This window comes from Burkholderiales bacterium (assembly GCA_036262035.1).
In the GTDB taxonomy this organism is placed as follows: domain Bacteria; phylum Pseudomonadota; class Gammaproteobacteria; order Burkholderiales; family SG8-41; genus JAQGMV01.
The window spans coordinates 57,672-169,372 of record DATAJS010000030.1; the positions used below are offsets into that span (position 1 = coordinate 57,672).

The 111,701-nt window shown below is 67.5% G+C and carries 114 protein-coding genes and 1 pseudogene (2 of these 115 cut by a window edge); 71 read left to right on the forward strand and 44 right to left on the reverse strand.

All coding sequences use genetic code 11. From position 1 onward, the window contains the following. The 5 genes in view from VHP37_29390 to VHP37_29410 are tightly spaced (at most 15 nt apart) and all read left to right on the forward strand, a layout consistent with a single transcriptional unit that may run on beyond the window. Positions 1-808 carry the 3' portion of a radical SAM protein gene (locus tag VHP37_29390; GenBank protein HEX2830488.1) on the forward strand. Its footprint begins 191 nt before the window's first position, so only the last 808 of its 999 coding nucleotides appear in the window; its start codon lies beyond the left edge, outside the window; the stop codon is at positions 806-808. After that, a complete protein-coding gene (locus tag VHP37_29395) occupies positions 793-1,725 on the forward strand; it encodes a prenyltransferase (protein HEX2830489.1) in 933 nt (310 codons plus the stop codon). The genes VHP37_29390 and VHP37_29395 overlap by 16 nt, the downstream gene beginning before the upstream one ends. After that, entirely contained in the window at positions 1,722-2,705 is a 984-nt protein-coding gene (locus VHP37_29400; GenBank protein HEX2830490.1) for a radical SAM protein, read from the forward strand. Before VHP37_29395 ends, VHP37_29400 begins: the two co-directional genes overlap by 4 nt. After that, on the forward strand, positions 2,693-2,848 hold the full coding sequence (locus VHP37_29405) for a hypothetical protein (protein ID HEX2830491.1): 156 nt from the start codon (positions 2,693-2,695) through the stop codon (positions 2,846-2,848). The genes VHP37_29400 and VHP37_29405 overlap by 13 nt, the downstream gene beginning before the upstream one ends. A 15-nt stretch (positions 2,849-2,863) precedes the next feature. Next, positions 2,864-3,865, forward strand: coding sequence for a radical SAM protein (locus tag VHP37_29410; GenBank protein ID HEX2830492.1), 1,002 nt, complete (start codon positions 2,864-2,866; stop codon positions 3,863-3,865). A gap of 31 nt (positions 3,866-3,896) precedes the next feature. Here VHP37_29410 and VHP37_29415 read toward each other — a convergent pair whose 3' ends face one another. The 4 genes from VHP37_29415 to VHP37_29430 are packed head-to-tail and all read right to left on the reverse strand — an operon-like array spanning position 3,897 to position 7,867. Continuing rightward, positions 3,897-4,481 carry a NapC/NirT family cytochrome c gene (locus VHP37_29415; GenBank protein ID HEX2830493.1) on the reverse strand — a complete coding sequence of 195 codons (585 nt, stop codon included), beginning with the start codon at positions 4,479-4,481 and terminating at the stop codon, positions 3,897-3,899. Positions 4,482-4,488: 7 nt separating this feature from the next. Next, positions 4,489-4,773, reverse strand: a complete 285-nt coding sequence (locus VHP37_29420) for a cytochrome C' (GenBank protein HEX2830494.1) — start codon at positions 4,771-4,773, stop codon at positions 4,489-4,491. A gap of 34 nt (positions 4,774-4,807) precedes the next feature. Further along, positions 4,808-6,913, reverse strand: a complete 2,106-nt coding sequence (locus VHP37_29425; protein ID HEX2830495.1) for an MtrB/PioB family decaheme-associated outer membrane protein — start codon at positions 6,911-6,913, stop codon at positions 4,808-4,810. Positions 6,914-6,931: 18 nt separating this feature from the next. After that, positions 6,932-7,867: a DmsE family decaheme c-type cytochrome gene (locus tag VHP37_29430; GenBank protein HEX2830496.1), complete on the reverse strand. Its 936-nt coding sequence runs from the start codon at positions 7,865-7,867 to the stop codon at positions 6,932-6,934. Positions 7,868-8,049: 182 nt separating this feature from the next. Between VHP37_29430 and VHP37_29435 the strand changes: the two genes are divergently transcribed. Further along, the gene (locus VHP37_29435) at positions 8,050-9,021 is read left to right on the forward strand and encodes a tripartite tricarboxylate transporter substrate binding protein (GenBank protein ID HEX2830497.1); all 972 of its coding nucleotides are present in this window, start codon (positions 8,050-8,052) and stop codon (positions 9,019-9,021) included. Positions 9,022-9,078: 57 nt separating this feature from the next. Here the strand turns inward: VHP37_29435 and VHP37_29440 are convergent, their stop codons facing one another. Continuing rightward, entirely contained in the window at positions 9,079-10,131 is a 1,053-nt protein-coding gene (locus tag VHP37_29440; protein HEX2830498.1) for an LLM class flavin-dependent oxidoreductase, read from the reverse strand. Positions 10,132-10,141: 10 nt separating this feature from the next. Next, entirely contained in the window at positions 10,142-11,200 is a 1,059-nt protein-coding gene (locus VHP37_29445) for an LLM class flavin-dependent oxidoreductase (GenBank protein HEX2830499.1), read from the reverse strand. Between the two features lie 99 nt (positions 11,201-11,299). Between VHP37_29445 and VHP37_29450 the strand changes: the two genes are divergently transcribed. Then, positions 11,300-12,490 (forward strand): CoA transferase, encoded by a 1,191-nt coding sequence (locus VHP37_29450; protein HEX2830500.1) that lies wholly within the window; start codon positions 11,300-11,302, stop codon positions 12,488-12,490. On the opposite strand, the gene VHP37_29455 is transcribed toward VHP37_29450, so the two are convergent. Further along, the gene (locus VHP37_29455; protein HEX2830501.1) at positions 12,461-13,444 is read right to left on the reverse strand and encodes an ATP-grasp domain-containing protein; all 984 of its coding nucleotides are present in this window, start codon (positions 13,442-13,444) and stop codon (positions 12,461-12,463) included. The two genes, VHP37_29450 and VHP37_29455, sit on opposite strands and share 30 nt — an antisense overlap. Here VHP37_29455 and ccmA point away from each other — a divergent pair. The 9 genes from ccmA to ccmI all read left to right on the forward strand — a co-directional run bounded on the left by ccmA (position 13,443) and on the right by ccmI (position 20,633). Next, the gene (gene ccmA / locus VHP37_29460) at positions 13,443-14,057 is read left to right on the forward strand and encodes a cytochrome c biogenesis heme-transporting ATPase CcmA (GenBank protein HEX2830502.1); all 615 of its coding nucleotides are present in this window, start codon (positions 13,443-13,445) and stop codon (positions 14,055-14,057) included. The genes VHP37_29455 and ccmA overlap by 2 nt on opposite strands. A 4-nt stretch (positions 14,058-14,061) precedes the next feature. Next, positions 14,062-14,730 carry a heme exporter protein CcmB gene (gene ccmB / locus VHP37_29465; protein ID HEX2830503.1) on the forward strand — a complete coding sequence of 223 codons (669 nt, stop codon included), beginning with the start codon at positions 14,062-14,064 and terminating at the stop codon, positions 14,728-14,730. A gap of 66 nt (positions 14,731-14,796) precedes the next feature. Continuing rightward, positions 14,797-15,564, forward strand: coding sequence for a heme ABC transporter permease (locus tag VHP37_29470; GenBank protein ID HEX2830504.1), 768 nt, complete (start codon positions 14,797-14,799; stop codon positions 15,562-15,564). Then, the gene (gene ccmD / locus VHP37_29475) at positions 15,561-15,749 is read left to right on the forward strand and encodes a heme exporter protein CcmD (protein ID HEX2830505.1); all 189 of its coding nucleotides are present in this window, start codon (positions 15,561-15,563) and stop codon (positions 15,747-15,749) included. The genes VHP37_29470 and ccmD overlap by 4 nt, the downstream gene beginning before the upstream one ends. Further along, the gene (gene ccmE / locus VHP37_29480; GenBank protein ID HEX2830506.1) at positions 15,746-16,219 is read left to right on the forward strand and encodes a cytochrome c maturation protein CcmE; all 474 of its coding nucleotides are present in this window, start codon (positions 15,746-15,748) and stop codon (positions 16,217-16,219) included. The genes ccmD and ccmE overlap by 4 nt, the downstream gene beginning before the upstream one ends. Continuing rightward, positions 16,216-18,207 (forward strand): heme lyase CcmF/NrfE family subunit, encoded by a 1,992-nt coding sequence (locus VHP37_29485; protein ID HEX2830507.1) that lies wholly within the window; start codon positions 16,216-16,218, stop codon positions 18,205-18,207. The genes ccmE and VHP37_29485 overlap by 4 nt, the downstream gene beginning before the upstream one ends. Positions 18,208-18,212: 5 nt before the next feature. Then, entirely contained in the window at positions 18,213-18,797 is a 585-nt protein-coding gene (locus VHP37_29490; protein HEX2830508.1) for a DsbE family thiol:disulfide interchange protein, read from the forward strand. A 118-nt stretch (positions 18,798-18,915) separates the two neighbouring features. After that, a complete protein-coding gene (locus VHP37_29495) occupies positions 18,916-19,380 on the forward strand; it encodes a cytochrome c-type biogenesis protein (protein HEX2830509.1) in 465 nt (154 codons plus the stop codon). Beyond that, positions 19,377-20,633 carry a c-type cytochrome biogenesis protein CcmI gene (ccmI, locus tag VHP37_29500; GenBank protein ID HEX2830510.1) on the forward strand — a complete coding sequence of 419 codons (1,257 nt, stop codon included), beginning with the start codon at positions 19,377-19,379 and terminating at the stop codon, positions 20,631-20,633. Before VHP37_29495 ends, ccmI begins: the two co-directional genes overlap by 4 nt. A 24-nt stretch (positions 20,634-20,657) precedes the next feature. On the opposite strand, the gene VHP37_29505 is transcribed toward ccmI, so the two are convergent. The 3 genes and pseudogenes from VHP37_29505 to VHP37_29515 all read right to left on the reverse strand — a co-directional run bounded on the left by VHP37_29505 (position 20,658) and on the right by VHP37_29515 (position 23,952). After that, a complete protein-coding gene (locus tag VHP37_29505) occupies positions 20,658-20,933 on the reverse strand; it encodes a hypothetical protein (GenBank protein ID HEX2830511.1) in 276 nt (91 codons plus the stop codon). Between the two features lie 104 nt (positions 20,934-21,037). Then, complete coding sequence (locus tag VHP37_29510) at positions 21,038-21,631, reverse strand: anaerobic ribonucleoside-triphosphate reductase activating protein (protein HEX2830512.1); 594 nt, start codon at positions 21,629-21,631, stop codon at positions 21,038-21,040. 59 nt (positions 21,632-21,690) lie between these two features. Next, a pseudogene (locus VHP37_29515) lies at positions 21,691-23,952 on the reverse strand (ribonucleoside triphosphate reductase). A 181-nt stretch (positions 23,953-24,133) separates the two neighbouring features. On the opposite strand from VHP37_29515, the gene VHP37_29520 reads away from it, so the two are divergent. The 9 genes from VHP37_29520 to VHP37_29560 all read left to right on the forward strand — a co-directional run bounded on the left by VHP37_29520 (position 24,134) and on the right by VHP37_29560 (position 31,933). Further along, entirely contained in the window at positions 24,134-24,802 is a 669-nt protein-coding gene (locus VHP37_29520; GenBank protein HEX2830513.1) for a hemerythrin domain-containing protein, read from the forward strand. A 114-nt stretch (positions 24,803-24,916) separates the two neighbouring features. Continuing rightward, positions 24,917-27,421, forward strand: a complete 2,505-nt coding sequence (napA, locus tag VHP37_29525; protein HEX2830514.1) for a periplasmic nitrate reductase subunit alpha — start codon at positions 24,917-24,919, stop codon at positions 27,419-27,421. A gap of 2 nt (positions 27,422-27,423) precedes the next feature. Then, positions 27,424-27,921, forward strand: a complete 498-nt coding sequence (locus VHP37_29530; GenBank protein ID HEX2830515.1) for a nitrate reductase cytochrome c-type subunit — start codon at positions 27,424-27,426, stop codon at positions 27,919-27,921. 4 nt (positions 27,922-27,925) lie between these two features. Continuing rightward, complete coding sequence (locus VHP37_29535) at positions 27,926-28,531, forward strand: cytochrome c3 family protein (GenBank protein HEX2830516.1); 606 nt, start codon at positions 27,926-27,928, stop codon at positions 28,529-28,531. Beyond that, a complete protein-coding gene (napE, locus tag VHP37_29540) occupies positions 28,515-28,712 on the forward strand; it encodes a periplasmic nitrate reductase, NapE protein (protein HEX2830517.1) in 198 nt (65 codons plus the stop codon). The genes VHP37_29535 and napE overlap by 17 nt, the downstream gene beginning before the upstream one ends. Before the next feature lie 228 nt (positions 28,713-28,940). Further along, positions 28,941-29,894 carry a glutathione S-transferase family protein gene (locus tag VHP37_29545; GenBank protein HEX2830518.1) on the forward strand — a complete coding sequence of 318 codons (954 nt, stop codon included), beginning with the start codon at positions 28,941-28,943 and terminating at the stop codon, positions 29,892-29,894. A gap of 8 nt (positions 29,895-29,902) precedes the next feature. Beyond that, the gene (locus tag VHP37_29550) at positions 29,903-30,373 is read left to right on the forward strand and encodes a hypothetical protein (GenBank protein ID HEX2830519.1); all 471 of its coding nucleotides are present in this window, start codon (positions 29,903-29,905) and stop codon (positions 30,371-30,373) included. Positions 30,374-30,383: 10 nt separating this feature from the next. After that, positions 30,384-31,652 carry an NnrS family protein gene (locus tag VHP37_29555; protein ID HEX2830520.1) on the forward strand — a complete coding sequence of 423 codons (1,269 nt, stop codon included), beginning with the start codon at positions 30,384-30,386 and terminating at the stop codon, positions 31,650-31,652. Then, positions 31,652-31,933: a hypothetical protein gene (locus tag VHP37_29560; GenBank protein HEX2830521.1), complete on the forward strand. Its 282-nt coding sequence runs from the start codon at positions 31,652-31,654 to the stop codon at positions 31,931-31,933. The genes VHP37_29555 and VHP37_29560 overlap by 1 nt, the downstream gene beginning before the upstream one ends. Here the strand turns inward: VHP37_29560 and VHP37_29565 are convergent. Then, on the reverse strand, positions 31,924-32,880 hold the full coding sequence (locus VHP37_29565; protein ID HEX2830522.1) for a radical SAM protein: 957 nt from the start codon (positions 32,878-32,880) through the stop codon (positions 31,924-31,926). The two genes, VHP37_29560 and VHP37_29565, sit on opposite strands and share 10 nt — an antisense overlap. Positions 32,881-33,045: 165 nt before the next feature. On the opposite strand from VHP37_29565, the gene hemN reads away from it, so the two are divergent. Then, positions 33,046-34,449 carry an oxygen-independent coproporphyrinogen III oxidase gene (gene hemN, locus VHP37_29570; protein ID HEX2830523.1) on the forward strand — a complete coding sequence of 468 codons (1,404 nt, stop codon included), beginning with the start codon at positions 33,046-33,048 and terminating at the stop codon, positions 34,447-34,449. 173 nt (positions 34,450-34,622) lie between these two features. Here hemN and VHP37_29575 read toward each other — a convergent pair whose 3' ends face one another. Beyond that, on the reverse strand, positions 34,623-35,618 hold the full coding sequence (locus VHP37_29575) for a zinc-dependent alcohol dehydrogenase family protein (GenBank protein ID HEX2830524.1): 996 nt from the start codon (positions 35,616-35,618) through the stop codon (positions 34,623-34,625). Between the two features lie 109 nt (positions 35,619-35,727). Between VHP37_29575 and VHP37_29580 the strand changes: the two genes are divergently transcribed. The 3 genes from VHP37_29580 to VHP37_29590 are packed head-to-tail and all read left to right on the forward strand — an operon-like array spanning position 35,728 to position 39,060. After that, positions 35,728-36,099, forward strand: a complete 372-nt coding sequence (locus VHP37_29580; protein ID HEX2830525.1) for an HPF/RaiA family ribosome-associated protein — start codon at positions 35,728-35,730, stop codon at positions 36,097-36,099. Further along, entirely contained in the window at positions 36,099-37,322 is a 1,224-nt protein-coding gene (locus VHP37_29585; protein ID HEX2830526.1) for an MFS transporter, read from the forward strand. The genes VHP37_29580 and VHP37_29585 overlap by 1 nt, the downstream gene beginning before the upstream one ends. A gap of 52 nt (positions 37,323-37,374) precedes the next feature. Next, positions 37,375-39,060: a cation:proton antiporter gene (locus VHP37_29590; protein ID HEX2830527.1), complete on the forward strand. Its 1,686-nt coding sequence runs from the start codon at positions 37,375-37,377 to the stop codon at positions 39,058-39,060. Between the two features lie 65 nt (positions 39,061-39,125). Here the strand turns inward: VHP37_29590 and VHP37_29595 are convergent, their stop codons facing one another. Together VHP37_29595 and VHP37_29600 are read right to left on the reverse strand one after the other, a co-directional pair. Further along, a complete protein-coding gene (locus tag VHP37_29595) occupies positions 39,126-39,827 on the reverse strand; it encodes a hypothetical protein (GenBank protein ID HEX2830528.1) in 702 nt (233 codons plus the stop codon). Between the two features lie 28 nt (positions 39,828-39,855). Further along, positions 39,856-40,068, reverse strand: a complete 213-nt coding sequence (locus VHP37_29600) for a hypothetical protein (protein ID HEX2830529.1) — start codon at positions 40,066-40,068, stop codon at positions 39,856-39,858. A 92-nt stretch (positions 40,069-40,160) separates the two neighbouring features. Here VHP37_29600 and VHP37_29605 point away from each other — a divergent pair, with 92 nt between their 5' ends. The 7 genes from VHP37_29605 (at position 40,161) to VHP37_29635 (ending at position 45,047) form a co-directional block, all read left to right on the forward strand. Then, entirely contained in the window at positions 40,161-41,321 is a 1,161-nt protein-coding gene (locus tag VHP37_29605; GenBank protein HEX2830530.1) for an alpha/beta hydrolase, read from the forward strand. Between the two features lie 6 nt (positions 41,322-41,327). Beyond that, positions 41,328-41,597, forward strand: a complete 270-nt coding sequence (locus VHP37_29610) for a hypothetical protein (protein HEX2830531.1) — start codon at positions 41,328-41,330, stop codon at positions 41,595-41,597. Continuing rightward, entirely contained in the window at positions 41,594-42,052 is a 459-nt protein-coding gene (locus VHP37_29615) for a GNAT family N-acetyltransferase (protein HEX2830532.1), read from the forward strand. The genes VHP37_29610 and VHP37_29615 overlap by 4 nt, the downstream gene beginning before the upstream one ends. Then, the gene (locus tag VHP37_29620; protein ID HEX2830533.1) at positions 42,049-42,549 is read left to right on the forward strand and encodes a DUF2199 domain-containing protein; all 501 of its coding nucleotides are present in this window, start codon (positions 42,049-42,051) and stop codon (positions 42,547-42,549) included. Before VHP37_29615 ends, VHP37_29620 begins: the two co-directional genes overlap by 4 nt. Continuing rightward, positions 42,546-42,875, forward strand: coding sequence for a cupin domain-containing protein (locus tag VHP37_29625; GenBank protein HEX2830534.1), 330 nt, complete (start codon positions 42,546-42,548; stop codon positions 42,873-42,875). The genes VHP37_29620 and VHP37_29625 overlap by 4 nt, the downstream gene beginning before the upstream one ends. A 61-nt stretch (positions 42,876-42,936) precedes the next feature. Further along, on the forward strand, positions 42,937-44,253 hold the full coding sequence (gene eat, locus VHP37_29630) for an ethanolamine permease (GenBank protein HEX2830535.1): 1,317 nt from the start codon (positions 42,937-42,939) through the stop codon (positions 44,251-44,253). Then, the gene (locus VHP37_29635) at positions 44,250-45,047 is read left to right on the forward strand and encodes an alpha/beta hydrolase (protein ID HEX2830536.1); all 798 of its coding nucleotides are present in this window, start codon (positions 44,250-44,252) and stop codon (positions 45,045-45,047) included. The genes eat and VHP37_29635 overlap by 4 nt, the downstream gene beginning before the upstream one ends. A gap of 33 nt (positions 45,048-45,080) precedes the next feature. Here VHP37_29635 and VHP37_29640 read toward each other — a convergent pair whose 3' ends face one another. Continuing rightward, the gene (locus VHP37_29640; protein ID HEX2830537.1) at positions 45,081-45,752 is read right to left on the reverse strand and encodes a prepilin-type N-terminal cleavage/methylation domain-containing protein; all 672 of its coding nucleotides are present in this window, start codon (positions 45,750-45,752) and stop codon (positions 45,081-45,083) included. 190 nt (positions 45,753-45,942) lie between these two features. Here VHP37_29640 and ccoN point away from each other — a divergent pair, with 190 nt between their 5' ends. From ccoN to VHP37_29680, 8 genes are read left to right on the forward strand one after another with little or no spacing between them, the layout of a single operon-like run. Next, positions 45,943-47,403 (forward strand): cytochrome-c oxidase, cbb3-type subunit I, encoded by a 1,461-nt coding sequence (gene ccoN, locus VHP37_29645; protein HEX2830538.1) that lies wholly within the window; start codon positions 45,943-45,945, stop codon positions 47,401-47,403. 14 nt (positions 47,404-47,417) lie between these two features. Beyond that, positions 47,418-48,044: a cytochrome-c oxidase, cbb3-type subunit II gene (gene ccoO, locus VHP37_29650; GenBank protein ID HEX2830539.1), complete on the forward strand. Its 627-nt coding sequence runs from the start codon at positions 47,418-47,420 to the stop codon at positions 48,042-48,044. A 2-nt stretch (positions 48,045-48,046) separates the two neighbouring features. Next, entirely contained in the window at positions 48,047-48,220 is a 174-nt protein-coding gene (locus tag VHP37_29655; GenBank protein HEX2830540.1) for a cbb3-type cytochrome c oxidase subunit 3, read from the forward strand. Next, on the forward strand, positions 48,217-49,140 hold the full coding sequence (ccoP, locus tag VHP37_29660; GenBank protein HEX2830541.1) for a cytochrome-c oxidase, cbb3-type subunit III: 924 nt from the start codon (positions 48,217-48,219) through the stop codon (positions 49,138-49,140). The genes VHP37_29655 and ccoP overlap by 4 nt, the downstream gene beginning before the upstream one ends. Beyond that, a complete protein-coding gene (gene ccoG / locus VHP37_29665; protein ID HEX2830542.1) occupies positions 49,137-50,558 on the forward strand; it encodes a cytochrome c oxidase accessory protein CcoG in 1,422 nt (473 codons plus the stop codon). Before ccoP ends, ccoG begins: the two co-directional genes overlap by 4 nt. A 53-nt stretch (positions 50,559-50,611) precedes the next feature. After that, the gene (locus VHP37_29670) at positions 50,612-51,103 is read left to right on the forward strand and encodes a FixH family protein (protein ID HEX2830543.1); all 492 of its coding nucleotides are present in this window, start codon (positions 50,612-50,614) and stop codon (positions 51,101-51,103) included. Positions 51,104-51,116: 13 nt separating this feature from the next. Next, complete coding sequence (locus VHP37_29675; protein ID HEX2830544.1) at positions 51,117-51,401, forward strand: hypothetical protein; 285 nt, start codon at positions 51,117-51,119, stop codon at positions 51,399-51,401. Further along, the gene (locus tag VHP37_29680) at positions 51,398-52,135 is read left to right on the forward strand and encodes a sulfite exporter TauE/SafE family protein (protein ID HEX2830545.1); all 738 of its coding nucleotides are present in this window, start codon (positions 51,398-51,400) and stop codon (positions 52,133-52,135) included. Before VHP37_29675 ends, VHP37_29680 begins: the two co-directional genes overlap by 4 nt. Here VHP37_29680 and VHP37_29685 read toward each other — a convergent pair. The 4 genes from VHP37_29685 to VHP37_29700 all read right to left on the reverse strand — a co-directional run bounded on the left by VHP37_29685 (position 52,100) and on the right by VHP37_29700 (position 56,820). After that, positions 52,100-52,819, reverse strand: a complete 720-nt coding sequence (locus VHP37_29685) for a phosphatase PAP2 family protein (GenBank protein ID HEX2830546.1) — start codon at positions 52,817-52,819, stop codon at positions 52,100-52,102. The genes VHP37_29680 and VHP37_29685 overlap by 36 nt on opposite strands. Before the next feature lie 2 nt (positions 52,820-52,821). Further along, the gene (locus VHP37_29690; protein ID HEX2830547.1) at positions 52,822-54,756 is read right to left on the reverse strand and encodes an LTA synthase family protein; all 1,935 of its coding nucleotides are present in this window, start codon (positions 54,754-54,756) and stop codon (positions 52,822-52,824) included. A gap of 134 nt (positions 54,757-54,890) precedes the next feature. Beyond that, positions 54,891-56,150 carry a HAMP domain-containing sensor histidine kinase gene (locus tag VHP37_29695; protein HEX2830548.1) on the reverse strand — a complete coding sequence of 420 codons (1,260 nt, stop codon included), beginning with the start codon at positions 56,148-56,150 and terminating at the stop codon, positions 54,891-54,893. After that, positions 56,137-56,820 (reverse strand): response regulator transcription factor, encoded by a 684-nt coding sequence (locus tag VHP37_29700; GenBank protein ID HEX2830549.1) that lies wholly within the window; start codon positions 56,818-56,820, stop codon positions 56,137-56,139. The genes VHP37_29695 and VHP37_29700 overlap by 14 nt, the downstream gene beginning before the upstream one ends. A 135-nt stretch (positions 56,821-56,955) precedes the next feature. On the opposite strand from VHP37_29700, the gene VHP37_29705 reads away from it, so the two are divergent. Then, complete coding sequence (locus VHP37_29705) at positions 56,956-57,927, forward strand: serine/threonine protein kinase (GenBank protein HEX2830550.1); 972 nt, start codon at positions 56,956-56,958, stop codon at positions 57,925-57,927. 269 nt (positions 57,928-58,196) lie between these two features. Beyond that, complete coding sequence (locus VHP37_29710; protein ID HEX2830551.1) at positions 58,197-59,006, forward strand: alpha/beta hydrolase; 810 nt, start codon at positions 58,197-58,199, stop codon at positions 59,004-59,006. Here the strand turns inward: VHP37_29710 and VHP37_29715 are convergent. Together VHP37_29715 and VHP37_29720 are read right to left on the reverse strand one after the other, a co-directional pair. Continuing rightward, positions 58,997-60,592 (reverse strand): thiamine pyrophosphate-binding protein, encoded by a 1,596-nt coding sequence (locus VHP37_29715; protein HEX2830552.1) that lies wholly within the window; start codon positions 60,590-60,592, stop codon positions 58,997-58,999. The genes VHP37_29710 and VHP37_29715 overlap by 10 nt on opposite strands. After that, positions 60,589-61,704, reverse strand: a complete 1,116-nt coding sequence (locus VHP37_29720; GenBank protein ID HEX2830553.1) for an NAD(P)/FAD-dependent oxidoreductase — start codon at positions 61,702-61,704, stop codon at positions 60,589-60,591. The genes VHP37_29715 and VHP37_29720 overlap by 4 nt, the downstream gene beginning before the upstream one ends. Positions 61,705-61,791: 87 nt before the next feature. Here VHP37_29720 and VHP37_29725 point away from each other — a divergent pair, with 87 nt between their 5' ends. Then, the gene (locus VHP37_29725; GenBank protein HEX2830554.1) at positions 61,792-62,529 is read left to right on the forward strand and encodes a DUF3025 domain-containing protein; all 738 of its coding nucleotides are present in this window, start codon (positions 61,792-61,794) and stop codon (positions 62,527-62,529) included. An 81-nt stretch (positions 62,530-62,610) separates the two neighbouring features. Here the strand turns inward: VHP37_29725 and VHP37_29730 are convergent, their stop codons facing one another. Beyond that, positions 62,611-63,687 carry a GGDEF domain-containing protein gene (locus tag VHP37_29730; protein ID HEX2830555.1) on the reverse strand — a complete coding sequence of 359 codons (1,077 nt, stop codon included), beginning with the start codon at positions 63,685-63,687 and terminating at the stop codon, positions 62,611-62,613. A gap of 162 nt (positions 63,688-63,849) precedes the next feature. Here VHP37_29730 and dtd point away from each other — a divergent pair, with 162 nt between their 5' ends. Beyond that, entirely contained in the window at positions 63,850-64,299 is a 450-nt protein-coding gene (gene dtd, locus VHP37_29735; GenBank protein ID HEX2830556.1) for a D-aminoacyl-tRNA deacylase, read from the forward strand. A 157-nt stretch (positions 64,300-64,456) separates the two neighbouring features. Next, a complete protein-coding gene (htpX, locus tag VHP37_29740) occupies positions 64,457-65,341 on the forward strand; it encodes a protease HtpX (protein HEX2830557.1) in 885 nt (294 codons plus the stop codon). 82 nt (positions 65,342-65,423) lie between these two features. Here the strand turns inward: htpX and VHP37_29745 are convergent, their stop codons facing one another. After that, positions 65,424-68,303, reverse strand: coding sequence for an AsmA-like C-terminal region-containing protein (locus VHP37_29745; protein ID HEX2830558.1), 2,880 nt, complete (start codon positions 68,301-68,303; stop codon positions 65,424-65,426). 295 nt (positions 68,304-68,598) lie between these two features. On the opposite strand from VHP37_29745, the gene VHP37_29750 reads away from it, so the two are divergent. Further along, entirely contained in the window at positions 68,599-69,558 is a 960-nt protein-coding gene (locus tag VHP37_29750; GenBank protein ID HEX2830559.1) for a hypothetical protein, read from the forward strand. Between the two features lie 55 nt (positions 69,559-69,613). Here the strand turns inward: VHP37_29750 and VHP37_29755 are convergent, their stop codons facing one another. Continuing rightward, positions 69,614-70,585: an NAD(P)H-quinone oxidoreductase gene (locus VHP37_29755; GenBank protein HEX2830560.1), complete on the reverse strand. Its 972-nt coding sequence runs from the start codon at positions 70,583-70,585 to the stop codon at positions 69,614-69,616. A 117-nt stretch (positions 70,586-70,702) separates the two neighbouring features. On the opposite strand from VHP37_29755, the gene VHP37_29760 reads away from it, so the two are divergent. From VHP37_29760 to VHP37_29770, 3 genes are all read left to right on the forward strand, one after another. After that, on the forward strand, positions 70,703-71,758 hold the full coding sequence (locus VHP37_29760; GenBank protein HEX2830561.1) for an Ldh family oxidoreductase: 1,056 nt from the start codon (positions 70,703-70,705) through the stop codon (positions 71,756-71,758). A 228-nt stretch (positions 71,759-71,986) separates the two neighbouring features. Beyond that, complete coding sequence (locus VHP37_29765; GenBank protein HEX2830562.1) at positions 71,987-72,955, forward strand: tripartite tricarboxylate transporter substrate binding protein; 969 nt, start codon at positions 71,987-71,989, stop codon at positions 72,953-72,955. Position 72,956: 1 nt separating this feature from the next. Next, a complete protein-coding gene (locus VHP37_29770; GenBank protein ID HEX2830563.1) occupies positions 72,957-74,102 on the forward strand; it encodes a mandelate racemase/muconate lactonizing enzyme family protein in 1,146 nt (381 codons plus the stop codon). On the opposite strand, the gene VHP37_29775 is transcribed toward VHP37_29770, so the two are convergent. Further along, positions 74,090-75,685, reverse strand: coding sequence for an adenylate/guanylate cyclase domain-containing protein (locus VHP37_29775; GenBank protein HEX2830564.1), 1,596 nt, complete (start codon positions 75,683-75,685; stop codon positions 74,090-74,092). The genes VHP37_29770 and VHP37_29775 overlap by 13 nt on opposite strands. A gap of 109 nt (positions 75,686-75,794) precedes the next feature. Here VHP37_29775 and VHP37_29780 point away from each other — a divergent pair, with 109 nt between their 5' ends. The 3 genes from VHP37_29780 to VHP37_29790 all read left to right on the forward strand — a co-directional run bounded on the left by VHP37_29780 (position 75,795) and on the right by VHP37_29790 (position 78,391). Beyond that, positions 75,795-76,763 (forward strand): tripartite tricarboxylate transporter substrate binding protein, encoded by a 969-nt coding sequence (locus VHP37_29780; GenBank protein ID HEX2830565.1) that lies wholly within the window; start codon positions 75,795-75,797, stop codon positions 76,761-76,763. Between the two features lie 161 nt (positions 76,764-76,924). After that, the gene (locus VHP37_29785) at positions 76,925-77,827 is read left to right on the forward strand and encodes a polysaccharide deacetylase (GenBank protein ID HEX2830566.1); all 903 of its coding nucleotides are present in this window, start codon (positions 76,925-76,927) and stop codon (positions 77,825-77,827) included. Positions 77,828-77,845: 18 nt separating this feature from the next. Continuing rightward, positions 77,846-78,391, forward strand: a complete 546-nt coding sequence (locus VHP37_29790) for an isochorismatase family protein (GenBank protein HEX2830567.1) — start codon at positions 77,846-77,848, stop codon at positions 78,389-78,391. A 53-nt stretch (positions 78,392-78,444) separates the two neighbouring features. On the opposite strand, the gene VHP37_29795 is transcribed toward VHP37_29790, so the two are convergent. Beyond that, positions 78,445-79,095: a hypothetical protein gene (locus tag VHP37_29795; protein HEX2830568.1), complete on the reverse strand. Its 651-nt coding sequence runs from the start codon at positions 79,093-79,095 to the stop codon at positions 78,445-78,447. Between the two features lie 149 nt (positions 79,096-79,244). Here VHP37_29795 and VHP37_29800 point away from each other — a divergent pair, with 149 nt between their 5' ends. Continuing rightward, a complete protein-coding gene (locus VHP37_29800) occupies positions 79,245-80,207 on the forward strand; it encodes a tripartite tricarboxylate transporter substrate binding protein (GenBank protein HEX2830569.1) in 963 nt (320 codons plus the stop codon). 196 nt (positions 80,208-80,403) lie between these two features. Here the strand turns inward: VHP37_29800 and VHP37_29805 are convergent, their stop codons facing one another. Next, complete coding sequence (locus VHP37_29805) at positions 80,404-81,060, reverse strand: SOS response-associated peptidase (GenBank protein HEX2830570.1); 657 nt, start codon at positions 81,058-81,060, stop codon at positions 80,404-80,406. Between the two features lie 115 nt (positions 81,061-81,175). Continuing rightward, a complete protein-coding gene (locus VHP37_29810; GenBank protein ID HEX2830571.1) occupies positions 81,176-81,511 on the reverse strand; it encodes a hypothetical protein in 336 nt (111 codons plus the stop codon). Positions 81,512-81,692: 181 nt separating this feature from the next. Between VHP37_29810 and VHP37_29815 the strand changes: the two genes are divergently transcribed. The 3 genes from VHP37_29815 to VHP37_29825 all read left to right on the forward strand — a co-directional run bounded on the left by VHP37_29815 (position 81,693) and on the right by VHP37_29825 (position 83,577). Beyond that, positions 81,693-82,184 carry a CinA family protein gene (locus tag VHP37_29815; GenBank protein HEX2830572.1) on the forward strand — a complete coding sequence of 164 codons (492 nt, stop codon included), beginning with the start codon at positions 81,693-81,695 and terminating at the stop codon, positions 82,182-82,184. Further along, on the forward strand, positions 82,181-82,795 hold the full coding sequence (locus VHP37_29820) for a class I SAM-dependent methyltransferase (protein HEX2830573.1): 615 nt from the start codon (positions 82,181-82,183) through the stop codon (positions 82,793-82,795). The genes VHP37_29815 and VHP37_29820 overlap by 4 nt, the downstream gene beginning before the upstream one ends. Before the next feature lie 314 nt (positions 82,796-83,109). Further along, on the forward strand, positions 83,110-83,577 hold the full coding sequence (locus VHP37_29825; protein ID HEX2830574.1) for a hypothetical protein: 468 nt from the start codon (positions 83,110-83,112) through the stop codon (positions 83,575-83,577). Between the two features lie 108 nt (positions 83,578-83,685). Here VHP37_29825 and VHP37_29830 read toward each other — a convergent pair whose 3' ends face one another. Both VHP37_29830 and VHP37_29835 read right to left on the reverse strand, forming a co-directional pair. Then, a complete protein-coding gene (locus VHP37_29830; protein ID HEX2830575.1) occupies positions 83,686-84,237 on the reverse strand; it encodes a hypothetical protein in 552 nt (183 codons plus the stop codon). After that, positions 84,183-84,698 (reverse strand): hypothetical protein, encoded by a 516-nt coding sequence (locus VHP37_29835; GenBank protein ID HEX2830576.1) that lies wholly within the window; start codon positions 84,696-84,698, stop codon positions 84,183-84,185. Before VHP37_29835 ends, VHP37_29830 begins: the two co-directional genes overlap by 55 nt. A gap of 83 nt (positions 84,699-84,781) precedes the next feature. Here VHP37_29835 and VHP37_29840 point away from each other — a divergent pair, with 83 nt between their 5' ends. After that, positions 84,782-86,455, forward strand: a complete 1,674-nt coding sequence (locus VHP37_29840; GenBank protein ID HEX2830577.1) for a hypothetical protein — start codon at positions 84,782-84,784, stop codon at positions 86,453-86,455. A gap of 59 nt (positions 86,456-86,514) precedes the next feature. After that, entirely contained in the window at positions 86,515-87,330 is an 816-nt protein-coding gene (locus tag VHP37_29845) for a class II aldolase/adducin family protein (protein ID HEX2830578.1), read from the forward strand. A 151-nt stretch (positions 87,331-87,481) separates the two neighbouring features. Here VHP37_29845 and VHP37_29850 read toward each other — a convergent pair whose 3' ends face one another. Then, on the reverse strand, positions 87,482-88,402 hold the full coding sequence (locus VHP37_29850) for a peptidyl-alpha-hydroxyglycine alpha-amidating lyase family protein (GenBank protein ID HEX2830579.1): 921 nt from the start codon (positions 88,400-88,402) through the stop codon (positions 87,482-87,484). A 64-nt stretch (positions 88,403-88,466) separates the two neighbouring features. Continuing rightward, on the reverse strand, positions 88,467-89,255 hold the full coding sequence (locus tag VHP37_29855) for an aldolase/citrate lyase family protein (protein HEX2830580.1): 789 nt from the start codon (positions 89,253-89,255) through the stop codon (positions 88,467-88,469). 123 nt (positions 89,256-89,378) lie between these two features. On the opposite strand from VHP37_29855, the gene VHP37_29860 reads away from it, so the two are divergent. Continuing rightward, a complete protein-coding gene (locus VHP37_29860; protein ID HEX2830581.1) occupies positions 89,379-89,786 on the forward strand; it encodes a YkgJ family cysteine cluster protein in 408 nt (135 codons plus the stop codon). Positions 89,787-89,789: 3 nt separating this feature from the next. Here VHP37_29860 and VHP37_29865 read toward each other — a convergent pair whose 3' ends face one another. Next, positions 89,790-90,434, reverse strand: coding sequence for a hypothetical protein (locus VHP37_29865; GenBank protein ID HEX2830582.1), 645 nt, complete (start codon positions 90,432-90,434; stop codon positions 89,790-89,792). A 149-nt stretch (positions 90,435-90,583) separates the two neighbouring features. Between VHP37_29865 and VHP37_29870 the strand changes: the two genes are divergently transcribed. Together VHP37_29870 and VHP37_29875 are read left to right on the forward strand one after the other, a co-directional pair. After that, entirely contained in the window at positions 90,584-91,780 is a 1,197-nt protein-coding gene (locus VHP37_29870) for an acyl-CoA dehydrogenase family protein (GenBank protein ID HEX2830583.1), read from the forward strand. Positions 91,781-91,848: 68 nt separating this feature from the next. Then, positions 91,849-92,991 (forward strand): CoA transferase, encoded by a 1,143-nt coding sequence (locus VHP37_29875; GenBank protein HEX2830584.1) that lies wholly within the window; start codon positions 91,849-91,851, stop codon positions 92,989-92,991. 20 nt (positions 92,992-93,011) lie between these two features. Here the strand turns inward: VHP37_29875 and VHP37_29880 are convergent, their stop codons facing one another. The 9 genes from VHP37_29880 to VHP37_29920 form a co-directional block, all read right to left on the reverse strand. Continuing rightward, positions 93,012-93,896 (reverse strand): hypothetical protein, encoded by an 885-nt coding sequence (locus tag VHP37_29880; GenBank protein ID HEX2830585.1) that lies wholly within the window; start codon positions 93,894-93,896, stop codon positions 93,012-93,014. An 88-nt stretch (positions 93,897-93,984) separates the two neighbouring features. Continuing rightward, entirely contained in the window at positions 93,985-94,326 is a 342-nt protein-coding gene (locus VHP37_29885; GenBank protein HEX2830586.1) for a hypothetical protein, read from the reverse strand. After that, on the reverse strand, positions 94,323-95,276 hold the full coding sequence (gene nrfD / locus VHP37_29890) for an NrfD/PsrC family molybdoenzyme membrane anchor subunit (GenBank protein HEX2830587.1): 954 nt from the start codon (positions 95,274-95,276) through the stop codon (positions 94,323-94,325). The genes VHP37_29885 and nrfD overlap by 4 nt, the downstream gene beginning before the upstream one ends. Then, complete coding sequence (locus tag VHP37_29895) at positions 95,273-96,127, reverse strand: 4Fe-4S dicluster domain-containing protein (GenBank protein HEX2830588.1); 855 nt, start codon at positions 96,125-96,127, stop codon at positions 95,273-95,275. Before VHP37_29895 ends, nrfD begins: the two co-directional genes overlap by 4 nt. Continuing rightward, a complete protein-coding gene (gene fdh, locus VHP37_29900) occupies positions 96,124-99,318 on the reverse strand; it encodes a formate dehydrogenase (GenBank protein HEX2830589.1) in 3,195 nt (1,064 codons plus the stop codon). The genes VHP37_29895 and fdh overlap by 4 nt, the downstream gene beginning before the upstream one ends. Beyond that, entirely contained in the window at positions 99,315-99,551 is a 237-nt protein-coding gene (locus VHP37_29905; GenBank protein HEX2830590.1) for a hypothetical protein, read from the reverse strand. The genes fdh and VHP37_29905 overlap by 4 nt, the downstream gene beginning before the upstream one ends. A gap of 67 nt (positions 99,552-99,618) precedes the next feature. Beyond that, a complete protein-coding gene (locus tag VHP37_29910; protein HEX2830591.1) occupies positions 99,619-100,065 on the reverse strand; it encodes a PPC domain-containing DNA-binding protein in 447 nt (148 codons plus the stop codon). A gap of 26 nt (positions 100,066-100,091) precedes the next feature. Next, entirely contained in the window at positions 100,092-102,977 is a 2,886-nt protein-coding gene (locus tag VHP37_29915) for an FAD-binding and (Fe-S)-binding domain-containing protein (GenBank protein ID HEX2830592.1), read from the reverse strand. 87 nt (positions 102,978-103,064) lie between these two features. Continuing rightward, the gene (locus VHP37_29920) at positions 103,065-104,855 is read right to left on the reverse strand and encodes a thiamine pyrophosphate-requiring protein (GenBank protein HEX2830593.1); all 1,791 of its coding nucleotides are present in this window, start codon (positions 104,853-104,855) and stop codon (positions 103,065-103,067) included. Between the two features lie 243 nt (positions 104,856-105,098). Here VHP37_29920 and VHP37_29925 point away from each other — a divergent pair, with 243 nt between their 5' ends. Together VHP37_29925 and VHP37_29930 are read left to right on the forward strand one after the other, a co-directional pair. Then, the gene (locus tag VHP37_29925) at positions 105,099-105,341 is read left to right on the forward strand and encodes a hypothetical protein (GenBank protein HEX2830594.1); all 243 of its coding nucleotides are present in this window, start codon (positions 105,099-105,101) and stop codon (positions 105,339-105,341) included. Between the two features lie 87 nt (positions 105,342-105,428). Continuing rightward, positions 105,429-105,869 (forward strand): response regulator transcription factor, encoded by a 441-nt coding sequence (locus VHP37_29930; protein HEX2830595.1) that lies wholly within the window; start codon positions 105,429-105,431, stop codon positions 105,867-105,869. A 152-nt stretch (positions 105,870-106,021) separates the two neighbouring features. Here VHP37_29930 and VHP37_29935 read toward each other — a convergent pair whose 3' ends face one another. Continuing rightward, complete coding sequence (locus tag VHP37_29935; protein HEX2830596.1) at positions 106,022-107,128, reverse strand: hypothetical protein; 1,107 nt, start codon at positions 107,126-107,128, stop codon at positions 106,022-106,024. Positions 107,129-107,198: 70 nt separating this feature from the next. On the opposite strand from VHP37_29935, the gene VHP37_29940 reads away from it, so the two are divergent. Together VHP37_29940 and VHP37_29945 are read left to right on the forward strand one after the other, a co-directional pair. Further along, the gene (locus tag VHP37_29940) at positions 107,199-108,557 is read left to right on the forward strand and encodes an MmgE/PrpD family protein (GenBank protein ID HEX2830597.1); all 1,359 of its coding nucleotides are present in this window, start codon (positions 107,199-107,201) and stop codon (positions 108,555-108,557) included. Between the two features lie 112 nt (positions 108,558-108,669). After that, the gene (locus VHP37_29945; protein HEX2830598.1) at positions 108,670-109,044 is read left to right on the forward strand and encodes a hypothetical protein; all 375 of its coding nucleotides are present in this window, start codon (positions 108,670-108,672) and stop codon (positions 109,042-109,044) included. Between the two features lie 167 nt (positions 109,045-109,211). On the opposite strand, the gene VHP37_29950 is transcribed toward VHP37_29945, so the two are convergent. Beyond that, positions 109,212-109,343 (reverse strand): hypothetical protein, encoded by a 132-nt coding sequence (locus VHP37_29950; protein ID HEX2830599.1) that lies wholly within the window; start codon positions 109,341-109,343, stop codon positions 109,212-109,214. Between the two features lie 105 nt (positions 109,344-109,448). Between VHP37_29950 and VHP37_29955 the strand changes: the two genes are divergently transcribed. Beyond that, on the forward strand, positions 109,449-111,362 hold the full coding sequence (locus VHP37_29955) for a peptidase M61 (GenBank protein HEX2830600.1): 1,914 nt from the start codon (positions 109,449-109,451) through the stop codon (positions 111,360-111,362). Between the two features lie 52 nt (positions 111,363-111,414). Continuing rightward, positions 111,415-111,701, forward strand: the beginning of a protein-coding gene (locus VHP37_29960) for a tripartite tricarboxylate transporter substrate binding protein (protein ID HEX2830601.1). The gene runs 628 nt beyond the window's last position; only the first 287 of its 915 coding nucleotides appear in the window; the start codon lies at positions 111,415-111,417; its stop codon lies beyond the right edge, outside the window.

A 111,701-nucleotide genomic window follows, 5' to 3' on the forward strand; every position in this document is an offset into this window, starting at 1 on the left:
GCAGGTGTTCGGCGTCCTCGAGCAGGCGCTGGACCTCGAGGTGCCGTATCTCTCGTTCTCCGGCGGCGAGCCCATGCTGCACCCGCGCTTCTTCGAGATGGTGGAGTACGTGTGCCGTCGCGACGGCCAGCTCAAGGTCGAGACCAACGGCCACTACCTCACGCCCGAACACTGTGCACGGCTCAAAAGCCTCGGCGTCAAGGCGGTACAGGTGAGCCTCGACGGCGCGAGCCGCGAGACCTTCAACCGCATGCGCGTGCGCGGCGACTTCGACACCGCGGTGCAGGGCATGCGCAACCTCGCGGCGGCGGGCGTGCCGATGGAGGTCAACTACTCGCCGACCCTCTTCAACACGCACGAGATCGGCAGGGCCGTCGACCTCGCGGCCGAGCTCGGCGCCTACAGCTTCTACACCGGCCGCACCATGTACACCGGCAATGCGGTGAAGACGTGGCAGAAGCTGGCGCCCACCGAGGCGCAGTACCAGGGGTTCTTCGACACGCTGCGCGCGAAGACCGATGAGTATCGCGGCCGCATGCGCGTCTATTTCCATGAGATGGGCCTGCTCGAGGAGCTGCGCTACCGCCTGCAGCATCCGGCCGCGCTGCTGATCGTCCTGCCCAACGGTCTGGTGAAGCTCATCAACGCGCTGCCGTTCGTCTGCGGCGATCTGCGGCGCCAGACGCTGTCCGAGATCTGGGCGAGGTTCCAGACCGCGTGGCAGGACCCGCGCGTCGCCGATTTCGTCGACGCGCTCGCGCACGATCCCCATAAGACTTCGACGCTGCATCGATGGGTTTATCTCTGACCACACCGCCGCACGCGCGCGCCGCCGCCGCAGCTTCGCCCTGGCGGCGGCTCTGGCTCGTCATGAGCCTCGTGCGCTACCGCTTCTTCCTCTACGCGGGTCTGCTGCCTTACCTGCTCGGCGCGGCGTGGGCCTACGCGGTCGAGGGCCGCTTCGACGGCGCGGTCTTCTGGAGCGGTCTCGCGGGCGTCGTGCTGTCGGTCGTCGGCGTGGAAGCGTTCAACGAATACTTCGACGACCGCATGGGGACCGACCGGGTCTTCAATCCTGCCGATCTGCCGCCGATGGGATCAAAGGTGCTGTGGCTCGGCGTCGGCGCGTTCGCCGGCGCTTTGGCCGTGGGCATCTATCTCACGGTTCACGGCGGCTGGCCGATTCTCGCCTTCGCGCTGCTCGGCGGCCTCGCGGCGATCTTCTACGTGGCGCCCCCGATACGCTGGGCGTATCGCGGCCTGGGAGAGACGGTGATCGCGCTGTCGTACGGGCCGTGGATGGTGCTCGGCAGCATCTACCTGCACACGGCACGCGTGTCGTGGGATGCGCTGTGGGCTTCGCTCGTTCCCGGGCTGCTCATCATGGCGCTCGCGGTCGTGAACGCCATTCCCGACTATCACCAGGACCGTCTCGTCGGCAAGCGCAACCTCGTGGTGCGCCTCGGCCGGGAGCGCGGGGTATGGCTCTATCTCGGGCTCGCGGCTGCCGGGATCGGCGTCGCGGTCGCGGGCGTGCTGGCGGGCGTGTTCCCGGTGTGGTGCCTCGCGATCCTCGCCGCGCTGCCGCTGCTCGTCGCGAGCGGCCGCGTCGCCGTCATGACCTACACGAGTCCTCGCGCTTTCGTGCCGGCGATACGCGCGATCGTCGGCTGCTATCTCCTCGCCGTCACGCTCTTCAGCGCCGGGGTGCTCGCGCGCTTATGAAGCCCGGCGAATTCCTCGGCGCGCCGCTGTTCCTGTGCTGGCAGCTCACGCGGGACTGCGACCTGTGCTGCCTGCACTGCTGCACCGAATCGGCGCCGGGAAAGCGGCTCCCGGACGAGCTCGGCGCCGCAGAGGCGCTGCGGCTCGCGCACGAGATCGTCGCCAACGGCGTGCCGTACGTGATGCTGTGCGGCGGGGAGCCCCTCGTCGTTCCGCACTTCCTGGACGTCGCGCGCACCCTCGGCGAGGCCGGGGTGCAGCTCAAGATCGAAACCAACGGGCAGCGCCTCGACGCGTCCGTGCTCGAGGTGCTCGCGCGTCTGCCCGTGCGGTCCATCCAGGTGAGCCTCGACGGCGACAGCCAGGCGGTGTACGGGCGGCAGCGCCCGGGGGGGCTGCTGGCGAAAGCGCACGCGGCGTGCCGCGCGATCCGCGACGCCGGGCTGCCGCTCGAGATCACGTTCGCACCGACGCGGCTCAACCTCCACGAGGCCGAAGCGGTGATCGAGCGCGCGCATGCGCTCGGTGCGTTTCGGTTCAACAGCGGCAAGCTCATGCGCATCGGCACCGCTGCCCGACTGTGGAACCGGCTCGCGCTGCCGGACAGGGATTTTGCGGTGTACGCCGACCTGCTCGCCCGCGCTTCGCGCGAGTATGCCGGCCGCATGGAGATCGTCTATACGCCGTTCACGATCGAGGACGCGCTGCGCGCGAGCATCCAGGCGCCGCCCGCGACGCTCCTGGTGCTGCCGAACGGCTGGGTCAAGGTCGCCGCCGCGCTGCCGCACATCTGCGCCGACCTGCGCGAAGTGCCGCTGGCGAGCGCGTGGCGCGCGTACCAGCGCGCGTGGCGGGATCCCGGGGTACTTGCCGCCGTGCGCCGCGCGGCGGACGATGTGAGGTGTCACGCGGACGCCAACGACTGGCGGCGCGTGGCGATTTCGGTCGCTGTCAGAAAGGAGGCCGCATGGGCGACATGAAGGTGACGCTGCAGGAGACGAAACCGAAAGAAGAAGCGAAGGCCGAGAAGATCCGGCCCGACGACAGGCCGAGCTGGGAAACGCCCCGCATGGAGGACGTCTCCGAGCAGGTGATGGCGCAGCCGTACATACGCTTCACGTAACCGTCGTTGGCTTCCATGCCCGGGCGCGCGGTCGAAGAGTACCGCGCGCCGCTCTTTTTCGCGTGGCAGCTCACCAACCGCTGCCGCGCGCGCTGCCTCGGCTGCTGCGAGGAGTCCGGTCCCGACAAGGCGTGGCGGGACGAGCTCACGCGCATTGAAGCCCTCGACCTCGCGCGTCGCATCGTCGAGGCGGGCATCCCGTACGTCGCCTTCGGCGGAGGCGAGCCGATGGGCGTGCCGCATTTCTCCGAGATCGTCGACGTGCTTGCCGCCGGCGGCGTCGCGCTCAAGATCGAGACCGACGGCTCTCATATCGACGACGCGTGCGCTGACCGCTTTGCACGGCTCGGCGTGGAATGCGTGCAGATCTCGGTCGACGGCGCGAGCGCGGAGTCGCACGAGCGCATGCGGCCCGGCGGCAGCTTCGCCGCGGCGACCGCGGCCATCCGGCGTCTCGAAGCGCGGGGCATCGCGCCGCAGCTCGTCTTCGTGCCGACGCGCTGGAACATCGGCGAAGCGTGCGCCGTATACGATCTTGCGGCGGAGCTGGGCTGCAGCGCGTTCGTCACCGGACCGCTGATGCGCATCGGCCGGGCGGCGGCCGCGTGGGACGCGCTCGCGTGCGGCGCCGACCGGTGGACGGCCGCGGTCGGCGCGTTGCGCGATCACGCGCAAGCGCGGGGCTCGCCGACCGCGCTCTCGATCTATCCGTGGGACATCCTCGGCGAGCTCAAGGAGCGGCTCGCAAGCCCGCAGGCGATGCTGCTCGTCGTGCCCAACGGCAAGGTGAAGCTCCTGAACGCGCTGCCGTTCGCGCCCGCCGACCTGAGGCGCGACACCCTCGGGCAGGCGTGGGACGCGTACGTCGCCGCGTGGCGCAGTCCCGCGGTGCGCGCGTTCATCGAGCGCTGCCTCGAGGATCCGAAGCTGCTCGCGCACGCCAACGAAACCTGGGAGAGCGCGAAGCCGGCAGTGCGCATATCCGGGTCAGAGTCACATTACAGAGCCGAAATCTGACTCTGACCCGGATTTTTATGCGACGCAGTCGTTACTCCGCAGGGGCGGTATGCGCCACGCCCTTGTGGCATTGGATGCACGTCGCCTTGCCCTCGAGCACCTGCTGGTGCATGGGCTGCACGAAGTCCTTCTGCTTCTTCAGAACGTCCGGTGTGAACTGATGGCAGGTCCGGCAGTTCGCCGAATCGTTCGCCTCGAACTCCGCCCACACCGCCTTCGCCATCCGCAGCCGTTCTTTCTTGAAGAGCTCCTCGGTCGCGATCACCCCGCGCATCTCGCCGATCGCGTCCTTGATGCCGGCTTTCGCCTTGTACCAGAGGAGGTGGGGGTACTCGTGCGGGATGTGGCAGTCGTGGCACCGGGCGGCGACGCCGGTGCGGTTGGCGCCGTGCACGCTCACCCGGTGCTCGGCCGCGACCCACTGCATCGAGTGGCACGCGGTGCTGCAGAACGCGTCGGTGCCGGTCGCGGCGACCATGACTTGCGTCCCGACCGTCATCGCGAAACCGATCGCAATGCCGAGGACGACGAGCGCCAGCACCGACCATCTCGCGCTCGGGCGGGTCAGGCCCCGCCACGAGCGCTTGATGAATCCGCCTTCCGGTTCGGAGCTCAAGCCGGGCCTACTTCATCGACAGGACGTGCGTGACCGCCGCGTTCAGCTCGGCGTCCGAAGCCGACACCTTCGGATGGCCCTTGCCTTCCTTGAGCTTGGCGACGATATCCGCGGCTTTGGCATCCTTGTTCTTGGCCGCGATGTCCTTGTACGACGGTCCCACCTTCTTCTTGTCCGACTCGTGACAGTTGTTGCAGCCCTTCGCCTTCAGCACGTCCGGACCGGACTGGGCGAGCGCGACTCCGGCGGCGAGCGCGGCGGCGACGGTGAAGGCCTTGACGACGATTTTCATGACGATCCTCCGAGGTTGAGAGTGGACGACAGCGTTACTGCCAGCGGAAGTAGTAGGACAGACCGATGAAATGGACTTTCTGGTGATCGTCCTGGGTGAGGCGCGTGCCGTCGATGAACACCCAGCTCGGCCAGGTCCAGTCGTTGGTGCTGAAGCGGTCGAAGATGTAGTTCAGGCGCAGGCCCGACCGCTTGTCCAGCGCGTACTTGCCGAACAGGCTCAGGCGCGTGAGCCGCGTGGTGATGTTGGGCAGCGACGTGGGGACCGCGTTGCCGGGCGGATTGGCCGGCATCTGGAAATAGGTGTCCTTGATGTCCGAATAGGTGAGGTCGCCGCCGATCTCTATCCGCGCGTTCGGCTTGCCGCGGAAACCGATGCCGACGTTGTCGCTTTCGTTGGTGACCGACGCGTTGTAGGTCGGGTCGGCGGCGGTGTTGGGGCACACGCCCGCGGCGCTCGCCGCCTCGCAGGTGCTCTGGTCGGCGCGGGTCTTGTTGCGCGTGTACCAGACGTTCGCCTGCCACTTGTCGGAGAACGTGTAGCCCGCGTCGATCGAGTAGGTATACGCCTCGCCCTTGCGCGGCCCCAGTCCCGATCCGTCGCGGCCGCTGTAGCGGTCGTCGGCCCAGTCGGCGAAGAACTGCACGTTCAAGGCATCGATCGGATTCCAGTTCGAGGACACGCGGACCTTGTCGCGCTTGCGGTCGGCGAGGTGGATCGGTGCGATGAGGTTGCTGCCGAGCGCGCCGCCGTTCTGCGTGGTGGTGATGAACGGCGAGCCGTCGCGGTCGCTGTAGACGTAAGCGATGGCGCCGGTCAGCGTCTCCGACATCGAGCGCCGCAGCTCGACGCGGTACGACCATTCCTCGGTTTTCTCGCGATAGCTGACGATGCGCACGTCCGAGGTGTTGCGCTTCTTCTCCTCGTACTCGATGCCCCCGGTCAGCCTCAGCGCGTACGGAAGCATGTAGCTCGCCTCGCTCGAGCCGCGCGTGGTGCGTATGGAGCGCGGCTCGTTGACGCCGGTGGCGGTGCTCCCCGGCGCGGTGAAGAACTGCACGACGGGCGTCTTGTCGTCGCGATCCTCGTAACGGAAGTCCGCGCGCAGGGTGAGCTTCGGCAGCGGCCGGGAGATGACGCCCATCTGCGCAAGGGTGGTGTCCACCTTGCCGTCCAGGTTGTTGCCGACCCCCGGCGCGAGCGGCACCGCCGCCCCGGTGGGGAAGGTGTCGTTCTGTCGCGCGGTGGCGTACGCCGTCTTGAACGTGGCGCGCGTCGTATTCGTGAAGCCGTAGCTCCCCGACAAGTGGACCTGGTGCGAATGGTTGTCGGGCGGCAGCGCGAGCGGCGTGAACGCGGTCGTGCCGGGCGTGGCGAGTGCTGCGACGCCGCCGACGACGTCGAGCTGGTTGAACTGATTGTTGAACATCGTGCCGTAGTAGCCGCCGGTGAGCTGCAGCCTGTCGCCGCTGTAGCTCAGCAGCACGTCGAGCTGGCGCATCGTCTGGTTGATCGGCTCGGGCGTGAACTCGAAATTGCCGAACGTGCCGGGGGGGCCTCCGCCCGTGGTGCCGCGTCCCCAGATGCGGTTGCCTTCGCGATGGTCGTTGCGGAAGCGCACCGACATGTCCAGACCGGGCGCGAGGATATAGTCGACGCCCGCGCCGAGGACCTCGCGGGTCGTCTTGAGCTCGAAGGCGGACGTCCCGGGGGTGAACGTCCCGGGCACCGTCACGGTGCCGGAGCCGATGCCGGTGACCGACGTCACCGCGGTGTACGGCTCGTGGCGGGGTATGCGGGTGAAGTCGAGGAACGCGCCCCAGCGGCCCTGGCGGTTCAGCTCCAGCAGCGCGCTACGATTGTCGAGCCCCAGGCTGCGGCCTTCGATGCGCATCCACGTGCCCGTCGTCTCGTCGCGCCGGACGATCGACAGGTCGATCAGCGGGTAGACACCCTCGTTGGTCAGCCCGTTGTATTCGCCGAAGCGGCGCGCCGAGTCGGTCGCGTAGCCGATGCCGCCGGTGACTTTCGAGACCGGCTTGGTCGGATCGAAGTCCGCCTCTGCGGCGTAGGCGCCCGAAATTGCCCCCAGGACTGCGGCGCAGACCCCGGTCAGGCGAGCGGTATGGCGTACGTGCATTCCGATCCCTCCCCGTGGTCAGCGCCTGAACGTGCGCTCGTTGGAAATGTTCGCCGGGTTGTTGCTGCCGTGAATGTTCGTATGGCAGTTGGCGCAGCCGCGGGCGAGCGTGTTGGCGCCCGTGCTCGTGCCGGAGAGCGTCGCAAAGTTGCCGCGATGGCTGGTCGGCTCGTGGCACTGCTGGCACAGGAACGGCTGTCGCGCCTTCAGCAGGTTCGGATTGGTCGTGCCGTGCGGGTTGTGGCAGATCGAGCAGTCCTCCTGCACCGGCTGGTGGGTGCGCACGAACGGGCCGCGCTTGTCCATGTGGCACGCGTAGCAGGTGTCGTTCACGTTGTCGCGCACCATCATCTTGGGACTCGCCGAGCCGTGGGGGTTGTGGCAGTCGGAGCACGCCACGAGTCCCTCGCGGATCGGGTGGCGGTAGGTGCGGTTGATCTGGACGCGCTGCTCCTTGTGGCATTTGAAGCAGGTCTCGGACTGGGTGAGCTTGTCGCGCGTCGGGTCGTGATTGGTATGGACGGTATGGCACGACGAGCAGGTGACGTCGCGCGCGGCGTGGGTGCCCGTCGTCCAGTGCACGCGCTTGCCGCCTTTGTGACAGGCGAGGCAGACGTCGTTCTTGGTCTGGGGCGAGACCGTCTTCGACGACAGGTTGAGCGCGCCGGTGCCTTTGCCGCCGCCTTTGGCCGCGTGCTCGAGGGAGCCCTCGCCGTGGCACGCGATGCAGCCGCCGCGGGTCGCCGGGGCGCGCTGGTCGGTCTTGGTCCCGTGCTTGGACGCGGCGTAGGTGGCGAAGTAAGGCTCGTGGCACGCCTTGCACACCTGTTCCGCCGATTCCTTGGCCGGCGGCGCGGGCTGCGCCAGCGCGTCCAGAGTGACGGCGAACGTCAGCAGCACGATCGCGAGGGCTGCCCAAGCCGTGGTCGAGCGTCTTCCGGCGCTTTGTCGCATGGCAATTCTCCGTCCACCGGCAAGCTTTTTTGCGGGTTACGGGAAGCTAGTCGGGAAGGTTGCCGCCAGGCTATTGGACTTTGGTCCACACCCGAGGCCGGCACGCGGCAAACCTTGACTCACGCGCAGCGCGGCGACACATTCTCCTCGCGCTCACGATTCGACATAACGAGGAGAACCGCGTGGCAAAGCTTTGGTGGCTCGCGCTGAGCCCGACGCTGTCGCTAGTACCCGCACTCGCCCATGGCCAGGGTTATCCGTCCAAACCGATCCGCATCATCGTCCCGTTCGTGCCCGGCGGGAACATCGACATCACCGCGCGCACGATCGCGCCCGGGCTCACCGAGGTCCTGGGACAGCCGGTGATCGTCGAGAACCGGGGCGGCGCGGGCGGGAGGATCGGCACCACGCTGGTCGCCAAGTCGCCGCCCGACGGTTACACGCTCGTCCTCGGCGCCCCCGGCACGATGGTGGCCCAGCCGGTGTTCCACGAGGGCATCGAGTACCAGCCGCTGCGCGATTTCGTGTACACCTCGCGCATCACGCTGGTGTCGAGCGCGCTGGTCGTGCATCCCTCGCTGCCGGTGAAGAGCGTCAGGGAGATCATCGCGTTCGCGAAAGCGCGCCCTGGCGAGCTGCTGATGGGATCGGCGGGGCAGGGCTCCGGCACCCACCTGCAGGGCGAGCTCTTCCAGTCGATGGCGAAAGTCAAATTCACCCACGTGCCGTACAAAGGGGGCGCGGCCGCGTCCGCCGCCATCCTGAGCGGACAGGTGCATCTCGCGTTCGACCAGGTCAGCTCGTGCGGGCAGTTCGTCAAAGCGGGCAAGCTGCGCGCGCTCGCGGTGACGACGCCGCAGCGCTCCAAGCTCCTGCCCGAGGTGCCGACGATCGACGAGTCCGGGCTGCGCGGCTACGACTATTCGACGTGGACGACGCTCGGCATTCCGGCCGCGACCCCGAAAGACGTCGTGCAGAAGCTGCGCGAGGCGGTCGATGCGGTCATCGCGCAGCCGCGCACGCGCGACGCGTTCGAGAAATTCGGCGCCGAAGTGGCGCCGAACTCCGCGGAAGCGTTCACGCGCACCCTGCAGCAGGACCTGGCGCGCTGGACGCGCATCCGCAAGGAGACCGGCATCAAGATCGACGGCTAGCGAGGGCGAGGCCGCCATTCTGCGACGCGCGGCCCCGGAGAAGCCGAACTGAAGACGCTACGCGGCGATCCGCTCCAGCGGCGTCGGCTTCGCCGCGTGCAGCGCCGGCAGCAGCTCTTCCGACATCAGGCGGATGCTCGACAAAGCGTTGGACAGCGGCATGCCGAGGAAGTGGGTGCGGAACACGAAGTGGGTCACGCCCAGCTCCTCGATGTAAGGTTGCAACTGCTCCCAGCAATCCTCGGGCGAGCCGATGACGAAGCGCTCTCCCACCAGGTCCTCGAACGATTTGTCGATGCGCTCGTGCTCGGGCATCGCCTTGTCGCTCTCCCACTTCGCGTACGCCTTGTACTTCTCGGCGATGTACGGCGCGCCCAGCTCCATCGCGGCGGCGCGGCTCTTCGCGCAGTAGATCTCGATGCGGCAGGGGTTCTCTTTGGGCAGCGGCTTGCCGAGCTTCGTCAGCTCGGCCTTGTACAGCGCCAGGCGCTCCTTGTGCGTGGACAGCGTGGCCTTGGGGCTGTGGTAGAGGCAGTCGCCCAGCTCGGCGGCGCGGCGGATCGCGTTCGGATGCTTGGCCGCGAACCAGATCGGCGGATGCGGCTTCTGCACCGGTTTGAGCGCGAGGTGCGCGTCCCGCAAGATACACGTGTCGCTCTCGTAGCTCACCGTGTCCTCGGTCCACAACCGCTTGGCGACGGTGAGGCATTCCTCGAAGCGCTGCACGCGCTGTCCCTTGCGCACGCCGAACGCCTCGAACTCCGCGGTGCGATAGCCGAGCCCGACGCCGAACACCAGGTTGCCGCGCGAGATCACGTCGAGGGTCGCGATGGTCTCGGCGGTGTAGACCGGGTTGTGCAGCGGCGCGAGCAGCAGCCCCAGGCCCATCGTCATGTCGCCGGCGTCGGCGGCGAGGCGGGCGAGGTAGGGCACCATCTGCAGTCCCTGGTTGCCGCCTTCGTTGAGGTAGTGCTGACCGCAGAAGTACGAATCCCAGCCGCGGTCGCGCGCGAGCCGCACCATCACGATCTGCTCTTCGAGCGCGCTCACCATGTCCGCGCCTTCGAAGTACTGGGCGCTCAGCATGAGACCCGCTTTCACTCCGCTCATTCCCACTCCCTCACAGCTTCTGGATGATGTTCTTGGCGTAATCCCGGACCATCTGGTATCCGCGCTCGAGCGGAAAGTTGCACATGAGCTGGCGCACGCCGCGGCGTTCCAGCTCGCGTACCTGCTCCAGCACTTCGGCGGGCTCGCCGACGATGCAGAAGCGCCTGATGACTTCGGGGGTGACGAAGCGCCGCTCGTCCGGCGCGACGTACGCGTTGTGGCTCTCGTGCATGATCTTCTGGCGCTCGGCTTGCGGGCGCGCCATGTGGAACGCGAGATAGTCCTCGAAGATCGGCAGCAGGAATTCCGGCGGATCCTCGCCGTATTCGAGGTGCCGGTCGACGACCGAATGCATGGCCGTCATGATCGCCGGGCCGTATTCGTTGACGATGCGCTCGGAGTCCACGGCCTCGCCGCGATCGAGCACCGCGAAATTCACGCGCACCGATAGATGGAAGTCACGCAGGGAGCGGTCGCTTCTTTCCGCACCCGTCCTGATCTGCGCCTGGATCTGCTCCAGCGTGCCGCCGCGCGGGATGTGCGTGGTGAGGCCGTCGGCGATCTCGCCCGCGAGCGCCTGCGCCTTCGGGCCGTAACCGGCGAGATACATCGGGATCGGTTCGCTGAGGTTGCGATAGCCCTTGTCGGAGTGCATGAAGCGAACAGTGTGTTTCTCACCTTCGTATTCGTACTCCGCGTCTTTACCGCCAAGCAGATTGCGCGCGAGGCGTGCGTAATCCTCGAAGTCCTTCAGCTTCATCGGCTTGCGGCCGAGGAGGCGCATGCCGGTGTTGCCGGTGCCCAGCGCCACGAAGCAGCGTCCCGGCGCGACCATGTTGAGCGTCGCCATGCCCGCGGCGAGCGTAGGCGCGAGGCGCAGTCCGGGCACCGCGACGCCCATGCCGAGCTTCATCGTCTTCGTCTGCTGCGCTGCTACGGTCAGGAACACGAACGCATCGGAGCGGATGAGCGGGCTGTCGGTGACCCACAGGTGCGTGAAGCCGAGCTTCTCGGCTTCGGTCACGTACTCCATCTCGTCGAGCTTGGCCCAGGTGAGTCCGAATTCCATTGCGGTTCCATGTGTACGCCGGCGAGCGTACATGTTACTTGAGGGCCGGCGCCATTCTTCGCGGCGTATAATTCGGCGCCTCTTACAGGAGTGTTACGGATGACGGAGAACGATCTGCCCTTCGAAGGCGTGAAGGTTCTGGATCTGTCGCAGGGGGTGGCGGGGCCGTATTGCGCCATGCACCTCGCACGCAACGGCGCGGACGTGATCAAGGTCGAGCCGATCGGTTCGGGCTGCTGGAGCCGCCAGCTCGGCAGGCCGACCGGCGATCACACGGCGCATTCGGTCGTCGTCAACCGCGCGAAGCGCTCGCTCGCCGTCGATCTCAAGACCGCCGAAGGTGTGGCCATCGTCCAGCGGCTCGCCAGGGATTGCGACGTCGTCCTGCACAACTACCGCGTCGGCAAGATCGACAAGTTCGGGCTCGACTACGCGAGTGTTGCGAAGGTCAATCCGGAGGTCATCTACCTCTGGATCACCGGTTTCGGCCCCAAGGGACCGCGCGCCGATCAGCCGGCGACCGATTCGGTCATGCAGGCGTATACGGGGATGATGTCGATCAATCGCGGTCCGACCGGCGTGCCCCAGCGCATCGAGATGCTGGCGATCGATTTCTCGACGGGCCTGTACGCGTTCCAGGGCGTGGCGGCCGCGCTGTACAGGAAAGCGATGAAGGGCCGCGGCGCCTACATCGAAACCAGCCTGCTGGAGTGCGCGCTCGCGCTGCAGGAAGGCGCGATGATGGAGCACCATCTTCAGGGCGGCGCCGCGGAGCCCATCGGCATGCCTGTGGGCATGTTCAAGACGAAGGACGGCTACATGAGCGTCAATGCGCGGCGCGAGGAGCACTTCCAACGCCTCGCCAGGCTGCTCGGCAAAGAAGAATGGATCGCCGATCCGCGCTATGCCGACGCGCGCGCACGCGTGAAGCACCGTGACGAATTGATGGCGGCGCTGCGGCCGATCTTCGAGACCCGGACGTCCGACGAGTGGGTGGAGCTGCTGTCCAGCATCGACATCCTGAAAGCCAAGGTCAACACGTACGAGGATCTCTTCAAAGATCCGCAGGTGCAGGCGGTCGACGCGGTGCACTGGATCGAGAACGACACGCTCGGGCGCGTGCCGATGGGGACGATCTGCGGCCAGCGCGTGCCCGCGAACGGCGACCCGCTCACGCACGCCCCGCACGTGGGCGAGCACACCCGCGAAGTCCTGGCCGAGCTGGGCTACGGCGCCGGCGACATCGAAAAGCTCGAAGCCTCAGGCGTCGTCGGTAGCCATCGGGCTTGAGCCGTCCGTAACGCTCGGGAACAGGCGCTCGAGCTGCGCGTTGCGGTCCAGACCTGCGGCGGCGAGGCTCGTGGCGAACGCCGACCCCGCACCGACGAGCGGCGCCACGTCGCATTCCAGGAAGTAGAGCCGGTCGCTCCGCGCTTCGTGAATGAAATCGACGCGCGCCGCCCAATCGACGCGGAGCGTCGCGGCGATCCGCAGCGCCTCCGCACGCACGCGTGCAGCGAGCCGTCGTTCCGTGACCGGCGCGAGGCGCGGCCGCAGTACGTACTTGCGCAGGAACGTGTACATCGCGCCTTCCGGGATGCCGATGCGTAGCGGCGCGCCGGCCTCGCCGTTCAGCACGCCGATCGTCATCTCGGCGCCGCGGACGCAGCGCTGGACGATGTAGCGGTCGCTGCGCCGGCCGGCGGCTATCGGGCCATGCGTATAACGACGCAGGCCGATGGAATCCGAGCCGAAGCGCGGCTTGAGCACGCGCGCAAAGTCGATGCGGTCGGCTTCGGTTCCAAGCTCGGTATCCGGACAGGTGAAACCGGCCGCGGCGACGAGGCGGGTGGCGGCGTACTTGTCGTAGCAGCGCTTCATCGCCTCGAAACCCGGACCGATGTACGGCACTCGCGCCGCCGACAGCGCCTCCGCGGCCGTGAACATCGCCGGATCGGACAAGCGCAGGATGCGCTGCGCAGCACCCTCATCGTCGACGGTGGAGCGCCCGAAAGCGGCGCACCGCACGCGGTGGCCGGCGCGTCGAAGCTCGTGCGCGATTCGGCGCGCTTCGCTGCGATGGATCCATGCGAGCGGATGCGGCCGCCAGGGGTCGTGCACCAGGATGAATGTCACCGCGCCAATGGTACGACGCGACATCCGGCCGCGTCGCCTGTATTCTCGCGGTCCATGAAAGCACTCTCCACAGGCGGCGCGCGGCGTCGTTGCGTCGCGGCGGGCCATGCTTGAAGCGCTCGATCTCGAGTGCGTTCGCGGCGAGAGAACCCTGTTCAGCGGGCTCGACTTCACCCTCGAGCGCGGCGCGCTGCTGCGCGTGACCGGCAGGAACGGCAGCGGCAAGACCAGCCTGCTGCGCATCGTGTGCGGGCTGACGCCGCCGGCGCAGGGCGAGGTGCGCTGGGACGGGATCGACGTCCGCAAGCTCGGTGAAGAGTACGCGAGGCAGCTCGTCTACGTCGGCCACGCGAACGCGCTGAAGGACGATCTCACCGCACGCGAGAACCTGCTGATCTCGTCGGAGCTGGCCGGCCTCGCGACGACGGACGACCAGGCGCAGGATGCGCTCGATCGTTTCGGCGTCGGCCACTGCGCGCCGCTGCCGGCGCGCGTGCTGTCGCAGGGCCAGCGCCGGCGCACCGCGCTGGCGCGGCTCGCGCTCTCGCCGTCGGTCCCGCTGTGGGTCCTCGACGAGCCGTTCACCGCGCTCGACACCGCCGCGGTCGACGACCTGCAGGCGCTGATCGGCTCGCACGTGGCGCGCGGCGGCTCGATCGTGCTGACGACGCACCAGGAAGTCGCGATCGCGGGTGTCGCCGGGCGCACGCTGGACCTTTAGAGCGATGCTGCGGACGCTGCGCCTCGTCATCTACCGCGATCTGCTGCTCGCGATGCGCCGGCGCACCGACATCGCGAACTCGCTATTGTTCTTCGTAATCGTCGTGTCGCTGTTTCCGTTCGGCGTCGGGCCCGAAGTGAACCTCCTGCGCGCGGTCGCGCCGGGCGTGCTGTGGGTCGCGGCGCTGCTCGCGTCGATGCTCGCGCTCTCGCGCATGTTCGCGGCGGACTTCGCCGACGGCACGCTGGAGCAGATGCTGCTGTCGCCGTCGCCGCTCACGATCGTGGTGATGGGAAAGGTGATCGCGCACTGGCTGCTCACCGGCCTGCCGCTGGTCGCGTTGTCGCCGGTGCTCGCATTGCAGTTCGACATGCCTGTGGAAGCCATCGGGATACTCGTGGCGACGCTCGCGCTCGGCACGCCGGTGCTGTCGCTCATCGGGGCGATCGGCGCGGCCCTGACCCTCGGCGTGCGCGGCTCGGGCGTGCTCACCGCGCTGCTGGTCCTGCCGTTGTACATCCCGGTGCTGATCCTCGGCGCGGGGGCGGTCGACGCGGCGGCGGGGGGGCTCGACGTCTCCGCGCACCTGTCGCTCATGGGCGCGCTCCTGCTGTTCGCCGCGGCGTGCGCCCTTTGGCCCGTCGCCGCGGCGCTGCGCATTGCGGTAGAGTGAGGCCCGCCGCGGGACCGCTTCGGCTTCCGGGTACTGACGGCTTCGCCTAAAATACGACCGCCGACCATGCCGCACGATCAGGCCCTGCAGGGCCGCCGCCTCAACGCTTTCACCTTCGCTTCCCCGCAAACGTTTTTCCCGCTCGCGGGAAAGATGGTGCCGTACTTCGCGTGGGCCGCGGCGGTGCTCGCCGCGATCGGCCTCTACATCGGCTTCTTCGTGGCGCCGACCGATGCGACCCAGGGCGAGTCGTACCGCATCATCTTCATCCACGTTCCCGCCGCATGGATGTCGATGTTCATCTACGTCGTCATGGCGTTCTGGGCGGCGATGGGATTGATATTCAACACGCGTCTTTCGGGCATGATGGCCACCGCGCTCGCGCCGACCGGCGCGCTCTTCACTTTCCTCGCGCTGTGGACGGGGGCGCTGTGGGGCAAGCCGACGTGGGGCACGTGGTGGGTGTGGGATGCGCGGCTCACTTCGGAGCTCATCCTGCTTTTCCTGTACTTCGGCTTCATGGCGCTGCACTCGGCGATCGAGGACCCGCGCCGGGCCGACAAGGCGGCGGCGGTGCTCGCGCTGGTCGGCGTGGTCAACGTGCCGATCATCTATTTCTCGGTGAAGTGGTGGAACACGCTGCACCAGGGCGCCTCGGTGAGCCTCACGGCCGCGCCGACGATGGCCGCGACCATGCTCTGGGGCATGCTCGTGATGGCGCTCGCGTGCTGGATGTACAGCATCGCGGCCGCGCTCGCGCGCGTGCGCTCGATCATCCTCGAGCGCGAACGGCAGACCGACTGGGTCGATGAATACGTGAGGTCGCGCGCATGAATTGGGGGAGCTTCGGCGACTTTCTGGCGATGGGCGGCTACGGGCTCTACGTGTGGGGATCGTACGGCGTCGTCGCCGGTCTCATTGCCATCGAGGTGGTCTTCCTGGCGCTCCGCCGCCGCAACATACTCAACCACCTCGGGCTGATGGCGAAGAGCCGCGGCCGTAAATCGGGGGCAGCATGAAACCACGTCACAAACGCTTCGGGCTGATCGCGCTCGGCGTCGCAGCGCTCGGGCTCGCGGCCTATCTGGTGCTCAACGCGTTCGAAAAGAACCTGGTGTTCTTCTTCACGCCGACGCAGGTCGCGGCGAACGAGGCGCCGAAAGAGCGCACGTTCCGCATCGGCGGCCTGGTGCAGGCGGGCAGCGTGCAGCGGCAGGCCGACGGCGTGTCGGTGAAGTTCGTCGTCACCGACACCGCGCAGAACATCCCGGTCGTCTACAAAGGCGTGCTGCCCGACCTCTTCAAGGAGGGCAAGGGCGTGGTGGCGCAGGGCAAGCTCGGCCACGACGGCGTGTTCGCCGCGAGCGAGGTGCTCGCCAAGCACGACGAGAACTACATGCCGCCCGAAGCGAAGGAAGCGGTGGACAAGGCGCATGCCGCCGGGCTCGCGCAGAAGACCGGCAAATCGCTGCAAGGAGGCTCGCCATGATTCCGGAGCTCGGGCAGTTCGCGCTCGCGCTGGCGCTGTGCCTCGCGCTCGCCCAGGCGGTGTTCTCGCTGGCGGGCGCTGCGCGCGGCAACGTCGCGTGGATGGCGGTCGCGCGTCCCGCGGCGCAGGGGCAGTTCGTCTTCATCGTCATCGCCTTCGCGTGCCTCACCTACGCGTTCGTGACCGGCGATTTCTCGGTGCAGTACGTCGCGCTGAACTCGAACTCCAAGCTGCCGATGGCCTACAAGGTCGCCGGCGTGTGGGGCGGCCACGAAGGCTCGCTGCTGCTCTGGACGCTGATGCTCGCGGTGTGGACGACCGCGGTGACGGTCTTCAGCCGCAAGCTTCCCGAGGAGATGGTCGCGCGCGTGCTCGGCGTGATGGGGCTGGTCAGCGTCGGCTTCCTCCTGTTCATGCTGTTCACGTCCAACCCGTTCGACCGGCTGTTCCCCGTGCCTGCGGACGGCAAGGATCTCAACCCGCTGCTGCAGGATCCGGGCATGGTGTTCCACCCGCCGATGCTCTACATGGGCTACGTCGGCTTCTCGGTCGCGTTCTCGTTCGCGATCGCGGCGCTGCTGTCGGGCAAGCTCGACGCGGCGTGGGCGCGCTGGTCGCGCCCGTGGACGACCGCGGCGTGGCTCTTCCTCACGCTCGGCATCGCGCTCGGCAGCTTCTGGGCGTACTACGAGCTCGGCTGGGGCGGCTGGTGGTTCTGGGACCCGGTCGAGAACGCGTCGTTCATGCCGTGGCTCGTCGGCACCGCGCTCGTGCACTCGCTCGCGGTGACCGAGAAGCGCGGCACCTTCAAGAGCTGGACGGTGATCCTCGCGATCTTCGCGTTCGCGCTGTCGCTGCTCGGCACGTTCCTCGTGCGCTCGGGAGTCCTTACATCCGTGCACGCTTTCGCCACCGATCCCAAGCGCGGCATCTTCATCCTGATCTTCCTGTCGATCGTGATCGGCGGCTCGCTCGCGCTCTTCGCGATCCGTTCGCCCAAGGTCGGGCTCGGCGGCGCGTTCGATCTGGTCTCGCGCGAAGCGATGCTGCTCACCAACAACGTGCTGCTCATCGTCGCGGCGGCGTCGGTGCTGCTCGGCACCTTGTATCCGCTGGCGCTCGACGCGCTGGGGCTGGGCAAGATCTCGGTCGGGCCGCCGTACTTCGATACCGTGTTCGTGCCGCTCATGGTGCCGGCGCTGATATTGATCGGCGTGGGGCCGATCGCCCGCTGGAAGAGCGCGAGCCTCCCCGACCTGGCGACGCGGCTCAAGTACGCGTTCGTGGCGAGCATCATCGTCGCGCTCGTCCTGCCGTTCACGATGGGCAAGTGGACGTGGGGCGTGAGCGGCGGCTTCCTGCTCGCGGCGTGGATCGCGTTCACGACGCTCGCCGCGCTGGTCAACCGCCTCCGCTCGAGCGCGGGCGCGACCTTGGCGGCCAAGGTGAGGGCGTCTTCCGCGAGCTACTACGGCATGCTGCTCGCGCACTTCGGCGTCGCGGTGTTCGTGGTCGGGGTGACGATGGTGACGGGCTACGGCACCGAGACCGACGTGAAGATGGAGCCGGGCACGACCGCGCACCTCTCGGGCTACACGTTCCGCTTCGACGGCGTGCGCGAGATCGACGGGCCCAACTACGTCGCGGCGCGCGGGACGATCGAGGTCACGAAGGACGGCAAGCGCGTGACGGTCATGCATCCCGAGAAACGCATCTACACCGTGCAGCAGATGCCGATGACCGAAGCGGCGATCGACAGCGGCTTCGCGCGCGATCTCTACGTCGCCATGGGCGAAGCGGTGTCGCCGACCGCTTGGGTGATCCGCATCTGGGTGAAGCCTTTCGTCGACTGGATCTGGTTCGGCTGCGTGATCATGGCGCTCGGCGGCCTGCTCGCAGCCAGCGATCGCCGCTACCGCATCGCGCCGCGGCCGCTGCCGCAGGCGGCCGCGCGGCCGGCCGAGGCCGCGCCCGAACCCGTGAGGTAAGTTCAATGACGACCGAAGCGATACCGAAATCCCCCGAAGCCTCATCGAACAAGCCCTCGTATCTCCGCTATATCCTGCTCGTCGCGTTCCTCGCGCTCGTGGTGCTGCTCGGGATCGGGCTCACGCTCAACCCGCGCGAAGTGCCGTCGCCGCTGATCGGCAAGCCGGCGCCCGCGTTCGAGCTGCCGCAGCTCCACGAGCCCGGCAAGACCTTCGCGCCCGCCGACATGAAAGGCCGCGTGTGGATCCTCAACGTGTGGGCGTCGTGGTGCGTATCGTGCCGCCAGGAGCACCCGGTGCTCATGGAGCTCGCGAAGACCGGCGTGATCCCGATCTACGGCCTCGACTACAAGGACCAGCAGGACGACGCGAAACGCTGGCTCCAGCAGTTCGGCAACCCGTACAAGCTCTCCGCGGTCGACGCCAAAGGCCAGGTCGGCATCGATTACGGCGTCTACGGCGTGCCCGAGACCTACGTCATCGATAAGCGCGGCGTGATCCGTTACAAGCAGATCGGCCCGGTCACGCCGGAGGTGCTGCAGTCGAAGATACTGCCGCTGGCGAGGCAGCTGGAAGCGGAGAATACGTGAGGCGTGACGGATAAAGCGGTGACGGGTAAGGCGGTGACGACAACCGGTGACATGAACCGGTGACGTGAAACGATGACGTAGGGTGCGTGCCAACGCACCGCTAGAAATGAAAACGATATTGACCTTTCTGCTTCTGCTGTTCGTAGGCGCGCAGTCGGCGCGCGCCGCCGAGGCCGCGCCTGCGGCGGCGGATCCCGAGCTCGAGAAGCGCGTGAACGCCGTCGCCGAAGAGCTGCGCTGCCTCGTGTGCCAGAACCAGACGCTCGCCGATTCGCACGCCGATCTCGCGATCGACCTCAAGAACCAGGTGCGCGAGAAGCTCAAGCAGGGCATGAGCGAGCGCGAGATCCGCGACTACATGGTGGCGCGCTACGGCGACTTCGTGCTGTATCGGCCGCCGGTGAAAGGCACGACGATGTTCCTGTGGTTCGGTCCCGCGCTGTTGCTGGTGGGCGGCCTGGCCGCGCTCTTCACATGGCTCAGGAAGCGCCGCGCGCTCGCGGTGCCGCCCGCGCTGACCGAGGAAGAGCAGGCGCGCGCCGCGGCGCTCCTCGACCCGCCGCCCGGGGCGGAGCCGCGATGACCGGTTTCGTCGTCCTCGCGGCCCTGCTGGTCGTGGGCGCTCTGCTCTTCGTGCTGCCGCCGCTCATCAAAGGCCGCTGCAGGTCGAACGTGCTGAGGAGCCAGGTGAACGCGGCGGTGTATCGCGACCAGATGCGCGAGCTCGACGCCGACCGCGAAGCCGGCACGCTCGCGCCCGAGGAATACCAGAAGGCCCGCGCGGAGCTGGAAGCGCGCGTGCTCCAGGACGTCACCGCCGACGAGACCGCGGACGCGGCGCCCGCGCGCGGACGCTGGACGGCGATCGCCGCCGGCGTCGCGGTGCCGATCCTCGCGGTCGCGTTCTACGCGCTCACCGGGACGCCGCAGGCGCTGTCGCCGCAGCTGGCGGGCGAGGGCGGCGGGCACGAAGTGACCGAGCAGCAGATCGTCGACATGGTCAGCCGGCTCGCAGCCAAGCTCAAGGAGAATCCGGACGACGCCGAAGGCTGGGTCATGCTCGGGCGGTCGTACTCGGTGCTCGGCCGCTTCCCGGAAGCGGCACAGGCGTACGCGCAGGCCGCCGAGCGCATCCCGAACAACGCGCAGCTCCTCGCCGACTATGCCGACGCGGCGGCGATGGCGCAGGGACGCAAGCTCCAGGGCGAGCCCGAGAAGATCATCGCGAGAGCGCTGCAGGCCGATCCGGGCAACGTGAAAGCGCTCGCGCTCGCGGGCTCGGCGAGGTTCGAGCAGAAGGATTTCGCAGGCGCGGCGAGCCACTGGGAGAAGATCCTGAAGCTCGTGCCGCCCGATTCGGAGATCGCGAAAGGCGTCGAGTCGAGCGTGGCGGAAGCGCGTCAGCTCGCCGCGGGCGGCAGCCCGCCGGGTCCGACGACATCGGCGCAGAGCGTGCCGGCCGCGCCCGCGGCCGCGAAAGGCGGCGGCGAAGGTGCGACGGTGTCGGGCACGGTCTCGCTCAAGCCCGAGCTCAAATCGAAGGTCGGGCCCGACGACATCGTCTTCATCTACGCGCGCGCCGCCGAAGGCCCGCGCGTGCCGCTCGCCGTCCTGCGCAAGCCCGCACGCGAGCTGCCCGTGCAGTTCACCCTCGACGACACGATGGCGATGGCGCCGAACATGAAGCTCTCGGCCTTTCCGAAAGTGATCGTCAGCGCGCGCGTGTCGAAATCGGGCAACGCGCAGCCTCAGTCGGGCGATCTCCAGGGCGCCAGCGGGCCGATCGCGAACGCCGCGAGCGGCGTCGACATCGTCATCGACACCGAAGTGCAATAGGCACGAGGGCGCGAAGGCAGGACACTATCGCGATGCGGTCGTCGGCCTCAGCTTGAGGCCGCGCCAGTCGGTCTGTGCGACGCCGCGCGCTTCGGCCCTCTCGGCGATCACCCGGTTGGCCTCCTGCTGCAGGGCGAGGCGTTCCTCGGCGGACTTCGCTTTCAGCACCTTGGCTCGATACGCGCGACATTCATTGTCCGTGAGGAAGACGTAGTCGTATACGCAGTCGCGCGTCGTCGTCTGCGCCGCCGCGGGCGCGCTCAGCGCGAGGACGGCAAAAAGAGCGGTGAGCAGTTTCATGGGTTCCTCCACGAGGTTGCACTATCCACACTACGCCGTGCCCGCGGTGCGCACTTTGATGTGGCGCAAAGCAAGTGCGGGTGATGAGGTGATGAAGTGAGCCGTCATCGTCGCGGGGGGCGGCATTTTTGCCGAAGGTGAGGTTCGCCGCGGGCTGCGAGCAGCTCGGTCAGCTCGTCGACCTCCGCCGGCGTGAGCACGCGCTCGTCGACCGTGGTGCGGAACTGGTGCCGGACGCCGCTCGCCAGCACGAGCCCCATGCTTTCGCGCGCGCGCACGGCGCTGCCGGGGGTCTGCGTCACGCGGTCATAGCCCGCGAACGTCGCCTTCACATCCATGCCCACCCAGTCGGTGAGCGGCAGCACCTCCGCGAGACGCCGCGGGTAGATCCCGGCCGTGTGCAGGCCGACCTTGTAGCCCATCGCTTTCACGTCGCGCATCGCCTCCGCGAGTCCCGACTGCAGCGTCGGCTCCCCGCCGCTGAAGACCACCGCGTCGAGCACTCGCTTGCGACGCTGGAGAAACGCAAGCACGCCGCTCCACGCGACCTCACCCGCACCGCGCGACGGCTGCAGATGTGCGTTGTGGCAATACCCGCACCGCCACGGACACCCCTGGCAGAACACCACCGCGCAGAGATGGTCGGGGTAGTCGGTGGCGGAGAAGGGGGTGAGGCCGCCGATGCGGAGAGTCGGCACGTGCAAGAAGTGACGAAAAAGGTGGCGGATGAAGCAGTGACGGGTGAAGCGGACACCCGCTAATCCTGCGTCACCGCTTTATCCGTCACCGCTCTATCCGTCACCGTTTCATCCGTCACTTCTTTTTCCCTGAAAAACTTGCGCTCGCGGTGCTCTCCCTTCTTCCCCGTATTGAACGAAGACACCGGCCGGTGGTACCCCATTACCCTCGTCCACACCTCGCATTTCTGGCGCTCGGCATCGTCGAGGTCGAGGGCGGTGAGAGCGGCGGGGGCGGTCATGTCGTTCATGGTCTTCTCCTTGGGATGTCAGGTCGCTGATTCCAGCTCGCGGCGCTTCTTTGCATAGAGGTCCGCGTCGCATTTCGGGCAGTACTCGTGCTCGCCGGCGAGATAGCCGTGCTTCGGGCAGATCGAGAACGTCGGCGTGACGGTGATGTAGGGCAGGGCGTAGTTCTCCAGCGCGCGGCGCACGAGCGTCCTGCACGCCTCGGCCGACGACAGGCGCTCGTTCATGTAGAGGTGGAGCACCGTGCCGCCGGTGTACTTGCGCTGGAGCTCTTCCTGGCGCTCGAGCGCCTCGAACGGATCGTCGGTGTAGCCGACCGGGAGCTGCGACGAGTTGGTGTAGTACGGCATGTCGCGCGTGCCGGCCTGCAGGATGTCGGGATACCGCTTGAGGTCCTCGCGCGCGAAGCGGTACGTCGTTCCTTCGGCCGGCGTCGCTTCGAGGTTGTACAGGTGTCCGGTCTCTTCCTGGAACCCGACGATGCGCGCGCGGACGTGGTCGAGCAGCCTCAGAGCGAAGCGGTGGCCCCATTCGGTGGTGATGTCGTGCTCGTCGCGCGTGAAGTTGCGGATCGCCTCGTTGATCCCGTTCACGCCGACCGTCGAGAAGTGGTTGCGCAGCGTGCCGAGATAGCGGCGGGTGTACGGGAACAGGCCGTCGTCCATGTGGCGCTGGATCACTTTTCTCTTCAGCTCCAGACTGTCGCGCGCGAGCTCCAGCAGCTCGTCCACGCGCTCGTACAGCGAGCGCTCGTCGCCGCGGCAGACGTACCCCAGCCGCGCGCAGTTGAGCGTGACCACGCCGAGCGAGCCGGTCTGCTCCGCCGAGCCGAAGAGGCCGTTGCCGCGCCTGAGCAGCTCGGTGAGATCGAGCTGCAGGCGGCAGCACATCGAGCGGATCATGTGCGGCTTCAGGTCGGACGTGACGAAGTTCTGGAAGTAGGGCAGGCCGTATTTCGCGGTCATGTCGAAGAGCCGGTCGGCGAGCGGCGTGTCCCACGCGAAATCGCGCGTGATGTTGTACGTCGGTATCGGGAAGGTGAAGACGCGCCCCTGCCGGTCGCCGGCGGTCATCACCTCGATGTAGGCGCGGTTGATCGCGTCCATCTCCGGCTGGAGCTCGCCGTAGGTGAACGGCATCTCCTCGCCGGCGATGACCGGCACCGCGTCGCACAGGTCCTCGGGACACGTCCAGTCGAAAGTGAGGTTGGTGAACGGCGTCTGCGAGCCCCAGCGCGAAGGCACGTTCAGGTTATAGATGAGCTCCTGTATGCACTGCCTCACCGCTTCGTAGGAGAGGCGGTCCTTGCGCACGAACGGCGCCATGCACGTATCGAAGGAGCTGAACGCCTGCGCCCCCGCCCATTCGTTCTGGAGCGTGCCGAGGAAGTTGACGATCTGCGCGACCGCGCTCGACAGGTGCTTCGGCGGACCCGACTCGACCCGGCCCGGGATGCCGTTGAGGCCTTCGGCGAGGAAAGTGCGCAGCGACCATCCGGCGCAATACCCCGACAGCATGTCGAGGTCGTGGATGTGGATGTCGCCTTCGCGATGCGCCTGCCCGATGGCCGGCGGGTAGACATGCGACAGCCAGTAGTTCGCCGTCACCTTGCCGGCCACGTTGAGGATCAGTCCGCCGAGCGAGTAACCCTGGTTCGCGTTGGCGTTGACGCGCCAGTCGCGCTGCTCGAGGTACTCCTCCATCGACGCGGCGACGTCGATCAGCGTACGCCGGTCTTCGCGCAGCCTCGCGTGCTGCTCGCGGTAGACGATGTAGGCGCGCGCGGTCGCGACGTAGCCCGCATCGATCAAGGTGGCCTCCACGACGTCCTGCACCTCCTCGACGTGGGGAACGTGCATCGCGCTCTCCTGCGCGAGAATGCCGATGGCGTGATCGCAGAGGCGGCGCGCTTCACGCTCGCCGAACTCGCCGGTCGCCGCTCCCGCGCGCGTCAGCGCCCGCACGATGCGCGCATCGTCGAACGCCTGTCGGGAGCCGTCGCGCCTGACGATCGCGCGAAGACGATTGAGCATGCTACATTCTCCGTTGGGCACCACGACATGTGGTGGTATGAAGGCAAGGTTGCCCCAAGATGTGCTGTCGTCTCAATGAGGTCGTTGCAATTGCTTGATCGGGGTCAAAAGCGCGGCCTCCACCGTGACGGGTTTGATCCACATCAACCTTCCCGGGGGCGGACCGTGAGAACGTGCGCGCATGGAAGCGTCGAATGGATCGCACCTGAGGCTCGCCGCCAGCGCATCGCCGTCGGCGCGCGACCTCGTGACCGGCGTGCTGGTCGAGGAGCACCGCACGCTGCGCATCGTGCTCTCGATCCTCCAGCGGCTGCTGCACGAGATCTCGCAGTTCGGCAGGGAGCCCGATTTCCACCTGCTCGCCGAGGTCCTCTACTACATCGACGACTTCCCCGAGCGCGTGCACCATCCCAAGGAAGACAGGTATCTGTTCCCGGTCGTGCGCAGGCGGACGGCGCGTTTCGACGCGCTGCTCGACCGGCTGCGGACCGACCACGCCCGCAGCGCCCAGATGCTGGTGCGCATCCAGCGCGACCTCGTGCACTTTCAGGCGGGCGACCCGAAAGCGCTCTCGCGGCTGTCCACCAACGTGGCGACCTATGCGGCGCTCCTCGAAGAGCACCTGCAGGCCGAAGAGCGGCTGCTCTCCGACGTGTGCGACGAGCTGACCGAGGACGACTGGGCGCAGCTCGCGCGCGGCTTTGCCGCCGACAGGGATCCGCTGACGGCGGGCGACACGCGCCACGAGTTCCGCGTATTGCGCGCCCGCATACTCAACGCGCTCCCGACGAAGATGCGCCTCGACACCGGCGCGGCAGAGACGATGCGCGGCGACCCGCCGAAGGGTTGACGATTGGACCTACGTCCAATTGTCCGCGGCACCCCCACCACTACCATCGACTTGATCCGCATCAAACAAAGCACTGCCGGTGCGGCCGCGCCGCGTCTCACGAGGAGATTTCGCATGTCCGATAAGATCAACCGCCGCGATTTTCTGATGAATTCCGGGGCGTCCATCGCCGCCGCGGCCGCGGGGACGGTGCCGCTCGCCGCCTCCGCCCAGAACATGATCACCGACGCCGACGCGGCCAGGCTGCGCTGGTCGAAAGCGCCGTGCCGCTTCTGCGGCACCGGCTGCGGCGTCAACGTCGCGGTCAAGGAAGGCCGGGTCGTCGCGACGCACGGCGATCCCGAGGCCGAGGTCAACCGCGGCGTGAACTGCGTCAAGGGCTACTTCCTGTCGAAGATCATGTACGGCGAGGACCGGCTGACCACGCCGCTCCTGCGGCAGACCAACGGCAAGTACGACAAGAACGGCGAGTTCGCACCGGTGACGTGGGATCAGGCCTTCGACATCATGGCCGAGAAGTGGAAGGCCGCGCTGAAGGACAAGGGACCGTCGGGTGTGGGCATGTTCGGGTCGGGGCAGTGGACGGTGTGGGAGGGCTACGCCGCGTCCAAGCTCATGAAAGCGGGTTTTCGCTCGAACAACATCGACCCCAACGCGCGCCACTGCATGGCGTCCGCCGCCGTCGCCTTCATGCGCACGTTCGGCATGGACGAGCCGATGGGCTGCTACGACGACATCGAAGCCGCGGACGCCTTCGTGCTGTGGGGCTCGAACATGGCGGAGATGCACCCGATCCTGTGGCAGCGCCTCTCCGCGCGCAAGCTCAAGGCGAAGCACGTGCAGGTCGCGGTGCTCTCGACGTACGAGCATCGCTCGTACGAGCTCGCGGACCTGCCGATGACCTTCGTCCCGCAGAGCGACCTCGCGATCCTCAACTACATCGCGAACTACATCATCAAGAGCAACGCGGTGAACCGCGATTTCGTCGGGAAGCACGTCGCGTTCAAGGTCGGCAACACCAACATCGGCTACGGCCTGCGGCCCGAGCACGCGCTGCAGAAAGCGGCGCAGAACGCCGCCGACGCCGGGGGTTCCAAGCCGTCGTCGTTCGACGAGTTCGCGAAGTTCGTCTCGAAGTACGACGTGGAATTCGCCTCGAAGATGTCGGGCGTGCCGAAAGACCGCCTCGAGCGCCTCGCGCGCCTCTACGCCGACCCCAAGACCAAGGTGATGTCGTTCTGGACCATGGGGTTCAACCAGCACACGCGCGGCGTGTGGGCGAACCACATGATCTACAACATCCATCTGCTCACGGGGAAGATCGCCACCCCGGGCAACAGCCCGTTCTCGCTGACCGGCCAGCCGTCGGCCTGCGGCACCGCGCGCGAGGTCGGCACGTTCTCGCACCGCCTGCCCGCGGACATGCTGGTGACGAACCCGAAGCACCGCGCGCACGCCGAGGAGATCTGGAAGCTCCCGCCCGGGACGATCCCCGACAAGCCCGGCTATCACGCGGTGCTCCAGAACCGGATGCTCAAGGACGGCAAGCTCAACGCCTACTGGGTGCAGGTCAACAACAACATGCAGGCCGCGGCGAACATCAACAACGAAGGCTATCCGGGCTACCGCAACCCGGCGAACTTCATCGTCGTCTCGGACGCCTACCCGACCGTGACGACGGCTGCGGCGGATCTGATCCTGCCGACGGCGATGTGGGTGGAGAAGGAAGGCGCGTACGGCAACGCCGAGCGGCGCACCCACTTCTGGCACCAGCTCGTCGACGCGCCGGGACAGGCGCGCTCGGACCTGTGGCAGCTCGTCGAGTTCTCCAAGCGGTTCAAGATCGAAGAGGTATGGCCCAAGGAGCTCGTCGACAAGGCGCCGCAGTATCGCGGCAAGACGATGTACGACGTGCTCTTCAGGAACGGCCAGGTCGACAGGTTCCCGCTCGCGGAGATCGACAAGAGCTACGAGAACTTCGAGGCGAAGCACTTCGGCTTCTACCTGCAGAAGGGCCTGTTCGAGGAATACGCGAGCTTCGGCCGCGGCCACGGCCACGACCTGGCGCCCTTCGACACCTATCACAAGGTGCGCGGCATGCGCTGGCCGGTCGTCGACGGCAAGGAGACGCGCTGGCGCTATCGCGAAGGCTCCGATCCGTACGTGAAAGCGGGCACGGGCTTCCAGTTCTACGGCAACGCCGACAACAAGGCCTACATCTACGCGCTGCCGTACGAGCCGCCCGCCGAGTCTCCCGACAAGGAGTATCCGCTGTGGCTCGTCACCGGGCGGGTGCTGGAGCACTGGCACTCCGGATCGATGACGCGGCGCGTGCCCGAGCTCTACCGCGCTTTCCCCAATGCGGTGGTCTACATGCATCCGGAGGACGCGGCGGCGCTCGGCGTGCGCCGCGGCTCGGAGGTCGAGCTTCAGTCGAGGCGCGGCGCCATGCGCACACGCGTGGAGACCCGCGGACGCAACAAGCCGCCCAAGGGCGTGGTGTACGTGCCGTGGTTCGATTCGAGCCAGCTCATCAACAAGCTCACGCTCGACGCGACCGATCCGATCTCGCTGCAGACCGACTTCAAGAAGTGCGCGTGCAAAGTGGTGAAGGTGTGACCATGAACAAAACGCTCGCTCTCGTCCTCTGGCTCGGTCTCGCGGCGGTCGCGTCCGCGGCGCAGCCCAACGCGCCCCAGGGCAAGTTCGACCCGCTGCGCGGCCCCGTCGCGGTGAACGAGGAAACCCGTCCCGCGCGGCTGTCGACGGTCGAGAACAAGGACGTCAGGCGCACGCGCTCGTACGCGATGCAGCCGCCGACGATCCCGCACTCGATCGACAACTACCAGATCGACCGCTACGCGAACCGGTGCCTGATGTGCCACTCGCGCGCCAAAGCCGCCGAGTCGCAGGCGCCGCCGATCAGCATCACGCACTACACCGACCGCGACGGCAACTTCCTCGCCGACGTCGCGCCGCGACGCTACTTCTGCGACACCTGCCACGTGGTGCAGATGGACATCAGGCCGGAGACCGCCGTGCGCAACACCTACGAGGACGTCGAGTCGATCGTGAGGCGCACCCAAGCCGCGCAGAAGACCGCGCCGGCGAAGAAGTGACGCCATGCGCGATCTCCTCAAGCGCTACTGGCGCACGCTCACGCGGCCGAGCGCTTATTACAGCCTCGGCTTTCTGACGATCGGCGGCTTCATCGGCGGCGTGATCTTCTGGGGCGGCTTCAACACCGCCATGGAAGCGACCAACACCGAGGCGTTCTGCACCGGCTGCCACGAGATGCGAGACAACGTCTACCAGGAGCTGCAGTCGACGATCCATTTCACCAACCGCTCCGGCGTGCGCGCGAAGTGCTCCGACTGCCACGTGCCGCACGGCTGGACGCACAAGATGGCGCGCAAAATGCAGGCGTCGAAGGAGGTCTGGGGCAAGATCTTCGGGACGATCGACACCCGCGAGAAGTTCCTCGACAAGCGCCTCGAGCTCGCGCAGCACGAGTGGGCGCGGTTCAAGGCGAACGACTCCCTCGAATGCCGCAACTGCCACCAGTTCGAGTCGATGGATTTCACGCGGCAGACCAAGCGGGCGTCCGACGCGCATTCCACCGCGCTCGAGCGCGGCGAGAAGACGTGCATCGACTGTCACAAGGGCATCGCGCACCGCCTGCCGAACATGTCCACAGTCATGGGAGCCGCAGATGAACGACAGCCGTAGCGTCGAGGGGCGCGGTGCGGTCGCGGCGCCGCCGGCCGATCCGCAGCGCAAGAAGGAAGAGTTCCGCACGTGGCTGTTCCTGAGCCTCATCATGGCGCCGATCCTGTCGGTGCTGATCGTGTCCGGGTACGGTTTTCTCGTGTGGATGTACCAGCTCTTCGCGGGTCCTCCCGGAAGCTAGAATCAAAAGCGTGAACACGGAGGACACGGAGGTTCACGGAGGGCACGGAGGGAGGCAAGCGGGTTTGTCTCGCGTAGGGTGCGCGCCAGCGCACCGCGCCGTTAGCGGTGCGTTACCACGCACCCTACAATCGAACCAGCATGACACGGTACGCATACGACCGATTTGATTTTCCTCCGTGTCCACCGTGTTCCTCCGTGCCCTCCGTGTTAAGGCTTTGTTTTGATCATGGGTTATCTCCTCAACGGTCAATGGCACGACGGCTGGTACGATACGAAGCAGACCGGCGGCGCTTTCGAGCGCCCCGACGCGCAGCTTCGTAACCGTGTCACCGCCGACGGCTCGAGCGGGTTCCCCGCGGAATTCGGCCGCTACCATCTGTACGTGTCGCTCGCGTGCCCGTGGGCGCATCGCACGCTGATCTTCCGCAAGCTGAAAAAGCTCGAAGACGCCGTCACCGTTTCCGTGGTGGAGCCGGTGATGACGAAAGAGGGCTGGGGGTTCAGCGACGCGTGCCCGGATACGCTCAACGGCTTTCGCTACCTGCACGAAGCGTACACGCGCAACGACGCGGGCTATTCGGGACGAGTGACCGTGCCCGTGCTGTGGGACAAGCAGCGCGGCGTCATCGTCAACAACGAGTCGTCCGAGATCATCCGGATGCTCGACAGCGAGTTCGCGTCGTTCGCGCCGGGTACGCCCGACTACTATCCGGCCGAGCACCGCGCGGAGATCGACGCGATCAACGCGAAGGTCTACGCGAACGTGAACAACGGCGTGTACCGCGCCGGTTTCGCGGGCACGCAGGCCGCCTACGAAGCGGCCGCGAGCCGCCTCTTCGAGGCCCTGGACGAGCTCGACGCTCGGCTCGCGCGCTCGCGCTGGCTCGTGGGCAGGACGCAGACCGAGGCCGACTGGCGCCTCTTCACCACCCTCGTCCGGTTCGACGCGGTCTATTACGGGCATTTCAAGTGCAACGTGCGACGCGTCGCGGACTATCCGCACCTTTTTCCGTATCTGCTTGATCTATATCAAACGCCGGGTGTGGCCGACACCGTAGATTTGGGGCACATCAAGCGCCATTACTACATGAGCCACGAGCACATCAACCCGACGCGCATCGTGCCGATCGGGCCCGACCTCGACTTCACCCGTCCGCACGGGAGGGAGCGGCTCGGCTGAGTCTGGCGATGGAAAGCTGGGGAATCGCCCGCGCGCTGCACGTCGTCGGGGTCGTGCTGTGGATCGGCGGGGTCGCCATGGTGACGACGGTCCTGCTGCCGGCGGTCGCCGCGCGCGGCGGCACGTTCGATCTCTTCGAGGCGCTCGAGCACCGTTTCGCGCGGCAGGCGCGCTGGACGACGGCGCTCGTCGGCCTCACCGGTTTGTATCTCGTCGTCTCGCTCGATCTCTGGCAGCGATTCCCGGACCCTCGCTACTGGTGGATGAGCGCGATGGTGATCGTGTGGGCGATCTTCACCGCGATGCTGTTCGTCATCGAGCCGCTGTTCCTGCACCGCCGGCTTGCGGCGCGCGCGCAGCGCGACTCGGCGCGCACCTTGCGCCTCGTAGCCCGCATGCACTGGGTGCTCCTGGCGCTCAGCCTCCTCACCGTCGTCGGGGCCGTGGCGGGCAGCCACGGCGTTCTGCTGTTCTCCTGAAAGTCATCGTATGAGCCTGCATTTCGCGTCTTCGCCCGGGGAGAAGGTTCCCCGCCGCTGGACGCTCGTCTCGGGCGAGGCGCACCGCCTCATGTTCTTCTTCGGCGCGCTGCAGATCGTCGCGGCGATGGCGTGGTGGCTCGCATGGCTCACCGGCGCCTACGTTTCGTGGCATGCGCCGCTGCCCGCGACGGTCGCGCCGCCATGGGCGCATGCGTGGCTGCTGCTCTACGGCACGTTCCCGTTCTTCATCTTCGGCTTCCTCATGACCGCCGGGCCGAACTGGCTGGGCGCGGGCAAGATGCCGCGGACCGCTTTCGTGCCCTCGGCCTGCACGATGGCGGCCGGCCTCGTGCTGGTCTATGCCGGGCTCGGCGTCGACCGCGCGCTCGTCGCGCTCGGCGTTTCGGCGCATTTCGCCGGATGGCTGTGGGGCTACGTCTCGCTGGTGCGCATGCTCGCGAAGCACTGGAACGCGAACGCGCGCTACGCGATCGTGATCTTCGCGTTCCTCGGGCTCGGGCTTGCGGGCGATGCGGTCTTCGCGTGGTCCGTCGCGGCGGGCTCGTTCGGCTACGTCCCTCTGGTGCTGCACGGCGCGGTCTGGTTTTTCCTGATGCCGGTGTTCCTCGGCGTGTCGACGCGCATGGTGCCTTTCTTCTCGGGGCGCATCCTCGGCAGCGACGTCGAATACAAGCCGGCGTGGGCGCGCCCCGCGCTCATCGTCGGCACCATCGCCCACGGCGTGCTCGCCGCGAATGCGCTCGACGCGTGGTTGTGGGCGGTCGATCTGCCGCTCGCGGGCATGGTGTGGCACCTGGCACTGCGCTGGGGCCTGGGCAGGAGCAACGGCGTGCGGCTGCTCGCGGTGCTGCACGTGTCGCTCGCGATGCTGGCGGCGGCGTTCCTGCTGTACGGATTGCTGAGCCTCGGCGTGCTGGCCGGTGTGCTTCCACGCGTCGGTCTCGCGCCGCTGCATCTCGCGGTCATCGGCTTTTTCGCCGCGATGCTGCTCGGCATGGTCTCGCGTGTCACCCTCGGACACTCCGGACGGCCGCTCGAAGCCGACGCGCTGACGTGGACGTGCTATCTGGGCGTGCTCGCGGCAGCGGTGCTGCGCGCCGCCGCCGAGCTTGCGCGCGCGACGCCGCTCGGCACACCCCTCATGCTCGCCGCCGCGGCGGTGTGGCTGGCCGCGTTCGGCGTCTGGGTGTGGCGCTACGCGCCGATGTATCTCGCACCGCGCGCCGACGCGCCGCAGCCTGTCAGGAGGGGATGATGCCCCTCGTACAACCCGGGAAAGGCCGCGTCACCGTCTGGCAATGCATCGGCTGCGGCAAGATCGAAGCCCCGCAGCCGTGCATCGGCGTCTGCCGCGATCAACGGACCGAGATGATCCACGCGGCCGACTACGACGCGCTTTGCGCGCAGGCCGAAACGCTCGCCGCGATCGTGCGGCAGATCGCGACCATCACCCCGCGCGACGGGGAGTGGGAGACCTCGTATCGGGCGTTGCAGCTGCGCGCCCGCGAAGCGCTGCGCAAATCCGGTCAGGAGTAAGCCAGGCACTGCTCGCACGGCGTGCCGCGCACGTCACGCTTCAGGTGCGCTTCGCGCAGGCGCACGAACCGCTCCGAGTTCCAGGCGTCCATGAACGACTGCCGGGTGAGATCGCCCATCGTCCAGTGCGCCGTCGCGTCGAAGCAGCACGCGGAGAGCTTGCCGTCCGCGGTGACGTGGCCTTCGGTGAACGCCGACCAGCACGGCAGCGGCTCGCGCAGCGCGCCGATGCGCCCCTGGTTGCCGGCCGTCGGGCGATAGCCGAGCTCCGCTTCGCGTTGTGTCGCGAACGAGCCCATGGAATAGAGCGGAAGCCAGTAGTGCTGGTCGACGTAGGGGCGCACGTGCTCGTCGAGCAGCGCGTCCATGCGCGCCGCCTGGGCGCCGTCGTACCGGATCGACGAGGCGTAGAGGCCCGTCCTGTAGCCTCTCGCCTGCCGCACGGCCCACGCCGCCTTGATGTTGTTCAGCGCCTTGCCGAACAGGCGCTTCGACACGCCCATGATCGACTCGAACTGCTCGTCGTCGGCCGCGTTGACCGACCACTTCAGAGAATCGAGCCCCGCTCTCATCGCCGCTTCCACGGCCAGCGGCGGCGAGAGCGACGCGTTCGACGTGAGAAAGACGTACGGCATCCCGATCACGCGCTTCAGATACGCGACGCAGTCGACCACGAGCCTGGGATTCATGAACGACTCGCCGAGATAGAAAACGCCGATCTCCTCGACGCCGGCTTCGCGCATCTCGCGCGTGATGCGTTTGAAGAGCTCGAAATCCATGTCGTGCTTCGGCTGCACCTCGCGGGTCCTCAGCGCGCAGAAACCGCAGCGGTAATTGCAGCGCGGCGAGATCTCGATCTTGACGCTGCGCGGCGCGGGTGGGGCGGCTTTGAGGTATGCGGCGGGGATTCGGGTGACGTTGTCGATGCGCTCGGTGATCGCAGCCATGCGGGCTCCGTAAATCATGCGGATCATCGTGCGCGGGCCGCGCTCCGCGCGTACTGATCTGCATCAAGCGTTCGTCCGCGCGCCGTTTGACCTGCATCAATCGGCTGCCCGCGCCCCGGCCGGATACTGCCCGTCATGCCGGACACACGCCTCCAGGGAAGCCCAATGACCATCACCGCACGGGAACACCCCGGCCTCGACGTCGACCTCGACCTCATCGCAAGGCTCGACCGCAACGGCCCTCGCTACACGTCGTATCCGACCGCCGACCGCTTCGTCGAAGGCTTCGACGCCGACGCTTACGCGGCGTGGGCCCGGCGCCGCAACACGAGCGGCGCGCACCGGCCGCTGTCGCTGTACGTGCACCTGCCGTTCTGCCGCTCGCTCTGCTACTACTGCGGCTGCAACAAGGTGATCACGCAGGACGTGTCGAAGTCGCAGCGTTACCTCGCGGCACTGAAGAAAGAGATCGCGATGCAGGCCGGCCTCTTCAGGGACGACCTCTGCGTCACGCAGATGCACTGGGGCGGCGGCACGCCGACCTTCTATACCCTCGACGAGCTTGCAGACCTCTTCGCGACCTTGCGCCGGCACTTCGACCTTTCGCCCGAAGGCGATTATTCGATCGAGATCGATCCGCGCACCGCCAGCCCGGACACGATCGCCGCGCTCGGCGAATTGGGCTTCAACCGGGTGAGCTTCGGGGTGCAGGACTTCGATCCGGACGTGCAGCGCGCGATCAACCGGGTGCAGAGCGAAGAGCAGACCAGGGGCGTGATCGACGCCGCGCGCCTGTCGGGCTTTCGCTCGGTCAACGTCGACCTCATCTACGGCCTGCCGAAACAGAACCTGCTCACCTTCAACCGCACGCTCGCGCGGGTCGTCGCGCTCAAGCCCGACCGCATCGCGGTCTACAACTACGCGCACCTGCCGTCGCGATTCAAGTCGCAGCGGCTCATCAGGAGCGAGGACATCCCGCGGCCCGACGTGAAGCTGAAGCTGCTCGGCCTCGCGGTGCAGCGGCTCGCCGCGGCCGGCTACGTCTATATCGGCATGGACCACTTCGCGCTGCCCGACGATCCGCTCGCGGTGGCGCAGCGGCAGGGCCGGCTGCAGCGCAATTTCCAGGGCTACTCGACCCACGCCGAGTGCGACCTGATCGGCCTGGGCGTGTCGTCCATCGGCGCGGTCGGCCCGAGCTACAGCCAGAACGCGCGCACGCTGACCGACTACTATGCGCGCCTGGACCGCGGCGAGCTCCCGGTCGCGCGCGGCGCGGCGCTCACCGCCGACGACCTCGTGCGCAGGAGCGTCATCCAGACGCTGATGTGCCATTTCGAGCTGTCGAAGGAAGCGATCGAGTGCGCGTACCTCGTCGATTTCGACCGCTACTTCGAGCGCGAGCTGAATGAGCTCGCGAGCCTGGCGCGCGAAGGCCTGCTCGAGCTCGGCGACGACTGGATCACCGTGACGCCCAAAGGCCGCATGCTCATCCGCAGCGTCTGCATGCCGTTCGACAAGTACCTGCGGCAGGCCGATGCCGCCAAGCGGTATTCGCGGACGATCTAGAGCAAACATCTTCAACCGCCAAGGAACGTGTCATTGCGAGGAGCGGCAGCGACGAAGCAATCCCGTTACGAACGCCGATCGTGCGCCACGAGATCGCCACGTCGCTTGGCTCCTCGCGATGACTGATTCGGTTCTCCTTTGCGTCCTTGGCGTCCTTCGCGGTTCAACGCTTTTCAAGGCACGAGAACTGCCGCGCCGGTGATGCGGCCCTGCCGCAGGCGCGCGAGCGCTTCGTTCGCGTCGGCGAGCGCGAAGCGCTCGACCGTCGTGCGCACCGGCACTTGCGGCGCAAGCGAAAGAAACTCCATGCCGTCGGCGCGCGTGAGGTTCGCGACCGAGCGCACCGTGCGCTCGCCCCACAGGAGCTCGTAGGGGAACGAAGGAATGTCGGACATGTGGATGCCCGCGCAGACCACCGCCCCGCCCTTGCGCACCGCGCGCAGCGCATCGACGACCAGCGAGCCGACCGGCGCGAAGACGATCGCCGCATCGAGCGCACGCGGCGGGGCGGCGCCCGAGTCTCCCGCCCATACGGCGCCCAGCTCGCGCGCGAACGCCTGCGCCTGTACGTCGCCGGCCCGCGTGAACGCATAGAGCTCGCGTCCCTGCCAGCGCGCGACCTGAGCGACGATGTGCGCCGCGGCGCCGAAGCCGTAGATGCCGAGCCGCCGCGCGTCGCCGGCCATCTTGAGCGACCGGTAGCCGATGAGCCCGGCGCACATGAGCGGCGCGGCCTGCGCATCGTCCAGACCATCGGGCAGCGGCAGGCAGTAGCGCGCATCGGCGGCGAGATACTCCGCGTAGCCGCCGTCGAGGTCGTAGCCGGTGAAGCGCGCGCGATCGCAGAGGTTCTCCTCACCGCGCAGGCAGAACTCGCACGCGCCGCACGTCCAGCCCAGCCACGGCACGCCGACGCGCTGTCCGGGCGTACAGCCGGTGACGCCGCTGCCCACGGCGGCGACGCTGGCGACGACTTCGTGCCCCGGGATCACCGGCAGCTTGCCGCGCGTGAGATCGCCGTCGACCACGTGCAGGTCGGTGCGGCACACGCCGCAGGCGTGCACGCGCAGCAGGAGCTCGCCGGCTCCGGGATCGCGCACCGCGACCTCGCGACGCGCCAGCGGCGCGCCGCGCGCCGTCAACACCATCGCGTGCATAGGGCGGCTCATCTCGCTCGCAGTATGCCCGAGCTGCGAGTCGTTTGACGCCGATCAAAGGTTTTCGCGCGGCCGGCGGCTACTCTGAAAGCGGACGATACCGTCCGTACCGGAGCTCGTAATGGAACTGCCGCTGCAGATCACTTTCCACAGCATTCAACGATCCGACGCGATCGCCGGGCAGGTGCGTAGCCGCGCCCGCAAGCTCGAGAAGTTCTTCGACCGCATCCACTGCTGCCGCGTGGCGATCGAAGCGCCCCATCACCGCCGCACCAAAGGCAACGAGTATCGCGTGCGCGTCGAGGTGTCGTTGCCGGGACAGCAGCTCGTCGTCACGCGCGGCGAGGGCGATCACGGCGCTTACGCCGACGTCTACGCCGCGATACGCGACGCATTCGACGCGATGCGCCGCCAGCTCGAGGACCACGTGGCGCTCCTGCGCGACAAGGCGAAGACCGCCGGATCCGCGCAGATCGAGCCCGTCGGCCAGTAATGACGTTTCAACGCGGCGCCGCCGCGACGGTATCTCTCGTGGTGCTGTCGCAGGTGGTGCATTTCCTGACGTATTCGGGACTCGCGCTGCTCCTGCCGTTCATCCGGCAGGACCTCGGGATCACGTTCGCGCAGGCGGGCGTGCTGTCGGCGGTCGCCACGAGCACTTACGCGCTCGCGCAGATACCGGCGGGTTACCTCTCCGATCGTTACGGCCCGAAGCGGCTGTTCTTCGGCGGCCTGCTGGGCTGGTCGCTGCTCGCGGCGGCGCTCGCGCTCGCGTTCTCGTACTGGGCCGCGCTCGTCACGCTCGCCGCGGCGGGCGCGTGCCGCGCGCTGCTCTTCGCGCCCGGCATCGCGCTCGTCGCGTCGTGGTTCCCGCCGCAGCGCCGTGCCACCGCGATGAGCCTGTTCCTGGTCGGTTCCTTCGTCGGCACCATCGTGCTTGCGCTGTCCGCGCCGCGGCTCTCGGCGTGGTTCGGCTGGCGGCCTGCGTTCGCCGTCTACGCGCTGCTCGGCGTCGCAACCGCGCTGGCGTTTCACTACGCGGCGGCCGAGAACCCGGATGCGCGCCCCGCCCGGCGCATCGGTCTCGGCGACGCGCTCGACGTGTTGAAGCATCGCGTCGCCTGGTTGTGCAACGCGCTGCAGTTCATCCGCTTCAGCGCGGTGACCGGCTTCAATTTCTGGCTGCCGTCGCTGCTCGTCTCCGATCGCGGCTTCAGCCTCGAACAGGCCGGTCTGGTGGTCGGGCTGAGCGCCGCCTGCGCGGCCGCGGCGAATCCGCTCGGCGCATATATCTCGGATCGGCTCGGCAAGCCGCCGCTCGTGATCGGCGTCTCGCTCGCGATCGTCGCGTGCATGTCGTCGCTGCTCGTCAGCGTGACTTCGACGCCGCTGCTGCTCGCGGTGGTGGCGCTGCACTCGGTCTTCATGACGGTTTATTTCGGGCCGCTGTTCTCGGTCGCGGTCGACGCGCTCGGCAGCCGCCGGGCGGGGCTGGCGACCGGGGTCGGCAATCTCTTCGCCAACGTAGGCGCCCTGATCTCCGCGTTCGCGCTCGGCGTCATCAAGGATGCGACCGGGAGCTTCGCGGCCGGCTTTTACGCGATGAGCGCGCTGTGCGCGGTCGGCGTCGCGCTCGCATTCGCGCTCTCGCGCATGCGGACCGCATCCGCCGACGAGGCGTTGCCGCGTATAGGAGAGAACTGGAGCACGACGTGACCCGGAGGCGCGGCCTTGGCCGCGCCGACAGCGGCGTACAATCTGCCGCAACATGGGTGCGCTCGCCGAAGTACTGAAGCTCCTGTTGTTGTCCGTCGTCGCCGTCGCAGTGCTGCGGCGGCTGCGGCTGCCGCCGATCATCGGTTACGTGCTCGTCGGCGCGGCCGCGGGTCCCAACGGCTTCGGCTGGCTCGAGGACAGCGAGACGATCCACTTCCTCGGTGAAGTCGGGATCGCGTTCCTGCTGTTCACGCTCGGCCTCGAGTTCTCGATCCGCCAGTTCGCGGCGATGCGCAAGGTGCTGCTGGTGCTCGGCGGCTCGCAGGTGCTGCTCGTCACGGCCAGCGGGGCGGCGATCGCGTGGATGAGCGGGTTGTCGCCCGCCGCGTCGCTGGTGATCGGCGGCGCGATCGCGATGTCGTCGACCGCGATCGTCATCAAGCAGCTCCGCGACCAGCTCGAGCTGCAGACGACGCACGGCCGGCTCGCGGTCGGCATCCTGCTGTTCCAGGACCTCGCGGCGATCCCGTTCCTGGTCGTCATCCCGATCGTCGGCGCGAGCGGCGGCGGCGCGCTCGCGCTGCCGCTGCTGCTGGCGTTCGGCAAGGCGATCGCGGTGCTCGTCGCGATGCTCGCGATCGGCCGCTACGCGCTGCGTCCTATCCTGCACGAAGCGGGCGCTTCCACCGAGCTCTTCACGCTGACCGCGCTGCTCGTGTCGCTCGCTGCGGCGTGGACGACGCAGCTCTCGGGACTCTCGCTCGCCTTCGGCGCGTTCGTCGCGGGGATGATGCTGTCCGAGACCGAATACCGCCACCAGGTCGAGAACGAGATCAGGCCGTTCCGCGACGTGCTGCTCGGGCTCTTCTTCGTATTCGTCGGGATGCGCCTCGAGCCTGCCGCGCTCACCGGCGAATGGAAGGCGGTGCTCCTGCTCTTCGCCGGGCTGGCGATCGGCAAAGGGGTGATCGTGGCGGCGATCGCGCGGCTCTACGGTTATCGCTCGCCCGAGGCGATCCGCGCCGGGCTCGTCCTCGCGCAGGGCGGGGAGTTCAGCGTCGCGCTGCTCGCGCTCGCGGTGAGCACCCGCGTGTTCGACGTGCGCGCGGCGCAGCCGGTGCTCGCCGCGGTGGTGCTGTCGATGCTGGTCGCGCCGCTCGTGATACGGCGCGGCGACGCGATCGTCACCCGCCTGTTCGCCGGAGCGGGCGGGGCGGCGGAAGAGGCGCGCACCGAGCTTGCCGCGGCGCTGCACGGCACGCGCGACCACATCCTGGTGTGCGGCTACGGCCGCGTGGGCTCGCAGCTTGCGCGCCTGCTCGAAGAGTTCGAGTGCAAGGTCGTCGCGCTCGACACCGATCCCGGACGCGTCAAACAGGGCTGGGACGCGGGCAGGGAGGTCTATTACGGCGACGCTTCGCAGAAAGGCGTGCTCCAAGCGGCCGGCGTGAAAGACGCGAAAGCGGTCGCCATCACGTTCGACCACCTGCCGGCCGCGTTGCGAGCGCTGCACGAAGCGCGCGAAGCGAATCCCCGCATCGCGGTGCTCGCGCGTGCGAGCGACCAGTCGGCGCTCGATGCGCTGCGCGACGCGGGAGTGACCGAGGCGGTACCCGAGACCATGGAAGCGAGTCTCATGCTCGCCACTCAGATGCTGCTGGTGTCGGGCATGCCGGGCCAGCGCGTGCTCGAGCGCATGCAGGAGATGCGCGAGGAGCGGTATCGGTCACTGGTGTGAAGGGTGAAGGGCGAGCGTGGTTACCCTTCACCCTTCACCCTTCACCCTTCACGGGTGTTTATGCATCAGAAGGACGGTGAGATCAGGCGCATGCCGATGGAGAACCAGCGCTTCTCGCCCGTGCCGCCGAGGCGGTCGCCGTAGGTAGTGTCGATCTGGAAACGTTGCGGCACGATCCAGATCCTCAAGCCCGCCTGGAACTGCGGGCGGCCCGCTTCCTGGTGGAAGACTTCGGGGATGAAGAAGAGCTTCGGGTTCAGCTTGATCTCGCCGCCCACGCCCCACGTCGGGCGGTGGTGGCTGTCGCCCGAGGGGCGCAGCACGCCGCCGTTGACGTGGAGCACCGCCAGGTCGTCGGCGAACGAGACGCTGAGCGGCACATAGCCGTACAGGCCGCGGCCGACGCTCTTCGACGGCTCGTCGGGATAGCGCAGCCTGCCGAGCGCGAGACCGATGCCCCAGCCGTTGGTCTCCAGCGGCTTGAAGATCGTCTTGCCCTGCATGAGGACGTCGGTCGTGTGCGTCTCGCCGTTCTCTCGCGTGCGCGAGCCGCCGAGCGCGAGCTCGAGGTTGCCGGTGGGGTTGCACGCCGGTATCGCCCAGAGCTCGGTGCTGTGGTCTTCGTTGCGCCGAACCCACGTCTCGACCTGGCAGGCGCGCGGGTCGACGATGCGCGCGTCGTCGGTGATCATCGGCCGTGCCGCGCGCGCGGCAGCGGGCAAGAGCAGGGCCACGCACGTGAGCGCGGCGAGGCGTGGCGATCTCATCCTCGCCGCGAGTAGCCGATGCAATAGGTCAGGAGTTCGAAGTCCGGCGCAGCCGCCGGTTCTCGTCCCGGCGCTCGAGCGCGATGCCCACGAGCTCCAGCACGATGCCGGCGAGCAGCAGGCCGAGCCCCGCGCCGGACAGCGAAGTGAAGGTCGGCCCGGGAGCCATCCACATGAGGATCGCGCCGACGATGACGAGGACGGCGCCGATCGCGCGGCGGAGTTTGGTGCGTGTGATCACGACGGCCCTGCAGCGGGTTCGGGTACGCGCAATATACAATCAACCATCGTAGCGCACCACCGGCGCCGTCCGGCGGACCACACGGAGATCGCATGTTCTACAACGGCAACTGGGTCGACAGCTTTCCGGACAACTACCAATGGTCGAACGCGACGCTCGTCACCAAGGGCATGGCGCCGTACGGCGCGGTCGCGCTCGCCGAGATCGACGAGATCGTGCAGCGCCTGCACGAGCGCGCGAACGAGCCCGAAGCGTGGGCGGAGGAATGGACGCGCGTCGCCGCGCGTCTCGAGCGCGTCGCAGACAAGGCGGCGGCCGAAGGACGCGATGCGACCGCCGGCAACTACTATCTGCGCTCGGCGATGTATTACTACACCGGCGAGCGCATGGTCGAGCCCGGCGAGCGCAAGACCGGGCTCTATAAGAAGAGCCTGCGCTGCGCCCACGCCGGCCTCCAGCGGCGGCTTTCGAACATCGAGCTCGTCGACGTGCCGTACGAGGACACCGCGCTCGCCGCGTACTTCCTCCGCGCGCAGGGCGTGAACGGCCCTGCGCCGACGGTCGTGCTGTTCGACGGTCTCGACAACTGCAAGGAGATGAGCGTGCTCTTCGCCGGCGTCGAGCTCAGCCTTCGCGGCTTCAACACGCTCGCCATCGACGGGCCGGGGCAGGGCGAGTCGCTGCGCCTGCGCAACATCCATTCGCGACACGATTACGAAGTCGCGGGCACCGCGGCGTTCGAATACGTCGACTCGCGCACCGACGTCGATCCGCAGCGCGTCGCGATCGCCGCGTACAGCCTCGGCGGCTATTACGCGCCTCGCATCGCCGCCTTCGAGCGGCGCTACGCCGCCTGCATCGCGTGGGGCGCGATCTACGACTATCACGCGACGTGGGTTAAGCGGCGCGAGCTCGCCAGGACACAGGCCGGCAAGACCCAGGCCGCTTCGCACTTCCAGATCCCGTGGGTGCTCGGCGTGCCCGATTGGGACGCGGCGATGAAGAAGCTCGAGCATTACACCCTCGAAGGCGTGGCGCCGCGCATCCACTGCCCGACGCTCATCCTGCACGGCGAGCGGGACCGGCTGTCGAGCCTGGAGACCGCGCAGAAGCTCTACGACGCGTGCGGCGCGCGCGACAAGACGCTGAAGGTGTTCACCGCCGAGGACAGCGGCATCGAGCACTGCCAAGCCGACAACCGCCAGGTCGGCACCGACTACATCGGCGACTGGCTGCAGGCGCGACTGGGGTAGCTTCGCATGGATGAGCCGCGCTACTGGTTCCGCGCGAAGCGCTACGGCTGGGGCTGGGGTCGGCCGGTGACGTGGGAGGGCTGGGTCGTGCTCGGCGTGTTCGCGGCGCTGCTCGCCGCCGGGCTCTGGCTGTTTCCACCCGAACAAGCGCGTCGCGCGTTCGTCGTTTACAGCCTGGCGCTCGCAGCGGCGGTGGTGGCCGTCTGCTGGATCAAAGGCGAGCCTCCGCGCTGGCGCTGGGGCGATTCGAACAACGATCGAAAGGATGGGGTTTGAGCGGAATCGTGGTCAGGCCTGTCGCGCCCGGCGACTTCGAAGGCTGGAAGCCGTTGTGGAAGGGCTACAACGCGTTCTACGGGCGTGAAGGACCGACTGCGCTTGCGGACGACGTGACACATTCGACGTGGTCGCGCTTCTTCGACGCGTACGAGCCCGTGCACGGGCTCGTCGCGGAAAGCGCGGGCAGTCTGGTCGGGCTGGTGCACTACATCTTCCATCGCAGCACGCTCCACACCGCGCCGATCTGCTATCTGCAGGACCTCTACACCGTGCCGGATCTGCGCGGCAAAGGGGTGGGCCGCGCGCTCATCGAGGCCGTTTACGATCGCGCGAGGGCCGCGAACGCGGGCCGCGTCTACTGGCACACGCACGAGACCAACGCGGTCGCGATGCGCTTGTACGACAAGGTGGCGGACCGGTCGGGGTTCATCGTCTACCGCAAGCCGCTGTGAATCGCGACGAGCCCAGGTGCGCGCAGTGCGGTGAAGCCCACCCGCGCGACGAGCTCGAGCTCGCCTTCCGCCGCCCCGACGTCATCGCGGTGCTGACCGAGACGCAGCGATTCGGCCAGCGCGTCCGGGAAACCGACGATCTGTGCGAGTACGCGGGCGAGTTCTTCGTTCGCGCGGTGCTGCCGCTGCCGGTCGAAGGCTGGGACGAGCCTTATTGCATCGGCCTGTGGGTGAAGGTCGACAGGAGAACGTTCGATCGCGTCCTCGAGCTGTGGGACGACCCCGCGCAGTCCGACGAGCCGCCGTTCGACGCCGTCATCTCGAACGAGATCCCGACGCTGCCCCAGACCGTCGGTTTGCGCGTGCACCTTCAGCTCACCGCTCCCACGAGCCGGCCTTATGCGCTCGTCCCCGCCTGCGCTCATCCGCTGCACCGCGAGCAGAGCGCGGGCATCACCGCGCACCGCGCGAGCGAATACAGCAGCTTGTTCGCGTGAGCGTGGACAGGGGCAATCTCTTCGACGATGCGGCGGCGCCGGGCGGCGGCGAGCGCTGCGACGTGCTGCTCCGGCACCGCAACCTCGTCGTGGAGCGCATCGTGAGCTCGGCCGCGATGGAGCCGAAGTCGTTCGTGCAGGCGCAGGACGAGTGGGTCGTCCTGCTGCGCGGCACCGCGGTGCTCGAAGTCGCCGGCGAGCGCCTCGTTCTTGCGACGGGCGATTACGTGTTCCTGCCTGCCGGCACCGCGCACACCGTGTGCTCCGCGTCCGAAGGCGCGCTGTGGCTCGCGGTGAAATCCGGGTCAGAGTCACATTACGCCTGATTAATCTGACTCTGACCCGGATTGGCGGCGTTGGTATGGGAGTTGCCTCCCTGCCGCCGACATGAAGGCGAGCACACCACAGGCGCTCAAGCCCGAGATCGGCGTCGCGGGCCTGTGGGGGCTCGCCGTCGGACTGGTCATCTCGGGCGAATACTTCGGCTGGAGCTACGGCTGGGCGGCGGCGGGGACGGTCGGCTTCCTCGCCAGCACGCTCATCGTCGGCACGCTCTATCTCGCGTTCATCTTCAGCTTCACCGAGCTCACCACCGCCATACCGCGCGCGGGCGGGCCTTTCGAATACGCCCGCCGAGCGTTCGGCCCGTTCGGCGGACTGGTCGCGGGTTATGCCACGCTCGTCGAGTTCGCCCTCGCGCCGCCCGCCATCGCGGCGGCGCTGGGCGCGTACGTGCATTTCCAGTTCGATTCGGTGCCGGTGTTCGCGGTGGCCGTGGTCGCATACGGGATCTTCGTCTGGCTCAACGTGATCGGCGTGAAGCACGCGGTGCGCTTCGAGCTCTTCGTGACGCTGCTCGCGGTGTTCGAGCTCCTGGTGTTCATGGCCGTCGTGGCGCCGGGCTTTTCGCTCGACAGCTATCTCACCGACCCCATGCCGCACGGATGGAGCGGCGTGCTCGCGGCGATCCCGTTCGCGATCTGGTTCTTCCTCGCGATCGAAGGCGTCGCGATGGCCGCGGAGGAAGTTAAGAAGCCGAAGACGACGATACCGATCGGCTACATCTCGGGCATCGCGACGCTGCTCGTCCTCGCGTTCGGCGTGATGCTGTTCGCGGGCGGCGCGGGGGACTGGAGCCAGCTCACCGCGATCGACAACCCGCTGCCCGAGGCGATGGCGATGGTCGTCGGGCGCGACAGCGGCTGGATCCACATGCTCGTCGCGATCGGGCTGTTCGGCCTGCTCGCGTCGTTTCACGGGATCATCCTTGCGTGCTCGCGCCAGATCTATGCGCTCGCTCGTGCCGGCTACCTGCCCTCGGCGCTGGAAGCGGTGCACGCACGCTACGCCACGCCGCACCTCGCGATCGTCGCGACCGGCGTCATCGGCATCGCGGCGCTGGCGACGGGCGCGACGAGCCAGCTCATCACGCTCTCCGCCCTCGGCGCGATCGTGATGTACATGACGAGCATGCTCGCGCTGTTCCGGCTGCGTAAGACCGCGCCGGATCTCGAACGCCCGTATCGCTGCCCGCTCTTTCCCGTGGCGCCGGCGGTCGCGCTCTGCTTAAGCGCGCTGAGCCTCGCGGTCATCGCGTACTTCAATCCGCTGCTGACGGCGGTGTTCGTCGCGGGCTTCGGCGCCGCCGTGCTGTATTTCCGCGCCACGTCGGAGCGCCGCGCCGGCGCGGAGCCCGGGAGATGAGCCGCACGTTCGATTCGGACGGCGTCGCGATCCATTACGTCGAGGCGGGCGCCGGGCCGCCGGTCGTGCTCGTCCACAGCTACGCGGGCGATCTTCGATCGCAGTGGGTGCAGACCGGTGTGCTCGACGCGCTCGCGCGCGACTATCGTGCGATCGCCTTCGATCATCGCGGGCACGGGGAGAGCGGCAAGCCGCACGATCCCGGCGCATACGGCGTGCGGATGACCTGGGACATCGCGCGGCTCATGGACCACCTCGCCATAGGCCGCGCGCACATCGTCGGCTATTCGATGGGCGCGCACCTCGTGGCGCAGCTTCTCACGCTCGCGCCGCGGCGCTTTCTCTCGGCGACGCTCGGCGGCGGGACGGGACGGCGTCATTGGGGCGACGCGGAAGAGCGCCAGGTCGAGATCGAGGCCGGGGAGATGGAGCGGGGCTCGCTGCGCGCGCAGGTGCTGCGGTTATGGCCCGAGGGCAAGCCGCCGCCGCGCGACGAGGTCATCGCGCGCTCGTCGGCGCTGTTTCTGCGCGGCAAGGACTGCCTGGCGCTCGCGGCGTCGCGCCGCTCGAACCGCGAGCAGGTGTTCGCGACCGAAGACTTGAGCGGTATCGACGCGCCGGTGCTCGGCATCGTGGGCTCGGAGGATCCTTACCTCGCGAGCTACGACGAGCTGCGCGCAGTGCTGCCCCGGATCGAGAGGGTGGTGATCGAAGGCGCGGACCACGCGGGCGCGGCGGGACGAAAGGAGTTCGTCGAGGCGCTATTGGGCTTTTTGAAGAAAACCGGGGTCTGACCCGATGAGGCCGGGGTCAGACCGCAGCCGAGGTTAGAACAGGCTGGCGCCCATGCAGTTGTTGCCGGGATTGTCGGCCTGCCATGCACCGGTGGCGGCGGCGTAGCACTCGGTGGCGGTGATGCCCGTCGCGAGCGCGGCGCGGAACTCTCCGGTCGTGGCGACGCCGTCGTCGATCTTGCGATCGACTTCGGCGAGCAGGTTCGACGGTATGCGCCCGCCGGTCTTCAGGTTGTGCCGGGCCGGTGCGGTGCCCGCGTACTGGTCGTCGAACACGATCTCGAGCGGCTGCTCGTAGCGGTTGCGCGGCGAGGTGCCGGCCCCGACAGTCGTGGCGCAGGTGTAGACCACGGTGATGAAGCCCGCCTTGGACAGGTGCTCCCACGCCAGGGTGTTCTCCGAACCCGTGGCCTCGACGCGATTGTTGCCGTTGCCGTTACCGTCGGGGTTCGGCGTGCCGCACGGGCCGGGGGCGACGTCCTTGATGTTGGCGGTCGCCTGCGCGTAATCGCCGGGCGGATTGCGGTAACGGTCCTGGAAGCCGATGAACGCCGTCTTGTACTGCTCCTGCTGCTGGATGATGTTGCGCACGCGGGCGGCGGTCAGCAGCTCCTGTCCCTTCAGTATGCCCCCGAGCAGCAGCCCGATGATCACGAGCACGATCGCGATCTCGATGAGGGTGAAACCACGAGCTCTTGCGGCCATTCGGTCTCCCTGTTCACAGCGTTCAAGCCCTAGCAGCCCGCATGCCTCGCTCCCGTGCATAGCATGGCGGGTCGCCGCACCGAATTCTGCCAAAAAACTCACGGCCGCCGTTGCGGCCTTTTGATCCACGTCAAACGGGGGCTGCCGTGCAAAACCTACCATCCGGGTGATCTCAACCCGGGGCAGGACCATGCAGCAGGCTTCCACCTACAACTACCGCGTCGTGCGCCAGTTCGCGATCGCCACCGTCGTCTGGGGCGTCGTGGGCATGGCGGTCGGCGTGCTGATCGCCGCCCAGCTCATCTGGCCCGAGCTCAACCTCGCGCCATGGCTTTCGTACGGCCGGCTGCGGCCGCTGCACACCAACGCGGTGATCTTCGCGTTCGGCGGCTGCGCGCTGTTCGCGACGTCGTACCACGTCGTGCAGCGCACCTCGCAGGCGAGGCTGTACGGCGAGAAGCTGGCGGCGTTCACGTTCTGGGGCTGGCAGGCCGTCCTCGTCGCGGCGGTGATCACGCTGCCGATGGGCTACACGAGCTCCAAGGAGTACGCCGAGCTCGAGTGGCCGATCGACGTCCTGATCGCGCTGGTGTGGATTGCGTATGCGGTCGTGTTCTTCGGCACCATCGCCAGGCGCACGGTCAAGCACATCTACGTCGCCAACTGGTTCTTCGGCGCCTACATCATCACCATCGCGGTGCTGCACATCGTCAACAGTGCGGCGCTGCCGGCGACGCTGACGAAATCGTACTCGGCCTATGCGGGCGTGCAGGATGCGATGGTGCAGTGGTGGTACGGCCACAACGCGGTCGGCTTCTTCCTGACCGCGGGCTTTCTCGGGATGATGTACTACTACATCCCCAAGCAGGCGGGGCGGCCGGTCTACTCGTACCGCCTTTCGGTCGTGCACTTCTGGGCCCTGATCTTCACCTACATGTGGGCGGGCCCGCACCACCTGCACTACACCGCGCTGCCGGACTGGGCGCAGTCGATCGGGATGATCTTCTCGCTGATCCTGCTCGCGCCCTCGTGGGGCGGGATGATCAACGGCGTCATGACGCTCTCGGGCGCGTGGCACAAGCTGCGGACCGATCCCATCCTCAAGTTCCTCGTGGTCTCGCTGTCGTTCTACGGCATGGCGACCTTCGAGGGACCGATGATGTCGATCAAGACCGTGAACGCGCTGTCGCACTACACCGACTGGACGGTCGGCCACGTGCACGCCGGCGCGCTCGGCTGGGTCGGCTTCATCACCATCGGCTCGCTGTACTACCTCATCCCGCGGCTGTACGGCCGCGCCGAGATGTACTCGACGAAGCTCATCACCGTGCACTTCTGGATCGCGACCCTCGGCGTCGTGCTCTACATCGCCGCGATGTGGATCGCCGGGGTGATGCAGGGCCTGATGTGGCGCGCGGTCAACGCCGACGGCACCCTCACCTACGCCTTCGCCGAAGGGGTCAAGGCGACCTATCCCTACTACGGCGTGCGCCTGCTGGGCGGGCTGATGTATCTCGGCGGCATGGTCGTCATGGCCTACAACGTCGCGCGCACCGTCATGGGCCACCAGGCGGTGGACGCGCCGATCCCGGGTGCGATCGCTATCAAAGTCGTGCCGGTGACCGCAGCTGCGGTTCCCGCGCAGGCGTAAAGCAGGAGCAGCGCATGTCTTCCCAGGTCACATCGCGGCACGACGTCATCGAGCGCAACATCGGCTTGCTGATCGTGCTCGTCATCCTCGTGATCAGCGTCGGCGGTCTCGTCGAGATCGTGCCGCTCTTCTTCCAGCGCTCGACGACTCAGCCGGTACAGGGGCTGAAACCCTACAGCCCGCTCGCGCTCTCCGGACGCGACATCTACATCCGCGAAGGCTGCAGCAACTGCCATTCGCAGATGATCCGGCCGTTCCGCGCCGAGACCGAGCGCTACGGCCACTACTCGGTGGCCGGCGAGTTCGTCTACGACCGGCCGTTCCTGTGGGGCTCCAAGCGCACCGGCCCGGACCTCGCGAGGGTCGGCCGGCGCTATTCCGACGAATGGCACCGCGTGCATCTCATGAACCCGCGCGACGTCGTGCCCGAATCGAACATGCCCGCGTATGCCTTTCTGGACACCACGCCGCTGAAGGCCGATGACCTGCCGGCGCGGATGCGCACGCTGAGGACGCTGGGCGTGCCCTACACCGACGCGGAGATCGCCGGCGCGCGGGACAGCGTCAAGGGCAAGACCGAGATGGAGGCGGTGATCGCCTATCTGCAGGGCCTCGGCACGGTCCTCCGCAACGTGAGGTAAGCATGGATTACGAGATCGCACGCAGCGTGTCCACGGTCGTGATGTTCGTGGTTTTCGTGGGCATCGCGCTGTGGGCGTACAGCGCCCGTCAGCGCACGCGTTTCGACGAAGCCGCTCAGCTTCCGCTCGAGGACGAGCTCGGGCTCCGTTCGAACGCGAAGGAGCAGGAGCGATGAGCGACTTCATCAGCGAAGGCTGGAGCCTCTACGTCGCGATCGCGACGATCGCCAGCATCGTCGCGTGCGCGCTGCTGCTGCAGTCCCAGTCGAGCCGGCGCAAGGGGAAGGCGCAGGTCGACACCACCGGCCACGTCTGGGACGAAGACCTCGCGGAGTGGAACAACCCGCTGCCGCGGTGGTGGATGTGGCTGTTCTACCTGACGATCGTCTTCGGTCTCGCGTATCTCGTGCTCTACCCGGGGCTCGGCAGCTACCAGGGCTACCTCTCGTGGACTTCGGCCGGGCAGTTCCGGGCCGAGCAGCAGGCGGCCGCGGCGACCTACGGCCCCGCTACGGCGAGGTTCGTCGCGCAGGATATCCGCACCGTCGCGGCCAACGCCGAAGCGCGCGAGATGGGCCAGCGGCTCTTCCTCAACTACTGCTCGCAGTGCCACGGCTCCGACGCCGGCGGCTCGCGCGGCTTCCCGAGCCTGAAGGACAGGGACTGGCTGTACGGCGGCGATCCCGACACGATCAAGGCGAGCATCACCGACGGCCGCAGCGGCACCATGCCGCCGATGGGCGGAGCGGTCGGCAACTCGGAAGACGTGAGAGACGTCGCGCACCACGTGCTCAGGCTCGCAGGCCGCACGTACGACGACCTGCGCGCGCACCGCGGCAAGCAGAAGTTCGAAAGCATCTGCGCGGCGTGCCACGGCGCCGACGGTAAAGGCAACTCGCAGCTCGGCGCGCCGAACCTCACCGACGACATCTGGCTGCACGGCGGCTCGGAAGCCTCCATCGTCGAGACCATCACCAAGGGACGCAAAGGCGCGATGCCGGCGCATCGGGATTTCCTGGACGCCGGGAAGATTCATCTGCTCACGGCGTACGTGTATGGGCTATCCGCGCCGGAAGGCGCTTTCAAAGCACCATGACCAACGCAGCCCGCAAACCCAAATTGACCGACGTCTCCAACGAGGTCGAGTCCGCCCTCTACGAGGTCCGCAGGAAAATCTACCCGCGCGCGGTGCACGGGTGGTTCGCGAGCTGGCGCGTGGCGCTGGTCGTCGCAACGCAGCTCGTCTTCTACGGCCTGCCGTGGCTGGCGTGGAACGGGCGGCAGGCGGTGCTGTTCGACCTCGGTGCGCGCAAGTTCTACATCTTCGGCGCGGTGTTCTGGCCGCAGGACTTCATCTTCCTGACCGGCGTGCTCGTCATCTCGGCGCTGTCGCTCTTCCTCTTCACCGCCGTCGCGGGGCGCCTCTTCTGCGGCTACGCGTGTCCGCAGACGGTCTACACCGAGATCTTCCTGTGGGTCGAGCGGCTCGTCGAAGGCGATCACGTGAAGCGCATGCGGCTGGACAAAGGGCCCGCGAGCGCGGCGAAGATCGGCCGCAAGGGCGCCAAGCACGCGATCTGGATCGCGCTGTCGCTGTGGACCGGTTTCACGTTCGTCGGTTACTTCACGCCGATACACACCCTCGTCGACGAAGCGCGGACGCTCTCGTTCGGCGGCTGGGAAGTCTTCTGGGTGCTCTTCTACGGCTTCGCCACCTACGGCAACGCGGGCTGGATGCGCGAGCAGGTGTGCAAGTACATGTGCCCGTACGCGCGCTTCCAGAGCGTCATGTTCGACAAGGACACGCTCGTCATCACCTACGACGCGAAGCGCGGCGAGCCGCGCGGCTCGCGCGCGCGATCGGTCGACGCGAAAGCGAAGGGGCTCGGCAGTTGCGTCGACTGCGGCATCTGCGTGCAGGTATGCCCCGTGGGCATCGACATCCGCCATGGGCTCCAGTACGAGTGCATCGGCTGCGCCGCGTGCATCGACGGTTGCGACCAGGTGATGGACAAGATGGGATACCCCAAAGGCCTCATCCGCTATTCGTCGGAGAACGCGATGAGCGGCGTGACGCGCGAGGGCGGCTGGCTGCGCCGGGCGTTCCGGCCGCGCGTGATGGTGTATTCCGCGCTCCTCCTCGCGCTGACCGCCGCGCTCGGTGCCGGGCTCTATCTGCGCAATCCGCTCAAGGTCGACGTGATCCGCGACCGCGCCGCGCTGGCGCGCGAGACGCGCGAAGGCCTGATCGAGAACGTGTACCGCCTGCAGATCATGAACACCGACGAAGCGCCGCATCGCTACGTCGTGTCGGCCTCCGGCCTCGAAGGGCTTGCCGTCGTCGCCAGGCAGCCCATCGAAGTGCACGGCGCGAGCGCGCAGTCGGTGGCGCTGGCGCTGCGCGTCGATCCGGCGGTGGTGAAGAAGGGCGGGTACGACGTGGTGATACGCGTCGAGGATGCGGAGGATGGCTCGATCGGGGTCGATGAGAAGACGCGGTTTTTTGTGAGATGACCAAGAAGGTGACGGATAAAACGGTGACGGGTAAGGCGGTGACGGATAAAGCGGTGACGAAAAACGTTCCGTGGTACCGGCATCACTGGCCCTGGCTCCTCATGCTCTTCCCCGCCCTCGCGGTGCTCGGCGGCGTCGCGATGCTGATCGTCGCCATGGGCTCGAACGACGGGCTCGTCGCGGACGATTACTACAAGCGCGGACTGGCGATCAACCAGACGCTGTCTCGCGACCATGCGGCGGCATCCGGGCACTATCGTGCACGCGTGATGTTCAATCCGACGCTCGACCGCGTGCGCGTCGCGGTCAGCGGCGACCGGCTGCCCGATGCGCTCACGCTGCGCCTGACGCACCCCACGCGCGCGGGCCAGGATCGTGTCGCGGTGCTGACGCGAGGCGCCGCGGGGCTGTACGAGGCGCCGATCGAGCCGGTCGGCTCGGGACGCTGGGGCGTTTCGCTCGAAGACGGCGCGGGCGCGTGGCGCCTTTCCGGCACGTGGCGCGCGTCGGACGAGCCGGTGGTGGATCTGGTTCCGAACGGATGATCAGGAGAGCCGCATGAAGCTCGCGATCTGGATACTGTGGCCGTCGTTCCTCGTGGGCGGCGCGGCCGAGGCGTTGTTCTTCACGCTGTTCGATCCGATGTCGCTGGAGATCCTCGGCAATCCCGTCTCGCTCACGCGCACCGCCATCTACACCCTCGGCTTCTTCGGTTTCTGGTCGCTCGCTGCGGCGTCGAGCGCGCTGACCTGCTTCCTCCAGCGGAGCAGCGTCGACATCAACCGCCTCTGCCCGCTCGAAGCGCCGAACCGGCCGGTGGGCTGTCCCCGACGGTCGCTATGAATGCCTGGCTCCAGGCGCTCGCGCTCGCCGCGTTCAGCGCCGGTCTCCTCGGCGGCGTGCATTGCGCGGCGATGTGCGGCGGCGTGATGACCGCGTGCGCGCCCTCGCCGAAAGAGCGCGCGCGCGGGCGCTGGCGGCTGGTGCTCGCGTACAACATCGGCCGCATCGCGAGCTACGGCGTCGCCGGTGCGCTCGTCGGCGCGCTGGGGCAGGGCGCGCTCGCGCTGCGTGCCGGCCCGCAAATTCAGCATGCGTTGCTCGTTGTGGCGGGCGCCTCGATGCTCATGCTCGCCGCCTATATGGCCGGCGTCGGCGGCTTCGTCCGCCGCCTCGAAAGCGCGGGCGGCTTCCTATGGCGCAGGCTTGCGCCGCATACGCGCTGGTTCCTTCCCGCGAACACCGTGCCGCGCGCTCTCGGGCTGGGCGCGCTCTGGGGATGGCTGCCGTGCGGCATGGTCTACGGCGTGCTGCTGACCGCCGTTGCCACCGGCAGCGCGGCCGAAGGCGCGCTGGTGATGCTCGCCTTCGGCGCCGGGACGCTGCCCAACCTGCTCGCGATCTCGGCCGCCGCCGGCACGCTCAAAACGGCGACGCGCAAGCCCGCGGTGAGAAAGGGTGTCGCGCTGGCGCTGGCGGCGCTGGGCGTGTTCGCGATCGCCGGCGTCATCCATCCCGCGGCGTTCGCCGCCGACGGGCTCCTATGCAGGGTGCTGCCGGTCGCGGCGCATCCGTGACGAGCGGCCGAACACCGCCGCGTACAGCCCGACCATCACGATCCAGCACAAGAGGCCCGCCCACGCCACGTGGCTCGGGAAGTGCGCGCCCTGGAGCACGCGTCCCCACCCCAGCGCGAGCCCGGCCGCGATCCCGATCGCGAGCGCGGCGGGAGCGGCCTTGCGCATCCCGCGGCGATGCGCCGCGAAATAGAAGGCGAGCAGCGCGAAGCCCGTCGATGCGTGACCCGCGGGAAAGCAGTGTCCCGCCCGGATCGGCGGCGCAGACCCCTCCCATAGCCTCTCGTAAGGGACGTAGCCGCCGAACTCGTCGATGTCCCACGGGCAATGCCGCGCGCTCAGCGCCTTGGCGGCCGTCACGCTGAGCGGCGCGAGGCCGATGGCCAGCACGAGGAAGAGCAGGATGCGCCGATCGAAGCGAAGCGCGGGCAACGCGAAGGTGAGGACGAGCGCGGCGGCGGCCAGGAAGCCCAGCATCGCAACCGCGTATTTCGTCCAGTGGTGCATCACCACGTCGAGCCAGAAGTTGTCGCGCAGCGGGAAATCGGCGGTCGCGGCGTCGAACGCGTAGCGCGTCAGCGTCCGGTCGAGATCGGTCGCGCGGTCGAGCGCGAGCAGCGCGATCGCGAGCAGCGCGGGCACCCACAGCCAGCGCAGCGGGACGGTGCGCGCGGCCTTGTGCACGATCAGCGCGCTCCGTACTGGCGCCGCGTATAGAGCCGGTAGGCGAGCTGGAAGACGCTCGCGGCGTCCTTGAGGCCCTCGTCGTCTCGCCCGTGCGAGCCGTGGGTGTCGCGATCGATCGTCGCCGAGGTCTTGCGGAAACCGAGCTCGTTCAGGCGCCCGGCCGTGAGCAGCGCCACGTCGCGGTTGTGATTGAGCGGTACGGCGCGGTCCTGCGCCGGGCCCGCGAGCACGTCACGGCCGAAGAACGCGCTGTCGTACGAGAGCTTCAGCAGACCCAGCACCGTCGGCGCGACGTCGAGCTGGCTCGTGACCGTGTTCACCCGCCGCGGCCTGAAATGCGCGGGCGAGTACACCATGAAGGGGATCTCGTACGAGCGCAGCGGGAAATCCTCCTTGCCGTACACGCGCGCGCCGTGATCGGCGACGATGACGACCGCGGTGTCGTCGAAGTACGGCTTGGCGCGCAGCGCCTCGATGAAGCGTCCGATCGCGTAATCGGCGTAGCGCACGCCCGCTTCGCGCCCGCCGCCTTTGGCCTTGACGCCGTCCACGCCCTCGGGGAAGGTGAACGGCTTGTGGTTCGAGGTGCTCATCACGACCGAGAAGATGCGCTCGCCGCGGGCGTGCTGCGCGTCGAACACGCGCAGCGCGTGGTCGAAGAGGTCCTCGTCGGACACGCCCCAGATGTTGCTGAACCTGGGCGGCGGCATGTCGGAGCGGTCGATCACCCGGTAGCCGTTGTTGCCGAAGAAGTAATTCATGTTGTCGAACGCGCCGTAGCCGCCGTAGATGAACGTCGGCGTATAGCCCGCGTCGCGCATCACGGTCGACCAGTTGAACATGCGCTCGTTGTCGGGCCGCTTCACGATCGATTCGGCGGGCACCGGCGGAAACGAAGCGGTCACCGCTTCCATGCCCCGCACGGTGCGCGTCCCGGTCGCGTAAGTGCGGGTGAAGAGGACGCTGTCGCGCGCGATGCGGTCGACGTTCGGCGTGAGCCCTCGCTTGTCGCCGTAGGCGCCGACGAACTCGGCGCCCAGCGATTCCTGGAGGAGCACGATCACGTTGAGCGGCTTGGCGGCGCCGGGGTAGACGACGCGGCGCGCGAGCGGGTTCTGCGCGCCCGCGATGAAGGTCGCGTTGTCCTGGGCGACGAAGCGTCGCGCGCGCGCCGCGGCTTCCGCCGGCGGCAGCGTCACGTAGAACTCGTCGTAATCCAGGCGGCTGTTGAGCGCCGCGTCGAAGAACGCGTAGATGCCGTTGGCGGCGACCTCGTCGGCCACCCGGTTCTCGTGGGTGCGGCCGGTGTCGAGGTCCACGGCCTGGTGCGCGGCGACCAGCACGATCGCGATGAAGACCGCGTGCACGCGCATGCGGCGCCGGCGGTCTTCGGACGAGCCGAGCGCCGCCGTCAAGGGCCCGAGCGCGCGCCACGCGATCGCCGCCGGGAGCAGGCAGGCGGCGAGCGCGCGCGCCACCGGGTACGACTGCCAGATGTTCACGAACACTTCGTGCGGGTAGATGAGATATTCGACCGCGACGAAGTTGAAGCGCGAGTCGAACTCGTCGAAGAAGAAGTATTCGACGACGCCCAGGTACGCGAGCCCGAACGCGCTGAGCGTCAGCACCATCCTGAAGAGCGCGCGGTGCACCGGCTTCGCGATCACTCTCGAAGGCACCAGCGCGAGATACGCGGCGAGCGGCGCGACGAGATAGAGGCTGGTGAGCGCGTCGTAGGCGATGCCGGTGAGCACGACGCGCGGCAGCTCCGAGAGCGCGAGTTGGCTGCCGGCAAAGGCCTTGAGGATCAGCGCGACGCGCGTGAGGAAAGCGATGGCGGCGCAGTAGGCGGCGACGGACCAGACGAGGCGTACGCGCGGCGCTTCGGAGACGACAGCGGATGCCGCGTCGCGATGGAGGATTGCTTCGGGCACGGTGCACGGTTCGATATTGAGACCGTGGCGACCATAGCAATCGCCGGATCGAGCTTTGCTGAAGAGGCCGTGAAGGCCGCGTCAACGTTCGTGAACGCCGTGTGAAGCGGCCGGGGTCCGCCCGCGGTGTGCTGTCAGGTGAGTACGACGGAGAACTGCGAGCCGACTCCCGGCTTGCTCTCGACTTCGATCTTCCACCCGAGGTCGTCGCAGATGCGGCGGACGATCGCGAGGCCGAGGCCGAGGCCGTCGACGTCGGAGGCGCCGCGATAGAAGCGCTCGAACACCTGCGGCAGGTGCTGCGGCGCTATGCCTTTTCCCGAGTCCTCGACGGTGAGACGCCGGGCGTCGTAGCTCACGCGCACGAAGCCGCGCTCGGTGTAGCGCACCGCGTTCTTGATGAGGTTGGCGAGCACGAGCTGCAGCGCCTTGCGGTCGAGCGTGACGACGGCGTCGGGCTCGATCGGCACTTCGAACGCGAGGCCCTTGCGCGCGATCTCGTCGCGGCACGGCGCCGCCGCTTCGGTCACGCACTCGCGCAGCTCGACCGTCTCGACGACGGTCGCTGGACGCTGGCGCGCCAGATACAGCAGGGCTTCGATGCGGTCGGTCATCTGCTCGGCCGCGGTCGTGATCATGCCGAGGCGTGCGAGCCCCTTGTCGGAGAGACCGGGCTCTGCCGCGAGCAGCTCGGAGCTCGTGCGGATCGCCGTGAGCGGCGTCCTGAGCTCGTGGCTCGCGTTGGCGGTGAACTCCTGCTCCCGCTGGATCATGTCCATGATGCGCAGGTGATACTCGTCGAGCGCGTGCGCGAGCGCGGCGACCTCCCGGTCGTGGTCGGGGCGCTCGAGCGGCGGATGGCGCTCGTCGGGCGCGAGCTGCTTCACGGCGGCGGCGAGATCGGTGAGCTGCTGCGTCAGCACGCCGGCGAGCCAGTAGCCGAGCACGACCGCGACGAGGGCCGCGCTGGCCAGCGCGAGCGCGGTCAGGCGCTTGTAGCTCTGCTCGCGCAGCTCGTGGGGCGCGGCGTCGTACGACACGATGTAGCGCACGCCGTCGAGCTCGCGCACCGCCACGAACCGCTCGTTCGAGTTCTCGCCGATGATGTGCTGACCCGGCGGCAGCGACCGCAGCGCAGGCGCGATGTGCTCGTAATCCGCGGGCCTGCGCAGCACGTAGTACTGGAGGTTCGGCCCGTGCGGAGGCGGCGGCGCGTGCAGCGTCGTGGTGCGCTCGATCAGCGAGTCGATCTCTTCCCCGACGATCTGCGCGACGAGGCCTTCCTCCATGTCTTCCGAGGCCATGTAGAGCGTGACGCCGAGCGCGCCGACGACCGCGATGCACACCGTGGCGAGCACCGCCGCGATACGCAGCCTGAGATCAAGCCGGCGCATCTTCCAGAAGGCGGTAGCCGAGCCCGTGCACGGTCTCGACCGGGTCGTAGCCGCCGGCCTCGACGAGCGCGCGCCGCAGGATGTGCATGTGGCTGCGCAGCGTGTCGCTCGTCTCCTGTACGTCGCCCCACACCGAGCGCTCGAGCTCGGCGCGGCTGAAGACGCGGCCGGGCTGGGAGATCATGAGCTCGAGCAGGCGGATGCACTTGGGCGGCAGCTTCACGTCCGCGCCTTTGATGCGCACGACGAGCGAGCGCGTATCGAGCGTGAGGTCGCCGGCCGCGAGCACCTTGTCGGTGACGCGGCCGCTGCTGCGCTTGTGCAGCGCGGTGAGGCGAGCTTCGAGCTCTTTCAGCGCGAACGGCTTGACCAGGTAATCGTCGGCGCCGTGCTCGAAACCCTTGAGCTTGTCCTGCAAGGTGTCGCGCGCGGTGAGCATGAGCACCGGCGTGTCGACGTGCGCTTCGGCGCGCAGCTTCTGGCACAGGCGCATGCCGTCCATGCCGGGCAGGCCGACGTCGAGCACGATGGCGTCGAACGGCTCGGTCACCGCGAGATGGAGCCCGGTCACGCCGTCGGCCGCGGCGTCGACCACGTGGCCGCGCGCCGAGAGGAAGTCGTAGACGTTGGTCGCGATCGAGCGGTCGTCTTCTATGATGAGAATACGCATATCCCCGGATTCTACGCGCCGCGCCGGCGGATAACATGTAGCGCCGCCAGGCGCTGAAGCACGCTTTTCGCGCGCCGAGCCGCAGCGCAAGCTGCGGCGAAGCAACGGCGTGGATCTTTATGTTAGCTTCGCGCCATGCCTGTATACGACACACTGACCCCCGCGCTCATCCTCGACGCGATCGAATCGGCGGGTCATCGCTGCGACGGCCGCCTCATCGCCCTCAACAGTTACGAGAACCGCGTCTACCAGGTCTGGCTCGACGACGGCTCGATGCTCGTCGCGAAGTTCTACCGTCCCCAGCGCTGGTCCGACGCCGCGATCCGCGAGGAGCACGCCTATGCGCTCGAGCTCGCCGCGGCCGAGCTGCCGGTCGTCGCACCCCTGATCCGGGGCTCGACGCTCTTCGAGCACGCGGGTTTCCGCTTCGCGCTGTATCCGCGCCGCGGGGGACGCACGCCGGAGCTCGACGACGACGAGACGCTGCGCTGGCTCGGCCGCTTCATCGCGCGCATCCACGCGGTCGGCGGCACGCGTGCCTTCGCCCATCGGCCGCGGCTCGACATCGCGACGTTCGGCCGGGCGCCGTCGCGTTACGTGCTCGACAACGGCTTCGTTCCCGACGACCTGAAGGTCACCTACGCGAGCGTTGTCGAGGACGTGCTCGAGCGGGTCGAGCGTGCGTACGAGCGCGCCGGTCCGACGCGTGCGATCAGGCTGCACGGAGACTGCCACGCCGGCAACATCCTGTGGACCGACGACGGACCGCACTTCGTCGACCTCGACGACGCGCGCATGGGGCCGGCGGTGCAGGACCTTTGGATGTGGCTGTCGGGAAGCCGCGACGAGATGCAGCGCCAGCTCAACGCGGTGATGGAAGGGTACCGGCAGTTCCGCGACTTCGATCCGGCGGAGCTGTGGCTGATCGAGGCGCTGCGCACGCTGCGCCTCATCCACTACTCGGGCTGGCTCGCGCAGCGCTGGGACGATCCGGCGTTTCCGCGCAGCTTCCCGTTCTTCAACACCCAGCGCTACTGGCAGGACCAGGTGCTCGCGCTGCGCGAGCAGGCCGCGGCGCTGGACGAGCCGCCGCTGGAGGTTTATTGAAAAGCGAATCGACCGCAAAGGACGCAAAGGACGCAAAGGAAAAGCGAATTGAAATAAATCGTCATTCCCGCGCATGCGGGAATCCATTTTCAGCCGCCCACGGAAAAATGGATTCCCGATGCCTTCCGCTGCCGCGGGTCGCGAATGACGGATTCGTCTTTCCTCTGCGCGCCTCTGCGTCCTCCGCGGTTAATAAAAAAAGCCGTTGATCTTCCTTTGCGTCCTTTGCGTCCTTGGCGGTTAATACGCTTTTGAGCTCCCTATTCAAAATGGCCATCGGCATCGCCGCCGCCTACCTGCTGATCGTCGGCTTCGTCTGGCTGGTGCAGGACCGGCTCATCTACTATCCGGAGATGGGCCGCGAGATCGCGACCACGCCGGCAGCGCGCGGAGTCGCGTATGACGACTTCACGATCACCACCGAAGACGGCGAGCGGCTCAGCGTGTGGTGGGTGCCGGCGACGAGCCCGCGCGGCGCGGTGCTGCTGCTCCACGGCAACGCGGGCAACATCTCGCAGCGCACCGACTACGCGCTGATGTTCCGTGAGCTCGGGTATTCGACATTGCTCGTCGACTATCGCGGCTACGGCAGGAGCACGGGCAAGCCGAGCGAGGAGGGGACGTATCGCGACGCCGACGCGGCGTGGCGATGGCTCACCCGGACGCGCCACATACCGGAAAACCAAATCGTCGTCTTCGGCGAATCGCTCGGCGGCGGTGTGGCATCGTGGATCGCGGCGCGCCATCGCCCGCGCGCGCTCGTGCTCGCCTCGACGTTCACGTCCGCGACAGACCTCGGCGCCGAGGTCTACGGTTTCCTGCCGGTGCGCCTCATCAGCAGGTTCAGGTACGCGACACTCGAGCGCCTGCGCGACGTCACGTCTCCAATACTCATCATGCACAGCCCCGACGACGACATCATTCCGTACGCGCACGGGCGCAAGCTCTTCGAGGCGGCGAACGAGCCGAAGGCTTTCGTCGATCTCGCCGGCGGCCACAACTCGGGCTTCGTCTTCACGCGACCGGAGTGGGTGAAGGCGCTGGGCGATTTCCTGCGGAAGTTCGAGGGTCAGTCGTAGACGGTCTGCGAGTAGTGCGCGGCATCGACGCGCGCTTCGATCACGCGGGGGCCGTCCGCCGCGAGCGCCGCGGTCAGCTCGCGCTCCAGCGCCTCGGCGCTTTCCACACCGGCGGCAGGGACGCCGAAGTAATGCGCCGGGGGATTCCGCGATTCGCGGTCGAGTGACGTTCCGTAGAGGTCGAGCGCCCGCCGTTCCTGCTTGACCTTGATCAGGCTCAGCCAGCCGTCGTCGAGCACGACGAAAGGAATCGCCAATCGTTCGCGCTGCGCGACCGCGACCTCGCCGCACGTCATCTGGAAGCAGCCGTCGCCGACGATGCACACCACCGGCAGGTCCGGGCGCGCGAGCTTCGCGGCGATCGCGGCCGGCAGGCCGAAGCCCATCGACGACCAGCCGTTGGTGATGAGGAAGGTACGCGGCGAGTGCGCGGTCCACTGGCTCGCGATCTGGTGCGTGTGCGCCCCGACGTCGAAAGCGAGCACGCCGTCGCGCGGCAGCACGCGGCGCACGACGTCGATCGCGTGATGCGGGCAGAAGCTCGCCGACGCCGGGCGCAGCGCGGCCTGGAACGCCACGCGATGCGCGGAGACCTCCTGATCGGTCCAGGCGTGGCGCGCCGGCGCCAGCGCTGCCAGCGCGCGCACCGACGCGTCGAGCGGCGCGACGACCTCGGCCTCCAGCCGGACCGATGCGTCGACATCGGCGCGCTCGATGTCGACGTGCAGCACCGGGACGTTGCCGACCCACGCTTCGTATTCGACTTCGATCGTGTCGTAGCCGAGGCCGATCACGAGGTCCGCGCGCTCGCGCACGAACCGCCGTTGGACCTGGCGCGCCGCGCGCTCGATGCAGCCGATCGACAAGGGATGGTCTTCGTCGATCAGGCCTTTGGCCATCGTCGTCGTGGCGTACGGAATGCGGTGGCGCTCGACGAAGGCGCGCAGCAGCGCGGGATCGCGCATGCGCATCGCGCTCGCGCCGATCACCGCGAACGGCCGCTGCGCACGGCGCAGCAGCGCCGCGGCGGCCCGGAGATCGACCGCGTCGGCTGCGGGCGCAGGCGCGATGTCGTCGGGCAGTTGCTCGGTCGCGGCGGCGAGCGCGACGTCCTCCGGCAGGTCGAGATGCACCGGCCCGTGCGGCTCGCTCCTCGCCATGCGCAGCGCTTCGCTCACCGTCTCGACGATGCTGCCCGCACGCAGCCGGAAGCTCGCCTTCACGATCGGCTTGAACAGCGCGGCATGGTCGATCCACATCTGGATGCGCCGGCCGAGCTGCGCCTGGTTGAGGTTGCAGGTGATCGCGATCAGCGGCGTGCGGTCGAGATAGGCGCAGCCGACGCCGGTGGTGAGATTGGTCGCGCCCGGGCCGAGCGTCGCGATGCACAGACCGGGCGTGCCGCTCACGCGCGCAGTGACATCCGCCGCGAAAGCCGCGGAGCCTTCGTGCGCGGTCAGCACGAAATCGATGCCGCCGACGCGCATCGCTTCGATCAGCGGTAGCACGTTGCCGCTGGGCACTCCGAAGCCTCGCCTGATCCCGGCGCGCGTCAGGAGCGCTACCAGGAGATCGGCGTTGTTCACGGCGCGCTGAGCAGCCCTTCGACGTAGTCGCCGATGGCGAGCGACGAGGTGAGCCCCGGCGATTCGATGCCGTACAGGTTCACGAGTCCTTCGATGCCGTGATCGCGCGGACCCTGGATGACGAAATCGGGCGCGGGCTCTTTGGGACCGTGGATCTTGGGACGGATCCCGGTGTAGCCCGGTTGCAGCGCGCCGTCCTTGAGGCCGGGGTAGTAGCGCCGGATCGCCGTATAGAACGCCGCTTCGTGCCGGGGCGAATCGTCGAATTTGTAATCGATGCGGTCTATCCACGCGAAATCGGGACCGAACTTCACCTGGCCGCCGAGATCGATGGTCACGTGCACCCCGAGCCAGTCCTGGCGCGCGACCGGATAGATGAGGCGGCTGAACGGCGCCGCGCCCGAGAGGGTGTAGTAGTGGCCGATCGCGTAATAGGTCGGCGGGATCGAGGCTTCGGGTATGCCCTTGATGCTGCGCGCGACCGCCTGCGCGTTGAATCCCGCGCAGTTGACGACGGTATTGCACAGGAGCGACATCGGCTCGGCGCCGCCGACTTCGAGCAGGATGCCGTCGCCCGTGACCTGTCCCGACACGACCGGGCTCGCGAGCGCGATCATGCCGCCGTGCGCTTCGAGGTCGCCCTGGTAGGCGAGCATGAGCCCGTGCGCGTCGATGATGCCGGTCGACGGCGACAGAAAGCCCGCGACGCATTTCACTGCGGGCTCCATCTCGGCCAGCTCGTCCTGCGTGAGCATGCGCAGGTCGTCGCAGCCGTTGATCTCGGCCTGCTTGCGATACTTGTCGAGGCCCGGCAGCTCGGTCTCGTCGCACGCGACGATCACCTTGCCGATGCGCTTGTGATTGACCGCGTGCTCGGCGCAGTACTCGTACAGCCGGTTGCGGCCCGCGAAGCACAGCTTCGCCTTGAGCGAGCCGGTGGAATAGTAGATGCCCGCGTGCATCACTTCGGAGTTGCGCGAGCTCGTGTGGGTTCCGAAATGCTCTTCGGCTTCGAGCACGACGACTTCGCGTCCGCTCATGGCCAGCTTGCGTGCGACCGCGAGGCCTACCACGCCGCCGCCGATCACGGCGCAATCGATTCTTTCCGCCATCAAACCGCCCGTACTTCGCTATGCTCGAAGAAAAGGGCGCCATTCTAGCTTATGCAGTGGGACGCGAGATTCTTCGAGCGCTCGGCGATGTTCGAGCCGTTCGCGCGGTGCGCCGGCCGCCTCGGCGGCTCCACCGACTGGCCGCGCCGCAGCGCGCTCGACGCGCTGCTGGCCGAGCACCGCGTGCGCAACGCCCGCGGCGATGCGCTGAGAGCGGTCGGGCCGGGCGTGGGCGGCGCCGCTGCGTATGAAGGCCGCGTCTTCGAGCGCAGGGAGCTCGCGGTGCGCGAGGGCGAGTGGCACGACCTCATGAACGTGCTGGTGTGGTGCGTTTTTCCGGCGACCAAGGCTGCGCTGAACGCGCGGCACGCCGAGTCCGCCGCAGCCGAGGCGGGCGGCAGGCGCGGCCGCGCCCGCGATGCGCTCACGCTGTTCGACGAGAGCGGCGCGATCGTCGTCTCCAGCGACGCCGATCTCCTCGACGAGCTGCGCGCGTTTCGCTGGAGAGAGCTGTTCGTCGGGAAGCGCGCCCGCGTGCGCACGGCGCTGCGCGTCTATCTCTTCGGCCATGGACTGCTGGAGAAAGCACTGGCCCCGTACGTCGGCATGACCGCGCAGGCGATCACGCTCGCGGTCGATCGCGAGGTGATCGAAAACCGCGCACTCGTCGATCGAGCGACCGCGAAGTACGTCGCGGACGTGCTGACAACGCCGCGCGATCTCGCGCCGCTGCCGGTGTTAGGCGTTCCGGGCTGGTGGAAAGCGAACGAAGAAGAGGCGTTCTACGACGATACCGCTTACTTCAGGCCCGGCCGCAGGCGATAACGCGTAGCGCCGGCAGGCGCATAAGCGCGCCGTTGCGCGGGGAGGTGCGGCCCAGGCCGCACCGACCAGCGGCGTAGATCTTTATCCGGCGGCGGCGCGGTACGCGCGTCCCGGTGCGACCGTCACGCGGTTCTTGCCGGAGGTCTTGCTGGTGTACATCGCCTGGTCGGCGCGTTCCATCACGCTTTCGAGATCCGCCCCGTGCTCGGGATACGACGCGAGCCCGACGCTGACCGTGCTGCTCACCGGCTTGTCGCGCGTGGCGAGCACGCCCGCTTCGACGCGCTGGCGTATGCGCTGCGCCACCTTTTCCGCGCCCACCGACGTGGTCTCCGGCAGGAGCAAAACGAACTCGTCGCCGCCGTAGCGCGCCACGATGTCGGTCTCGCGCAATTGCGCCTGCACGCATTGCACGAGCATCTGCAGTAAACGGTTGCCGGCGGGATGACCGTACTGATCGTTGACCGCCTTCAGGCTGTCCGAGTCGATCATCACGACGGTGTAGGGATGGTTGTAGCGCGCCGACTGGCGGGAGATGCGCTCGGCGATCGCGCTGAACGCGCGCATGTTGAGCACCCCGGTGAGCTCGTCGGTCTCCGACAACGCCTTGATGTGGACGAGCGCGCGGCGGATGTCCGAGGAGAGCATCGTGGTGATGTACGCGACGAGCAGCATCGGCGCGAGCTGCGCGGCGAGCCCGGCGATGTATACCGCGATCGGCTGCGTCGATTCGATCGGCGGCGCGAGCCAGAGATAGCACGCCGCGATGAGCGCCATTTGCAGGAGCGTGGCGACCTTGCCGAGCGTGAGCGCGGTGGTGATCACGACGAGGAGGTACAGGTTGACCAGCGGGCTTTCGAGCCGGCCGGTATGCGTGAGCACGTACGTGATGAACCCGAGCATCACCCACGTCTCGATCGCGATCTTCCAGTTCGATTCGTTGCGGTAGAAATTCAGGTAGTGGAAGGACAGCACGAAACCGCCGAACACGAGCGTGCCGAGCGCGAGCGCGGAGGAGGCTTCAGGTCCGGGGGAGAATACGACCTGGTACAGCAGGACCAGGATCACCGTCAGCCATTCGATCTCGGCGACGGTGCGGGAGAATCCGCGCAGCTCTTCGGCCGACAGCGTCGGATCGAATATGAGGCTGTTCTTCATGGGGCGGATGAACTAAAACCGTTCAGATTGAACGCGTTGCGCTTCATATTTACCATCCCTCGCGAGGCATGGTAATGGAAATTCTGACAATTTGAAAACAAGTTCCATCGAACGGGGGGCAATTGTGGGGGATTGCACCGCTACAGTGCGTATCGGGCGCCGATGATAGGACTCCTTCAACGAGCCAGCCATGCGGAAGTCGTCGTCCACGGCGCCTGCATCGGCGAGATCGGCCAAGGTCTCCTGGTACTGGTCGGGGTAGAGCGGGGAGACGAGGAGCGCGAAGCGGACCGGCTGCTCGAACGTCTTCTTTCCTACCGCGTGTTCGCCGACAGCGACGGGAAGATGAACCTCTCCTTGCGCGATGTCGAGGGCGGATTGCTGCTCGTGCCTCAATTTACGCTGGCCGCGGATACCCGGAAAGGCACCCGGCCGGGTTTCTCGACGGCGGCGGCGCCCGAAGACGGCGCGCGCCTCTTCGATTATCTTGTCCGGCGGGCGCGCGAGTCGCACCCGGACGTGGCGACCGGGCGCTTCGGCGCCGACATGCAAGTGAGCCTCACCAACGACGGGCCGGTGACGTTCTGGCTGCACGTGAAACCCAGTGTTTAGTGTTTAGTTTTAAGTGTTTAGTCGTCGGGTCATTCCGAAATGCAATCGAGGGAGGGCGTCGGGGGCGTCATACTTGCGCCGGCTTGAACTGTAGGGCCGCCGCCTCAATCTAAGCGTAGCGCCATCCAGGCGCGATTTCCTACGAGGAAAACAACGCATGAAACGCATCTTCCTGTTCCTGGTGACGAACATCGCGGTATTGCTGGTCCTCAGCATCACGCTGCGACTGCTCGGCGTCGACCGCATCCTCGACGCCCAGGGCACGGGTCTGAACTACAACGCGCTGCTCGTCATGGCCGGCGTGATCGGCTTCGGCGGTTCCTTCATCTCGCTGCTCATGTCCAAGTGGACGGCGAAGATGGGTACCGGCGCGCACGTGATCGAGACGCCGTCCAATTCCACCGAACAATGGCTGGTGAGCACCGTGCAGCGTCAGGCGGCGCAGGCCGGCATCGGCATGCCCGAGGTCGCCATCTACGACGCGCCCGAGATCAACGCTTTCGCGACCGGCTGGAACAAGAACGCCTCGCTCGTCGCGGTGAGCACGGGCCTGCTCAACAACATGAGCCAGGACGAGGCCGAGGCGGTGCTCGCGCACGAGGTGAGCCATATCGCGAACGGCGACATGGTGACGCTGGCGCTCGTGCAGGGCGTGGTGAACACGTTCGTCATCTTCCTGTCGCGCGTGATCGGCTACGTCGTCGATCGCGTGGTGTTCAAGGTCGAGCGCGGCCACGGCCCCGCGTTCTTCATCACGTCCATCGTCGCGCAACTCGTGCTGGGCGTGCTCGCGAGCATGATCGTGATGTGGTTCAGCCGTTGGCGCGAGTTCCGCGCCGACGCGGGAAGCGCGCGTCTCGAGGGCCGCAACAAGATGATCGCGGCGCTCCAGCGGCTCCAGCTCAACCACGATCAGCCGGCGCAGTTGCCGGACCAGGTCAAGGCGTTCGGAATATCCGACAGCACGGGCTACGGCCTGAAGCGTCTCTTCATGTCGCACCCGCCGCTCGAAGAGCGCATCGCGGCATTGCAAAACGCATAACAGGTAGCGCCGGCAGGCGCATCAGCGCGCCTTTGCGCGGGGAGGTGCGGCTTCAGCCGCACCGACCAGCGCTGTAGATCTGTCAGCGTGACAGCTGAGGCTCTTTTACCGTACCCCGTACCGCGAAGATCGACCGCGCGACGATCGCGGAGCGCGACGTCATCTGCGCGTCCACGCGCCCGCTCAACTGTCCCCCGGCCACGTCGATGTGGCCCGTCGCTTCGAGCGGACCGGAGGTGAGCTGGACGTTGCGGTAGCTGTACCGATTGCCGCTCATCTGCACCGAGCCTTTGATCTCGTCGAACGCGGTGCGCCCGCCGGCGGGCGTCCCGGGAAGCTGGACCAGGCGCGCGAGGTCGACCCCGCCGATCTCACCGCGCGCGAGCGCGAACGTGCCTTCGACCGTCGCTTTCTCCATGAGCCCACTCGCGGTGTCGGCCTGCATCGCGTAACGCAGGTTGGCGTTGAGCAGGCCTTTCGCGCGAAATCCGGGCGCGAGCTGCGGCAGCACTTCCTCGATGCGCGTGCCTTTGATCGTCAGCTCGCCGCCGACGGTGGTCGGGCCGTCCCAGCGCGCCGCGAACGTGCCTTCGACCAGCCCGCCGCCGACGCGGCCGGAGAGCTGCGTCGTGGCGAAACGGTCCTTGTCGGCGATGCCTTCGAGCGTGAGATAGCTGAACGGCGCCGCCGGCCCGAAAGGGGCGCGCCAGTCGCGCGCGTTGAGCGCCACGCGCACGCCGGTTTGCAGCGGAATCAGCTCCAGGCGGATCTTGTCGCTGTCGAACACCGCGTCCTTGACCGTTCCGTTGGGCGCGAAAGCGACCTCGCCGTTGACGCTTTCGGTCTTGCGGTCGGCCAGGCCGAGCTTGACGTCGTACAGCCGGAGCTTTTCGACATGGACGGTGTTCGCGCTGCGCCCGCCGGTCCACGCCGGAATCGTCGCCAGGATGCCGGGGTCGAGCGTGACGCCCCGCGCGTCGACGGCGGAGAAGTCGTGCGGGCCGGTGAAGAGCGATGTCGGCCACGCGTGCGCGTCGATGCGCTCGATATGCACCGCCTGCGCCGATCCGATGCGCACGCCTTCGAGCACGATGCGCGGTGTGGGCAGCAGCACGTAGCGGACCGTCGAGACCGTGCTCGGCTGGTTCAGGCGCGCGCTCAGCGCCTGCTGCACGTCGGGCACATAGCCGTTGAGCGGGACGAACTGCAGCCACGCGACGACCGCGACCGGGATGCCGATCGCGGCGATCGTGACGCCGCGCCCCAGAGCGCGGCGCTTGCGTTCGCGTTCTGCGTACGCTGCGCGCCGCACCTCTTCCTGCTGCCGCTGGCGGCGCATGTCCGCCGCCTGGCGGCTGAGCGCCTCGGCTTCGCGCTTGCGCTGCTCCTCGGCGTTCTGCGCGAGGACGTCGTGCGCGCTGCGGTCGACGTTGAGGCGTTCCACGGCGGGCTCGTCCTCTTCGAGGGTCGGCTCGACCTTTTCCTCGGCCGCGGTTTCCTCGTGAGGGGCGAGTTCGCGCTTCGCCTCGAAGCTCGGCGGCGCGGCGCGGATGGTTGCAGTGCCGCCGCTGCGGGTGATCATCGAGCGCGGCGCGGCGGCGGAGGAAGAGGCGGCTGTCGGCGCCGGGCCTGGCGCGGGCGCCGCCGCGGCGCCGTCGTCGCTGCGCGCCTCGGTTTCGGTGCGCGCCTGCCTTTCCATCATGGCGCGCTCGAGCGCGCTCGGCACGTGCTCGGGCGTGGTGTGGCGGATGTCGCCGCGGCCGCTGCCGGCCCGCATGTCGATCGACGGCAGATCGTGCGCCTCGGCCGCCGCCGCGGCCGGCTCGGCCTCGGGCTCGGCGTGCGCGTTGCCGGGCACGAACTCGAGCGGCGGAAAGCCGTCGCGGCCGACGTCGCCTGCTGCCGGGGCGGGCGCGGCCGGGCCGGCGGCCGTCGCCGCCGGCGCGACGGTCGTCCTGCGGCTCGCTTCCTCGCGTGCGCGGCGCTCGGCGTTGACGCGCGCCGTCAGCTTTTGCGCGAGATCGTCGAAGTGGAGATTCTCGGTGGCCTCCGGCGCCGCGACGCCCTGCGATTGCGCGACGAGCTCGGCATCCTCGCGCGCGCGCTCGGCGGCCGCCTCGCGCTGGTGCAGAAGCGCGCGGGTTTCGGGATCGTCGTGGCCGCGTGCGGCCGCGCTCGCGTCGAGCTGCGCTTGCAGCGCATCGCGCGCGCGCTGCTCGGCGCCGGCGCGCTCCTGCGCGCGGCGCTCGGCTTCGGCGTGCTTCTGCGCTTCTTCGCGCTCGCGCTGCTCGGCGGCTTTCTTCTCCTCGACGACGGCGCGGGCGCGTTCTTCGGCCTCGGCGTGCGACTGCGCTTCGGCGCGCGCGCGCAGCGCCGCGGTGGCCGCGGTACGCGCTTCGGTCTGCGCCTGTGCTTTCGCCGCCGGATCGCTCGCGGCTGCCGCGACCTGTTCCGCGTGGTCGCGCGCGTGCTGGGCCGCGCGCGCAGCTGCTTCGGCGGTGGCGCGCGCCTCGGCTTCGGCGTTCAAGCGCGTTTCGGCGAGCGCGCGGGCGCGCGCCTCCGCCTCGGCGCGCAGGCGCGATTCGAGCGCCGCGTGGCCTTCCTGCTGTGCGACTTTCGCGGCCTCGGCGCTCGCCAGCGCATGAGTGGCGATCTCCATGCTGAGCTTCGCATCGACGGCCGGCGAATCGAACTGCACCGCGCTCGGATCGACCGCTGGGTGCGCGTTCGCCGACGAGGCCACGGCCTTGATGTAGCCGTCGCCGGCCAGTGTGTTCAGCGCGTTGTGGAACTGGGGTTGAGGCAGGCTCGATCGAGCCTGGAGATCGGCGATGCTCGCGGTGCCGTCGACGAATTCGAGGACCTGGGCAAGATCGCGGGGAAGGCGGGTCGACTTGTTCCGGATCTCGAGGATCCCCTTCGCCGTCTTGGTGAAAACCGTCTGCGGGACTAGGGTCGCCATGCGCTCCTACGACGTCGCGATGCCGCGGTCATTGTATTTAGATTTGCCGCAGTTTACTGCTTTTCCATCAACTGCTTGCGAATCGGAGCAGAGAAACCGGGGCAGGTATCGCCGCCCGTCGGGCCTGGGTGGGCGGCCGACCGCGCGCGCCGGGCCGGCAAGCGGCACAAATTGACGACTCAGGCGGCTGAGAAGGGCATTGCAAGTGACTGACGAACCGAAGCTTTGCAAGATGAACTAGCGCAGTTTAGCCGTATGTTAAACTGCATGACGTCAACCAGAATGCAGGCGCTCGATGCCGACCGGCGCGTACAGGCGCAACGAGTACGACGTCACCGACCGCGTCAACACCACCCTTCCCGACGCAGTTTCAGGTGAAGTATTCCGGATCTACCAGGACCTCTACCAGGTACCCGATCCGGGCAACCTCGTTCAGGCGTTCGAGGACGTAACCCGCCTGTACAACGGCGAATATCCCGGTTACCGTCCCTGCGACACGTCGTATCACGACATCCAGCACGTCCTCGACGTCACCCTCGCGATGGCCCGGCTGATGGACGGCTGCGCGCGCGCGACCAATTCCGACGTGCTGACCGAGCGGCTCTTCCGCTTCGGCATCATGACCGCGCTGTACCACGACTGCGGTTATATCCGGCACCGCAAGGACACCCGCCACGTCAACGGGGCGGAATACACCAAGACCCACGTGTCGCGCGGCGGGCGCTTTCTCGAGCATTACCTCGCCAAGGTCGGTCTCGGCGATCTTGCGCCGTCGGCCGCGGGGACGCTGCACTTCACCGGTTACGAGATTCCCGTCGCCGACATCCGCGTCGAGCCGCAGTTCAGGCTGATCGGCAACCTGCTCGGCAGCGCCGATATCCTGGCGCAGATGGCCGACCGCTGTTATCTCGAGAAGTGCCACGAGCGTCTCTATCCCGAGTTCGTCAGCGGCGGCATCGACCGCCAGAAGACGCCCGAAGGCGATGAGCGCGTCCTCTTCGAATCCGCCGCGCACCTCATCTACCAGACGCCGCGCTTCTACCAGAGCGCGCGGAAGCGCCTCGAAGTCGACCTCGGCGGTTACTGCGACTTCGTCGAGAGACACTTCGGCGGCGAGAACCTCTACTTCACCGAGCTCGAGAAGAACATCAACCACGCTCGCGCGATCGCCGACCGCGAGGACCTGTCGCTGCTGCGCAGAAAGCCGCCGGATACGCTGCCCGGGTCGGACGAAGGCGGTGACATAAACCGGTGACGTGAACCGGTTTTCGTCACCGCCTTTCGTCACCGCTTCTTGTCACCGTTTTTCGTCACCCTGTCACGAGCAGTATCTTCCCCACGTGCCCCGCCTTTTCCATCATCGCATGCGCCTTGGCGGCTTCCGCTAAAGGAAACGTCGTGTTCGTCACCGCACGGATGCGGCGGTCCTCGAAATGCGGCCACACGTCGTGCTCGAGCTCGGCGGCGATTCTCGCCTTGAACTTGGGCGGACGCGTGCGCAGCGTGGAGCCGGTGTAAGTGAGGCGCTTCAGCATCACCGGCATCAGGTTGATGTCGACTTTCGAGCCTGCGCCGAATGCGAGCTGGATGATGCGCGCGTCGTGGCTCGCGGCCTTGAAGTTCTTCTCGATGTTCGCGCCGCCGACGATGTCGAGGATCACGTTCGCCCCGCCTTCGGCGCGCACCGCTTCGACGAAATCTTCCGTCGCGTAATCGATGACGCGGTCGGCGCCGAGATCGCGGCAGATCTGGCAGCGCGCTTCGGGGCTGTCGGTCGCGATCACTTTCGCGCCGAACGCCTTGCCGAGCTGTATGCACGTGGTGCCGATGCCGCCGGCGCCGCCGTGGACGAGGAAGGTCTCGCCGGCTTTCAGGCCGGCGCCGATGAAGACGTTGCTCCACACGGTGAAGAACGTCTCGGGCAACCCGGCCGCGTCGACGATGTCCACGCCTTTCGGTATCGGCAGGCACTGCTGCGCGTCGGCGACGCAATATTCCGCGTAACCGCCGCCGTTGGTGAGCGCGCAGACGAGGTCGCCTTCCTTCCAGCGGGCGACGCCGGCGCCGATCGCCACGATCTCGCCCGAGATCTCCAGGCCCGGCAGATCCGAAGCGCCGGGCGGCGCGGGGTAGAGGCCTTTGCGCTGCATGAGATCGGGACCGTTGACGCCCGCGGCGGCGACCTTCACGAGCACTTCGCCTTCCTTCGGCTGCGGCAAGGGCCGCTCGGCGGGCTTCAACACGTCGGGCGCGCCGGGCGCGCTGATCTCGACGACTTTCATGATGGCGGGAAGTGGCATGACGATTTCGCTGCTTGCAGAGGAGCTCGTGATTATAGGCGCTCGCCTCGCGCGCGTGAGAAACTTGGAGGTTTCCGTACACGCGACCACGAGACGAACATGGCCGACACTCCACGCGTCGATTCGCAACGATTGAACGATTTCGCCACTGCCGTCTATGCGTCGCAGGGCATGCCCGAGGACGACGCGCGGCTCGTCGCCGACACGCTGGTGCAGGCGGATCTGTGGGGACACCAGTCGCACGGCGTGCTGCGTCTCGGCTGGTACCTCGATCGGCTGCGCAACGGCGTGATGAAGCCGGTGACCCGACCCGAATTCGTCGTCGACGCGGGCGCGATGGCGCTGATCGACGGCCACGACGGCGTCGGCCACGCGCTCACCATGCTTGCGACCCGCGAAGCGGTGAAGCGCGCGAAAGCGCACGGCATCGGCTGCGTCGGCGTGCGTTATTCGAACCACTTCGGCACGTGCATGTACTACACGCTGACGGCGGCGCGCGAGGGCTGCGTCGGCTTTCTCACCACCAACGGCGGGCCGGCGATGGCGCCGTGGGGCGGCCGGAAGAAGATCGTCGGCACCAACCCGTGGTCGATCGCGGCGCCCGCGGGCAAGCACGCGCCGTTCGTGGTCGACATGGCGAACACCGGTGTGGCGCGCGGCAAGATCTATCTCGCACGCAACAGGCACCAGCCAATACCGCTGGGCTGGGCGATCGACAGCGACGGCGCGCCGACGACCGATCCGCAGAAAGCGATCGACGGCATCATCCTGCCGATGGCGGAGCACAAGGGTTACGCGATCGCCGCGATGGTCGATCTCATGTCGGGCGTGCTGACGGGCAGCGGTTTCCTGTCGCACGTCGCGAGTCCCTACAAGACCGCGGAGAAGAGCAACTGCGGACATTTCATGATCGCGATCGACATCGCCAAGCTCCAGCCGCTCGAGGAATACAACAAGCGCATGGAGCAGTGGGTGCAGGAGATCAAATCGGTGCCGACCGCGCAGGGTTTCGACGAAGTGTTCTACCCCGGCGAGATCGAGGCGCGGAACGACACGAAGAATCGCGCGGAAGGTTTGTCGCTGCCGGAGGATACGCTCGCCGATCTGAAGCGCATCGCGAAAGAGACGGGGCTGGAATCCAAGCTCCCGTTTTGAAAAAGGCAAAGCTTTGACACGGAGGTCACGGAGGAACACGGAGGGCACGGAGGAAAAAAGCATCGGACGCAGTGTGCGCGCCAGCGCACCGCGCGTTGGTCGGTGCGTTACCACGCACCCTACGCTTGCGTAGAACGACACGCGCTGCATAACGACCGAACAGATTCTCCTCCGTGTCCTCCGTGCACCTCCGTGCCCTTCGTGTTCCGGCTTTAATACAGGACCTGCATGAAACAGTTTCGCTACGTGATCGTCGCCGGTGTCGCCCTGCTCAGTGGCATCGCCGCGGCTCAGGATTATCCGAATCGCCCCATCCGCTACATCGTCCCGCAGGCGCCGGGCGGGTCGTCGGACACGCTCGCGCGCGCGCTCACCCAGCGCGTCGGCGACAGCCTCGGCCAGACGATCGTCATCGACAATCGTCCGGGCGCGACCGGCGTGATCGGCGCCGAAGCCGTCGCGCGCGCGAACCCGGACGGGCATACGCTGCTCCAGGCCGCGACTTCGCACGCCACCAATCCCGCGATGCACGCGAAGCTGCCGTACGACACCGTGCGCGACTTCGCGCCGATCTCGCTCTTGTCGCAGCAGCCGAACATCTGGATCGTCACGCCGTCGCTGCCGGTGAAGACCATGAAAGAGCTGATCGCCTACGTCAAAGCGCGTCCCGGGCAGCTCAACTTCGGCTCTTCGGGGACCGGCGGCTCGCAGCACCTCGCGGGCGAGCTCCTGAAATCGATGGCCGGCATCGATATGACCCATATCCCGTACAAAGGCAGCCCGCCGGCGCTCATCGATCTGCTCGCCGGACGCATCCCGATCATGAGCTCGACCATGCCGCCGGTGCTGCCGCACCTGCGCGCTGGCAAGGTCCGCGCGCTCGCGGTGACGAGCGCCCGGCGCTCCTCCGCGGTGCCCGACGTTCCCACCGTCGCCGAATCCGCGCTGCCCGGTTACGAGGCGATCGCGTGGCAGGGATTGCTCGCGCCGGCGGGCACGCCGCGCGCGGCGATCGCGCGCCTGCAGAGCGAGTTCGCGCGCGTGCTCAAGCAGCCCGAGATCGCGTCGCGCCTCACCGACCAGGGCTACGAGACCGTGGCGAGCACGCCCGAGTGGTTCGCCCAGTACATCAACACCGAGATCGCGAAATGGACGAAGGTCATCAGGGCCGCGGGCATCAAGAGCGGGGAGGGCTGACATGAAGATCACCGCGGTGCGCGCGCACGCGCTCGTCTACCCGCTCGAAGAGTCGCTGTGGACTGCGCACGAAGCGCTCAAGGATTCCAGCCTCATCCTCGTCGAAGTCGAGGCGGGCGGATCGACCGGCTACGGCATCATCCACGGCTCGCCGCTGAAGGCGATCGCCGAATGGGTGGAGAAGCTCGGTGCGCTCATCGTCGGCGACGACGCGCTCGCGCACGAGATCGTCTGGAACAAGCTCTTCACGCTGACCGTGCCGCGGCCGCGCGCGATGTTCGGCGAGGACGGCGTCACGCCGCCGCTGCCGCGCTCGGCGCGGCCGCAGGTGATGGCGGCGATCGGCGGCATCGACATCGCGCTGTGGGACTTGAAAGGCAAGGCCGCGAACATGCCGGTGTACAAGCTCCTCGGCGGTCAGAACCGGCCGGTCTACACGTACTCGACCGGCGGCTACTATCCCCGCAATGCGACGGTGACAAGCGCCGCCGATGAGATGGCGGCGTTTGTCGCGAAAGGCTATCGCGCGGTCAAGCTCAAGACCGGCGGCTTCTCGGTGGAAGACGAGATCGCGCGGGTCGCGGCGGTGCGCAAGGCGATCGGCCCCGACATCCAGCTCATGCTGGACATGAACGCGGCGTACGGGCTCAACGACTGTATCCGCTTCGCCCGCGGCGTCGAGCCGCACGACGTCTTCTGGCTGGAAGAGCCGCTGCACTGGTACCTCCAGCCGCCCGATTACGTCGCGCTGGCGCGCGAGACGCGCATCCCGCTCTCGCACGGCGAGCGCGAGATGCACCGCTTCACGGTGCGCGACTTCGTCGAGTGCGGCGCGATCAAGTACCTGCAGTTCGATTCGACGCGCGCGGCGGGCTTCACCGAGTCGGTGCGCATCGCGCAGATGTGCGAGCAGCACGGCGTGTTCGTGGTGCCGCACCATTCGCCGGAGATCCACGCCCATCTCGTGCTCGCCTTGCCGGAAGTGGGTTACTGCGTGGAATCACACGGCTCGAGCACGCGCGATCCGCTGCCGCACCACGTCTTCCGCGAGCGGGTGGACTTCCGCGACGGCTACATCCACCTCAAGGACAAGCCGGGCTTCGGCCTCGACATCGACTGGAAGGCGGTCGAGCGCTACCGCGCCTGATCGGCGAGCGGCGGTTTCTCGAGCGCTTCGAGCGCGCGCGTCAACAGCTCGCGCACCCGGCCTTTCGCGTCGCCGTCGACCTTGCTCGGATCGAGATAGAGCGTGAGGCCGGCCGTCTGCCCGCTCACCACCTTCGCCTCGTCGGCGCGCGAGCGCACGCCTTCGACGACGTACGGCACGACCTCGCGGCCGATGCCTTTGAGCGTCACCGGCGGAAGCGCCGTCGCGCTCACGACGTCCTGCACCAGCGCGTAAGTCTCGTAGCTGATGACGATGCGCTCGACGTCGGCGATGCCCTGCAGCCGCGCAGCCAAGTTCGCCTCGTCGCCGATGATCGTGTAGTCCATGCGCGTAGCAGAGCCGAAGTTGCCGACGTCGCAGTAGCCGGTGTTGATCCCCATGCGCACCCGGAAAGGACGCTCGACGCCTTCCTGCCGCCATTTCACGTTGAGCGCGGCCATGCGCTGCTGCATCTCGAGCGCCATGCGCACGCAGGCCTTTGCATCCTCCGCGACGCCCCTGCTCTCGGGATCGCCGAAGAAGATGAGCATCGCGTCGCCGACGAACTTGTCGATCGTCCCGCCGTGGGCGAGCGCGATCGCCGACATCTCGGTGAAGTACTCGTTCAGGAGCCGCGTCAGCTCCTCGGGCTGGAGCCGCTCGGTCGTCGACGTGAAGTCCTTCAGGTCGGAGAAGAAGATCGTGAGCTTCTTCCTCTCGGTGTGCACGACGACGTCCTTCTCGCCGCTGAAGATGCTCTTGTAGATCTGCGGCGAGAGATAGCGCGAGAGCTTGGTCGAGATCGCGTGCAGGAAGTCGTTGGTCCTGCCGAGCTCCTCGTTCATCGAGCGCAGCTCTCTCGCCTGGCGGCGCTGGAGCACGATGAAGCCGATGCCGACCGCGGCGGTGAACACGAAATACATGAAGAGATACTTGAACGCGTACATGTTGGCGACGAGCGGCTGGGTGATGCTCACCGACTCGAAACCGCGCACGTCGCCGACGCGCCAGTCGTGCTTGGGCGAGAGCGGGTGTGCGTTGTGACAGCTCACGCACGCGCTCTCCATGATGACCGGCGACACGACGCGCACGCTGTCGGTCAGCACCGACTTCGACATGCGGGTGACGTAGCGCCGCGGGTCCTGCCGCAGCATCGCGAGCGACATCTTCTCCAGGTCGTCGAGCTGGTGCGGCGCGCGGCTCCTGAACGGCAGGTCGGAGGCGAAGCGGTAGACGATGTTGGGGCTGCGCGCGCTCACCATCTGTCCGAGCTCCATCGACAGCGTGGCGGGATTGGGGATCGCGCCGGCGATGGTGTCGTAGTCGTGGACGACCTGGGTCATGACGCCCGGCGCCGAGATCACGCGGTCGACGACGTGGCTCGCGTAGTACTCGCGGAAGCTCTTCAGCATGTTGTGGATGTCGTTCGCCTGGCGCGAGAGCACCGCTTCGGAGATGTTGCGCAGGTCGAGCCAGACCGCCACCGGCAGCCCGGCGAGCATCACCAGCACCAGCGCGGCGACCGCCCAGCTGCGCCGGGCCGCTGCCGCGGGAACAGAACTTGCCGCTTCGGACGAGGACATGTCGCGCGCGCTCCCTCTTTGGTAATATCCGCGGCTTCGCGGCAGCCCATGTTACAGCGCTCCCGCGCCCTTCAGCGTTTCCCCGCAGTCCTTCAGGAGTGGCATCAGCATGAAACTTCAGACCTCTTTGCTCGCGGCGGCGCTCGCCGCGGCGGCGCCGCACGTGTACGCGCAGGCCCAGAAATATCCCGACCACCCGGTGCGCATCGTCGTGCCGTTCTCGCCCGGCGGCGGTAACGACATCGTCGCGCGCATCGTCGCCGAGCAGATCCATCAGACGTTCGGCCAGACCGGCATCGTCGACAACCGCGCCGGCGCGGGCAGCACCATCGGCACCGACATCGCCGCGAAAGCCCAGCCCGACGGCTACACCCTGCTCGTCACGCACAACGCGATCGCGATCAACGAGACGCTCTATCCGAAGCTTCCGTACGACGCCGAGCGCGATTTCGCGCAGATCATCCTCGTGGGCACGACGACCAACACGCTGGTCGTGCATCCCAGTGTCTCAGCGCGCTCGACCAAGGACCTGATCGCGCTCGCCAAGGCCAAACCCGGCTCGCTCAATTACGCGAGCACCGGCGCGGGCGGAACGTCGCACCTTGCGATGGAGTACTTCAAGCTCTCGACGGGCACCAGCCTGACGCACATTCCCTACAAGGGCACGGGGCCGGCGCTGACCGACCTCGCGGGCGGGCAGGTGAACGTGATGATCTCGGCGCTGCCGGGCACGATCCCGTTCATCAAGGGCAAGCGCCTGGTCGCGCTCGCCAGCACCGGCGCGAAGCGCTCGGTGTTCCTGCCCGAGCTGCCGACGCTCAACGAGTCGGGGGTGCCCGGCTACGAGTTCGACACCTGGTACGGCCTGCACACGCAGGCCAAGGTGTCGAAGGACATCGTCGCCAAGCTCAACGACGCGCTCAACAAGGCCCTGAAGGGGCCGGCGAAGGACATTCTCTTCAAGGCCGGTCTCGAAGCGAACGGCGGCACGCCCGAAGCGTTCCGCAAGTACATGATCTCCGAGATCCAGAAGATGGGGAAGATCATCAAGGCGTCGGGCGCGAAGCCTGAGGTGTAAGAACAAAAGATGGATTCCCGATAGCTCCCGCTGCCGCGGTTCGGGAATGACGACCTAGCCAGGACGGCGTCCCCGCGAGGCCGTCATTCCCGCGAAGGCGGGAATCCATTTTGACTTGCCCCCGTGTTATGGTCTCACCGGCATAACACCGGAGCCCTCGAATGAAGCTGCCCCAGCACGGGCGCTACGACTACTCGCCCATCATCGAACGCAGGGACTACAGCTGGCCCCAGGGCAAGCGCCTCGCGTTCTGCATCACCACCAACATCGAGTGCTTCGCCTTCGGCAAGGGCCGCGGGCACGACAACGCGAAGCACGGCGAGCCGCAGACCCAGCGCAACTATTCGTGGCGCGACTACGGCAATCGCGTCGGCATCTGGCGATTGTTCGACCTCGCCGACGAGCTTCGCATGCCGCTCGCGCACAACACCAACAGCCTGCTCTACGATTACGCGCCGCAGATCTTCGAGCGATTGCGCAAGCGCGGCGACGAGATCGTCGGCCACGGGCGCACCAACTCGGAGAACCTCCACGACTTCCGCTGGGAAGACGACGAGCGCCGCGCGATCGTCGATGCCACCGCGACCTTTACGCGCAACGAAGGCAAGCCGCCCAAGGGCTGGATGGGGGCGGGCGCGTACGAGAACTCGACCACGCCCGACCTGCTGAAAGAAGCGGGCTACGAATACGTCATGGACTGGCCGCACGACGACCAGCCGATCTGGATGCGCACGCGCGCGGGTCCGATCCTGTCGGTGCCTTACCCCGTGGAGCTCAACGACTCACCGCAGGTCGTGCACCGCCAGCATACCGGCCGCGAGTTCTGCGACATGCTCGTCGACCAGTTCGAGGAGATGGTCGAGCAGAGCGCGGCCCATCCGCTCGTGTGCAACGTTTCCATTCACCCGTACGTCTTCGGCTATCCGTTCCGCCTGCGGCCGTTGCGCAAGGCGCTCCAGCACTGCTTCTCGAGCAGGTTCGCCGATCGGGTGTGGAAGTGCACGCCGGGGGACGTGTCGGATCATTGCAGGAGCCTCGAGCCGGGTATCGTTCCGGGCTCGTAGCCTGCGAAAGGAGGCGTCATGACGCTGAAGGCCGGCAGTCTGTGCGGCGCGATGCAATCGATCGCGCCGAAGAAGATCGCGGTGCTCATCATCGATCAGCCCGAGCCGCCCAAACCGGTACCCGACGAGCAGGTGCCGGACCTGGTGCGTTACCAGCAGCAGCTGCTCGCGTTCGCGAACAGCATCGGCTGCCGCTTCTGGCGCATCGAGCTCAGCCAGCACGGCATCGTCGGCAAGTCGCCGACCGCGACGCGGCTGAAAGGCCTGATCCCGCCTTCGACGCCGGTGATCACCAAGCAGCGTTTCAACGCCTTCGAGGGCACGACGCTCAAGGCGGATCTCGCCACGGCCGGCGTGACCCACGTCGTGGTCCTCGGCCATATGATGAACTGCTGCGTGAAGTACACCGCGATCGGGGGCGCGTATCGCAAGACTGATCCGTTCGTGCACGGCGCGACCGGAAACGGTTTCAAGGTGATGACCCAGCGCAAGGTGTTGAGCGGCGTCGGCGATGCGGACTGGGTGAACGAGCAGGACGTTTCGTTCTATACGAGCCTGGGATGAAGAACGGCCGGCGACGAGGTCGCCGGCCGTGGGCGGTCAGGCAGTCTCGTCCGTTACTTCGAGGCGAAGCAATAGATGAGACCGTCGCCGCCGGTCGATTTGAGGTTGTCCTGGCTGCAGCCTTTCGTCGGATGCGACGAGTTCCACGACTTCGAGGCATCGTCGTCGCGCAGCCCCATGCGGTCGATATGGCCGACCATCGCCGAGCCCGATCCGGCGCTCGTCCAGTTGTTGCACGTCGCGTCGCCCGGCAGCGCACGGCCGTCGGGTGAAGAGCCCGTCAATACGTCGTGCCTGTTGACCGGGTCGCCGCGTCCGGAGATCACCTCGCCTTTTTCGCTGACCGAGTTCTGCTTCGAGAGCTTGTTGTTCGCGCTGTGCAGGTCCGCGACGCTCGTCGCGACGACCACGCCTTTCGCGTTCCGCCACGGACCGCTGCCGATGCGGTCGCGCGCATTGACCGCGCCCGAGCCGCTGCCGCTGAGATAAGCGCGCCAAGTGCGCCCCGGGCCGGCAGCGTCGACGGAGGCTGCGCGCTGCTCGCACAACGCGTCGGCGCCGGAGAGGCCGCCGAGATTGGCGCCCTGGCCGGAGCCGGTGCTCGTCACGAAGAAGGTCATCGGATTCTTGGGCTCGAACAGCGCGCAGCTTCCGACGGTGACTGCGGCGACAGCCAATGCAATCTTCATCTTCTTGCTTTGCATCGTCGTTCCCTCCTTGTGTGGGCGGACCGTCAGGTTACTGCAAGCATCGCGGGCTTCCTAGCCGAGCGCACGAGGCGTCCGCACACCTGAAGACAGCACGTTATTCCGTGTAATCTGCGACACACACAACGACGAAGGAGGAGATGTAAATGGCATCACGGTACGGCATGGCCGCGCTGGCCGCATGCGCGCTTTCGTCGGGCGCAGTCGCCCAGCAGTATCCGACGCACCCGTTGCGCATCATCGTGCCTTTCGCGGCCGCGGGCGGATCGGACGTGATCGCACGGCTCGTCGGTCAGAAGCTCGCAGACAGCCTGGGGCAGCCGGTGATCGTCGACAATCGCCCGGGCGCGGGGGCGAACATCGGCATCGGCATCGCGGCGAAATCTCCCCCCGACGGCTACACGCTGCTCGTCGCGAGCTCGGCGTTCACGGTGAACCCCACGCTCTATTCGAAGATCCCGTACGACCCGTACAAGGATTTCTATCCGCTCACGTGCCTCGGCAGCTCGCCCAACATGCTCGCGGTCACGCCGTCGCTGCTGGTGAAGAGCGTGAAGGAATTGATCGAGCTCGTGCGCTCGCAGCCGGGCAAGCACAACTATTCTTCGCCCGGTGCGGGAACGACGCCGCACCTCTCCGGCGAGATGTTCCGCATGGCGTTCAAGCTCGACCTGAAGCACGTGCCGTACGGCGGCGCGGGCCCGCAGGTGCAGTCGCTGCTCGGCGGGCAGGTGCCGATCGGCTTCGCGTCGGTGCCGAGCTTCGCGCAGCAGGTGAAAGCGGGGCAGTTGAGAGGCCTTGCGGTCACGGCCGAGAAGCGCATGTCGGCGCTGCCGGACGTCCCCGCGATGGGCGAGCTCGGCTACCCGGCGATGACCGGCGATACGTTCCAGGGACTCTTCGCGCGCGCCGGAACGCCGCGCGCGATCACCGCGAAGCTGCACGAGCACGTCATGAAAGCGCTCGCGGCGCCCGACGTGCGCGAGCGCATGATCGCCCTCGGCTTCGACATCGTCGGCAACACGCCGGAGCAGTTCGCGGCGCAGGTGAAGACCGACATCGGCCGATGGGGCAAGGTGATACGGGAGGCGGGCATCAAAGCCGATTGAAAGCAACAAGGCTCTTTAACCGCCAAGGACGCAAAGGACGCCAAGGAAGACAAGAACGCCAAGGAAGACAAGAACGACAAGAACAAACGCGTGCGGAACTGTGATCGTCATTCCCGCGAAAGCGGGAATCCATTTTTTTGACCGCTTTTACCTTTGCGTCCTTTGCGTCCTTGGCGGTCGATAACGCTTTATCGCGTTAGCGGGCCGGTGCTATCAGATCCGGCGCGTCGTTCTTGGGGCTGTTCACTCTGGATGAGACCGGGAAGTAGGTGAGCATCTCGTCGGGGCAGGGAACCAGCAGCTCCTGAGGGTCGGGCGCTTCGAGCCACGTGCGATAGTCCTCGTGTCTGAGGATCACCGGCATGCGGTCGTGCAGCGGGCGCATGAGATCGTTCGGCGCGCACGTGAGCACGGTGAAGGTCGTCAGGCGCTCGCCGTCGGGCTTCTTCCAGTCGTCCCACAGGCCCGCGAACGCGAGCAGCGTTCCGTCCGCGCTCGTGATGTAGTAGGGCTGCTTACCCGCGGGATGCTTGTGCCATTCGTAGAATCCGCACGCCGGCACGAGGCAGCGGCGCCGCGTTCGATACGCGCCCTTGAACGCGGGAGTCGTCGCGATCGTCTCGGCGCGCGCGTTGATGCACTTGTAGCCGATCTTCTCGTCCTTCGCCCAGAAGGGCACGAGTCCCCAGCGCGCGGTGACGTGCTCGATCTCGCCGTGCGTAAGACGCGTGATCGGCAGCACCTGGCCGGGCGCCACGTTCCAGCTTCCGGGGAAATTCGCGATGGTCTCGAAGTATTCGGCCTCCGCCCGCGACCGGGAGCGGGGACCGTAGAGCGCGTAACGGCCACACATGCGCCGATTGTACAAAAAAGACCCGGCGCAATGCCGGGTCAAGTGGGAGCCTTACACGAGGAGAGAAGCGATTGGTAAGGCTCCGCCCGCGTTGATTGCGCGCCGGGCGCGGAATTTATTTCGACATGCCGCCGCCGGAACTGCTGCTCGACGTGCCGCCCGCGCCGCTCGTGCTGCTGCTCGATCCCGCGCCGGGCGTGGTCGTATCGGGAGAGCCGGGCGTGCCAGGGGTGCCCGGCGCCCCGCCCATGCCGCTGGTGCTGCCGCTCGTGGTGCCGCCGGTCGTGCCGGTGCCGGGCGTCGTGGTCGAGCTCGACGAGCTCGAGCTCGGCGGCGTCGTCGTGGTCGTGCTCGGAGGCGGCGTCACCGTCGTGGTTTCTTCTTTCTTGCCACACGCTGCCGCCGACAGCGCCATCGCCACGGCCGTCGCTATCAAAAGTCGCTTGGTCATACGCGTTCCTCTCTGTTCGGTTGAAGGTGTCTTTGTTGGAAAAACTGACACGCCGCGTTCGACGCAACGCGCGTGCCGCGTACGCTACGCCCGGAGCAGGCGCGGAGGCGCCGCGACTGCAAGCGGCAGACCGCGGACGCGCGCTTACAATGCTGCGATTCGCACACGACGGGGGACCGCCATGGAAAAACTGCTGCCGATCGCAGAGAAGATCGCCGCCCTGCTGAAACAGCGCAACGAAACGATCGCCGTCGCCGAATCGTCGGCCGGCGGATTGATATCCGCGGCGCTGCTCGCGCTGCCCGGCGCCTCCGCCTATTTCATCGGCGGCGGCGTGACCTACACGCGCAAGTCGCTCGTCGCGATGCTGCAGGCGAACGAAGACGAGCTGCGCTCGGTCACGCCGGGCACCGAAGCGTCCGCGCTCATGCGCGCACGCCTCGCGCGCGAGCGCCTCGGCACGACGTGGGGACTGAGCGAAGCCGGCGCCGCCGGCCCGACGGGCAGCCGCTACGGCTATCCGGCGGGACACACCGCGATCGCGGTCGCCGGGCCCGCCGACGCCGCGAAGATCCTCGAGACCGACTCGGCCGATCGCTTCCACAACATGTATGCGTTCTCGGCCGCGGCGCTGGAGCTTCTCGCAGACACGCTCGCGAGCGCGCGCCGATGACGCGCGCGAAGAAACCCGCGTCGGCAAAACCCGAACGTTTCGATCGCAGCTATTACGAGAAGTGGTACAGCGATGACGACGAAGACCGCGTCGACATCGCCGAGCAGGCGGCGCGATTCGTGCTGTCGTATGTCGATCACATGGATTCGAGCATCGGCACCGTGCTCGATCTCGGGTGCGGCGTCGGTCTGTGGAAAGCCGCGCTCGCGAAGCAGTCGAAGCGCGTCCGCTATACCGGCGTCGAATACAGCAGCTATCTTTGCGAGCGCTACGGCTGGGAGCGCGGCAGCGCGGTGGATTACTCGCCGGGGCGCACCTTCGATCTCGTGGTGTGCCAGGGCGTGCTCCAGTACCTCGACGACGCGCAGTGCGAGCGTGCGATCGCGAACCTCGCGAAGCTCTCGCGCCGCTTCCTGTATCTCGAAGTGCTCACGAGCGGCGACGCGCGTCGCGTGTGCGATCCCGAAGGCACCGATTTCGAAGTGCACGTGCGCGACGCGCGCTGGTATGCCGCGCGCCTGAAAGCCCACTTCGTGAACCTCGGCGGCGGGCTCTACGCCAAACCCTCGATGCGCGAGCATTACTTCGAGCTGTGGTGCACCACTGCCTGACCGGCCGCGCGCCGCGCGGCGTTGTGTGCGCTCCCCCAAAGCCGTATCATCGACGGATAACTACGAAAAAGCGGCAGGGGACAGAAGGAGCGCGATATGGAGTTGTTGCTCGACCTCGTCATGGTCGTTTGCATCGAGTATGTGTTGATCTCCCAGACTTTCAGTCCGCTCGGCTGACGCCGCGCACAAATTCCTCGTCGAAATTCCAGTATGTGAGCGCGGGCACGCGGCTCGCTCGGAGCCGGTCGCGATGCACGGCGCCGCCCCGGCGCCGTCCGCTTCTGCGAAAGATTCGAAAAATGAACCAACTCTGAGTGCGCGCGCTCTTCGCGCTGATCGTGTTGGGCTTCGTTTCGCCGTGCACTTATGCCGATCCGCCGGAGTGGGCCGGAAAGGGCAAAGGCAAGGGCGGTGACGAATGGCACGAGAAAGGCAAAGGCAAAGGCCACGGTAAGGGCCACGGCCCGGACCGCTACTTCTCCGACCGGCAGCGCGTCGTCGTACACGAGTATTACGGCGAGTCGTTCCGCTCGGGACATTGCCCGCCGGGTCTCGCCAAGAAGAACAACGGCTGCATGCCGCCCGGACAGGCGAAGAAGTGGCGCGTCGGCCGGCCGCTGCCGCCCGACGTGGTGTATTACCCGGTGCCCCAGGACCTCGTCGTCCGCCTCGGCCCGCCGCCGTCGGGTCACGAGTACGTGCGTGTGGCAGGCGACATCCTGCTCATCACCGTGGGCACCACGATGGTGGTCGACGCGTTGCGGGACTTGGGCAGGCGCTAGCGACAAGTCATCGCGAGGAGCCGCAAGGCGACGACGCGATCTCGTGGCGCACGGTTATCGAGCGTCTCGGGATTGCTTCGTCGCTACGCTCCTCGCAATGACCGTCGGTCATTGCAGGTTCCCCCAACGCTCGACGGCGGGCTCGACACCCGCCCACTGCCACGCATCGCCGTTCCTGCACGCGCTCGTGCTGAACCACTCCACGCGCGGCGTTTCGCCGCCGCGCTCGACGGAGAACAGGATCTCCTTACAGGCCGCGAGCGGCGTGTCGATGAGGCGCACCACGCGCACTTCGCCGCGGTCGACGCCCGATCCGATCGCGTGGGCGTGCTCGTAGCGCGCGCTTTGACCCGGCGCGACATCGGCCGCGGCGGCGGCGACCGCGTTCTGGATCCCATGCTGATTGCGGCGCGAGACGTACTTCAGGCCTGCATCGGTCGCCGCCTTCACGCCGATGCCGACGCTGATGCCGACGATCGGGTTGGCCGTGGCGGCGCTGGTGCCGAGCGCGGCGACGGCGCCGGCAAAGCCTCCGATCGCGCTGCAGCCCGCGAGCGCAAGGCTGCACGCGGCAAGCGCCGCCGCGCGCAGCGGCGTCGACGCCGTCACTGCAAACCGTCCCAGCGCGCCGTCGCCGGCTCCGCCGACGCCCACTTCCATTGCTCGCCGTCGCGGCAGACGATCGCGACGTAGAACGCGGCTTTGGGCACGTCCTTCTCGACGGTGTCGACCGAGAACACCGTCTCCTTGCACTGCAGGTCGGTCACGCTGATCACGCGGCTCACGGTGACGCGGCCTTGCTGCTTGCGCTCCAGCGCGCCCGCGGGATCGATCGACCAGTGGCCGACCACGCCGACCTCGAGCGGGCCCGCCGCGCGGGCGATCTCGTTCTGCACCGAGTCGTGCACGCGCCGTTGCGCGTACTGCAGCCCGGCGCGCGTCGCCGCCTGCACGCCCAGGCCGATGCCGGTCGCCGCCGCGCCGTTGCTCGTGATGGCGCTCGCCACCGCGGCGCCGCCGACGCCGGCGATCTCGGAAGACGCGGTGTTCGCGACCGACGCGCAGCCGCTTGCGACGCTTGCCGCCACCGCCAGCGCCGCGGCGATTTTCGCCTTGCTCATGTCGTTTCTCTCAGAGACGTGTTGCGCGCGACTCTCGCGAGTTCGGCGATAATGGCCACGATCGAAAGCGGTGAGGCTGTCACTTGGAAGAATTCTGTCTGGGGCTCGAGGCGCTCGGCCGGTGCGTAGCAGGGGGCGTGCCGTTGCTCTCGCTCGGAGAAGCCCTGGTTGCCGGCGCGCTGCTGCTCGCGTTCTATCGATACGGCGGGCGATTGACCGAGATGCGCTGGCGCACCCGCGGGCTCACTCAGCGCGCGATGATCGCCGCCGTCGCCGCGAGCCTCGTCTTCGTGCTGGTCGCCGCGGTGCTGCGCACGTTCGGCCCGCCGTGGGTGCGAATGCCGGTCGTGGGCTACCCCATCGTATGGGAGATCGCGGCGGCGCTCGTGCTCGCGGCGTGCGCGCTGCTCATGGCGGCGCTCGCGCTGCGCAAGAGCCGGCTCACGCAGCGCAATGCCGCGGAATACCTGGCCGGCAACGAGAGCATCATCGCTTCCGGCGAAGCCGAAGCCTTGCGCCGGCTCGGCGCCGAGATCGAAGCGACGGTCGCACAGGTCGGCGCGCATTGCCGCGACTACCGTGACCGGTCGGTGCGCGAAGGACCGATCGAGCCCGATGCGTATACGCGTGCGTGTTTCGCGCTGCTCGACGCCTGGTCGGAGCCGCGGTTCTGCAACGCCGTCGTGTGCGGGTGTCCGGCGACCGCGGCCGAGATCGTCAAGGCGCTCACCGAGCACGCGGCGCACGGCGACGGCGCGGCGCTCGGCTCGGAGCTCGTCAACCAGGCGTTCACCGACGAGCGCTCGCTGCTGTATGCCGAGGCGCGCATCTCCGGACTGAGGCGCCAGCGCGTCTTCCTCAAGTCGATCTTCGGCGAGTGGGACCTCGTCGACAGCGCGGCGCGCCCGCTCGCGAGCTGGCGCGTGTTCGCCGATGCGAACCTGAACGAGCGCAAGGTGCAGCGCTGGAGCGAGGCGGTGGAGACCGCGTTCGGCACGTTCGTCGAGAACGGCAAGCACGGCGAAGCGGTGTTCCGTTTCCGGCAGGGGCTGGAGACGCTGAACCAGGTCTGCGCCGCCATACTCGCCGATCGCGAGCGCCGTGCCGCGCCGTGGCTGTCGGTGCACGACCAGCTCTTCGAGATCGCGTGCGCCTTCCGCACCATCGTCAAGCGCATCCGCACGAGCAACCTGCCGGTGCCGGTGGAGACCAACGTCGCGAGCTACGATCCGCTGACCGACGAGACGCTGCACGGCGCGATCGCCGAAGAGCTCTTCCATTTCTTCGGCGCGCTCACCGAAAGCCGCGACCACGAGTTCCTCGACTGGATCACGATGGGGCCGTGGAAGGAGCTGTTCGAGGAAGGCGAGCTCACGAGCAACCTGCGCGCACTCCAGGTGCGCGTGGCGTATCACCTCACGGTGAAGATCGACGACAACCTCGCGCCCGAGCGGCGCTTCCTGCCGCCGATCACGCGCCTTCTGCTCGTGCGCTATCCGCTCGCGGCGATCGAAGAGAACCCGAAGGCGGTGGTGGCGAAAGACCTCGAGACTTACCTCGTCACGACGCTGAAAGAGCATTTCCCGACGTTGTGGGAATCCCACCGCGACTACGCCGAGCGCCTGCTGCCGGACAACGTCGACTACGACGAAGACGAAGGCGTGCTGCGCATCCGCCATCCGCGCCGCGACACGCAGGAGCTTCGGATAGCGCGTCCGCATGTTGAGCAGAAGGCGCCGCGCAAGGAACGGGCGTAGGGTAAACTCGCGCGCTTCTGCCGTTCCCCACCCGTCCACGATATAGAAGGAGCCCGCGCATGAGCGCAGAAACCAGCACGTCCAACGTCAGCCGACTCGCCACCGCCGCGCAGTCGCTCCGCAACAAAGTGAGCGCCGCGGAATGGGAAGCGCGCTGCGACCTCGCCGCGGCCTATCGGCTCGCCGCGACGATGGGCTGGTCGGACATGCTCGGCACCCACATCTCGTGCCGGGTGCCCGGCACCGAGGACCAGTTCCTGATCAACCCCTACGGCGAGCTCTTCGAAGAGATCACCGCGTCGTCGCTCATCAAGTGCGATACGGAAGGCAACAAGCTGTCCGAGTCGCCGTACGAGATCAACCAGGCGGGCTTCACCATCCACAGCGCGATCCACATGGGCCGCCCGGACGCGCACGCGGTCATGCACCTGCACACCGGTTACGGCGTCGCGGTGTCGGCGCAGGAAGAAGGCCTGCTGCCGATCACGCAGAAAGCGCTGACCATGCCGTTCTCGCAGCTTCGCTATCACGACTACGAAGGCGTGGCGCACGACCTCGCCGAGCGCGAGCGCCTGCTGAAAGACATGGGCGACGGCACGATGCTCATCCTGCGCAACCACGGCACGCTCACCGTGGGATCGTCGTGCGGCGAGATGTGGGCGCGCATGTATCGCCTCGAGACCGCGTGCAAGTTCCAGATCCTCGCGATGTCGGGCTTTGCTACGCTGCGGCGACTGCCGCAGGAAGTGATCGACCACACGACGCGGCAGGGGATCGAGCTCTCCGCCGCGGGTGGGCGGCATGCGGGCGGGAAGCTGTTGTGGGACGCACTGCTGCGCAAGCTCAATCGGGAACAACCGGATTACGCGAATTGATCGTCATTCCGGACCCGCGGCGGCCGACGCGACAGTCTGTCGCGTCGTCCCGGACCGTCCGCGCGAGCAGACGCGATCCGGGAGCCATTTTGAAGTAACTGTCCAAAATGGATCTCCGCTTCCGCGGGGATGACGAAACAGAGCGTTCGCGTTACCGCACCCTCACGTGCTTGACGACACGCCGGCGCCGTCCCCACGGCCCGGCGCGCACGACGTAGAGATCGCCGCGTGAGTCGCCCGCAATGCCGTGGCACGACTTGAACGACGGATCGCCCCATTGCGCGAGGCGCTCGCCTTCGAGCGTGAGCACGCTCACCTGCCCGCTGTTGTGCTCGACGATGTAGACGATGTCGTCGTCGTCCACATAGAACACCGCCGGCCCGACGAGCTTCGTCGGCCATACGTGCAGAAGACGCCCGTCCTGGTCGAACACCTGCACGCGATCGTTCTCGCGATCGGCGATCAGGAGACGACCCTTGCGGTCGATCCAGACCGCGTGCGGCAGATTGAACTGTCCGGGCTCCGTCCCCGGCTCGCCCCACGAGAAGAGATGGGTGCCGTCGGCCGCAAACTTGTGCACGCGGGCGTTGCCGTAGCCGTCGGTGACGAACATCTCGCCGGAGGGCGCCACGTCGATGTCGGTGGGCAGGTTGAACGGCGGTCCGCCGCGGGTGACGGCCTTGTAAGCGTCCGACCTGAAATCGTCCGGCGCGACCCCCGTATCCGAGCGAGCGCCCTTGGCCCCGATCGTGCGCAGCAACTCCCCCGACGTCGTGAACAGCATCATCTGCGCGTGGTCGCGATCGACCAGCCACAGCTTGCCGTCCTTGGTCGCGCGGATCGTGTGCGGAAACGCGAAAAGTCCCTGACCCCACGACGAGAGGTAGTTGCCCTCGCGATCGAAGACGATGATCGGGTGCTCCTTGCCGCGATTGAAGCAGTAGACCCGGTCCTGCGCGTCCACGGTCACCGACGCGGCCATCATCTCGCAGCCCTCGGGCGGGCGCGCCCAGTCTTCGTGCACCTCGTACGTGTGACGGCCGCTGCCGACTACAGTGTTCAGCGCTGACATGGGACTCCCCCGACGCAAGTCAAAATGGATCCCCGCCCCCGCGGGGACGACGTAAAAAGATTTTTTACGTCAGCGTGATGCCTTTCAGGAACTCCGCGCGCTGCTTCGCGCCCGCCATCAGGAAGCTGATGTCGCCGCCCGAGAGTATGAGGCGCATCCCGTAGCCGATGTACTTCTCCATCAGCTTCGGATCGTAGACCCCGCCCATGCCGGGATGGATGCCGTTCTTTTTGCACGCCGCGACGACCTTGCGATACGCGTCTTCGACGCGTGCGTCGTCGAACTTGCCCGGTATGCCCATCTCCGCGCAGAGATCGTTGGTCCCGATCAGCACCGAATCGATTCCGGGGACGGCGGCGATCTGCTCGACGCGCTCGATCGCTTCCGGCGACTCGACCATCACGATCACGAGAGTCTCCTCGTTGGCGGCCTTGGTCGCTTCGCCGACGGGCACGGCCTGGTAGGCGAACTGCGGCAGCGTGCCCATCGCCGAGCGGTGTCCTTTCGGCGGGTACTTGCAGTAGGCGACCGCGCGCTCGGCTTCCTCGACGGTGTCGACGTGCGGCACGACGATACCCTGTGCCCCCGAATCGAGCAGCCGCGTCGCGTGGAAGTGCTCCTTGCCCGGCACGCGCACGATCGGCGTGATGCCGACCGCGAGCGAGGCCATCGCGATCTGCGCGGCGTTGTCGACGTCCATCGAGTTGTGCTCCATGTCGATGAACAGCCAGTCGTAGCCGCAGGTCTTGCCGATGGTCGCGATGTCGACCGAGCGCGCGAGGCGCAGGCCCATGCCGATGGCGATGCCGCCTTCGGCCAGGGTGCGTTTGGTGTGGTTGGGGTAGATGGGCATGTTTCGTTCGTGAAGGGTGCAGGGGGTGAAAGGGTGAAACGTGAAACGTGAAGGGTGAAAGGTGAAACGTGCGTGATGGGTCGTATACTACATCCTTCGTCGTCCCACGCCGGTCAGCTCCGCATGAAGAAGCCGTTCCCCGTCGCCATACGCGTCGTCCCGGTGAAAAAGCCGAAATACTCGTGCCTGAAGTGTCCCGGTTACTGCTGCAGCTATCCCGAGATCGAGATCACGCGGCGCGACATCGCGCGCCTCGCGAAGCACTTCGGCATCAGCTACGAGCAGGCCGAGGCCCGCTACACCAAGGCCATCCCGGAGCGCGGCGTGCGCATGCTGCGCCATCGCAAAGACCATATCTTCGCGTCGATGTGCATGCTGTTCGACCAGGAGAAGCGGCGCTGCACGGTGTACGAAGCGCGCCCCGGCGTGTGCCGCGCGTATCCCGAGGACACCGATCGCTGCGGCTACTACGACTTCCTGAGCTTCGAGCGCGAGCAGCAGGGCGATCCCGACTTCATCGCGCTGACCTGAGCGCTACATCAGGACGACGACGATGACGAAGCCGAGGAACGCCGCGGCGAGCGCGAGCGTGGAGAGCCGCGCCGGCGTCCCGGCATACCGTTCGGCGGCGCGATTGAGGCCCGCGAGCCGTTCGCTGTCGCGTGCCTGATTGACGGCGCTCAGCTCGGACCTTTGCATCGGCAGGCCGATGTGGCCGCTTGCATGCTGGGCGTGGGCGAGGACCAGCGGATGCAGGTCGGAGCGCATAGCCGGCGACGTCGTGCCCGCAAGCTCGTGCGGCGCGCGAGGCACGGCAGGATTGGAAGATCCGTTCAACGCTTCGAGCTCGTCGGCCAGCGCTTGCGCGGCTGCGGCCTGCGTGTGCTCCGGATGCGGCTTGTGCGGGTCGAGGTGGCTGTAGTCGGGCGCGTTGGCCAGTGCATTCGCGAGCTTGCGCGCGGCGTCGGCGGTGACCACGGGCAGCATCAGGTTCACGACGACGCTGCTGGCCGCGCGCGCATCGGGGGCCGCTTCGCTCCCGAGCCCGCCATCGGTGCGCCCGAGCAGCGTATCGAGGGCGAGCAGGGGCGCGACCTTCTGCACGACGATGTCGGCGTCCGAGCGTCCGGCCTGCGTATCGGTCCCCGTGGCGGCACGCGTGTCCACCGCGGGGGCCAAGCTCCTGATCCTGGCTGCGTCCATAATGAAGTGTTTGCGGCACACCATGCCGTCACTACGCAATAACGGCCGGTTTGCAAAAGGCTTGAGGCTGGGGTCAGGCCCCGGCTTTATCGGGGTCTGACCCCGGTTTTATCGGAGGAGTTTGAATGGATACGCCCCACGTCGGCGCCGAGCCGCGCGTCACGATCGAGACCGGCGAGGATTACGCCGACATCCGCGAGGCGGTGCGCCGCGTCTGCGCCGATTTTCCGCAGGAGTACTGGCGCGAAAAGGACGAAGCCGAAGCGTACCCGACCGAGTTCATCGACGCGCTGACCAGGGCGGGCTTCCTCGGCGCGCTCATTCCGGAGGAATACGGCGGCACCGGCCTGCCGCTGCGGGCGGCCGCGGTGATCCTGGAGGAAGTCTGCGCGGCCGGCTGTCACGCCGCCGCGGGCCACGCCCAGATGTACACCATGGGCACCGTGCTCAGGCACGGCAGTGAAGAGCAGAAGCGCAAGTACCTGCCTCAGATCGCCGCCGGCAAGCTGCGCCTCCAGGCTTTCGGCGTGACCGAGCCGACCACGGGCTCGGACACCACTCAGCTCAAGACGCGCGCCATCAGGACCGCGAACGGCTACACGCTCAAAGGCCAGAAGATCTTCACGTCGCGCGCACAGCACTCCGACCTCATGCTCGTGCTCGCGCGCACCACGCCCGCCGACGAAGTGAAGAATCGCTCCCACGGCATCTCGACCTTCCTCGTCGACATCCGCGCCTCGCTCGGCAAAGGCCTCGAGATCCGGCCGCTCAAGGTGATGGTCAACCATCACACGACCGAAGTCTTCTTCGACGATCTCGAGATTCCCGCCGATGCGCTCATCGGCGAGGAAGGCAGGGGCTTCCGCTACATCCTCGACGGCATGAACGCCGAGCGCGTGCTCACTGCGGCCGAAGCCATAGGCAACACGAAGTGGTTCACGCGCACCGCGACCGCGTACGCGAAGGAGCGCGAAGTGTTCGGCCGCCCGATCGGGCAGAACCAGTCGATCCAGTTCCCGATCGCGCAGGCGCACATCCAGATGGAAGCGGCGGACCTCATGGTGAGGCGCGCCGCGGCGATGTTCCAGGCCGGCGTGCCGTGCGGCGCCGAAGCGAACATGGCGCGCTACCTCGCCGCCGAAGCGCTGTGGAACGCCGCCGAGGCGTGCATGCAGACCCACGGCGGCATGGGCTATGCGCGCGAGTTCAACGTCGAGCGCAAGTGGCGCGAGGCCCGGCTGTCGCGCATCGCTCCCGTTTCCACGAACCTCATCCTGGCGTTCGTGGGGCAGCATGTGTTGGGGATGCCGAGGTCGTATTGAGAAGTGATGAGATAGAGGTGAATATCTCATCACCTTCACCTCATCACCTTTTCCGATAGGAAACACCAGTGCCCAGCAGCAAACCCCTGACCGGCTACCACGTCGTCGAAGTCGGCAACTCGGTCGCCGGCCCGTACGCGGGGTTGATCCTCGCCGAGCTCGGCGCGGAGGTGATGAAGATCGAGTCGCCGAACGGCGGCGATTTCGCGCGCGGCTGGGGGCCGCCGTTCTGGGACGGATCGGCGCCGCACTTCACCGCGCTCAATCGCAACAAGCGCGCGATCACGTGCGATCTCGGCGACGGCAAGCAGCGCGATGCGCTCGAGCGCCTCATCGTCACACGCGCGGACGCGGTGATCTTCAACCTTCGCCCCGGCCTCGCCGGCGAGCGCGGGCTCGGAGCGGACAAGCTGCTCGCGCAGAAGCCGTCGCTCGTTTACTGCGACATCGGCGCGTTCGGACGCGGCGGACCGCTCTCGCACAAAGCGGGCTACGACCCGCTGATGCAGGCCTACGCCGGCATCATGAGCATCATGGGCGAAGACGAGACGCGTCCGCCGGTGCGCGTCCCGGTGTCGATGATCGACATGGGCACCGGGCTGTGGAGCGCGATCGGCATCCTGTCGGCGCTGCTGGAGCGCGAGAAGACGGGCAAAGGCGGCCTCGTCGAGACGTCGTTGCTCGAGACTGCGGTCGGCTGGGCGACGATACAGCTCGCGAGCGTCACCATCGCGCCGCGGATCATGAAGCCGCAGGGCTCCGGCGCCTCGGGGATCGTGCCCTATCAGGCGTTCAGGGCGAAAGACGCATGGATCGTCATCGGCGGCGGCAACGACGGGCTGTACGCGAAGATGGTCGATGCGCTCGGCCGTCCCGACCTGGCGAGCGACGAGCGTTTCAAGACCAACGCGGGACGCGTCCAGAACAAGGCCGTGCTGATCCCGATGCTCCAGGAAGAAGTCGGCAAGCACACGGTTGCCGAAGTGCGCGCGCTGATGGACGGCGCCGGCGTGCCCAACGCGCCGGTGCAGCGGCTCGACGAGGTGCTGAAAGACGAGCAGGTCACCGCGCTCGGCATCCTTCAGCGAGGCCCCGAAGGCGCGCTGCCGACGCTGGGGCTTCCGGTGCGCTTCGACGGCGAGCGGCCGGCCTACGAGAGAGCCGCGCCGAAGCTGGGCGCCGACGGCTCGGTGCTCGACCCGAAGCCGTGAAGGGACGGCGACGCTTTCGCCTAGGCGATCGTGTCGTGGAAGTGATAGATCCGGTACACCTCGTCCAGGCCCTTCTTGATGTGGACCTTGACGCCTTTCGCCTTGGCGCGCTGATTGAACGTCAGCAGCGAGTCGTCCGATTTGATCGTTGCCACCGTATTGGCGCCGAACTCGAGCGGCACGCCTTCGCCGGCTTTCCATTGCCCGGGCGGCCAGCCGGCGGTATTTTCGTTCTGAATGGCGTTGACGACGACGTCCTTGAACGCCTGAACGTCGATCTCGTCCATGAGCACGACCGTATTGGTCCCGGTGCAGGCGCCGCCGGAGCCGCCGAACGGGTTGGCCTTGCCTTTTGAGGTTCGGTGCAGGTCGTAGTCGTTCGAGACATACCCCGTACACGCCTGCAGCACCCCGTTGGCGACGATGCCGCCGGCGCCCGCGGCCCAATCCGCGCATGCACAGGCGCCGGATCCGTCGTCCACGCCGCAAGCGCCGCCGCCGGCCCACGGCTTCTTGTGAAGGTGGCCGCAGTTCCCGCAGATCTTGGCGTGCTGGGTGATCTTCTGGTGACACACCGAGCACTGGCCCTGTGAAACCCGCGCCAGCACCAGCTTCTTCAATTTGAGAAAGCGCAGCGTTGCCGCATCGAGGGTGGTGGGCAGGGTTTCGACGTTGTTGCCCGTGAGATTTCCGTACAGGTTCACGCGCCCGACGAGGTGGGTCGCCTTGGCGTTCATGTCCGACGGCGGGTCCGGGTCGCAGAACAGGTGTTTCTTGACGAACTCCTTCTCGAATCCGACCGAGTAGGTCGTGCCGGACTGGGACGAGATGACCCAGACCTGCGCTCCCGATTCGAGCTGGGACCCGTTGTTGTTGCGCTGAATCAGCGCGCTCGCGTGCGGCATGGAGAGCTCCGGTTCGTCGTGAATCGATCGTGCCCGGTCGAGTATGCGCTCGTGCCGAGTAAAACGCCGTCGGGATCGGCCCGACAAACTACCGCTGCGATTCTGGCTGGGCCGATTCTTCGAGGCCGCTCAGCAGTTGCGAGAGTGCATCCCGCGCCTGCCTGAGCTTTTCCCACTGCCGGCCCTGCATCGGATATTGAATCGAGACCACCAGGCTCAACAGCGCGTTGGCGTGATCGAGCTCGCGCTTCGCGCCGGCGTCGCCGCCTCGCAACGCCTCGATCAGCGCATCGCGCAGTTCGACCACCGCTCGGGTGAGCGCCAGCGCTTCGGCCTGCGCCGATTGCGGCTGCTCGCGCAGCACCGTATCGAGCGCGGCGATCGCATTGCCGCGGCACTCCGACAATTCGGCCCTGGCGGGCGCACTCATCGCGCGCTCCCGTTCGTCAGCGTGAGATAGTCCCGCGGCTTCTTCGCCGAAGCCTTGCCGGCATAGAGGTCGACGTAGCGCGCGAGCGCGGCCCCCGCGAGGGTGCTCAACGCGGCGACGAGCGACAGCGATCGCGCGTGCCGCGGCGCGAGCGCTTTCAGCGCGTGGCACGCCAGCGGCACGGCGACCGCGAGCGCCTTCGACGCGCGGTGCAGCGCGCGCAACGGCGCTTCGTCCAGCGGCGACGCGGCATGCGCCGCGCGCGCTTTCGCTTCCGCGCACTCGGAGATCGCGGCGTAGGCGACCGTCGCGGTGACGCCGAGCCGCTCGAGCGCCGCGGCGTTGGAGCGACGGCCGTGCAGCGTCTCGATCATCGCGAGCGCCGCCGATGCGCAGGCGAAGCCCGAGGCGGCGTAGCGCGCCGAGAGCAGCGGCGATTGCGCGGCCCACAGCGGCGTGCTCGTCGACGCGAACATCGCGCCGGTGTAGACGAGCATGCCAGCGCCGGCCGCGGCAGCCGGCGCATCGAACAGCGGCTGCAAGCGCGCATCGGTGTCGGAGGCGCTCGCTGCCGCGGCCACCGTGCTCGTCGCCGCGAAGGCCGTGAGCGTGTAGCTGCCGATCGACATCGGCGAAGTGCGCCGCACGATGCGCAGCATGTTGTAGAAGCGGCGCGGCGTCTTGAGATCCAGGATCAGCAGCGCCGGACCGGTCAGCGCGGCCGCCGTCGCGATATCGCGGCCGTAGTTCGCGACGCTCTTCATGCGCGCGCCGCCGAACAGGCCCGCGAGCGTTGCAACGATCTGCGATGCGCCGCCCAGCGCGCTCAGGAACAGGTATGCGGCGACGTGCCAGCCGAAAGGCGGCGGCTTGACGGCGGGCATGCCGTAGTAGGTGTCGCCGGCGTATTGCTGCGGCCGCTGCGCGAGCGGCATGTCGCGAGGCTTCACGAGCCGCCTCCGGCAAAGATCGCGGCGGCAGCGAGCGCGAGGCCCAGCACGGTCGCGAAGCCGCGCTTGAACGAAGGCGCCGAACGGTTCGACGCGCGCGTCGGCGCGCGCGGCAGGTTGTAGGTCTCGGGCGGTGCGGTCAGCAGGAAGAACGCGTTGAGCCGCTCGAGCCCGCCCGTCGCGCCGGGGCTGTCCGGCGCACCGTAGAGATACGCATCGGTCACCCCTTGGTCGTGAAGCGCTTCGACGCGCTCGCGGGCGCGCTCGTCGAGCGCGTCGATCGGTCCGAACTGGATCGAGTCGGTCGGACACGACTTGGCGCACGCGGGCTCGAAGCCGCCTTTCATGCGGTCGTAGCACAGCGTGCACTTGTGAGCCTTGCCGTCGTCGAGCGAGAGGTCGACCACGCCGAACGGACACGCCGGCACGCAGTAGCCGCAGCCGTTGCAGATGTCGTTCTGCACGACCACGGTGTCGAACTCGGTGCGGAAGATCGCTCCGGTGGGACACGCTTCGAGGCACGGCGCGTTCGCGCAGTGCTTGCAGACGTCGCTCATCATGAGCCACTGGCTCTGGAACGGCTGCATGCCGCCGGTCTCGCCGCGCTTCACGCGCTCGACGAACTTCACGTGGCGCCAGGTGTTCGACGAGAGCTCGCGCGTGTTGTCGTAGCTCATGCCGGAGAGACCCATGCCGTCGGCCGGCAGGTTGTTCCACGTCTTGCACGCCACTTCGCACGCTTTGCAGCCGATGCACAGCGTGGTGTCGGTGAAGAAGCCGTAGCGTTTCCCCGGCGTGATCGCCACGCCCGCGGTGAGCTCGGCTTCGTGGCCGCTGCGCAGCTCGGTCATGCGGTGCTCCGTTCGCGACGCGCGATGCGGCCTTTGCGCAGGCCGCACGTGAGCGCCTTGCCTTCGTGGATGCTGGTGTTCGGATCGCCGACGACGCTGGAGAGCTCGTTCGCGATCGCGCCGGTCGCGTAGCCCTTGTAGCCGAAGTGCCACGGCATGCCGATCTGGTAGATGCGGCGGCCGGCGATCTCGAACGGACGCAGGCGCTCGGTGACGAGCGCCTTGGTCTCGATCTCTCCGCGCGCAGTGGAGAGCACGACCCAGTCGAGGTTGGCGATGCCGAGCGCCTGGGCGAGCTCCGGCGGGATCTCCGCGAAGCTCTCGGGCATGAGCTCCGCGGTCGCGGGCACCGAGCGCGTCGGCGTGCCGCCGCTGTGATGCTCGGTGAGCCGATAGGTCGTCAATACGTGCGGATAGCGCGGATCGCCGACCGCGTGATACGGATTGGCGTCGCGCGCCCACTTCTTCGCGGTCGGATTGTCCTGCTGCGAGTACAGCGGGTTCTTCACCGGAGATTCGACGGGCTCGTAATGCGTGGGCAGCGGCGCGTCCTTCAGGCCCGAAGGCACGAAGAGCGAGCTCTTGCCGTCGGCGATCATGATGAACGGATCGCGGCCCGACAGCGCGTCCATGCCTTCGGGCCTGGAAGCCCAATCGGGCGTGTAATCGGGCGGCTTGTCCTTCACGAAGTCGGGCACGTCGTCGCCGGCCCACTCGCCCTTGGACGCGTCCCACCACACCAGCTTCTTCTTCTCCGACCACGGCTTGCCGTCGGGATCGGCGGAGGCGCGGTTGTACATGTTGCGGCGGTTCGCCGGCCACGCGAAACCCCAGCCGAGATGAGTCCCCGGACCGTCGGGGCCGTCGGGTTTGCGCGCGCGCGCCTTGTTCTCGCCTTCCTTGGGATAGACGCCGGTGTAGATCCACACGCCGCACGCGGTGCTGCCGTCGTCCTTGAGGTCCTGGTAGCTCGCGATCTGCTTGCGCTCGGGCCAGGTGTAGCCGTTGATCTCTTTCAGGACCGCTTCGGCCGAGGGCTCTTTACGTTCGCCTTTCACGGGGTAGTCCCACGTGAGCGCTTGTATCGGCTCGTCGAGCGGATCGGCGCTCGCCTGATACAAGTCTTTCAGCCGGCGGCCCAGGTGATAGACGAACCACAGATCGGAGCGGCTGTCGCCCGGCCCGTCGACGATGTGGTCGTGCCATTGCAGCAGCCGATGCGTATTGGTGAAGGTGCCTTCCTTCTCGCCCGCCGCGAGCGACGCCGGCAGCAGGAACACCTCGGTGCCGATGTCGGAGGTTCCAAGCTCGCCGCTCTTGACCGCATCGCTCGCGTACCAGAACGACGCGGTCTCGGTCTCGTGCGTGTCGCGCACGACGAGCCACTCGAGGTTCGCCAGCCCTTTCTGCACGACGTTCCTGCTGTTGCTGCCGCCGATCACCGGGTTCTGACCGAGCAGAACGAGGCCGCGGATCGTGCCGTCGAGGATCGCCAGCGTCATCGGAAGCTGCGAATGATCGCCGACGATCTTCGGCACCCAGTCGTAGCCGTAGCCGTTCGCAGCCGTGCCGTGATCGCCGTACCACGCGCGCAAGAGGCTCACCGCGTACTTCGGAAAGTTGTGCCACCAGCCGGTCGGCACCTTCTCATGCTCGAGGTACTTCGCGAGCGTGGCGTGGTCCTTGCCCGCGTGCGGCTGCGGCAGGTAGCCGGGCAGCAGGTTGTAGAGGGTGGGCACGTCGGTGCTGCCCTGGATGCTGCAATGGCCGCGCAGCGCGAGGATGCCGCCGCCGGGCCGTCCAACGTTGCCGAGCAGCGCCTGGATGATCGCCGCCGCGCGGATCATCTGCACACCCGTCGTGTGATGCGTCCAGCCGACCGCGTAGCAGATCGCGGCGGTGCGCTCGCGGCCGGAGGCGTGGGCGAGCGCGTTTGCCACTTTCAGGAAGACGTCGCGCGGACAGCCGGTCACGCGCTCGACCATCTCGGGGGTGTACGCCGCGTAATGCCGCTTGAGGATCTGATAGACGCACTTCGGATGCTGCAGCGTCCGGTCTTCCGGCGGCTTGTCGTGTGCGTGGCGCTTGTTGTGGTCGCTGAAGCTCTCGACGGTGTTGACGTTGTGCTCCGCGAGGGAGGAGGGCACCGGATGCCCTTCGTACTGCCAGCTCGAGTAGTCGTACTTCCTGTGCTTGCCGTCCCAGCCCGAGAAGAGCCCGTCGCCCTCGCTCGCATCGGTGAAGCGGCTGTCGATTATCGTCGCGAGATTGGTGTATTCCAGCGCGTACTCCCGGAACCACAGGTCGTTTTCGAGCAGATGGCGGATGACGCCGCCGAGGAACGCGATGTCGGTGCCCGCGCGTACCGGCGCGTAGATATCGGCCATGGCCGACGTGCGCGTGAAGCGCGGATCGGCGTGGATCAGCGTCGCGCCGCGCGCTTTCGCCTGCATCGCGAAGCGGAACGCGATCGGATGGTTCTCGGCCATGTTCGAGCCCATGACGAGGATGCAGTCCGAGCTCGCGAGATCCCATTGCGGCAGCGTCGCCGCCCCGCGTCCGAAGGAGGCGCCCAGACTGGGCACCGAGGAGGAGTGTCAGACCCTGGCCTGGTTTTCGATCCAGACCGCGCCGAGCCCTCCGCCGAAGAGCTTCTTGATGAGGTAGTTCTCTTCGTTGTCGAGCGTCGCGCCGCCGAGCGCGGCGAGCCCCAGCGTGTGATTCACGACACCGCCATCGGGCAGCTCGTGCACGAACGTCTCGTCCCGAGTGCGCTTCACGAGCTGCGCGATGCGGTCCATCGCCCAGTCGAGCGGCTTGTCTTCCCAGCGATCCGAATACGGCGCGCGGTAGCGCACCGTGGCGAGCCGCGATTCGCTGGTGAGCCAGCCGAAGGTCGCCGCGCCTTTGGGGCACAGCGTGCCGGCGTTGATCGGGCTCTTCGGGTCGCCTTCGATATGGATGACCCGGCCGTTCTTCGCGTACACGAGCTGCGCGCAGCCGACGGCGCAGTACGGGCAGATCGCGGTGCCGACCTCGTCGGCGTCTTCGAGGCGTGGCCGCAGCCTGGAAGACGCGGTGCTCTTCGCGGCTTCGCGGGTCGGGTCTTCGCCGCGAAGCTGCCGCGGCAGAGACCAGTCTTCGAAAAAGCGATGCGCGCGGCGAGCAACAAAGGTCTTGCGGTGTTTCATCGGGTGCTTCCCCTGTCGAATGTCATCAGGTCGTGCGCGACGTGCGAGAGCGCCTCGCCGTCGTCGGTGTACTCCACGCGGACACGCTGTCCGCTGCGCGCGAGCGCGGGCAGCTCGGACGGATCGAACGACGCGTCGGCGGCGAGAGTGAAGGGATGGGCGATGCCGCGCTCGTCGACGAGCTGGAAACGGCGCTCCTGCACGAGGGTGATCGCGCCTTCGAGTCGGGTCATGGGCAAGCTCTTCGCGGGTTGAAGCCTTCCTCTGCTCGCAGTGGTTGCAAAGGCTGTTCCGAACGTGTCATGCATTGCTGCGATCGACACGGATCAGCGCGAGCCCGGTTTCGGCGTCATGCACGCGCCGAAGATGCGCCGGCGCCTCGGTGAGCATGACTTCGAGCGTCGGGCGCACGTGCGCCTCGAGCAGGTGGCCGCCGCGCGTCGTCCCGTCGCGCAGCCCCACCACGACGTGCGCATGGACCTGCGGCTCCGTGCCTTTCAGGGCGATATCGCCGAGGAGGGCGATCACCTCGACCTGCTCCGCGACCGGTATGCGCTCGTAGTCTTTCTTCGCCCAGTCGAAGTAGCCGAGCACGACGTCGCTGAAGGCGCCGATCGCGGTGAAACGCGCCGCCGACAGGTTCTGGTCCCTGGCGAAACGCGTGAGGGTGGAGACCGCTTCGTCGCCCGTGTCGAACACCAGTGCGAACGTGCGTTCCGTCGATTGGTCGAGCAGTTTCCAGTGCATGTTTCGCGCTCCCGGGTTGAGGGTGGCTAGCCGCAAGCGCTGTGCCGCGCGTCGAGCGCGAGCTTGCACACATCGGCGAGGTGCAGCGCACGGCGGCCCGTCAACTGCCGGATCTGCTCGCGGCAGCTGAAGCCGTTGGCGATGACCAGCGTGTCGTCGCGCGCTTCGCGCACGGCGGGTGCGAGCACGCGCTCGGCGCACGCGATCGACACCTCGTACTTGTCCGCTTCGAACCCGAACGAGCCCGCCATGCCGCAGCAGCCCGAATCGAGGAGCGTGTAATCGAGCCCGAGGTTGTCGAGCGCGTGCGCTAACGCGTCGGTCTTGAGCACCGCCTTGTGGTGGCAGTGCGCGTGGACGATCGCGCGCCGTGTCAGGTGCGCGGGCGGGAAGCGCTGCGGCTCGCTCGCCATCAGTTCCGACAACAGCACGACCTGCCGCGACAGCCGTTTCGCCTGCTCGTCGTCGGGGAAGAGATCGGTGAGCTCGTCGCGGAATACCGACGCGCACGCGGGCTCGAGCACCACGATGCGCGTGCCGTCTCGAATGTCGCGCTCGAAGCGCGTCATCATGTCGCGCAGGTAGCGGCGCGCCTCGTCCACGAAACCCCATTCGTAGAGCGGCCGGCCGCAGCAGACATGCGAACGCGGGACGTCGACCGCGTAGCCGGCGTGTTCGAGCAACGCCAGCGCGGCGTGCGCGGTCGCGGGATGGAAATAGTTGTTGAACGTGTCCGGCCAGAGGATGAGGCGCGGCGCCCCGGCTCCATGCGATCGCCGATCGCGCAGGCTCGACACGAACGACGCGCGGGCGAACGGCGGAAGCTCGCGCTCGCGCGCCACACCCAGCACTCGTTTGGCGATACCCGCGAACGGCGCGCTGCGCATGAAGAAGTTGCCGGCGCGGGCGAAGTGCGACGCGAAGCGCGCGACGCGGTCGATGCGGCCGAAGACCTGCGCGGCGAAAGGCCGTGCGTGCCGCTCGTAGTAATGCGACAGGAACTCGGCCTTGTAGGTCGCCATGTCGACGTGTACCGGGCACTCGCCTTTGCACCCTTTGCACGAAAGACACAGATGCAGCGCGTCGTACACCGCCTGCTCGCCCCAGCCGCCTTGCAGCACTTCGCCTTTCGACATCTCGAACAGCAGCCGCGCGCGGCCGCGGGTGGAGTGCTGCTCCTCGCGCGTCGCCATGTAGCTCGGGCACATCGTGCCGCCTTTCTTGCGGCACTCGCCGACGCCCACGCAGCGCAGCAGGGTGCGCGAGAAGTTGCCGGCGTCGGCGGGGAACTTGAACCGCGTCTCCAGTACCGGCGGCGAATACGAAGTGCCCAGCCGCAGGTTCTGATCCGCGCGGTACGCGTCGACGACCTTGCCCGGGTTCATCTTCAGGTCGGGATCCCAGATCCGCTTGAACTCGCGCAACGCCTGGATGAGCTCGTCGCCGAACATGATCGGCAGGAGCTCGGCCTTGGACTGGCCGTCGCCGTGCTCGCCCGAGACCGAGCCGCCGAGGCTCACCGCGAGCGTCGCGGCGTCGCGCAGGAAGCGGCGGAATTTATCGATGCCGGCGGCGGTCTCGAGATCGAAGTCGATGCGGGTGTGCACGCACCCCTGTCCGAAATGGCCGTACAGGTCGCAGCCGTAATCGTACTGCTCGAACAGCGCGCGCAGCTTGCGCAGATACTCGCCCAGCTTCTCCGGCGGCACGGAGGAATCCTCCCAGCCTTCCCACGTGACGGGCTTGTCCGGCACGTGCGCGGTCGCGCCGAGGCCGGCTTCGCGCACTCTCCAGATGCACGCTTCCTCGCCCGGATCGCCGAACAGCTTCATGCGCGGCGCGTCGCGGCGCTTCGCAAGCGCCGCCATCGCGCGTTTGGCGCGGTCGCGCGCCTCGTCGCGCGTATCGCCGCCGAACTCGACCATGAGCCAGCCGCGGCCTTCGGGCAGCAGCTTCACGTCCCGCGGGTGCAGATGCACCGCGGTCATGTCCTCGATCAGGCGATCGTCCATGCCTTCGAGCGCGATCGGCCCGAACTCCAGCACTTCGGGCACGTGGTCGCCGGCGCAATAGACGTCGGGATAGCCGAGCACGAGCAGCGCGCGGCACGGCGGGTTCGGCACCAGCCGCAGCTTCGCTTCGAGGGTGACGGCGCACGTCGATTCGGAGCCGACGAGCGCCCTGGCGACGTCGAAGCCGTTCTCGGGCAGCAGCGCGGGCAGGTTGTAGCCCGAGACGCGCCGCGGGATCGCGGGAAATCGCTCGCGGATCAGCGGCGCGTAGCGTGCCGCGAGATCGCGCAGCGCCCGGTATATCTCCGCGCGTCGTCCGCCGGCAGCGAGAATGCTTTCGTATTCGGCCTGCGAGACCTGTCCGACCGTCATGCGCGTGCCGTCGTAGGTGAGCACGTCGAGCGCGATCACGTTGTCCGCGGTCATGCCGCCCATCACCGAGTGCGGCCCGCACGAGTTGTTGCCGATCATGCCGCCGAGCGTGTTGTGCGTATGCGTCGCGGGATCGGGCGCGAAGGTCAGACCGTGTTTCGTCGCGGCGTCGCGCAGGTCGTCGAGCACGCAGCCGGGCTGCACGCGCGCGATGCGCTGCTCCCGATCGATCTCGAGCACCCGGTTGAGATACTTCGAGAAGTCGATGACGATCGCGACGTTGCAGCATTGTCCGCAGAGGCTGGTGCCGCCGCCGCGCGAGAGGACGGGCGCCCCGAACTCGTGACAAAACTCTACGGTCTTTTCGACATCGGCGATGCTTTTCGGCACGACCACGCCGATCGGCACCTGCCGATAGTTGGAGGCGTCGGTGGCGTAGAGCGCGCGGCTGCCCGCGTCGAAGCGCACTTCGCCTTCGATGGAATCGGACAGCGCTTTTTCGAGCGCGGAGCGGCCGGCGTCTTTCACGATGCGTTCAGAAAGACACCGCGTAACGCGCCGCGCAGCAGAGCGGCAGGTGCAGCGACGGCTCGCCGGCATTGGCGCAGTCGCCGATCACGCCTTGCCCGACGGGAAGAAGCTCTCCCATGTCTCCTTGGCCGATGCGATGACGGTCTTGATCGCGTCGGGATCGCCGTGAATGAGCGCCGAGAGGTACGCCTTTACTTCCTTCTTCGTGACGTGCGGCGGCAGCGGCGGCACGTTGGGATCGGTGACGAACTCGAGCACCATCGGCTTCGAAGCGGTCATCGCCTGTTCCCACGCCGGCGCGATCATCTCGGGCTTCTCGACGCGTAAGGCCTCGAGGCCCAGCAGACGCGCGTAATCGGCATACGGAAAGTTCGGCAGTGTCTGCGACGGCAGATAGCGCGGATCGCCTTCCATCACGCGCTGCTCCCAGGTGACCATGTTCAGGTCGCTGTTGTTGAGCACCGCGATGGTGAGGCGCGGACTGGCCCATTCGCGCCAGCGCTGCGCGATGGTGACCAGCCCGTTGATGCCGTTCATCTGCATCGCACCGTCGCCGACCAGCGCGATCGCGTGGCGCTGAGGGTGCACGAACTTCGCGGCGATGGCGTACGGCACGCCGGGCCCCATGGTCGCGAGCCCGCCCGAGAGCGACGCCATCATGCCGCGGCGGATCTTCAGGTCGCGCGCGTACCACGCCGCCGACGAGCCCGAGTCGCACGTGAGGATGCAATCGTCGGGAAGCCGCGGCGAGAGCTCCCAGAACACGCGCTGCGGATTGATCGGCTGCGCTTCGTTCATCGCGCGGCCTTCGAGCACCTGCCACCAGCGCTCGACGCTCTTCTCGACGTCCTCGCGCCACGTGCGGTCGGTCGTGCGCTTCAGGTGCGGGATCAGCGCGCGCAACGTCGCCTTGCTGTCGCCGACGAGCCCGACTTCCATGGGATAGCGGAGCGAGAGCATGCGCGGGTCGATGTCGATCTGAACGCCGCGCGCCTTGCCTTCGGCCGGCAGGAACTCGGAGTAGGGGAAGGCCGAGCCCACCATGAGCAGCGTGTCGCAGCCGTCCATAAGCTCCCACGAGGCCTTGGTGCCGAGCAGCCCGATCGAGCCGGTGACGAACGGAAGCTCGTCGGGCACCGCGGCCTTGCCGAGCAGCGCCTTGGCCACACCCGCGCCCAGCAGCTCCGCGACTTCGATGACTTCATCGGTCGCGTGCAGCGCCCCCGCGCCGACCAGCATCGCGACCTTCCTGCCGGCGTTGAGGACTTCGGCGGCTTTCGCGAGGTCCGCGTCGGCCGGCGCGAGCGCGCGGCCGGTATAGCCGACGCCGGTGGGGACGGCGCCGTGCACGCGTGGCGGCGGCTCGAACGGCATGTCCTGCACGTCGTTCGGAAAGATCAGGCACGTCACCGTGCGCTCATCGCGCGCGATGCGCATCGCGCGATCGACGAGATGGCGTACCTGCGACGGCGTCACCGCCATGTGCACGTACTCGTGCGCGACGTCCTCGAAGAGCGAGAGCAGGTCGACTTCCTGCTGGAAATCGCCGCCGAGCGACATGCGCTTCTGCTGGCCGACGATCGCGACCACCGGCTGGTGATCCATCTTCGCGTCGTAGAGCCCGTTCAACAGATGGATCGCGCCCGGGCCGGAGGTGGCGAGGCACACGCCGACTTCATTTGTGAATTTTGCGTGAGCACACGCCATGAACGCGGCGAGCTCTTCGTGCCGCGCCTGCACGAACTCGATGCCGTCTTTCGCGCGCCCGAAAGCGCCCATGATGCCGTTGATGCCGTCGCCGGGATAACCGTAGACGCGCTCGACGCCCCATTGCCGGAGCCGTTTCAATAGAAAATCGCCGACCGTGTCAGCCATTCGATGTCTCCAAGGGAACGCGCCTGCAAGCGTGCGAGCCACGCGCGGCGCAAAAGAGCTGGAGACCACGAATGTGCATCGGACGTGCCGCACGTATCGCAACGAGCACTCGTTGCGATCGCCGGGAACGGCACAGGCGTCGATCACGCCATCGCGTTCATCGAGCGGGAAGGATGTTTACAATTAAGCTGAATGACGCGGTGCGCTCGCGCGCACCCTACGATAACGAACCGGAACCTCTCGATGAAAATCCAGCTCCTCGCGCTCGCCGCATTCGCCCTGCCTGTCGCCGCCTACGCCCACCCCGGCCACGGCACCGCACCGGCCGCCGCACCCGGCGGCAAGCCGCATGTGCACTTTGGCACGCCGAAGGCCCCCCTCGCGGCGCCGAAAGCGTTGCCGACCAGCGACACTCCGGCGCCGAAGCGCGCACCCGCACAGCATCAAAAACACAAGTCCGGCCAGGAACTTAGCCACACTCGCTGAGCGCTTCAGGGCCCTTCCGCGGCTAAAGCGATTCCCCGGAACTGCCGTTATCGGGGACGCATCAACTGCATCAGCGGAGGGCCCCACATGAGAATCCTGATCGCCGACGACGAGATGGCAACGCGCCGCCTCGTCGAAGCCATATTGACCAAAGTCGAGCACGAAGTCGTCGTCGCCAAGGACGGCAACGAAGCCTGGAAAATCCTCCAGCAGCCCGACGCGCCGCAGCTCGCCATCCTCGACTGGATGATGCCGGGCATGGACGGCATCAAGATCTGCCACATGCTGCGCGATCGTGAAGGCGGCGAGTACACCTACATCATCATGCTCTCGGCGAAGAACGAGACGCGCGACCTCGTCGCGGCGCTCAACGCCGGGGCCGACGATTACCTGAGCAAGCCGTTCGATCCGGACGAGCTCCACGCGCGCGTGCGCGCCGGCGAGCGCGCGGTCAACCGCTACGCCACGCTCCGCGCGGGCGTGGCGTGCCCGCACTGCGGCCACGGCCAGGCGAAGCGCGCGGCCTGAGGGCCGTTGACCTCGTGAACCGGGCCGGCCGCCTCATCGCGATCGCGGCCGCGCTCGCGTCGTGCGCAGCGGCGGCGCAGACGCCCGTTTTCGTGACCGCCTCGGTCAAGTACGAGAAGTGATGAAGTGATGGGTATGCGTTTGCCACCTCATCACTGCTTTTTGAATCCCTGCAGCACCAGCTTCTGCAGCCCGCGCGCCGTCGCGGCGATGTAGATATTGCCTTTCGAATCGGTCGCGATGTGATGGCCGCCGCCGACCATGCCGGGCACCTGGATCGTGCCGACGATCTCGAGCGTGCTGCGCTCGACGATCACGATGTCGCTGCCGCCCCCGACGTAGAGGAAGCGCTGCTCGGGATCGGGCGAGAGCGCGAGGTTGCGGGCGAACGGCGCTTCCGCTCGCTTCAACTGCTTCACGAACTTGCCCATGCGCGTGAACATCTGCACGCGCCGGTTCTCGCGGTCCGCGACGTACACCGTGCCGTCGTTCGCGACGCGGATCGCGTGCACGATGCTGAACTGGTCGGGACCCGGACCCGGCGGCACGGCCTTCAGGCTCGGCGGCGGGCACTCGTCCTTGTCGACCGGCTTGTTGCCGAACGCGCCCCACATCCGTCTGAACGCGCCGGTGTCGGCGTCGAACACCGCCACGCGATGGTTGCCGTAGCCGTCGGCGACGAAGAGCTCGTTGGTGCCGGGCAGCACCCACACGTCGGCAGGCTGGTGCAGATTGAAGGTGTCGGCATTGCCCTGGCTCTGCGAGCCGCGGCCGATCTGCAGCACCGCGCGGCCTTCCGGGTTGAACTTGATGAGCTGGTCGTCGCCCGCTTCCTTCTGTCCCGGGAGCTTGCGGCCGATGCAGTTGTTGCCGCCGACCCAGATGTAACCCCGGTGGTCGATGTGGATGCCGTGCTCGCGCGCCGGCCATTCGTGGCCGGTGCCCGGCCCGCCCCAGGCGCGCACGAAGCGGCCCGCCGAATCGAAGACGAGTATCGGCGGCGCGGCCATCTTCGCGTCTTCGCCCTTGAGCGTGCGCGGGCGATGGAGGACGTAGGCATTGTCTTCCGCGTCGAACGCGATGCTCGAGGCATCGCCGATCTTGTACTGCGTGGGAAGCTGCGGCCACGTCGCATCGACTTCGAAGATCGGAACGCCCTGCGAATGATCGGGCGTGCCGGTGCCGGCGCAACCCGCCAGCAATGCCGCGGCGAGCAGCAGGACGATGTACGAGCGAGACCACGAGACGCGCATTGCCATTTCCTCTTCATGAGCAGTCCCTGAAGTATCGTAGACTGGACTGCGCAGCGCCACTGGGGGAGACCGCACCATGGACCGGACCACGCAGAAGCTCGCAAGCTATGTCGCGTCGCTCACCTTCGAAGATCTGCCCGCCACGACGGTGCACCAGGCGAAGCGGCGCCTGATCGACAGCATCGGCTGCGCGATCGGCGGTTACGACAGCGAGCCGGCGCGCATTGCGCGCGCGCTCGCCGCGGAAGCGAGCAGCACGCCCGCCGGGCGCATCCTCGGCTCGGGCGCGTCGACCTCGATCGAGATGGCGGCGTTCGCGAACACGTGCGCGATCCGCTATCTCGACTGCAACGACACTTTCATCTCGATCGGCTCGGGCCATCCGAGCGACATGATGGGCGCGTTGCTCGCGGTGGCCGAAGCGCGCGGGTGCTCCGGCCGCGACGCGCTGCTCGCGATCGTCATCGCGTACGAAGTCTTCACCGCATTCGCTGACGCGGTGCCGCTGCGCGATCTCGGCTGGGACCAGGGTGTGTTCGTCGTCGCCGGAGCCGCCGCGGGCGCCGCCAAGCTGCTCGGACTTTCCGAAGCGCAGGCCGCCGACGCGATCGCCATCGCAATCACCGCCAACATCCCGACGCGCCAGACCCGCGCGGGCGAGCTCGCGATGTGGAAGGGCGTTGCCACCGCGGCCGCCGCGCGTTCGGGCGTCTTCGCCGCGCTGCTCGCCGAAAAAGGCATGACCGGGCCGACCGCGGCGTTCGAAGGCAAGAACGGGCTGTGGGAGCAGGTGACGCGGCCGTTCGAGCTGCGCGCGCTGGGCGGCAAAGGCACGCCCGGCGGCATCGAGCGCACCAATCTCAAGTTCTTCCCGTCGGAGTACCACTCACAGGCGCCGCTCTTCATCGCGCTCGGCTTGCGCGAGCGCGTGCGCGTCGAGGACATCGAAGCGATCGACGTGCAGACCTACTGGACCGCCTACAGCGAGATCGGCAGCGAGCCCGAGAAGTGGTCGCCCAGGACGCGCGAGACCGCGGACCACAGCCTGCCGTATCTGCTGGCCCTGGGCTTCATCGAAGGGCGCGTCGGCGCCGACAGCTTCAGCGACGAGCGCATCGCCGACGCCAGGGTCAACGCGCTCATGCACCGCATCCGCATCGCGCACAACGAAAGCTATACCGCGGAGTTCCCGGGCAAGCTGATGACGCGCATCGAAGTGACGACCCGAGGCGGCGAGCGCCTCGTCGGCGAAGCGTCGTATCCCAAGGGTCACGCGAAGAACCCGATGAGCGACGCCGACGTCGAGGCGAAGCTCGCGGGGCTGTGCGCGGGCCTGATGGAAGAGGGCGCGCGCAAGGCGATGGTGGAGGCATTGTGGGCGGTCGACAGCGCGGCGAGCGTTGCTGACGTGCTTGCGCGGGTACGGGTTGTCTGAAGAAGACGTGATGAGGTGAACTGCTTCTCGTCATTCCCGACCCGCGGCAGCGGATGTGATCGGGAATCCATTTCCGACTTTCAACGGTCAGCCGGTTGATCAGGCGATCTTCATGGACGTTGAATCCCCGGAGCATCTGGAGCGTCTCCGTGGCCAGCCGGAGGTGAAGGCCGCAGCGCTGCGCTTCGGACCCGACTCCGCAGCCGAGGTGCGCTTCGAGCGGGCATCCAGGAATGCTCTCTACTGGCCGCCGATCCAGGGTGTGCTCGATCGTATCGCCTCCACGGGTTGCGTCGCCCCCTTACAGCAAGAGTGCGTGGTCTACGGCAGGCCTTGCTGGCTACTCGCGACCAGCCTTGCGTCGTCACCGCAGGCGCCGTTCGCCGTAGCCGTGGTGTCCGCCGATGGCGCTCCGGTTGAAGTCCTGCTCGAGCTGCTGAAGCGCGTCAGCTACGACTACTGGTTCGGCTCGCACTTCTTCAAGTGAAGCTGGCCGGGCGCGACCCGGACGCATCCCCGTGGTGAACGCGCGATGTGCTTGGGCGGCGTTCGTCCTTCGACTTCGCTACGCTCAGGACGAACGGGCTTGCGCGGTGCGTTACGCCGCTGTCGCGGCTAGCGCACCCTACGAAAAGAGCGAGTGGGTCGAGGGCGTTACTTTTTGAACACTGCCTTCGGCATCATCGCGTGCACGCCTCGCGTGCCGTCGACGACCTGGGTCACGTGCAGGTCGATCTGCGCGCTCATCAGCATGTAGGCGTCGTCGCGCGCGAGGCCCTTGGTCATCTCCTGTATCGATTTATCGGTTGTATGTTTATGGCATTATCCGCCGGTCTGCCGCCGCGTTACCGCCCACGCTAGATGCCGCCACTGCGAGGATCCGTCCACGTTGTGCTCGTCGCGCTCGCATGCCTCGTGCTGTGCCACGCGGCGGCCGCCGCGCAAGGCTACCCGGGCGTCATCGAGCTGCGCGTGGACGCGACCGACGTCGACAAGCGCATCGTCCGCGTGCGCGAGACCGTGCCCGTCGCGAGCGGCAGGCTCACGCTGCTCTATCCGCAGTGGATACCGGGCCACCACGCGCCGGCAGGGTCGATCACGCTGCTGGCGGGGCTCACGATCACCGGCGGCGGCCAGACGCTGCCGTGGCTGCGCGACGCCGCGAACGTGCACGCCTTCCAGGTCGACGTGCCCGAAGGCGTCACGAGCCTCGAGCTGTCGTTCCAGTACCTCTCGCCGCTCGACGACACGCAGGGACGCATCGTCGTCACGCAGCACATCCTCGCGTTCCAGTGGCACACCGCCGTCCTGTATCCGGCGGGCTACGCGACCGACGACATCCGTGTGCGCGCGAGCATCGCGCTGCCGGCGGGCTGGCGGCACGCATCGTCGCTGGATGTGGAAGGTCGCAGCGGCGGCAGGGTCCATTTCAAACCGACCAGCCTCACCGAGCTCGTCGATGCGCCGGTGTGGGCGGGGCGCCATCACGCGCATGCCGAGCTCCAGCGCGGCGCGGCGCCGGTTGCGCTGCAAGTCTTCGCCGATCTCCACGAGAGCCTCGAGATGGAGCCGCGTCACGTCGCCGCGCTGTCCGCGGCGGTCGACGAGACCGCCCGCGTGTTCGGCGCTCCGCCGTATCGGCGTTTCGATTTCCTCGTCGCGCTCAGCAACGCGGTGTCGCGCATCGGGCTCGAGCACCAGGGCTCGACCGAGATCGCGACCTATCCCGATTTCTTCACGCGCTGGAACATGCTGCCGTTCGCGCGACCGGTGTTCGTGCACGAGTTCGTCCACGCGTGGAACGGCAAGCGCCATCGGCCGGCCGATCTCGCGACGCGCGACTTCAACGAGGCGATGGGCGGCAGCCTCCTGTGGACGTACGAAGGCCAGACCGAGTTCTGGACCTGGGTGCTCGCCGCACGCTCGGGGCTCCTCACGCGCGAGCAGGCGCGGCAGGCGATCGCGCGCACCGCGGCCTTCCTGGCGCAGCGCTCGGGGCGCGCCTGGCGCAATCTGCAGGACACCAACAACGACCCGGCGATGCGGCACGTGCGGCGTCGAGACTGGTCGAGCTGGCAGCGCGGCGTCGATTACTACGGCGAAGGCCTGTTCCTCTGGCTCGAAGTGGACACGACCCTGCGCCGGCTCACCGAGGGCAAGCGGTCGATGGACGATTTCGCGAGGACATTCTTCTCGCGTCCCGGTTCCGGGCCCGTCGTGACCTATACGTTCGAAGACATCGTCGCGGCGCTGAACGCGATCGCGCCGCACGACTGGCGCGCGTTCCTGCGCGAGCGCCTCGACAGCAACACGCGCGACACCGCGGCGGAGGCGCTGAAGAGTGCGGGCTGGCGCCTCGTGTTCCGCGAGAAGGCGAGCGCCTACGCACAGGCGGTCGAGCGCGAGACGAACGAGACCGACTTCTACTACACGCTCGGCTTCACCGTCGGCCGGCAGGACAGGATCGTGAGCGTGCAATGGGACAGCCCGGCGTACAGGGCGGGCCTCGCAGGCGGCGCGACGCTCGTGGCGGTGAACGGCCGTGCTTACCGCGCGCAAGGCTTAAGGAACGCGATCGCGGACGCGAAGCGGTCGAAGAAGCCGATCGAGCTCCTGGTCCGCAGCGACGACTGGTATCGCACGCTGGCCGTGAGCTATTTCGACGGCCTGCGCTATCCGCATCTCGAGCCGCTGCCCGGCGCGGCCGACGTGCTTTCGACCATAATGACGCCCCTCGGCCAACGAGACGCACCGAAAGACACACCGAAAGACACACCGAAAGACACACCGAAAGAAGGAGACTGACATCAAAGCTTCATTCAACGCCGGGCGTGCGCTGCTCGCCGCCTGCCTGACATTGCCCGCCATTGTTTTCGCGCAGACTTTCCCGTCCAAACCGATCCGCATCGTCGTGCCCGCGGTCCCCGGCGGCGGCACCGACATCCTGGCGCGACTGCTGAGCCCGCGTCTGCAGGCGATCTACGGCCAGAGCGTCGTCATCGAGAACCGCGCCGGCGCATCGACCAACATCGGCACCGAATACACCGCGCGCGCCGCGCCGGACGGTTACACCGTGCTCATCGCGACCACGCCGCACGCGGTGAACCCGACGCTGTTCGGGAAGCTCCCGTTCGATTCGGTCAA

Coding starts and splice junctions, on each gene's coding strand:
- VHP37_29800 (HEX2830569.1), top strand. CDS start 79,245: ATGGCATCACGGTACGGCATGGCCGCGCTGGCCGCATGCGCGCTTTCG.
- VHP37_29720 (HEX2830553.1), bottom strand. CDS start 61,704: ATGGCGGAAAGAATCGATTGCGCCGTGATCGGCGGCGGCGTGGTAGGC.
- VHP37_29440 (HEX2830498.1), bottom strand. CDS start 10,131: ATGAGCGGAGTGAAAGCGGGTCTCATGCTGAGCGCCCAGTACTTCGAA.
- VHP37_29815 (HEX2830572.1), top strand. CDS start 81,693: ATGGAAAAACTGCTGCCGATCGCAGAGAAGATCGCCGCCCTGCTGAAA.
- VHP37_29930 (HEX2830595.1), top strand. CDS start 105,429: ATGAGAATCCTGATCGCCGACGACGAGATGGCAACGCGCCGCCTCGTC.
- VHP37_29725 (HEX2830554.1), top strand. CDS start 61,792: ATGTTCGAGCCGTTCGCGCGGTGCGCCGGCCGCCTCGGCGGCTCCACC.
- VHP37_29605 (HEX2830530.1), top strand. CDS start 40,161: ATGTTCTACAACGGCAACTGGGTCGACAGCTTTCCGGACAACTACCAA.
- VHP37_29680 (HEX2830545.1), top strand. CDS start 51,398: ATGAATGCCTGGCTCCAGGCGCTCGCGCTCGCCGCGTTCAGCGCCGGT.
- VHP37_29555 (HEX2830520.1), top strand. CDS start 30,384: ATGAGCCTGCATTTCGCGTCTTCGCCCGGGGAGAAGGTTCCCCGCCGC.
- VHP37_29785 (HEX2830566.1), top strand. CDS start 76,925: ATGAAGCTGCCCCAGCACGGGCGCTACGACTACTCGCCCATCATCGAA.
- VHP37_29835 (HEX2830576.1), bottom strand. CDS start 84,698: ATGAGCAAGGCGAAAATCGCCGCGGCGCTGGCGGTGGCGGCAAGCGTC.
- VHP37_29880 (HEX2830585.1), bottom strand. CDS start 93,896: ATGCCGCACGCGAGCGCGCTGATTCAGCGCAACAACAACGGGTCCCAG.
- VHP37_29795 (HEX2830568.1), bottom strand. CDS start 79,095: ATGCAAAGCAAGAAGATGAAGATTGCATTGGCTGTCGCCGCAGTCACC.
- VHP37_29585 (HEX2830526.1), top strand. CDS start 36,099: ATGACGTTTCAACGCGGCGCCGCCGCGACGGTATCTCTCGTGGTGCTG.
- VHP37_29575 (HEX2830524.1), bottom strand. CDS start 35,618: ATGAGCCGCCCTATGCACGCGATGGTGTTGACGGCGCGCGGCGCGCCG.
- ccmI (HEX2830510.1), top strand. CDS start 19,377: ATGACCGGTTTCGTCGTCCTCGCGGCCCTGCTGGTCGTGGGCGCTCTG.
- VHP37_29455 (HEX2830501.1), bottom strand. CDS start 13,444: ATGGCCCGCCGCGACGCAACGACGCCGCGCGCCGCCTGTGGAGAGTGC.
- ccoO (HEX2830539.1), top strand. CDS start 47,418: ATGTCTTCCCAGGTCACATCGCGGCACGACGTCATCGAGCGCAACATC.
- VHP37_29445 (HEX2830499.1), bottom strand. CDS start 11,200: ATGGAATTCGGACTCACCTGGGCCAAGCTCGACGAGATGGAGTACGTG.
- htpX (HEX2830557.1), top strand. CDS start 64,457: ATGAAACGCATCTTCCTGTTCCTGGTGACGAACATCGCGGTATTGCTG.
- eat (HEX2830535.1), top strand. CDS start 42,937: ATGAAGGCGAGCACACCACAGGCGCTCAAGCCCGAGATCGGCGTCGCG.
- VHP37_29395 (HEX2830489.1), top strand. CDS start 793: ATGGGTTTATCTCTGACCACACCGCCGCACGCGCGCGCCGCCGCCGCA.
- VHP37_29950 (HEX2830599.1), bottom strand. CDS start 109,343: ATGACCAAGGGCCTCGCGCGCGACGACGCCTACATGCTGATGAGCGCG.
- VHP37_29790 (HEX2830567.1), top strand. CDS start 77,846: ATGACGCTGAAGGCCGGCAGTCTGTGCGGCGCGATGCAATCGATCGCG.
- ccmE (HEX2830506.1), top strand. CDS start 15,746: ATGAAACCACGTCACAAACGCTTCGGGCTGATCGCGCTCGGCGTCGCA.
- ccmB (HEX2830503.1), top strand. CDS start 14,062: ATGCTGCGGACGCTGCGCCTCGTCATCTACCGCGATCTGCTGCTCGCG.
- VHP37_29530 (HEX2830515.1), top strand. CDS start 27,424: ATGAACAAAACGCTCGCTCTCGTCCTCTGGCTCGGTCTCGCGGCGGTC.
- VHP37_29580 (HEX2830525.1), top strand. CDS start 35,728: ATGGAACTGCCGCTGCAGATCACTTTCCACAGCATTCAACGATCCGAC.
- VHP37_29885 (HEX2830586.1), bottom strand. CDS start 94,326: ATGAGTGCGCCCGCCAGGGCCGAATTGTCGGAGTGCCGCGGCAATGCG.
- VHP37_29775 (HEX2830564.1), bottom strand. CDS start 75,685: ATGTCCTCGTCCGAAGCGGCAAGTTCTGTTCCCGCGGCAGCGGCCCGG.
- VHP37_29780 (HEX2830565.1), top strand. CDS start 75,795: ATGAAACTTCAGACCTCTTTGCTCGCGGCGGCGCTCGCCGCGGCGGCG.
- VHP37_29700 (HEX2830549.1), bottom strand. CDS start 56,820: ATGCGTATTCTCATCATAGAAGACGACCGCTCGATCGCGACCAACGTC.
- dtd (HEX2830556.1), top strand. CDS start 63,850: ATGATAGGACTCCTTCAACGAGCCAGCCATGCGGAAGTCGTCGTCCAC.
- VHP37_29850 (HEX2830579.1), bottom strand. CDS start 88,402: ATGTCAGCGCTGAACACTGTAGTCGGCAGCGGCCGTCACACGTACGAG.
- VHP37_29845 (HEX2830578.1), top strand. CDS start 86,515: ATGAGCGCAGAAACCAGCACGTCCAACGTCAGCCGACTCGCCACCGCC.
- VHP37_29655 (HEX2830540.1), top strand. CDS start 48,047: ATGGATTACGAGATCGCACGCAGCGTGTCCACGGTCGTGATGTTCGTG.
- ccmD (HEX2830505.1), top strand. CDS start 15,561: ATGAATTGGGGGAGCTTCGGCGACTTTCTGGCGATGGGCGGCTACGGG.
- VHP37_29805 (HEX2830570.1), bottom strand. CDS start 81,060: ATGTGTGGCCGTTACGCGCTCTACGGTCCCCGCTCCCGGTCGCGGGCG.
- VHP37_29640 (HEX2830537.1), bottom strand. CDS start 45,752: ATGGCCGCAAGAGCTCGTGGTTTCACCCTCATCGAGATCGCGATCGTG.
- VHP37_29860 (HEX2830581.1), top strand. CDS start 89,379: ATGAAGAAGCCGTTCCCCGTCGCCATACGCGTCGTCCCGGTGAAAAAG.
- VHP37_29430 (HEX2830496.1), bottom strand. CDS start 7,867: ATGCGACAAAGCGCCGGAAGACGCTCGACCACGGCTTGGGCAGCCCTC.
- VHP37_29730 (HEX2830555.1), bottom strand. CDS start 63,687: ATGAAGAACAGCCTCATATTCGATCCGACGCTGTCGGCCGAAGAGCTG.
- VHP37_29550 (HEX2830519.1), top strand. CDS start 29,903: ATGGAAAGCTGGGGAATCGCCCGCGCGCTGCACGTCGTCGGGGTCGTG.
- VHP37_29920 (HEX2830593.1), bottom strand. CDS start 104,855: ATGGCTGACACGGTCGGCGATTTTCTATTGAAACGGCTCCGGCAATGG.
- VHP37_29470 (HEX2830504.1), top strand. CDS start 14,797: ATGCCGCACGATCAGGCCCTGCAGGGCCGCCGCCTCAACGCTTTCACC.
- ccmA (HEX2830502.1), top strand. CDS start 13,443: ATGCTTGAAGCGCTCGATCTCGAGTGCGTTCGCGGCGAGAGAACCCTG.
- ccoG (HEX2830542.1), top strand. CDS start 49,137: ATGACCAACGCAGCCCGCAAACCCAAATTGACCGACGTCTCCAACGAG.
- VHP37_29695 (HEX2830548.1), bottom strand. CDS start 56,150: ATGCGCCGGCTTGATCTCAGGCTGCGTATCGCGGCGGTGCTCGCCACG.
- VHP37_29520 (HEX2830513.1), top strand. CDS start 24,134: ATGGAAGCGTCGAATGGATCGCACCTGAGGCTCGCCGCCAGCGCATCG.
- VHP37_29410 (HEX2830492.1), top strand. CDS start 2,864: ATGCCCGGGCGCGCGGTCGAAGAGTACCGCGCGCCGCTCTTTTTCGCG.
- VHP37_29820 (HEX2830573.1), top strand. CDS start 82,181: ATGACGCGCGCGAAGAAACCCGCGTCGGCAAAACCCGAACGTTTCGAT.
- VHP37_29810 (HEX2830571.1), bottom strand. CDS start 81,511: ATGACCAAGCGACTTTTGATAGCGACGGCCGTGGCGATGGCGCTGTCG.
- VHP37_29750 (HEX2830559.1), top strand. CDS start 68,599: ATGCCGACCGGCGCGTACAGGCGCAACGAGTACGACGTCACCGACCGC.
- VHP37_29765 (HEX2830562.1), top strand. CDS start 71,987: ATGAAACAGTTTCGCTACGTGATCGTCGCCGGTGTCGCCCTGCTCAGT.
- VHP37_29760 (HEX2830561.1), top strand. CDS start 70,703: ATGGCCGACACTCCACGCGTCGATTCGCAACGATTGAACGATTTCGCC.
- VHP37_29450 (HEX2830500.1), top strand. CDS start 11,300: ATGACGGAGAACGATCTGCCCTTCGAAGGCGTGAAGGTTCTGGATCTG.
- VHP37_29425 (HEX2830495.1), bottom strand. CDS start 6,913: ATGCACGTACGCCATACCGCTCGCCTGACCGGGGTCTGCGCCGCAGTC.
- VHP37_29870 (HEX2830583.1), top strand. CDS start 90,584: ATGGATACGCCCCACGTCGGCGCCGAGCCGCGCGTCACGATCGAGACC.
- VHP37_29745 (HEX2830558.1), bottom strand. CDS start 68,303: ATGGCGACCCTAGTCCCGCAGACGGTTTTCACCAAGACGGCGAAGGGG.
- VHP37_29400 (HEX2830490.1), top strand. CDS start 1,722: ATGAAGCCCGGCGAATTCCTCGGCGCGCCGCTGTTCCTGTGCTGGCAG.
- hemN (HEX2830523.1), top strand. CDS start 33,046: ATGACCATCACCGCACGGGAACACCCCGGCCTCGACGTCGACCTCGAC.
- VHP37_29905 (HEX2830590.1), bottom strand. CDS start 99,551: ATGACCCGACTCGAAGGCGCGATCACCCTCGTGCAGGAGCGCCGTTTC.
- VHP37_29560 (HEX2830521.1), top strand. CDS start 31,652: ATGCCCCTCGTACAACCCGGGAAAGGCCGCGTCACCGTCTGGCAATGC.
- VHP37_29545 (HEX2830518.1), top strand. CDS start 28,941: ATGGGTTATCTCCTCAACGGTCAATGGCACGACGGCTGGTACGATACG.
- VHP37_29935 (HEX2830596.1), bottom strand. CDS start 107,128: ATGGCAATGCGCGTCTCGTGGTCTCGCTCGTACATCGTCCTGCTGCTC.
- VHP37_29420 (HEX2830494.1), bottom strand. CDS start 4,773: ATGAAAATCGTCGTCAAGGCCTTCACCGTCGCCGCCGCGCTCGCCGCC.
- VHP37_29485 (HEX2830507.1), top strand. CDS start 16,216: ATGATTCCGGAGCTCGGGCAGTTCGCGCTCGCGCTGGCGCTGTGCCTC.
- VHP37_29710 (HEX2830551.1), top strand. CDS start 58,197: ATGGCCATCGGCATCGCCGCCGCCTACCTGCTGATCGTCGGCTTCGTC.
- VHP37_29910 (HEX2830591.1), bottom strand. CDS start 100,065: ATGCACTGGAAACTGCTCGACCAATCGACGGAACGCACGTTCGCACTG.
- VHP37_29535 (HEX2830516.1), top strand. CDS start 27,926: ATGCGCGATCTCCTCAAGCGCTACTGGCGCACGCTCACGCGGCCGAGC.
- VHP37_29755 (HEX2830560.1), bottom strand. CDS start 70,585: ATGAAAGTCGTCGAGATCAGCGCGCCCGGCGCGCCCGACGTGTTGAAG.
- VHP37_29945 (HEX2830598.1), top strand. CDS start 108,670: ATGGACGTTGAATCCCCGGAGCATCTGGAGCGTCTCCGTGGCCAGCCG.
- VHP37_29855 (HEX2830580.1), bottom strand. CDS start 89,255: ATGCCCATCTACCCCAACCACACCAAACGCACCCTGGCCGAAGGCGGC.
- VHP37_29895 (HEX2830588.1), bottom strand. CDS start 96,127: ATGACCGAGCTGCGCAGCGGCCACGAAGCCGAGCTCACCGCGGGCGTG.
- VHP37_29770 (HEX2830563.1), top strand. CDS start 72,957: ATGAAGATCACCGCGGTGCGCGCGCACGCGCTCGTCTACCCGCTCGAA.
- VHP37_29590 (HEX2830527.1), top strand. CDS start 37,375: ATGGGTGCGCTCGCCGAAGTACTGAAGCTCCTGTTGTTGTCCGTCGTC.
- VHP37_29610 (HEX2830531.1), top strand. CDS start 41,328: ATGGATGAGCCGCGCTACTGGTTCCGCGCGAAGCGCTACGGCTGGGGC.
- VHP37_29675 (HEX2830544.1), top strand. CDS start 51,117: ATGAAGCTCGCGATCTGGATACTGTGGCCGTCGTTCCTCGTGGGCGGC.
- VHP37_29925 (HEX2830594.1), top strand. CDS start 105,099: ATGAAAATCCAGCTCCTCGCGCTCGCCGCATTCGCCCTGCCTGTCGCC.
- VHP37_29830 (HEX2830575.1), bottom strand. CDS start 84,237: ATGGAAGTGGGCGTCGGCGGAGCCGGCGACGGCGCGCTGGGACGGTTT.
- ccoP (HEX2830541.1), top strand. CDS start 48,217: ATGAGCGACTTCATCAGCGAAGGCTGGAGCCTCTACGTCGCGATCGCG.
- VHP37_29565 (HEX2830522.1), bottom strand. CDS start 32,880: ATGGCTGCGATCACCGAGCGCATCGACAACGTCACCCGAATCCCCGCC.
- napE (HEX2830517.1), top strand. CDS start 28,515: ATGAACGACAGCCGTAGCGTCGAGGGGCGCGGTGCGGTCGCGGCGCCG.
- VHP37_29490 (HEX2830508.1), top strand. CDS start 18,213: ATGACGACCGAAGCGATACCGAAATCCCCCGAAGCCTCATCGAACAAG.
- VHP37_29595 (HEX2830528.1), bottom strand. CDS start 39,827: ATGAGATCGCCACGCCTCGCCGCGCTCACGTGCGTGGCCCTGCTCTTG.
- VHP37_29405 (HEX2830491.1), top strand. CDS start 2,693: ATGGGCGACATGAAGGTGACGCTGCAGGAGACGAAACCGAAAGAAGAA.
- VHP37_29705 (HEX2830550.1), top strand. CDS start 56,956: ATGCCTGTATACGACACACTGACCCCCGCGCTCATCCTCGACGCGATC.
- VHP37_29635 (HEX2830536.1), top strand. CDS start 44,250: ATGAGCCGCACGTTCGATTCGGACGGCGTCGCGATCCATTACGTCGAG.
- napA (HEX2830514.1), top strand. CDS start 24,917: ATGTCCGATAAGATCAACCGCCGCGATTTTCTGATGAATTCCGGGGCG.
- ccoN (HEX2830538.1), top strand. CDS start 45,943: ATGCAGCAGGCTTCCACCTACAACTACCGCGTCGTGCGCCAGTTCGCG.
- VHP37_29505 (HEX2830511.1), bottom strand. CDS start 20,933: ATGAAACTGCTCACCGCTCTTTTTGCCGTCCTCGCGCTGAGCGCGCCC.
- VHP37_29940 (HEX2830597.1), top strand. CDS start 107,199: ATGGACCGGACCACGCAGAAGCTCGCAAGCTATGTCGCGTCGCTCACC.